Here is a 112167-nt window from a genome sequence, read left to right as displayed (position 1 = left end):
CGGTCAGGAAGGCCGGTCGGCCGGGGTGCCGTAGGTGGAGGCGCGGAACAGGAAGGACGCCCAGGATCGGTACGGGCGCCAGGCGTCGGCGACCTTGCGGTAGGCGGCGGCCGGGGCGTCCTCGGGCAGCCCGTACGCCTCCCGGAGGATGGCGAACAGGCGCGGCTCGTCGCCCGGGAAGGCGTCGGGGGCGCCCGCGCCGCGGATGAGGATGAGGCCGGCCGAGAACGGGCCCACGCCGGGGAGGGCGCGCAGCTCGGCCAGGGCGTCGCGCGGGTCGAGAGCGCGCAGGTGCTCGGTGGTGAGCACGCCGTCGAGCGCGGCGCGGGCCAGGCCGCGCAGCCACTCCTCCTTCTGCGCGGGCAGGCCCAGCCCGCCCGCGTCGAGCAGCGAGACCGGCGGCGGGAAGGCCGCGTAGGCGGTGCCGTCGACGGTGACGCGGGCGCCGTGGCGCTCGGCGATGCGCTGCTTGATGCGCGAGGTGATGAGCATGGACGAACGCTGGACGATCACCGCCCAGCAGGCCGCCTCCCAGGGGCTCCAGAAGCACACCGGGCGCAGGCCGGGGCTGCGCCGTTGCAGGTCGCCGAGGATCGGGTCGCTCGCGCCGAGCTCGGCGAAGCCGGTGCCGTCGACGTCGACGTCGAGCGACAGGATCCGCGCCACCTCGCCCCGGATCGCCGGCCCCGCCGGTCGTGTGGTGGCGACGGCGACCCCGCCGGGCGCGGCGGTCACGGTCACGCCGATCGGCCGCCAGTCCGACTCCGCGCAGTAGGCGAAGCGCAGCGCCCGCCCGTCGGAGGGCAGCGCGGCGGTGGCCGGCCAGTCCTCGACGAACCGCAGCGACGCGCCGAAGTCGAACGGGCCCTCGGCGGTCAGCGTGAATCCGTGCGTGGTCATGGCCGTATGGTAGGCGGCCCGGCGGACACTTCTACCTGGCCAGGAGCGCGCGCAGCTCCTTGACGACCACGGCGGGGGCCTCCTCGGCTATGAAGTGGCCGCAGGTGACGGTGCGGTGGACCAGGTCGGGCGCCCAGGCCCGCCACAGCGCCTCCGCGTCGTAGCCGAGGGCGGCGCCCCAGTCCTGCTGGAGCACGGTGACGGGCATGCGCAGCTGGTTGCCGGCCGCGCGGTCGGCCCGGTCGTGGTCCAGGTCGATGCCGGCCGTCGCGCGGTAGTCGGCGACGATCGACGGCACGGCCTCGCGCGACGCCTTCAGGTACGCGGCCCGTACGTCCGCAGGGATCGCCTCCGGGTCGGTGGTCCAGACGTCGAGGAAGTGGCCGAAGAAGGCGTCCGCGCCGGCGGAGATGAGCTGTTCGGGCAGGCCGGGCGGCTGGGCCATCAGGTAGAGGTGCCAGCCGACGGCCGCGCCGGCGCCGCGCATGACGTCCCACATGTCGAGCGTGGGCAGGACGTCGAGGGACGCCAGGTGGGTGACGGCGTCCGGGTGGTCGAGCCCGGCGCGTACGGCGACGAGGGCGCCCCGGTCGTGCCCCGCCAGCGCGAACCGGTCGTGGCCCAGCTCGCGGGCGAGCGTGACGATGTCGGCGGCCATGGTGCGCTTGGCGTACGCGGTGCCGTCCGGGTCGCCGGGCTTGTCGCTGGCGCCGTAGCCGCGCAGGTCGGGGCAGATGACGGTGTGGTCGGCGGCCAGGTCGGCGGCGACGTGCCGCCACATGAGGTGCGTCTGCGGGAAGCCGTGCAGCAGCACGATCGGGCTGCCGGAGCCGCCGACGGCGGCGTTCAGCGTCACGCCGTCGGCGACGGTGACGCGGTGGTGGTCGAATCCGCTGATCCGGGGGTTCATGAGGGCCTTTCGGTGGTGCTTCCAGTGGTACGCGGTCCAGCGTGCCCGGCGGGGGTCAGCAGCCGGTCAGTGTTGGATCAGCGGTCCGGTCAGCGGGTCGGGTCAGGGGGCCGGAGCTGCGTAGATTGGGGGCGTGACCACGGTGGCGTTCGGCGTGCTCGGGCCGTTGGAGGCGGTGGGCGAGCACGGGCCGATCTCGCTCAGGGGACCCCGGCACCGGGCGGTGCTGGCGCGGCTCCTGGTCGCCCGTGGGCGGGTGGTGCCGGTCGACCGGCTCGTCGAGGACCTGTGGGAGGAGCCGGGCGAGGGGGCGGTTTCGGCGCTGCGGACGTTCGTGTCCGATCTGCGGCGGGCGCTGGAGCCCGACCGGCCGCCGCGTGAGCCCGCGCGGCTGCTGGTGACGGCGGCGCCGGGCTACGCGCTGCGGGTGGCGGCCGACGCGGTGGACGCCTGGCGCTTCGAGGCGGCCGTCGGCGAGGCGGGGCGACTGCTGGCCGACGGGCGGCCGGCCACGCCGCCCGGGGGCCCGGCGCCTGGGGGTCCGGTGCCTGGGGGTCCGGTGCCCACGGGTCCGGTGCACGGCCGGGAGCGGGCCGAGCGGGCGCTGGGCTGCCTGGACGGGGCGCTGGCGCTGTGGCGCGGGCCCGCGTACGCCGAGAACGCCGGGGAGGAGTGGGCCCGTTCGGAGATCCACCGGCTGGACGAGCTGCTGGCACTGGCCGTGGAGCGGCGGGCGCAGGCGCTGCTGGCGCTGGGGCGTTCCGCCGAGGCGGTCTCCGACCTGGAGGCGCACGCCGGTGACCGGCCGTTGCGCGAGGACGCCTGGCACCTGCTCGCCACGGCGCTCTACCGGTCGGGGCGGCAGGCCGACGCGCTGGCCGCGCTGCGCCGGGTCCGCGAGACGCTGGTGACCGAGCTGGGCGTGGACCCGGGGCCCCGGCTGCGCCGCCTGGAGTCCGACATCCTCACCCAGGCGCCCCACCTCACCCAGGACGACCCGGCCCCCGTACGGGCTCCCGAGCCGGCGGCAGGCGGCCGGGTGTTCGTGGGGCGGGAGGGGGACCTGGCGCGGCTGGAGGAGGCGGCCGGGCAGGTGGCCGGGCGGGGCGGGCCGAGGGTCGTCCTGGTGTCCGGGGAGGCCGGGGCGGGCAAGACGGCGCTGGCCGAGGCCGTCGCGGCGCGGCTGGCGGCGCGCGGCTGGGTGACGGCGTGGGGCCGCAGCCCCGAGTACGAGGGCGCGCCCGTCGCCGCGCCGTGGACCCAGGTCACCGGCGCGCTGCCCCCGCCCCCCGAGCCGGCCGGGCCCGGACCGCACGGGTCGGACGGGCCCGGGTCGGACGGGCCCGGGTCGGACGGGCCCGGATCGGACGGGCCCGGGTCGGACGGGCCCGGGCCGGACGGCGGGGGGCGGGGCGCGGATCCGGCGGTGGTGAGGTTCCGGCGGCATCGGGCGGTCGTGGCGCGGGTCGCGGGGGCGGCGGCCGGGCGGCCGGTGCTGGTGGTGCTGGACGACCTGCACCGGGCCGACGCCGACACGCTCGACCTGCTGACCGCCGTCGCCACCGCGCCGGAGGTGGGCCCGGTGCTGGTCGTGGGCACGTTCCGGACCACGGAGGTCGGCCCGGAGCTGACCTCGGCGCTGGCCAGGCTGGCGCGCACCGAACCGGTACGGGTCTAGCTGGGCGGGCTGACCGAGGCGGCGACGGGCGAGCTGGCCGGGGCGGTCACCGGGCGGGAGCCGGCCGGGCCGGTGGTGCGGCTGATCCATCGGCGCAGCGGCGGCAACCCGTTCTTCGTACGGGAGCTGGCCCGGCTGTTCGCGGCCGAGGGCGAGGCGGGGCTGGAGGCGGTTCCGGCGGGGGTGCGGGACGTGATCCGGCACCGCCTGGCGCAACTGCCCGAGGAGACGCGGACCGTGCTGATGCAGGCGGCGGTCGCGGGGCGGGACGTGGACCCGGAGGTGCTGGCCGAGCTGGCGGGCGAGGGGCCGATGCTGGACGCGGTGGAGCGGGCGCTGCGGGCGGGGTTCCTGACCGAGCGGGGCGGGCTGCGGTTCACGCACATCCTGGTGCGCGACACGCTGTACGGGGATCTGTCGGCGGTGCGCCGGGCCCGGTGGCACGCGGCGGTCGGGGAGGCGGTGGAGCGGCTGCATCCGGACGACGTGGCGGCGCTCGCCCACCATTTCACCCTGGCCGCGGGCGGCGCTGTCTCGCCCAGGGCCGCCCGTTATGCCCGCGCGGCTGCCGAGCTGGCCGAACGCCGTTCCGATCCGCACGAGGCCGCCCGGCTGTGGCGCCAGGTGATCACACACACGGGCGGCGACGCCGTACGGGATCGGCTGGAGGCGGATCTCGGGCTGGGGCGGGCGCTGGCCGTGACGGGGCGGATGGAGGAGGCGCGGCGGCTGCGGGCGGAGGCGGTGGACACGGCGGAGAGCCTCGGCGACGCCGACCTGACGGCGGCCGTGATCACGGCCTTCGGCGTGCCGGCCGTCTGGACGCGCAACGACGACGAGCGCCTGTCCGCCCGGATCGCCGCCGCCGCCGAGCGCACGCTGGCCGCGCTCTCCGGCGACCCGTCCGCTCCCCGGGACGTGGTGGGCCGGCTGTGGAGCGCGCTGGCGCTGGAGCTGCGCGGCACGACGTCGGATCGCGGCCGGCGGGCGGCCCGCGAGGCGGAGGCGATCGCCCGCGCGTCCGGGGACCGGGCGTCGCTGGCGCTCGCGCTCAACGCCCGGTTCATGCACGCGTTCGGACGTGCCGGGCTGGCGGGCGAGCGGGCGCGGATCGGGGCCGAGCTGGTCGAGCTGGCAGCCGGGGGCGAGCTGGTGACGTTCGAGGTGCTGGGGCGGCTCGTCCAGCTCCAGGCGCGCGCCGCGCTGGGCGACCTGGCCGCCGCAGACGCGCACGCCGAGGCCGCCGACGCGCTCGCGAGCCGGTACGAGCTGCCGCTGGTGGGGGTGTTCACCGCCTGGTACGCGGGGCTGCGGCACGCGGTGGCGGGACGGCCGGAGGAGGCCGCGGCCGCCTACCGGGACGCGCAGGCCCGGCTGGCCGGGAGCGGCATGCCCGGCATGGAGGAGGGGCTGCTGCCGCTCGCCCTGCTGTCGCTGCGCCTGACGACCGGCCGGGACGCGGACGCGGGGAGCTGGCGTGGCCGCGACTACGGCCCGTACGAGCCGTGGGTCCGCCCGCTGGTCCTGCTGGACGCCGGGCGGCGCGAGGAGGCCGCGGCGGCGCTGCGCGGCCTGCCCGAATCGCCCCACGACCTGATGCGCGAGGCCCGCCTGTGCCTGGCGGCCCGCGCCGCCGTCGCGCTCGGCGACCGCGCCGTCATGGCCCGCCTGCGCCACGAGCTCGCGCCCGCCGCCGGAGAGCTGGCCGGGGCGGGCAGCGGCGTGCTCACCCTCGGCCCGGTGGCGGGCTACCTGGACGAGCTCGTCACCGGTCGCTGACCGACGGGCCCGCGCCCTGGGCCCGGTCAGTCGATGTACACGCTCGCGCCGAACTCCGAGACGGTCGAGGCGCCCGGCTCGACCAGTTCGAGCAGCTCGCCGGTGCAGTCGGGCGAGCTGAAGACGTACGCGAGCCCGTCGGTGTGGTTGGCGACGGACAGCGGCCACCGGTCGCTCGAGTAGCAGCCGCTGGGGTTGAAGTACGGCTGGTCGTTGATGATGAGCACGCCATCGGCGGCGTGGGCGGGCGTGAGCGGGGCCAGGACCGCTCCGGCGGCGGCCAGGGCGGCGAGGGCTGTGGTGATGCGTCGCATGGTCTGGATTCCTGTTCTCGAACGGGGTGGGACCACGCCATTGTTCACGCACAGCGATGACTCAACTACTGACTGTGAGGTGACGAGGCCGTCCCGGGCGGCGATTGGCGCCATCAGTCCCGGGAAGCCGGGATCATGGTGGTTCACGAACATGTACGGGGGCGGCGCACGGTGGATCTGATCACGGATGTCGTCCAGGCGATCAGCGATCTGCCGTTCCCGGTGGTGGGGGTCGTGGCCGGGGCCATGGCGTTCGCCGAGTCCGGCCTGGGCCTCGGGTCGATCGTGCCAGGGGAGACGGGCGTGCTCCTGCTGGGGGCCGCAGCCGGCACGCCCGTGCGGTACGTCGTGATGCTCCTCGTCGTCGCCCTCGGCGTGACCGCGGGTGACCACGTCGGCTACCTGCTCGGCCGCCGCTACGGCGTGCGGATGCGGGAGCTGCGGGTGGTGCGGCGGCTCGGCGTACGGCACTGGGACCGCGCCACGACGGCGCTGCTCAGGTACGGCGCGGCGGCGGTGTTCGTCACCCGGCTGATCCCCGTGGTGCGCACGCTCACCCCGGCCGCCGCGGGCGCCGCCCAGGTGCGTTACGGGCGCTTCCTGCCCGCCTCGCTCGCCGGATCGCTGCTGTGGTCGGCGGTGTACGTCAGCCTGGGCGCGTTCGCGGGCGCCTCCGCCGCCCACCTGGAACGGCTGCTCGGGCGGGCGTCATGGATCCTGCTCGGCGTGCTGGTCGCCCTCGTCGTCGCGGTGAGCCTGGTCCGGCGCATCCGCCGCCGCCGTTAGCTGCAGGGGCGCGGCGGTCCCGCCCGCGAGCTCCCGCCCGTGGTTCAGCGCGTGGTCGAGCTGCCTGGCCAGGTTCGGCACGGAGGCGGGAGGCAGGTACGCGTCGGCCCCGGCGTCGAGCAACCGGCGGACCGGGCCGTCGTACCGCACCCCGAGCTCGTCGTCCTCGATCTCGGTGACGACGACGCGCGCCTTCGGGAACGCCGACCGCAACGCCCCGATCAGCTGCGGACTGCCCGCCGGCACCAGCAGCACGTCGGCCGTCACGGGAGCCGCGTGCATGTCGAGCACCACGTAGTCGGCCCCGAGCTGCGCGGCCAGCGCCACCCTGGCCGCGGTGGACAACTCCATCGCGGTCGCCACCACGGTCACGCCCTCGTAGCTCACCGGCCCCTGCCCCTCGTTCGGAGTCCCGCGCCCGACGACGGCCCCCTGGACCACGTCCACAGTGCTGGAGATCGTCGCGATCGACCCACCGTCCCGCGTCACGACCAGCTCCTCACCGGGTTCGAGCCCGTCGATGAGCGCCACGACCTCCTCGGGCAACCCCGCCACGTCCACCCTCCGGGCAGCCCCCATGCCACGTCCCTCCTGCTCCCTGCCCACGCTATTGCACGATCACCCGCGCACGACCGCCCCCAGCACGGGCCGGCCGAGGTGCGCCTGCGTGATCACGACGCCGGTGACGTGCCTTGGCTAGGTGTGGTTCTCGGGTGCGGGGAGGGGGTGCCAGTCGGGGTGGGGGCGGCGGGGTGGGGGGCCGGCCGGGTGGTGTTCGAAGTGCCACCACTCGTTGTCGTACATGCGGTAGAGGGCGTAGCGGGGGCCGTGGTCCTCCAGCCAGCGGGCGCCCTCGTAGGGGCGTACGTCCAGGGCGGTGCCCTTGACGTGGCGTGATTCGGCCGGCGGCAGGACGAGCATCCGGGCGGAGGCCGGGGAGCCGGAGCGGCGTACCTCGTCGTCGAACAGCCGTTGCTGGGCGGCGGGGTCGCGGTAGCCGGAGGTGAGGCCGATGAGCTGGCCGTGGCGCCAGAGGGCGTCGGTGCGCGCCGCGGTGAAGGCGGCCTTGGCGCCGTCGGTGAGGCCGGTGAGGTCCTCGGCGGGGAAGCGCAGCCGCAGCGCCCAGCCGCAGGCGAGCTCGCGGGCGCGGCCGGGGTGGCGGGCGAGGGCCACGGGCAGCAGGAGCGCGGCGAGCACCAGCGTGACCACGGCGTACAGCCGGTCGCGGGGCCGGGGCGGGAGGATGTGTGGTTCGCTCATGACGAACTACGATTGGCGGGGGATGTGCGCGCGTCGTCAGCCGTATGTCATGGTTCGTCGACGGCGGCGCGCCCGCGGCGGCCGGGGGCGGGCCTAGGCGGGATCGTGACACAACGATGACACGGCGCGCACGGGGCGCGGACACGGCCGGTCGACAGTGGACGGGGTCGGCCGGCGGGTGAGTTACGGAGCGTGCTGAGATGCTCGGCAGCGTGTCGCGAGTGTTGTTGATCGAGGATGACCCGGCTGTGCGGGAGGGGCTGGAGCTGGCCCTGACCCGGCACGGCCACCGGGTGCGCGCGGTGGAGTCCGGGGAGCAGGGGCTGGAGCGGCTGCGTACGGACGTCCCGGACGTGGTCGTGCTCGACCTGATGCTGCCCGGCATGGATGGCTTCGAGGTGTGCCGCCGTATCCGGGTGGCCGGTGAGACGCCGATCATCATGCTGACGGCGCGCGGTGACGACATGGACGTGGTGGCGGGGCTGGAGGCGGGCGCCGACGACTACGTGGTCAAGCCGGTGCAGCCGAGGGTGCTGGAGGCCCGCATGCGCGCGGTGCTGCGGCGGATCGGCCGGGACCAGGCGGAGCTGGAGCGGCACGGGGACCTGGTCATCGACCGGGCCGGGCTGGTGGTCACCAGGCGCGGCGAGCCGGTCAGCCTCGCGCCGACCGAGCTGCGCCTGCTGCTGGAGCTCTCGGGCACGCCTGGCCGGGTGCACAGCCGCCAGCAGTTGCTGGAGTCGGTGTGGGAGCACGGCTACTTCGGCGATTCGCGGCTGGTGGACGCGTGCGTGCAGCGGTTGCGCGCGAAGATCGAGGACGACTCGGCGGCGCCGGTCTACGTGCAGACGGTGCGTGGCTTCGGGTACCGGTTCGGGCCGGTGTGAGCCGGTTGGTGGAGTCCCGGCCGAGTCTGGGGCTGCGGACCCGGCTGCTGTACGCGTTCGCCCTGTTGTGCGTGGTCACGGCGGCGGCGGTAGCCGGTGCGATGTACGTCGAGGCCCGCACCGCGATCCTCCAGCGGGCCCAGGATGCCGCGGTGGAGGCGACGCGGGGACGCCTGGCGGCCCTCTTCCCGTTGCGGACCGCGACGCCGGGCCAGGCCGACCTCGACGAGATCGCCCGCGTCATGGCCGACGGGGGCGGCTTCGCGGTCGCCGTCTACCGCGACGCGCACTCGACGCTGCTCGCGGCGCCGGGCCCCCGGCCGCGGCGCGAGGACACGCCGGTCCTGGACCTGATCCCGGCGGGCCTGCGGGGGACGGTGGCGCGCGGCGAGATGGCGTGGCAGCGCGTGGTGTGGGAGGGCCACCCTCTCCTGCTCATCGGCGCGCCGCTGCTGATCGCCGAGCCGGGCCGGACGGCGCGGGTGTCGGGCATCGAGGTCTACACCGCGCGCAGCCTGGCTCCCGAACAGCTCAGCATCGACAGCCTCGCCGCGCGGGCGTGGCTCGCCGGCGGGGCGGCGCTGGTGCTCTCGGTCGTCCTGGCCTCGCTGGCCACCCGTGGCGTGCTGCGCCCGGTGCGCGAGCTGGGCCGGGCGGCCCGCCTGCTCGGCGAGGGCGACCTGCGGACCAGGATCGCGGTCCGCGGCTCCGACGAGCTGGCGGACGTGGCGCGTACGTTCAACGAGACGGCCGCGGAGCTGGAGCGGCACGTCGAGCAGCTGCGCGAGATGGAGGCCGACGCCCGCCGGTTCGTGGCGGACGTGTCCCACGAGCTGCGCACCCCGCTGGCCGCGCTCGCCGCGGTCGCCGACGTCCTCGACGAGGAGGCGGCCGAGCTGCCCGAGACCGCCGGGCGCGCCGCGCGGCTGGTCAGCCAGGAGACGCTCAGCCTGACCGGGCTGGTGAACGACCTCATCGAGATCAGCAGGTTCGACTCCGGCGTCGCGGCGCTCGCGCTGAACGAGGTCGACGTGGCCGAGCTGGTGCGCGCGACCCTGCACGCCCGCGGCTGGCCGGAGTCCGTACGCACCGAGCTGCCCGCCGGGGTGACCGCGCGGCTGGACCCGCGCCGGGTGGACGTCGTCCTGGCCAACCTGGTCGGCAACGCCCTGCGGCACGGTGAGCCGCCCGTGTCGGTACGGCTGTCCGCCGGCGCGGAGGAGATCGTCCTGGAGGTACGCGACCACGGGCCGGGGCTGGACGAGGCGGTGCTGCCGCACGTGTTCGACCGGTTCTACAAGGCCAGCGCGGCTCGGGCCAGGTCCGAGGGCAGCGGTCTCGGCCTGGCCATCGCGCGGGAGAACGCGCGGCTGCACCGGGGCGATCTCACCGTCGCCAACGCCCCGGACGGCGGCGCCGTGTTCACGCTCCGCCTGCCGCGCCGGCTGGACGATCCGGACGGGCACCCCGAATCGGGAGGTCCCGCGTGAGGGCCGGACCCGGCCGTCTCGGGCTCGCCCTGGGCGTGGCGGCGCTCGTCACCGTCGCCGGCTGCGGCGTGCGGCCCAGCGACCCCATCTCCGTCGGCGCCCCGCCGAGCGGTGGCGTCGCCACGCACACGACGCTCACCCTCTACCTGGTCAAGGACGGCCGGCCCCGCCCGGTGAAGCGGTCCGACGACAGCCGCCCGTGGTTCCGGGCGGACATCCTGGCGCTGCTGGCCGTCGGCCCCACCGCCGGGGAACGGGCGAACGGCTTCACCACCGACATCCCGGCCGGGGCCGGCCCGTTCTCGGTCACCCCGGTGAAGGCCGGCCACCTGGTGGTGACCCTGTCGGCTCCGGCCGGCGAGCTGTCGCCGCTGGCGGTCGACCAGATCGTGTGCACGGTCACCGCCCCGGAACGGAACAATCCCGCCCAGGTCACCATCATCGGCGCCGGGCAGAGCGTCGGCCCCCGCGACTGCCCGGAGTGACCCGCGGTCAGGCGCCGCCCAGGATCAGCCGTCCGCACCGGTCGCCGATCATCATCGACGGGGCGTTGGTGTTGCCGGAGGTGATGCTGGGCATGATCGCGGCGCTGGCCAGCCGCAGCCCCCTGACACCGCGTACGCGCAGGTGGGGGTCCACGACGGCGTGCGCGTCCGTGCCCATCCGGCAGGTGCCGACCGCGTGGAAGTCGGCCTGCGAATAGGTGCGCATCGCTCGGATCAGCTCCTTGCGGGTGTTGACGTGAGAGCCGGGGATGGCGTCGTCGTCGATGACCCAGTCGCGCAGTCCCTTCGCGTTGACCAGCTCGATGGCCAGCCGGTAGCCGTCGAGCTGCGCCTCGAGATCCTCTCCGGTCCGCAGGAAGTTCGGCTGGATGATCGGCGGCACGGCAGGATCGGCCGACCGCAGCTTGACGTACCCCCGGCTGGTGGGGTGCAGGTTGATCATGCCGACCGCCTGCGAGAACGCGGAGAAGGGCGGATACCCGCCCTCCCCGATGTAGTAGACCTGCCCCTGGTACGCCGGCGTCCCGGGCACCCGGCCGCTGCCGGTGAAGAGGCTGACGTCCATCGAGGTGAGGTGCGTCGGCGGCTCGGGGGTGCGGAGCCTCTTCAACGCCACCGAGATCAGGTGGTCGTGCAGGTTGGCGCCGACGCCGGGCAGGTCGGCGACGACCGGGATGCCGAGCCGTCGCAGGTCCCGCGCCGCGCCGATGCCGGACAACTGGAGCAGGCGAGGCGTGTTGACCGTGCCCGTGCTGAGGATCACCTCCCGCTCGGCCCTGACGGTGAACCGGCGGCGACCGGCGTGGATGACGACCCCGTCGATCGCGTCGCGGCGGTCGAACGTCAGCCGCGCGACCTCCGCGTCCGTCATGATCGTCAGGCGCGGGTCGGTGAGGTACGGGACCAGGAACGAGGTGAACGCGTCCTGGCGGATCTTGTCCACCACGTTGAGCCGCGTGTAGGAGACGCCGAACTGGGTGGCGCCGTTGTAGTCGGGGTTGAACGTGTAGCCGAGGTCGACGGCCGCTGCCACCGTGGCCTGGGAGAGCAGGTTGCGCCGCGTCAGCTCGTCCGACGGCTCGATGGGCCCGGACAGCGCCTCCAGCGAGGGCCGCACGCTCGCGTAGTCCCAGCCGGTGGCGCCCTGGGCGGCCCAGCCGTCGTAGTCGGCCGGGTTGCCGAGGACCCACACCATCCCGTTCACCGAGCTGCTGCCGCCTTCGAGCTTCCCGCACACGAACGACTGCCGCGTGTGCAGCAGCTCCCGCTGCGGAACCGACTGGTACGGCCAGACGAGCCCCGAGTTCGGGGCCGCCGCCAGGGCGGACTTGGTGAAGTCCCGCACCACCGGCAGGTCGTTCGTGCCGCCGGCCTCGATCAGCAGCACGCTCGCCCGCGAGTCCGACAACAGCCGCGCGGCCAGCGTGCACCCGGCCGAGCCGGCTCCCACGATCACGTAGTCGTAGCGGCGCGTGGCCGCGGCTGCCGTCCCCTCGGACGCTGCGAAGGCCGCGGACGCCGCGGACACACCGAACATCGCGAGCAGATGGCGTCTGGTGAGGCTTCCGTCCCGTACCCGGCGAGCGATCTCGTCGGGGTCCCGCCAGGCTTTCCCATCCTTACCGGGCATCAGCGTCCCTTCGCGTCGGAATGGCGGCCCGCGCCACCGATGACGTGAACGGGGGCTGGTGCGCGAACGAGGGCCGGTGACGTCGCGGTGGCAGGGTTCAGAAGTATACGAAGCGAAACGGCGCCGGATCGGGCCCTGAGTGCATACCAACTGCAGGATGGGGTCGAAGGGATGGGCCAGTTGCCCGGCCCGCAACTCTTGACGAATCAAATGAATGTTCTTTCAATTCTCCTATGGGGCGTATCGCAGGCGTCACCGCCGCGGAGACGCGGAAACGGCTGCTGCGCGCGGCGGCCGACGCGTTCGCCGAGCGCGGCTACGACGGCACGCGCGTGGCCGACATCGCCGCCGCCGCGGGCGTGAGCAACGGCGCGCTGTACGCGCACTTCGGGTCGAAGGCGGAACTGCTGGTGGCCGCGCTGCGGGCGCACGGGCCGACGCTGATGGCGGACCTGTTCGCCGCCCACCCGGACGAGCCGATCACGGACCTGCTGGTGGCGAGCGGGCGGCGGCTGCCCCGGCGGCGGGACGCGCTCGGCTACCTGATCGTCGAGGCGCTGGTGGCCGCCCGGCGCGACGAGGACGTGGCCGGGCCGATGCGCGACTACGTGCGCGAACGCGCCGACTGGATCACCCGGCTGGTGCGCGCCGGGCAGGACGCGGGCGAGCTCGACCCCGCGGTCTCCCCCGACGCGCTCGCGCACTTCTGCTTCCTGCTCGCGATGGGCAGCGCGCTGGTCACCCCCGACCAGCACGCGGTGGACGACGGGGAGTGGGTCGCGCTGCTCACCCGTCTCGTCGCCGCGATCACCCGTACCGGATCCACCTCAGCCACGGAGGCGACACCGTGAAAGTCCAGATCAACCCCGAACGGTGCCAGGGCCACGGCCGGTGCTACGACCTGGCGCCCGCCCTGTTCGGCGAGGACGGCGAAGGCTACGGGACGGTGCTCGGCGACGGCCTGGTGCCACCGGGGCGGGAGCAGGAGGCGCGGCTGGCGATGGCCAACTGTCCCGAGAAGGCCGTCGAGGAGGCATGAGATGACCGTTGACGACCGCTTCACCCGTGATTTCCGGGAGACCGACGGGGAGGAGCCCCTGGGCACCCGGAACGAGATCATCACCGGCCCGGTCTCCGACTGGGCGACCGATTTCTCCCACTTGGAACCGGAGTGGGCGGCCGACCCGTACCCGATCCAGGACGACCTGCGGCAGCGCTGCCCGATCGCGCACACCGAGCGGTTCGGCGGCGGCTGGCTGCCGACGCGGTACGAGGACGTGGCGGCGGTGGCGTACGACACCGAGCGGTTCTCGTCGCGGTCGATCATCATGAGCAACTTCCGGCCGCCGCGCGAGCTGGCGCCGATGGGCGGCTCGCCGCCCATCTCCTCCGACCCTCCCTTCCACCACGACGCGCGCAAGCTGCTGCTGCCGGCGTTCACCAAGACGGCGGTCGCCAAGCAGGTGGACTCGACGCGGGCGCTGTGCCACGCGCTCATCGACGAGTTCGAGGGCCGTGACGTGGTCGACGCCGCCCGCGACTACGCCCAGCACATCCCGATGCGGGTGATCGCCGCCATGCTCGGCTTCCCGGCCGAGGACGGGCCGAGGTTCCGCGAGTTCATCGAGAACGTGCTCGAAGGCGTCAACCATCCGCCGGAGGAGCGGATCGAGCGGATGCAGCAGCTCTTCGACTACCTGCTGGAGCAGATCCGCGACCACGTCGACCGGCCGCGTGACGACCTGACGACCTACCTGATCAACGCTGAGCTCTACGGCCAGAAGCTGGACCCCTCGCACGTGGCGGGCACGATGGCGCTGCTGCTCATCGCGGGGATCGACACGACGTGGAGCGCGATCGGCGCCTCGCTGTGGCATCTGGCCAAGACGCCGGCCGACCGGGAGCGCCTGGTGGCCGAGCCTGGGCTGCTGCCGACGGCGATGGAGGAGCTGCTGCGCGTCTACGCGCCGGTGACGATGGCGCGGCTGGTCAAGGAGGACATGCACTGGCACGGCGTCGACATGAAGGCCGACGACTGGGTCCTGCTGTCGTTCCCGGCGGCGAACCGGGACCCGGCGCAGTTCGAGCGGGCGGGCGAGGTCGTCATCGACCGTCAGGTGAACCGGCACGCCGCGTTCGGGCTGGGCATCCACCGCTGCGTGGGCTCGCATCTGGCCCGGATGGAGCTGCGGGTGGCGCTGGAGGTGTGGCTGGAGCGCATCCCGGTGTTCGGCCTGGCCGATCCGGAGGCGGTGACGTGGGCGGCCGGCCAGGTGCGGGGGCCGCGCACGCTGCCGCTGACCCTGGGACGGTGATGCCGGGAGAAGCCGGTCTCCGGTAGGTTGGCGCGAGGAAGCGCTTTCCCGCCGGAGGACCCCCGTGAGCATTTCCGACCTGGCCGACGTCCACGCCGCGTGGCTGCCGCCGGAGGCGTTCCGGGCGATCGGCTCGCGCCGCACCCTCGTGCTGGGCGGCGACGGCGTCGCCACCGTGCACGACGAGGTGGCGGCGGCCTGCGCCCGGTTCGGCGGCAGCATGAACGACGGCGTGAACAACGGCATGAACGACAGCGTGAACGACGGCGGCGCCGCCGAGCTCGTGCTCGCGCTGACGTCCGCGGCGGGGGCTCCCGCCTCGGACGGCATCGGCCCGGAGGGGTACGCGCTCGGCCGCCGCGACGGCGTCACCACCGTGCTCGCCGACGACCCGGCCGGGCTGCTGTACGGGCTGTTCCACGTGGTGCGGCTGGGCGAGGCGGCGTTCGGCGCGGACCGGCCGGTCGAGCACCACCGACCCGCGCTGCGCCGCAGGATGCTCGACCACTGGGACAACGTCGCCGTGCACCCGGTGATGGGCCAGGTCGAGCGCGGCTACGCGGGCGGTTCGATCTTCTGGCGGGACGGCGGCCCGCGCGGCGACCTGGCCCGGGTGCGCGCCTACGGGCGGCTGCTGGCCGCGATCGGCGTCAACGCCATCGCCGTCAACAACGTGAACGTGCACGCCGCCGAGGCCAGGCTGCTGACCGACCGGCTCGGCGACGTCGCCGCGATCGCCGGCGAGCTGCGCCCGTACGGCATCCGCGTGCACCTGTCGGTGAACTTCGCCGCGCCCGTCGCGCTGGGCGGGCTGCCGGTCGCCGACCCGCTGGACGAGGACGTGCGCGCCTGGTGGGCGGGCGCGACCGCACGCGTGTACGAGGCGATCCCGGACTTCGGCGGTTACGTGGTCAAGGCCGACTCCGAAGGGCAGCCGGGCCCGTTCGCCTACGGGCGCACCCACGCGGACGGCGCGAACATGCTGGCCGACGCGCTGGCGCCGTTCGGCGGCGTGGTGCACTGGCGCGCGTTCGTCTACAACCACCGCCAGGACTGGCGCGACCGCTCCACCGACCGGGCCCGCGCCGCCCACGACCACTTCGCGCCGCTCGACGGGCAGTTCAGGGACAACGCGATCGTGCAGGTCAAGCACGGGCCGATGGACTTCCAGCCGCGCGAGCCGGTCTCCCCCGTGATCACCGCCATGCCGCGCACCCGCCTGGCGGTGGAGCTCCAGGTCACGCAGGAGTACACCGGCCAGCAGCGGCACGTGTGCTATCTCGCGCCGATGTGGAGCGAGGTGCTGGCCTTCGCCGACGTCGCGGACGTGGCCGCCGGGGGCGGGCTGGTCGCGGTCTCCAACGTGGGCGACGACCCGTACTGGACCGGCCACCCGCTCGCCCAGGCGAACCTGTACGCGTTCGGCAGGCTGGCGTGGGCGCCCCGGGCGGACCCGGCCGCGATCCTGGACGAGTGGATCGGGCTCACGTTCCCGCAGGCCCCGGCCGCGCTGCGGGAGACGCTGCACGCGATCATGGACGGCTCGTGGCGGACGTACGAGCGATACACCGCCCCGCTCGGCGTCGGGTTCATGGTCAACCCGGGCGACCACTACGGCCCGTCGGTCGACGGCTACGAGTACTCGCCGTGGGGCACGTACCACTTCGCCGACCGTGACGGCGTGGGCGTGGACCGGACCCGCGCCACCGGCACCGGCTTCGCCGGGCAGTACCCGGAGCCGTGGGCGGGGACGTACGAGTCGCTCGACCGGTGCCCCGACGAGCTGCTGCTGTTCTTCCACCACGTCCCGTACGGGCACGTGCTGCGCAGCGGGTCGACGGTGATCCAGCACATCTACGACACGCACTTCGCCGGGGCGCGGGAGGCTGCCGGTTACCGGGAGCGGTGGGCGGAGGCGGCCGGGCTGGTGGACCCGGCGCTGCACGCCCGGGTGCGCGAGCTCCTCGACGAGCAGGTCCGCTGCGCCGAGGAGTGGCGCGACCAGGTCAACGCCTACTTCTTCCGCAAGTCGGGGGTGCCGGACGCGCACGGCCGGCGCATCCCCTGAGGCTCGGTCCTCGCGCGGGACCGGGACGCCGCTGGGCGTCCTGCGGCTTCAGCGGGTGAACCTCTCCTCGATCTCGGCGATCATCGGCCGGCTGTTGCGCAGCAGCGCCGCCGCCACCGCGAAGGCGAGCAGCGCCAGCGCCGCCTCTGAGGCGACCAGCGTGACGCCGCCCGCCAGCACCAGCAGGCACAGGTTGCCGAGCGTGGCGCCGGGCGCGCGCACCAGGAAGTACGCCGCCAGCCGCGCCACGTCGGCGGTGCGGAACGCGTACAGGGAGGTGATCACCAGGGCGTTGGCGGCCCACAGGGTGGCGGCGACCGCGACCACGACCAGGAGCGCCGCCCACCAGCCGGGCAGGCCGGAGGCGCCGAAGTTGGCCAGGGTGAGGCCCGCGACGGCCAGCCAGGCCAGCCACGGCGTCCAGATCCTCAGCACGCCGCCCGCGTTGGCCCGGTAGCCGCGCCAGAACGCGGCGGCGGGCCGCAGGTCGGCGAGGTCGCGGGAGCGGCGGCGCAGCGCGTAGACGGCGGCGGACAGCGCCGGGCCCACGGGCAGCAGGCAGGCGACGGCCAGCGGGACGTTGCCGGGGTCGCGCTCCAGCAGGGTCAGCCCCGCCAGGCCGGGCACGACCCCGGCCAGGAACAGCAGCTCGACCGTCAGCAGGGTGTAGACGAGCGCGGCGGCCCGGGAGAGCACTCCCTCGCCGAACCGCCCGCCCGTCGCCTGGATCCTCGTCACGCTCAGCCGTGTTCCTTCTTGAACCGCTCGTAGGCGGTGTTGACCAGGTTGATGTACTGGGTGGAGCTCTTCGCCTCCAACTCCTTGACGTAGGCGTCCCACTCCGACAGCGGGCGGTCGCCCAGGATGAACTTGAGCGTGTTCTGGTCGACGTGGTCGCGCAGCGCGGTCTCCCACAGCGCCGCCTGCTCGCGCTCCTCGTCGGTGAACGGGCGCGGCGGCGGCACCGGGAGCGCCTGACGGGCGTTGATCACGGCCTGGAACTCCTTCTCCTCGTCGGAGAAGGTGGACTGGAGCAGCGACGTCCGGCCGCCGTAGGCGAACACGCCGTTGCTGAAGCCGAAGTCCTTCTGCAGGTGCTTGGAGCCGTCGGGGTTGAGCCCGATGAAGTCGACGTCCTCGTTCAGCTCGTACTCGCCCTCGCCGGCCTTGGTGTAGGTGACGCCCTCGACGCCCCACTTGGCGAACTCCTGGCCGGCGTCGGAGTACCAGAGCCAGTCGATGAACTGCATCATGGCGACGAAGTTCTCGCTGTCCAGCGCCTTCTTGGAGATCATGATGCCGTTCTCCAGGCGGTTGCCTGCCTTGACGTCGCCGAGCGGGCCCGTGGGCGTCGGGATCTTGACGAGCTTGGCGTCCGGGTCGAACTTCTTCAGCGGCGGCCGGTAGTCGTTGACCAGCGTCTGCGCGTTCGTGCTGATGACGAACGACTTGCCGCCGACGATCTTCTGGATGGCGGCGTCGTCCGACTGGGTGAACGACTCGGGGTCGAGCAGCTTCTCGGCCACCAGCTTGTTCAGGTACTCCAGCACGGCCTTGTACTGCGGCATGCTGCCGGTGAAGGCGAACTTCCCCGCGGCGGCGTCCCAGGTGGCGTGCTGGTAGCCCCAGCCGCCGGGCGCGCCGTACGCGGTGCCGACGATGTTGAGCAGGTTGCCGCCCGGCGTCGGGACGCCCCACCGGTCGGTCATCGGGTAGAGGTCCGGATACTCCTGCTTGATGGCCTTGAGCAGCGTGTGGAGCTCGTCCCAGGTCTTCGGGACCTGGAGGCCGTGCTTGTCGAGGATGTCGGCCCTGACGGCCAGCGAGTAGTCGAGCCAGATGTTCTCGTGCAGGCCGGGCAGCAGGTAGAAGCGGCCGTCGGCCTGGCGGAGGGTGTCCAGGTCGGCCTTCATGTTCCACTTGGCGACCTTGTCCTGGAAGTGCGGCATCAGGTCGACGTAGTCGCTGACCGGCAGGATCGCGCCGGAGGCGACGAACGGCTCCTCCTGGTGCGGGTAGGTCTTGGGGATGATGAGGGGGGCGTCTCCCGCGCCGATGAGCAGGCTGCGCTTCTTCTCGTAGTCGCTGAGCGGCACCGTGACCGGGTCGAACGTCACGCTGGTGCGCTTCTCCAGCTCCGACCAGAACAGCCAGTCCTTCTTGAGCGCGTAGTTCGGGTGGTTGTTGTACAGGACGGAGAAGGTCAGCGGCACGGTGGCCTTGAACTGGTCGCCGACGGCGTACTTGGGCATCGCGCCCGCCTTGTTGCCCAGGCCCGGCTTCCCGGCGGCGGGCGCGGCCGGGTCCTCGCCGCTGCACGCGGTGGCGGCCAGGGCGAGCGCGCCGAACGTCAGGAGCGCCTGGCGGCGGGTGACGCGGCGGGTGACTCTGTGCATGGGGGGTTGCCTTTCCCGTGGGGAGACGGCGGCCCCTATCCCTTGACGGCTCCGAGCATGACGCCCGAGACGAAGTAGCGCTGCACGAAGGGATAGACGGCCAGGATGGGGAGGACGGTGAGCACGATGGTCACCGACTGGATGTTGGCGGCGGCCTGCGTCAGCTCCCCGGCCACGGCGCCGGCGTTCTCCACGCCCGTGGCTCCGGCGATGAGGTTGCGCAGGTAGACCGTCACGGGGAACAGCTCCGACTCGTTCATGTAGAGGAACGCCGCGAACCACGAGTTCCAGAACGAGACCGCGTAGAAGAGCACCATCGTGGCCACCACCGCCTTCGACAGCGGCAGCGTGATCCGCCACAGGATGCCGTAGGTGTTGAGCCCGTCGATGGCGGCCGCCTCCTCCAGGTCGTTCGGCAGGCTCTCGAAGAACGCCTTCATCACCAGCAGGTTGAAGACGCTGATCGCGTTGGGCAGCGCGATGGCCCACACGGAGTTGCGCAGGCCGAGGCTGGTGACCAGGACGTAGTTCGGGATCAGGCCGCCGGAGAAGATCATGGTGAAGACGGCGATCCAGATGAGCGCCGTGCGGCCCTTGAGGTGCTTCTTCGACAGCACGTAGGCGTAACAGGTGGTCAGCACGATCGCGACCAGCGTGGCGACGACCGTGTAGTACACGGTGTTGCCGTAGTTGCGCCAGAACATCGGGTCGGAGGCGACGATCTCGTACGTGGTCAGGTTGAAGCCGCGCGGGATCAGGTTCACCTCGCCCGCGCGGATGTACGTCTCCTCGCTGAACGAGCGGGCCAGGATGTTGAAGAACGGGTAGAGCGTGACGGCCACGACGCCGGTGAGGACGACGGCGTTGACCGCCTGGAAGACCCGGTAGCCCCGGCTCGTGCCGACTGTCACCACAGGCTCGTCCCTACTGTGCGGCGGGAGATCACGTTCGCCGACACGACCAGCACCAGGCCGATGAGCGCCTCGAACAGGCCGATGGCGGCGGCGTAGCTGAAGTTGCTGGACAGCACGCCCATCCGGAACAGGTACGTGGAGATCACGTCGGCGGTGGGGTACGTCAGCGGGTTGTAGAGCAGCAGGATCTTCTCGAAGCCCACGGCCAGGAACGTGCCGAGGTTGAGGATCATCAGGGTGACCGCGGTGGGCCGGATGCCCGGCAGCGTCACGTGCCAGATCTGCCGCCACCGGCCGGCGCCGTCCATCCGGGCGGCCTCGTACAGCTGCTCGTCGATGGTGGTCAGGGCGGCGAGGTAGAGGATGGTCCCCCAGCCGACGGTCTGCCACACCTCGGACGAGACGTAGATCGTCCGGAACCACTCGGGCTGCTGCAGGAACGTGACGGGCTCCTCGCCGAGCGACTTGAGCACCTGGTTGATCGGGCCGTCGACGGCCGTCATCTGCATGACGAGCGCGGCCACGATGACGACCGACAGGAAGTGCGGCAGGTAGGACACCGACTGCAGGAACCGCTTGAGCCTGCGGGTGCGGATCTCGTTCAGCAGCAGCGCCAGCACGATCGGCAGCGGGAAGCAGAACAGCAGCGTCAGCCCGCCGAGCACGAGCGTGTTGGTGAACACCGTCCAGAACGTCGGGTCGGACAGGAACATGTTGACGTAGCGGAGGCCGACCCACTCCTCGCCGAAGAGGTTGCCGCCGGGCTGGAACTTGCGGAAGGCGATGACGTTGCCGAGCATCGGCGCGTAGCGGAAGATCAGGAAGAACAGCAGCGGCAGGATCGCCAGCGTGTAGAGCTGCCAGTCGCGGCGCAGCGCCCGGCGCCAGGTGCGGTCCTGGGGTTTCACGACCGCTCCTCGGGCGCGATCCGCGTCACCGGCCGCAGCTTCCGGTCGTGTCCCACCTCGCGTTCCCGGCCGTCGAGGCGCAGCGGCAGCGCCGCCACCAGGTCGCCGGCCGAGCGCCCGAACCGCAGCTCGACGTCGCCGGGCTCGACGACGCGGCGGCCGCGCACGCCGGTGAACGCGGTGAGGTCCGCCGGGACGGTGAACGTCACCACCGCGCCGTCGCCCGGTTCCAGCGGCACCCGGGCGAAGCCGAGCAGGCGGACCACCGGCCTGGTCGTCTGGGCGACGGGGTCGTGCAGGTAGAGCTGGACGACCTCGGCGCCCGGCCGCTCCCCCGTGTTGCGCACGGTGATCTCGACCGTCGCCTCGCCGTCCACGGGCCAGACGTCCGGCCCGATCACCCGCGCCCCGCTCCACTCGAACGCGCTGTAGCCGAGCCCGTGCCCGAACGGGAACGCCGGCGTCGGGTCGACCGACGACACCTCGCTGCGGCGGCCGAGCGGTGGCGACAGGTACGTGGCGGGCAGCCCGCCGTCGTCGCGCGGGACGCTGACCGGCAGCCGGCCGGACGGGTTCACCGCGCCGGTGAGCACCTCGGCCAGCGCCTGGCCGCCGAGCTGGCCGGGGAAGAAGCCGCAGACGACGGCCGCGGCGGCGTCCGTCCCGGGGCCGAGCGCGTACGGGCGGCCGGCGAGCAGCACCAGGACCACGGGGGTGCCGGTGGCGAGCACCGCGCGCACCAGCTCGGGCTGCACGCCGGGCAGGCGGAGGTCGGCGGCGTCGCAGCCCTCGCCTGAGGTGCCGCGCCCGAACAGCCCGGCCCGGTCGCCGACGGCGAGCACGCACACGTCGGCGGCCTCGGCGGCGGCGACCGCCGCCGCGATGCCGGAGGTGTCGTCGCCGCTGACGTCACAGCCCCGCGCGTACGCGACGCCGGGGACGAGGGCGTCGAGCGCCTGGCGCAGCGACGGGACCTCCAGCCCGAGCCCGTGCTCCGGGTGGCCGCCGACGTGCAGGGGGAAGGAGTAGCAGCCGAGCATCGCCATCGGGTCGTCGGCCACCGGCCCGACCAGCGCGACCCGCGCGCCGGGGGCCAGCGGGAGGACGCCGCCGCTGTTGCGGAGCAGCACGACCGCCTGGCGGGCCAGGCGCAGCGCGATGTCGCGGCCCCGGTCGTCGTCCAGGCGCAGGTTCTCGACGTCGTCCGGCAGGGGCCGCCAGTCCGGGTCGAGCAGGCCGAGCTCGGCCTTCTGCGCCAGCACTCGGCGCAGCGCCCGGTCGATCAGCGCCTCGCTCACCGTGCCCGCCTTGACCGCGTCGATCAGTGGGGCGCCGAACGTGTCGACGGTGGGCAGCTCGACGTCGATCCCGGCGCGCAGGGCCAGCCCGGCGGCCTGTCCCCCGTCGGCGGCCACACCGTGCAGCTTCTGCAGGAACCGGACCGCGAAGTAGTCGGCGACGACCGTGCCGGTGAAGCCCCAGGCGTCGCGGAGCAGGCCGGTGAGCAGGCTCTCGTCGGCGGCCACGGGGAGGCCGTCGATCTCGGAGTAGGAGTTCATCACCGAGCGGGGGCCGCCCAGGCGCAGCGCCATCTCGAACGGCGGCAGCACCACGTCGGCCAGCTCGCGCGGCCCCATCGGCACGGGGGCCAGGTTGCGCCCGCCCCGGGAGGAGGCGTACCCGGCGAAGTGCTTGAGCGTGGCGACGATCCCGGCGCCCTCCAGGCCGCGCACGTAGGCGGCGCCGAGCGTGCCGACGAGGTAGGGGTCCTCGCCGATCGTCTCCTCGGTGCGGCCCCAGCGGTAGTCCCTGGTCACGTCCACCACCGGGGCCAGGCCCTGGTGGACGCCGGCGGCGCGCAGGGAGCGGCCGATGTGCCCGGCCATCTCCTCGATCAGCGCCGGGTCGAAGCTCGCGCCCCAGCTCAGCGGGGCGGGGTAGACGGTCGCGCGCCAGGCGGCGAAGCCGGTCAGGCACTCCTCGTGCACCTGGGCGGGGATGCCGAACCGGCCGGCGGCCACGATCTCGGCCTGGGAGGCGGCCAGCGAGCGGGCGCCGGCGACCGGGTCGACCGGGGCGGTGCCGAACGGGCGGGTGAGCTGGCCCAGGCCGTGGGCGATGACCTCGCTCCACTCGACGCCCGCCATGTCCTCCTGATGCGGGGCGACGCCGCCGCCCGACGCGTCGGCGCCCACCCACACCCCGGCGAGCTGGGCGACCTTCTCCTCCAGCGTCATGAGCGGGATCAGCGCCTCGGCGCGTTCCGCGGGGGACAGCCGGGGATCACGCCAGGGCAGGGGGTCGGTGTCGGTGGGCATGCCATCCCTTCGGCCGACGGAATGCGAAACTTTCGAGAGGATTCCGTTAATTGCGGCAACCTAAGGGCCTCGTCGTGACGTGTCAAGAGTTGCGTCATCTGCCGTTATGCGTAGAGTTCGGGGCTGTCAGGCCGAAAGTTGCGAGCCCTGGCGGCCGGGGTTGCCCGAAAGTTTCCGAAAAAATAAGATGCCGGGCGATGACCACTCCCCGCTCCGCGACGATCGCCACCGTGGCCGGTGAGGTCGGCGTCTCCGTGACGACGGTCTCCAAGGTCCTCAACGGCCATCCCGACGTCGCGCCCGAGACCCGGGCCCGCGTCGAGGCGAGCCTCGCCCGCCACCAGTACCGGCGCCGGACCCGGCGCCGGCCGTTCGGCTCGGGCCAGCTCGACCTGGTCTTCCACGAGCTCGACTCGGCCTGGGCCGTCGAGATCATCCGCGGGGTCGAGGCCGTGGCCGCCACGGCGAAGGTCGAGGTGGTGCTGTCCCAGCTCGGCGGCAAGCACCGGCCGCCCGCCGAATGGCTCAACGCCGTGCTCGCCCGCCGGCCGCTCGGCGTGGTGTTCGTGCTGTCCGGGCCCACCCCGGCCCAGCAGGAACGGCTCCAGCGGCAGGGCATCCCGGTGGTCGTCGTCGACACCGACAGCGCGACCGCCGCCTCCGTGCCGACGGTGGGCTCCAACAACTGGGACGGCGGCCTGCTCGCCACCCGCCACCTGCTGGAGCTCGGCCACGAGCGCATCGCGATCGTCTCCGGCCCCGAGGACGTGCTGTGCAGCCGGGCGCGCGTGGCCGGGTTCCGCTCGGCGCACGAGGAGGCCGGACTGGAGGCCGACCCCGAGCTGGTCCGCTACGGCAACTTCTACATCGACGCCGGCTACGAGCACGGTATGGAGCTGCTGTCCCGCCAGGACCGCCCGACCGCGATCTTCGCCGGGGCCGACATGCAGGCGCTCGGCGTCCTGCGCGCGGCCCGGCGGCTCGGGCTCGACGTCCCCCGGGAGCTGTCGGTGATCGGGTACGACAACCTGCCGATGTCCGAATGGATCGATCCGCCGCTGACCACCGTCAACCAGCCGTTGCGCGACATGTCGGGGATGGCCGCCCAGATGCTGCTCGACCTGGCGCGCGGCGCGGAGCTCGCCAGCAGCCGCATCGACCTGGTCAACGAGCTCGTCGTCCGCGCCAGCACCGCCCCGCCGCCGGCGCGATCTACTCCAGGCGGGCCCGCTTCGGGAGCAGGAAGCCCAGGCAGAACGTGACGGCCGTGGCCCCGGCGGCCACCAGCGTCACCCGGGCCGCCGCCTCGGCGAAGCCCGCCGCCCCGGCCGCGGAGAAGAACACGGTGCCGAGCACCGCCACCCCCAGCGACGCGCCGACCTGCTGGAAGGCCGAAAGCATGCCGGACCCCGAGCCGACCTCGTGGTCGCGCAGCCCGCCGACGATGATGTCGAACAGCGGCACGAAGATCATTCCCATGCCGATCCCGTACACGACCAGGGGCCCGGTCAGGTCCCAGCCGTCGAGCGCGACGCCGATGCCGGTGAAGACCGCGTACAGCCAGCCGAGGCCGGTGGTCATCAGGGCGAGGCCGAGGTGCAGGATGCGGCGGCCGAGCCGGTTCATCAGCGCGCCGCCGAAGGCGGAGCCGAGGAAGGCGCCCACCGCCCAGCCGGACATGGCCAGGCTGGCGTCCAGCGGCGAGTAGCGGAGCCCCACCTGCAGGAACAGCGCCACCACGAGCGAGAACCCGGTGATCGAGCCGAAGAAGGCGACCACGAACGCGACCCCGGAGGCGTAGGAGCGCCGGGCGAAGACGCCGAGGTCGACCAGCGGCGCGCGGCCCCGGCGGCGGAGCTGGTGCAGGACGAACAGGGCGAGCGTGGGCGCCGAGGCGGCCAGCAGGACGAGCGTCCAGGCCGGCCAGCCGAGCTCGTGGCCCTGGACGAGCGGCACGACGAGCATGGTCAGCCCCGCCCCCGCCAGCAGCGCGCCGGTGGTGTCGAGCCGGGCGCCCCGGGCGGTGGGCGGCACGGCGGGCAGCACCTTCCAGCCCACGGCCAGCGCGAACGCGCCCAGCGGCACGTTGATCAGGAACACCGACCGCCAGCCGCCCGCCTCGACGAGCAGCCCGGACACGATGGGCCCGAGGATGGTGGCCAGCCCGATCACCGGCCCGAGCAGGGCGAACGCCTTGCCGGTCCGCTCGCCGAACAGGTCGCGGATGAGGCCGAACGACTGCGGCACCATGAGCGCGCCGAACAGCCCCTGCAGCACCCGGGCGGCGATCATCGTCGCGGGCGAGAACGCCAGCCCGCAGGCCAGGGAGGCGACGACGAACCCGGTCACCCCGACCATCATCATCCGCTTGCGTCCGTACATGTCGCCGAGCCGCCCGCCGGTGAGCAGCCCGACGGCCATGGCGAGCGTGTAGCCGGCGACGATCCACTGCATGGTGGCGGCCGAGCCGCCCAGCTCGGCGCGGATGGCGGGGGCGGCCACGTTGCCGACGGTGCCGTCGAGCAGGTTGAGCAGGTCGGCCGCGAGGATCGCGAACAGCCCGGTCCAGCGCCGGGGCGGTGCGACGGCGACGGGCGCGGGGGGAGCGAGGACGGTCATGTGCTCAGCCCTTCGATTGGAACGGAACGCTACATTCCCATAATAGCAGAACGGAACGATCGGTTCCACAACAACAAGGCCCCCGGTACGCGACCGGGGGCCTTGGCGGTGAAGCGGGACGCCTATCGGCGGCTGGACCAGAGCGGCTTGTTGTCCTGCGAGTAGACGATGACCCGGCCGTCGTTGCTCACCGACAGCCACGCGCCCGGGTTGCCCGCCGTCGGGCTCGTCCACAGGGCCTTGTCGTCACGGCCGACGACCACCCAGTTGCCCTCCCGCTGCATGATCGAGCGGGCGCCCGGGTGACCGGCCGTCGGCGTCGTCCACAGGCTCCGCGTGCCGTCGTACAGCACCGCGTTGCCCTCGTCCTGCTGGATCAGCTTGTAGCGGCCGTTGGCCGACTGCACCCACTGCCCCGGCCGCAGCACGTGGCCCGACGGCAGCTTGCCGAAGTACGTGTGCGACGACCACAGCGGCGTGTTCTCCCGCGAGTAGATCACCAGGTTGCCGCTCTGCGCGGGCAGCTTCAGGTACGCGCCCGGGTTCCCGGCCGTGGGCGTGGACCACAGCGGCTTGTTCCCGGCGTCGTAGATGACGAGGTTCCCCTCCTTCTGCATGGTGGTGCGCGCACCCCGGTTGCCGGACGTGGGCGAGCTCCACAGCGCCCTGGTGCCGTCGTAGAACACCAGGTTGCCCTCACGCTGCTGGACCAGCTTGAACCGGCCGCCGCCCGACGTGAGCGACTGCCCGGGCAGCAGCCACTCCCCCGCGCCCAGCCGGTCCTTCGCGGCCACCGCGGTCTCGGCGGTCACGGCCGCCGCCGGCTGCGCGGCCGCCGCCGTGGTGAACTGCGCCGCGACCAGCAACGAACCCGCCGCGACGACCGCCGCCCCCGCGACCGCCTTCTTGAAAGCCTTCACTGCTTCCTTCCCCGATCATGTAGGCGAAACAACGGGTGGAAACCCTGGCAGGCTGGCTTGGCGTTTCGTTGGCGTCGCAGCTCCTAGCCGTTCCTTAGCCCGCCCTTAGCGGCCCCCGCCATGCTGTGGTGGATGGATCTCCTGGAGTTTCGCCTGCTCGGGTCCATCGACGCCTGGAACGGGGGACAGAGGCTGGAGCTGGGGCCGCGCAAACGGCGGTACGTGCTCGCCGCGCTGCTGCTGACGCCCGGCACGCCCGTGGCCGTGGACCGGCTGATCGGCGCCGTATGGGACGGCAGCCCGCCCGACAGCGCCCGCGTCACCGTGCAGGGCCACGTCTACCGGCTGCGCAAACTGCTCGGCGACGAGCTGCTGGAGACGACGCCGACCGGCTACGTGCTGCGCGTCGAACCCGAACGGGTCGACGCGCTGCGGTTCCGCCGGCTCGTGGCCGAGGCCGCCCAGGCCGGCGACCGGCGCGGCGCCGACCTGCTCGACGAGGCGCTGTCGCTGTGGCGCGGCCCCGCCCTCGGCGAACCGGGGCTGGCCGCCGCCATCGACCTGGAGGAAGCCAGGCTGGCCGCCGTCGAGGACCTGGCCCGGCGCCGCCTGCGGCTCGGCGAGCCCGAACGGGTGGTGGCCGCGCTCCGCACCGCCGTCGCCGCCGGTCCCCACCGGGAACGGCTGGTGGCCCTCCTCATGACCGCCTTCTACCGCCTGGGCCGCCAGGCCGAAGCCCTCGACCTCTACGAACGCACCCGCACCGGCCTCGCCGCCGACCTCGGCGTCGACCGGGCCCCGAACTCCGCTCCACCTTCGAAGCCGTCCTCCAACGCACCCTCTGACACCCGACCCCAAGACAGGGAGACACCCGCCCTCCCAGCGGGAACGCCCCACGGCGGGGGCACTCCGCCTGCCGAGCGGGAGCCCGGAGGCGGGAGCCGCGCCCCCCACCCCAGTGGAGCTCCCCGAGAGGAAGGCGCGCCGCCCTCCTCGGGGAAGCGGGGTGCCCTCCCCTCCGGCGGGGTGCCGGCCTGTCGGGGCAGGCGCGGCGTCTTCCCAGGGTGGGGGCCGTCCGTCAGGGCGGGGTGGTGGCCGTCAGGGCGGGGTGGCAGGGCGGGGTGGTGGGACCTGGGTCAGGGGGTCATCCCCAGGTCGAGGCCGCCGCTCTCCAGGGCGGGGGCGTCGTCCCTCGGGTCGGTGGTGGGGTGGAGCCAGGGAGGGCGGGCGCCGAGGGCGCGGAGGCGGGTGCGGGCGCGGCGGCCAGGGGGGCCGCCTCGTCGGGGCGGCCGTCGCGGACGAGGCAGGCGGCCGCCGCCAGCATGGCGTCGGCCTCGTCGAGCCGGTGGCCGAGCTCCCGGTGCAGCTCGGCGGCCCGCAGCGCGTCTCCGGCCGCCCCCTCCGGGAGGCGGGCCGACAACGTGAGCGCCTGCCCTTCCAGCCGCCGCAGCCCGTGCGCGCGGGCGAGCGCGAGCGCCTCCGAGACGCGCCGACCGGCCTCCCCGGAGGTCCCCGCGCGCTGCCGCAGCGTCGCCAGCAGAAGGTGGGCGCGGGCCTTGGGGTACGGGTGCGCCCCCCGCTCGGCGTAGGAGGCGACCACCCGCTCCAGGAGCGCGCACCTGGCGTCGAGGTCCGCGGTCTCGTCCACCCAGGCCAGCGTGGACAGCGCCTCGTCGTGCTCGCCCGCGACCCCCCTGCCGCGCGTGGCCTCGACGGCCCGGCGCGCCTGCTCCACGGCGGCGCCGACCTCGCCGCGCAGATAGTGGGTCATGGCGAGGCTGCCGTAAGCCGCCGCCTCGCGGAAGCGCGAGCCGAACTCCGGCTCGCCGCCGAGCGCCACCCCGAACGCCTCCTCGGCCGCGCCCAGGTCGCCGAGCGCCAGGTGCACGTCCCCCAGGATCGCGTACGCGCGCCCGCGCCACGACCGGCTGCCGCCGAGCGCCAGGAACAGGTCGATGGCGCGCCGCTGCTGCTCCAGCGCCTCCCCGGCCCGTCCCTGCCACAGCAACGCGAGGGCGTGGTTCTCCAGGGTGGCGGCCAGTTTGGCCGACGGTTCGAGCTTCTCCCAGACGCGGATGACGCGCTCGTAGTGGCGGGTGCTGCCGGCGAGGTCGCCGCGGCTGGTGCCCGCCGTGGCCAGGTTGGTCAGTGTCATGAGCACGCCGGGCGTCCAGCCGATGTCCTCGTAGTGGGCCGAGGCGCGCTCGTAGTGGGCGATGGCGGCGTGCGGGTCGTTGAGCACGAGCCGGGCGTTGCCCAGCGTGTGGTGCATGCTGCCCTGCCCGGCGGTGTCGCCGGCCTGTTCGGCGGCGCGCAGCCCGGCGCGGGCCAGGGAGACGATCACCTCCAGGTGGACGCGCCCGTTCATGAACGCACGCAGCACCTCGATCAGCCGCCACAGCATCCGGTGCGCGCCGAGCTGGATCGCCTGGTCGAGGACGGCCAGCAGGTTGTGCTGTTCGGCGTCCAGCCAGGCGCGGGCCCGGGAGGGGTCGTCGAGCGGCTCGGCGTCGAGCGGCGGGTCGGCGGCGGTGAGCGGCAGCAGCTCGTTGGCGGGCGCCAGGAGGGCGGCGGCGGCCCGCGCCGTGTGCAGGTAGTAGGCGTGCAGGCGGGTGCGGCCGGGCTCGTCGTCCGGCTGCCGCCGCTCGCGCGCGTACAGGTGGATCAGGTCGTGCAGGCGGAAGCGGCCGGGCGCGTGCTCCTCGATGAGGTGGGCTGAGGCGAGCGCGCCCAGCAGGCGCGCGGCCGTGGCGGCGTCGGCGCCGGCGAGCCGGGACGCGGTGGCCACGGTGAAGTCGCAGCCCGGCGCCAGCCCGAACCGGCGGAACAGCAGCGCGGCGCCGGGGGCGAGCGAGGCGTACGAGCGGCCGAAGGCGGTGGCGACGGCCGCCTGCGGGTCGCCTTCGACGCTGAGCGTGCGCCACCGGTCGGCGCGCAGCTCCGCGGTGTAGCTCTCGACGCCGAGGCCGGGCCGGGCGGCGAGGTTGGCGCCCGCGATGCGCAGGGCGAGCGGCAGGTGGCCGCAGAGCCCGGCCATCTCGGCGACCGCCCCGGGCTCGGCGCCGATCCGGTCGGGCCCGGCCACGTCGGCGAGCAGGTCGCGGGCCTCGACGGGGGTGAGCGTGCCGAGCGTCAGGCTGCGGGCGCCCTCCAGGGCGACCAGGCCGCGCAGGCTGTCGCGGCTGGTGACGATCACGGCGCAGCCGGTGCCGCCCGGCAGCAGGGGGCGCACCTGGCCGGCGTTCGCGGCGTTGTCGAGGACGACGAGCAGCCGCCGGCCTGCCGTGAGCGAGCGGTAGAGGTCGGCCTGTTCGGTCGCGCCCGCTGGGACCGAGCCGACGCCGAGCGCCCGCAGGCAGCGGGTGAGCGCGCGTTCGGGCGGCACCGGGTCGCCCTGGCCGTAGCCGTTGAGGTCGACGTGGAGCTGCCCGTCGGGGAACTCGGCCGCCAGCCGGTGCCCGGCCCGCACGGCCAGCGCCGACTTCCCGGCCCCGGCGGCCCCGGTGACGAGCACGATCTGGCGCTCGCGGAGCAGCGCGCAGAGCCGGTCGAGCTCGGCCCGGCGGCCGGCGAACCCGGCGGTCTCCATGGGGAGCTGCCTCGGCACCACCCGCCCGCCCGCCGGAGCGGGCGAACCGGACGCGGGCGAAGTGGACGCGGACAGGCTGGACGCGGACGAGCCGGACGCGGGCGAGCCAAGCACGGGCGGCCCTGGCGCGCGCGAACCGGGCGCCGTCGTCTGCGGGTGGCCGGTCGTCAGCACCACGCGCCCGGCCGACGGCGGCGGGGCGCCGGACAGGATGCTCGCGTGCAGGTCGCGCAGGCGGGGCCCGGGGTCCACGCCGAGCTCGTCCGCGAACAGCCGCCGGACCTCCCGGAACAGCTCCAGCGCCTCCGGCGCGCGCCCGCCGTGCCACAGCGCGACCATGGCCAGCTCGTGCGGCCGTTCGCGGAACGGCTGCTCGTGCCGCAGCTCTCGCAGCACGACCGGCACCTCGTGGTGGCGGCCCAGCTCGGCCAGCGCGGCGGCGTACTCCTCCAGCAGCGCCCACCGCTCCTCCAGCAGCGGCCCGCGCACCCGCTGGTCGACCCAGACGCCGCCGATGCCCTGGAGCGGCTGGCCGCGCCACTCGTCCAGGGCCCGTGACCAGGCGCGGGCGGCGTCGGCGGGCCGGGCGGCGGCGCGCCCTTCGGCGGCCAGGCGGCGGAACCGGCCGAGGTCGACCCGGTCGGCGGGCACGGCCAGCGCGTAGCCGGCCGCGCCGCTGTCGATCAGGTCACCGGCGGCCTTGCGGAGCTGGGACACGTGCCCCTGCACGATGGTCTTGGCGGTCTTGGGCGGTTCGTCGTCCCACAGGGCCTCGCTCAGCCGCTCCACGGACACGTAGCCGCCGAGGTGCGCGGCGAGCAGCCCGGCGACGCACCTCTGCTGGGCTCCCCCCAGCGGCACCCCCGAACCGCCGCCGTCCCGCACCTCCACCGGGCCGAGCACGCGGATGTCCACAACGTCCGAGCATAATCACGCGGGCGAACCGGGCGAGTTGATCAGGCGGGCGCCTTCATCAGCTCGCGTGAGACCTCGCCGAGGACGCCGCCGACGCCCCGGTCCAGGGCGGCCTTGGCGTGGCGGACGGCGTCCAGCGTGTTGCCCGCGGCGCTGGGCGAGTCCTCGACGCTCATGCGCACCTCGACCTCCAGCGGCGACCCGCCGAACCCCTCGCCTTCGAGGCGGATGTAGGCGACCTTGCGGTCCTCCAGGAACGGGATGTAATTGGCGCCGACGTGGGTGGCGGTGCCCGCGCCCGCGACCTTGGTGGCCCGCTTGGCCTGCATGCTCGCGGGGTCGAGCAGGTTGAGGAAGTCCATGTTGCCGCCGCCGAGCAGCTGGTAGCCGTCGCCGAGCCGTACTCCTCCCGAGGTGAGGGCGTCGACGAGCGCGCGGTGCACCAGCGTGGCGCCGAAGGAGCTCTTCAGGTCGTCGCCGACCAGCGGCAGCCCGGCGGCGGCGAACCGGGCGGCCCACTCGGGCGAGCGGGCGAGCACGGCGGGCATGCAGTTGACGTAGGCGCAGCCGGCCGCGAGGGCCGCCTCCGCGTACATCTCGCTCTCGCGCTGGGCGCCGGCCGGCAGGAAGCTGACCGCGACGTGGGCGCCGCGCAGCCGTTCCGCGGCCTCGTGCGGGGCGGCCACCTCGACGCCGAGGTGCGGCACGTCGGCGAACTTGCGCGCGTTGTTGGGCGCCGCCCAGATCGCCTCGGACAGGTCGAGGCCGATCTTGCCGGGGTCGGCGTCGAAGGCGGCCGTGAAGCGCACCTGGGAGACGGCGTAGCCGGCGCAGAGCGGGTTCTGCAGGCCGGGGGCGTCGCCGTCGCGGTAGTACTCCACCCCCTGGACGAGGGAGGACGCGCAGTTGCCCACGCCGATCAAGGCCACGTTCACAGTCGTCATGCGTGGATTTTCCCGTATCCGCAGGTTCGCGTGGCCCAGTCCACGGAAGGGCCTTTCACGTGACACGTATCGCGATCGTGGGCAGCGGATTCGGCGGCTTCGCCTGTGCCAGGCTCCTCGAACGGCGGCTGCGGCCGGGCGAGGCGGAGATCGTCCTCATCACGCCCAAGGACTACAGCCTCTACCTGCCCCTGCTGCCCCAGGTCGCGGCCGGGGTGCTGCAGCCGCGCTCGATCGTGGCGCCGCTGCACACCAAGCTGCGTCACGCCAAGCTGCTGCCGGGCGTCGCGATGGACGTGGATCTCGACTCCCGCACGTGCGAGGTGTTCAAGATCAGCGGCGAGACCGTGCGGGTGCCGTTCGACGTGATCGTGCTGGCTCCGGGCAGCAAGACGCGCACGTTCGACATCCCGGGCCTGTCCGAGCACGCGCGCGGCATGAAGACGCTGGCCGAGGCCGTCTACCTGCGCGACCAGGTGATCGCCCAGCTGGAGCTGGCGGCGATCGCCCACGACGCCGAGGAGCGGGCCTCGCGGTGCGGGTTCCTGGTGGTGGGCGGCGGCTACTCGGGCGTCGAGACGGCGGCGACGCTCCAGCTCGTCACCCGCAAGGCGCTGCACCGCTTCCCCGGCCTGGACCCGGGGCTGGTCCGCTGGACGCTGATCGACATCGCGCCCAAGCTGATGCCGGAGCTCGGCGAGCAGCTCGGCGCCGCCGCGATGCGGCTGCTGCGGCATCGCGGCATCGACGTGCGGCTGGGCGTCACGGTGGAGCGGCTGACGGGCGAGTCGGCCGCGCTCACCGACGGCACCACGCTGCCCACGCGGACGGTCGTCTGGACCGCCGGGGTGACGCCGAGGCCGGTGGTGGCGAGCCTGGGCACCGAGACGGTCAAGGGACGGCTGGTGGTCGGCACCGACCTGGTGGTGCCGGGGCACGGCGGCGTGTTCGGGCTGGGCGACGCGGCGGCGGTGCCGGACCTGACCAGCGCCTCCGGCCTGCCCTGCGCCCCGACGGCGCAGCACGCACACCGGCAGGCGGCGACGGCCGCGTACAACGTGGTGGCGGCGCTGCGCGGGCGGCCACTGCGCGAGTACCGGCACCACGACATCGGCTTCGTCGTGGACCTCGGCGGCGCGGACGCGGTGGCCAGGCCGTTCGGGATCGACCTGGCGGGCCCGCCCGCGCAGCTCGTGACGCGCGGCTATCACCTGCTGACGGCGCCCACCGGCCGTTCCAAGCTGCGCATCGGCGGCGACTGGCTGCTGAACGCGATCACCGGCGACGACCTGATCAGGCTCGACTTCCTCCAGGACACGCCGGGCACGCTCGACGACCTGGAGCACATGCCGATCAGGCGGGGCCAGAGCCGGGAGCGGGCAGGGGCACCCCCACGGTGATCTCGTTGCCGAGCTTGTGCTCGCCGAGCAGCCCGAGGTCGTCGCCGCTCCAGAACCGGCCCGGGTCGTACCAGTTGGGGCGCCGGCCCGCGGGCAGCAACCCCATCTCCTCGTACGTGACGGCCACGACCTCGGCGCAGTAGGCGCGCTCCAGCGTGTGCTCGCGCTCGCGGCGGCGCAGCTTGGGCACCCGGCCGCGCAGCCAGCGCCCGGCCAGCCGGGCCGTCGAGGGGAACGGCGTGCCGTCGAGCCTGGCGACCGCGCGCAGCGCCGCGTCCTCCATCTCGCGGGTGGCCTGCGGTTCGAGCTGGCGCAGCCAGGCCCGCTGGCCGTAGCGGGCGGCCCAGACGGTGACGGCGTCGCGCAGGTCGTGCAGTTGCACGCCCCGGTGGTGGCCGCCGGCCCACAGGTCGGGCAGGGACCTGCCGAGCTCGGCGTGCCACATCATGGGCGGCAGGTCCTCGATGACGATCGCCATGCCCACGTGGTTGACCGGGCTGTTGGTCATCGTCTGGATGGCCCGGTCGGGCACCGAGCGCCCGCGGAAGACCCACAGGTCACCGGTCCTGGTCAGCTCAACGGCCTCGTCGAGAGTCAGCACACGGCTAGCCTAGGCACATGCGCTGGTGGAAGATACTCGGGCTGGCCGGGATGGCGGGAGTGGCCGCGACCGGGGTGGCGATCGCGCGGGCCGAGCGGCGGCGCCGCGCCTACACCCCGGAGGAGATCAGGCAGCGGCTGCGCGAGCGGGCCGGGGATCAGCCGGAGGGCCGCAGGTCGTAGACGAAGACGACGTCCGGGTAGGCCGGGTTGTCGTCGTAGCCCTGCACGCCGCCCAGGTAGGCGCGGCGGTAGTTGACCACCCACGGCATCGCCGCGGCGGCCTGGTCGTCGAGGACCTGCTTGGTGGCGCGGGCGAACATCCGCTGGGCGGTCGCCCTGTCGGTCACGGTGAGCTCGGGCAGCGAGTCGAGCAGCGCGTCGGTCGCCGGGTGGTTGAGGTAGGCCAGGTTGAAGACGGGCGGGTTCGCGCTGCGGAAGACGTTGCCGAACCAGGAGTAGCCGTCGGCGTAGTCGGGCCACCAGTACATGACGAGGATGTCCTGGCCGCGTTTCTTGCCCAGCTCCCACTGCTGGGTCCAGGGCAGGGCGCGCACCCGCAGCGTGATGCCGAGCCGGGCGAGCGTGGTGCGCAGGCTGCGGGCCAGCAGCCGCTGGTCGGTGTCGCCCTCGGTGTAGGTGAGCAGGAGCCGCAGCGGCCTGCCGCCCGGCCCGTAGCCGGCCTGGCGCAGCAGCCGGGCGGCGCCCGCGAGGTCCTGCCGCGGCGTCCGGCCGGGCACGTGGCCGACGAGTCCTTCGGGCACGACGCCGCTGGCGGGGGTGACCGCGCCGCGCAACGCCCTGACGACGCCCTCGTAGTCGACGGCCTTCTGGACGGCCCGCCGTACCCGCACGTCCTTCATGGGGCCGGTCGCGGTGTTGAAGAGCATCATCGCCGTCTGGAACGAGGGCCGCTCGACCGTGCGCAGGCCCGGCGTGCGCTCGGCCCGCGCGTACAGGCGCGGGGCGAGCCGGTGCACGAACGTCGCCTCACCGCGCGTCAGCAGCTGGAAGGCCCGTTCGGGCTCGGGCACCACGCGGAACTTGACCGAGCGGTAGTGCGGCCGGTCCCAGCCTCCCCAGTAGCGGTCGTACGACCTCAGCGTGAGCTCGTCCTCCTGGCCCCGCCGCCAGGAGGCCACCGTGTACGGCCCGGTCCCGGCGTCGCGGCCGGCGCCGAACCAGGCGGTCAGGTCGCCGGCCGCCTGGGTGTCGTAGACGTAGGCCGCGTAGGCGGAGGAGGCCACGACGTCCAGCGGGACCGGGTAGCGCAGCGAGAACGTGACCGTGGCCGGGTCGTCGGCCCGGATGGAGGCGACGGAGTCCCAGATGTAGTAGGCCCCGGCCTTGAGCTGCCGGGTGCGCTCGATCGACGCCTTGACCGCGGCGGCGTCCAGCGGCCTGCCGGTGTGGAACGTGACGCCCTGGCGCAGCGTGAACGTCCAGGTGCGGCCGTCGGCGGAGGAGCGCCACGAGGTGGCCAGGCGGGGGCCGGTCTTCTTGGTGACCGGGTTCCACAGGGTGAGGGTCTCGTAGATGTTCTGCATGGCGATGATCTCGTTGGAGTAGGACCGGGACGGGTCCCACTCCGTGATCACGCCGGTGTTCTCGACGTAGACGAACGCCGACTCTCCCGGTGACGCCTTCGGGACGGGCGCCTGAGCCGAGCAGGCCGCCAGTGTGATCACCAGCGCGGCGACCGCGGCGAGACGACGGCGCAACGCTTCTCCCTCTGTGACCGATCTACTGGCGAAACCTACTGCATGATCAACGCCAAGTGTCCAAAAGTGCCGAAAAATTGGGCATTCCGGAGATCGAATTGCTATTCTCATGGCTTGTCCCGTCCGGGGTTGCCAGCAGGGGACCGACCGGAGTGAGGTGTCATGGGTCGTAGCCGCACGATCCGCATGAAGATCATCGGCCTGCTGCTGGTTCCGCTCGCTTCGATGGTGGTGCTGTGGGGCGTCATCACCGTCGTCACCGCGGGCGAAAGCCTGGAGCTGCGCCAGTACACCACGCTCTGGACCAACCTGCGTCACCCCGCCTACAAGCTCGGCACCGAGTTGCAGCGCGAGCGCCTCGCCTCGGTGAAGCTGCTGCGCGCCGGGAGGGCGGCCGACCGTTCGGCCCTCACCCAGCAGCGCGTCCGCAGCGACAAGGCAAGGCAGCAATTCAGGATGCTCTCGGGCCGGTCCCGGGACACGTCGGAGGCGATCCGCAAGCAGGTGGACGCGGTGTACACCGAACTGGACGGGCTCGACGCCATCAGGGGCGAGATCGACACGGGCCTGGCCGACCGCCTGCGCGCGGTCGAGGCGTACAACGCGATCATGGACTCGCTCTTCGGGCTGCACCGCCGGGTGGGGTTCATCAAGGAGATCCCGATCTACGAGCAGGCGCGCGTGGTCATCGACCTCGGCTACGCCAAGGAGCTGCTCACCCGCGAGCAGGCCCTCGCCCTGGGCCCGACCACGCTCGCCGAGCGCCGGGTCTTCACCCAGATCGTCGGCAACCGGCGCTTCCTGCTCGACCACGCGCTCGGCGAGCTCGACCCGGCGCTGCGCGAGGCGCAGGTGTCCATCATCACCTCGCCCGACTACCAGCGGATGCGGCTGATGGAGGACCAGATCATCGCGGGCGGCTCGCCGCTCGGCTGGCTCGACACCACTGAAGGGCTGGCCAAGTCGTTCCAGGACGCCCAGCTCAAAGCCAGCATGGCGCTGTCGGCCCGGTCCGAGCCGGTGGCCGACTCGGTCCTCACCCGGGCGCTGCTGCTGGCCGGCACCGCGCTGCTGCTGATCGTCGTGTCGATCGCGTTCTCGCTGCGGATGGGCAACCGGCTCTCGCGCGAGCTGGGCACGCTGCGCGAGGCGGCGCTGGAGGTCGCCAGGGAGCGGCTGCCCGAGGTCGTGGCCAAACTGCGCAGAGGGGAGGCGGTGGAGGTGCCTGAGCTGTCGGTGACCAGCACCACCGTCGAGATCGACGACGTGGGCCAGGCGTTCTCCACCGTCCAGCAGACCGCCGTCGAGGCCGCTGTCGGCCAGGCGCAGCTCCGCGACGGCGTCGGCCACGTCTTCCGCAACCTGGCCAGGCGCAGCCAGGCGCTGCTGCACCGCCAGCGCATCCAGCTGGAGGGCATGCAGCACCGGGCGACCGACCCGGAGGCGCTGGACGACCTGTTCCGCCTGGACCACCTGACGACCCGCATGCGCCGCCACGCCGAGGGCCTGATCATCCTGTCGGGCGCCACCCCGGGCCGGGGCTGGAGCAAGCCCGTCCCGCTGCTCGACGTGGTCCGCGGCGCCACCGCCGAGGTGGAGGAGTACCCGAGGGTCGTCGTCGAGCCGATGCCCGGCCAGCGGCTGGCCGGGCCCGTGGTCGGTGACGTCATCCACCTGATCGCCGAGCTCATCGAGAACGCCACCGTCTACTCGCCGCCGCACACCTCGGTCGTGGTGCGCGGCGAGGTGGCCGCCCGAGGCTTCGCCGTGCACGTCGAGGACCGCGGGGTCGGCCTGACCCCCGAGGAGCTGGCCGACCTCAACGAACGGCTGGCCAGCCCGCCCGAGTTCGACCTGGCCGACAGCGAGCGGCTCGGTCTTTTCGTCGTTTCCCGCCTGGCCGCCAGGCATGACATCCGCGTGACGTTGCGCGGTTCACCATATGGAGGGACCACCGCCATCGTGCTGATCCCGGCAGAGCATGTGACCGATCCTCCCGACGAGCCGGAGGAGCCCACCCGGCAGCCGGCCCGTCCGATGCGGGTGGTGCAGGGTGACTGACGAGCGCTGGCTGGACGAGGACGCCGGTCCGATCGTCCCGGCCTACCTGCTGACCCGAGGCCGCACCGTGCCCGCGAGCGAGGCCATCGACCTCATCGCGGTCATCATCACCTCCGGCGGTCTCGCTCCGCCGTCCGGCCTGGGGCCCGAGCACCTGATCATCCTGCAGAAGTGCACCCGGCCGACCCGGCTGGTGGACGTCGCGGCCGAGCTGAACCTGCCCATCGGGGTGGTCCGGGTGCTGGTCGGCGACCTGCACGAGCAGCAGCTCGTCCAGGTCGAGTCGCCGCCTCCGGCGCCGGACGCCACGGTCCTCCTGGAGGTGATCACGGGCCTCAAGGCCCTGTGATCGCCTCCTCGCAGGCCCGGTGATCACCTCCTCGCAGGCCCGGTGACCGGGCTCCTCAGGGGCCCGCGAGCACGTCCTCCGCGCGGTGGCAGGCGACCCTCCGGCCGGCCACCTCGCGCGGCTCCGGCGCCCGCTCGCACTGCGGCGCCGCGAGCGGGCAGCGCAGCCGGAACGGGCAGCCCGACGGCGCCGGCCTGGCCTCCGCCCGCCCCCGCGCCACCGGCGGCGGCCCGCCCAGCTTCGGCACGGCGTCGCGCAGGGCCAGCGTGTACGGGTGCGCGGGCCGGCCGAGCAGGTCCGCCGTCGGGCCCGACTCCACCACCCGGCCCGCGAACAGCACGTGCGAGGTCCGGCAGAGCCGCTCCACGACGGCCAGGTTGTGCGTGATGAGCAGCCGTTCGGTGTCGAGCCCGGCGAGCAGGTCGAGAATCCTGGCCTGGACGGTCACGTCCAGCGCGCTGGTGGGCTCGTCGAGGATGAGCAGCCGGGGCCGGACGGCGAGCGCCCTGGCGATCACCACCCGCTGCCGCTGGCCGCCGGAGAGCTCGTGCGGCCTGCGCGTGGCCAGGTCCGGCGCGAGGCCGACCTGTTCCAGCAGCTCGGGGACGCGGTGGCGGCCGGACCTGGGCAGCGCCTCGGCGATCGAACGGCCGACGCGCATCCGGGGGTCGAGCGACTCGGCCTGGAAGACGGGCTGGACGTCGGCCCGGAACGCCTTCCGGTCGGCTTTCCTGAGGTTCTGCGTGCCATACCAGATGTTTCCGGACATGGGGGTGAGGAGGCCGAGGAAGGCGCGCGCCAGCGTGGTCTTGCCGGACCCGCTCTCGCCGATCAGGCCGGTGCCGCCCTCGGCGAGGTCCAGCGTCACGCCGTGGACGACCGGGGTGCGGCCGTAGCCGAGCGTCACGTCCTCCGCCCGCAGCAGGGTCACGGCAGGGCCTCCAGCAGCTCGCGGGTGTAGGGGTGGGCCGGGCGCGACAGCACCTCGGCGGCGGGGCCGCTCTCCACGACCGTGCCGTCCCGCATCACGAGCACCCGGTCGGCGATCGTGGAGACCAGGGCCAGGTCGTGCGAGACGAGGAGCAGGGCCAGCCCGCGTTCCTCGCGCAGCCGGCGCAGCACGCCGACCACCTCGGCCTGCACGGTCACGTCCAGGGCGCTGGTCGGCTCGTCGGCCAGGATCGCCTCCGCGCCGAGCGCGATGGCCAGCGCGATCGCGAACCGCTGCGCCTGGCCGCCGGAGATCTCGTGCGGATAGCGGCGCAGGATGCCGGGGTCGAGCATGACCGCCTCGGCGGCCTCGGCCAGGACGCGCTCGCCCGACGGCAGCCCGTGCAGGCGGAGCGCGCGCCGCATGAGGACGCCCAGCCGGGTGGTGGGGCTGAGCGCGGCCTGCGGCGACTGCATGACCAGGGCCACGCGGGCGCCCCTGATCGCGCGCAGCTCGCGCGGCGTGGCCGCCAGCACGTCCACGCCGCACACCCTGACGTGGCCGGAGACGTCGGCCCCCTCGGTGAGGCCGAGCAGCGACAGCAGCGTGGTCGACTTGCCCGACCCGCTCTCCCCCACGACCGCCACGCACTCGCCCGCGCGCAGGTCCAGCTCGGGCACCCGGGCGACGACCCGCCCGCCGTAGGCGACCTGAAGGTCGCGCACCTCGATCACTTCACGATCCTCCGCGGGTCGAGCGCGCCGCGCAGCCCCTCGCCCAGCACGTTGAACGCGAACGCCGTCACCAGGATCGCCAGCCCGGGGAAGGTGACGACCCACCAGTTCGTGGTGAACAGCGTCTGGCCCTGCTGCACCATCAGCCCCCACTCGGCGACCGGCTCCTGCGCGCCCAGCCCCAGGTACGACAGCGCGGCCGCGGTGAGGATCACCCCGCCCGCGTCGAGCGAGAGCTGGACCAGGACGGGCGTGAGCGAGTTGGGCAGCACGTGCCTGACGACGACCAGCGGCGCGGGGACGCCCAGGCAGCGCGCGGCGTCCACGTACGGGCGGCTGGCGATGGAGGCGGCCGTGGCGGCCGACAGCCGCGCGTACCAGGGCCACCAGGTGACGGCGATGGCCACGACGACCGTGGTCACGCTCGGCTGGAGCACCACGGCCAGGGTCAGCGACAGCAGCAGCGCCGGGAAGGCCAGGAACACGTCGGTGACCCGCATGATCACGTCGCGCACCCAGCCGCCCGCGTACCCGGCGACCACGCCCAGCGTGACGCCCACGGCCGCCGACACCGCCAGCACGGCCACGGCGATCGACAAGGACGTGCGGCCCCCGTACAGCACCCGGGTGAGCACGTCGCGGCCGACCTGGTCGGTGCCGAACCAGTGCGCGCCCGACGGCGGCAGCAGGGCGTTGACCGGATCGACCTCGTCGGCCGGGTACGGCGCGATCCACGGCGCCAGCAGGGCGGCGAGCACGACCAGCACGATGAGCGCCGCGCCCGCGAGGGCGAGCCTGTCGACGGAGCCGGGCAGCGCGCGGCGCGTCACGAGCGCGGTCACCGGGCCCTCGCCCTCGGGTCGACGACGCCCTGGAGGAGGTCGACGACCAGGTTGGCCAGCACGTACACGAGCGCCACGAGCAGCGTGACGCCCGCGATGGCCGGCGTGTCGCCGGAGAAGATCGAGTCGACCGCGTAGCGGCCCAGGCCCGGCCAGTTGAAGACGGCCTCGACCAGGAACCCGTTCACGATCGCGTAGGCGAACACGAGCGCGATCAGCGACAGCACCGGGTTGAGCGCGGGCCGCAGCGCGAACCGGGTCAGGATGGACGTCTCGCGGAAGCCGAGCGCGCGTTCCAGCCGGGCATGGTCCTGGCTCGCCTCCTCGATCAGCGTGGCGCGGACCATCTGGACGATCACCCCGGCCGGGTAGGCGGCCACGACGAGCGCGGGCAGCACCAGGTGGCGCAGGGTGCTGGTGAAGATCGGCCAGTTGCCGGTGATGAGCGCGTCCACGATCGTGATGTTGGTCCAGAGGGTGAGCGGGCTGGTCGTGTTGAGGCTGTCGTCGTACTCGCCGGCGACGGGGAACCAGCCGAGGTTGCTGGCGAAGACGGTCTGGAGGGCGAGGGCCAGCCAGAAGACGGGGACGGAGACGGCGAGCATGCTCGCCACCCGCACCCCCAGGTCCGGAAATTTCGTCTTGTAGCGGGCGGCGAGCACCCCGACCGGGACGCCCACCGCGATGGCCAGTACCAGCGCGGCCCCCACCAGCTCCAGGCTCGCCGGGAACGCCAGCGCCAGGTCGTCCAGCACCGGCTGCCTGGTCCGCAGGCTGGTGCCCCAGTCGCCCGTCACCAGGTCCCGGACATAGGCCCCGAGCTGCACCCAGACCGGCTCGTCCAGCCCGAACCGCTCGCGCGCCTGCGCGAGCTGCTCCGGCGTCGCCTTCGGCCCCGCGTACGCCACCGCCGGATCGCCCGGCACCAGCCGCATGATGACGAACGTGAGCACGATCACGCCGGCCACGACCAGGAGCGCCTGGCCGAGCCGGCGGATCAGATAGCGGGCCACGGCTCAGGCCGCGGGCTTCAGGTCGTAGAAGAAGACCACGTTCGGATAGGCCGGGTTGTCCTTGTACCCCTGCACGCCCGCCGTCAGCGCCCGCTGGTAGGTCTGCACGTACGGCACGGCCACCGCCGCCTTGTCGTTGATGATCTGCTTCTGCAGCTTGTCGTAGGCCATCTCGGCGGCGAACGGGTCGGTGGCGGTGAGCCGCGGCAGCCCGTCGATCGCCGCGTCGATCCCGGCGTCCTTCAGGTACGACAGGTTGAACTCCGGCTTGTCCGAGCTCCTGAACACGTTGAGGAACCACGAGTACGGGTCGGCGTAGTCCGGGTACCAGTACATGACGAACACGTCCTGGCCCTTCTTCTTGCCCAGGTCCCACTGCGCGTTCCAGGCCATCGGCCGCGCCTGGAGGGTCACGTTCAGCTTCTTCAGCGCCGAGCTGAGCAGCGTCACGAACAGCTTCTGGTCGTCGTCGCCCTGCGCGTAGGTCATGGTCAGCTTGAGCTCGGGGTTGTCGGGCCCGTACCCGGCGGACGTCATCAGCTTCTGCGCCATGGACAGGTCGTGCACCGGCTCCATGCCGAACACGTGGCCGAGCAGCCCCGGCGGCACCAGCCCGCTGGCCTTCTGCCCGGAGCCCTTCAGCGCCGACACCAGGCCGTCGTAGTCGATGGCGTACTGCAGCGCCTGCCGCACCCGCACGTCCTTGGTCGGCCCGCTCTCGGTGTTGAACAGCACCAGCAGGTTCTGGAACGACGGCGTCTGCGACGCCTGCACGCCCTCGGTGGACCCGGCCTGCTGGAAGAGCTGCGGGTTGAGCCGCTGGACGAAGTTCACCTCGCCCCGCTTGAGCAGTTGCCAGGCCGTGGTGATCTCCGGCGTCACCCGGAAGGCCACCTTCTTGTACTGCTCGGGCTTCCAGCCGCCCCAGTAGTCCTCGAACGCCTTCAGCGTCAGCTCGGTCTCCTGGCCCTTCCTCCAGCTGTCGATCGTGTACGGGCCGGTCCCGGCGTCGCTCTTGCCGTCGGCGACCGCGTCCACGGCCTCGGTGTCGTAGATGTAGGCCGCGTAGCCGGAGGAGGCCACCAGGTCGAGCGGCGCCGCGTACTTGAGCGAGAACTTCAGCGTCGAGGCGTCCGGCGCCTCGATCGTGTCGACGGCCCCCCAGATGTAGGCCGCGCCCGCGTTCTTCTTGATCGTGCGCTCGATGGCCTTCTTGGCCGCCTCGGCGTCCATGGGCGCGCCGGTGTGGAACTTCACGCCCTGGCGCAGCTTGAACGTCCACTGCTTGCCGTCGTCCGCCGACGACCACTCGGTGGCCAGGCGCGGCTCCGGCTTCTTCGTCTCGGCGTTGTAGCGGGTCAGGCCCTCGTAGATGTTGGACATGGCGATGATCTCGTTGGAGTACGAGGACGCCGGGTCCCAGTCGGTCACCACGTCCAGGTTCGGCGCGTAGACGAACGTGGCGTCGTTCTCCTTGCCGCCCGGCTCGGCCTGGGCCGCCGTCGGGGCGCCCGTGCCGTCACCCGCCGTCGGCTGCGGGGTGCCCCCGGCGCCGCGCACCTGGCCGCCCGCGCACGCGGACGCGGCCAGGGACAGGATTCCGACGACTCCGGCGACCAGCAGGCGCTTGTGCCAGCGCATGGGGGGATCCTTTCTCTGTCACCGCGCGAGGGGTCCGGCGGCTTTGACGTGTACGCGCACGGCGGGTTCGGCGAGGTAGCTCAGCGGCACCTCCAGCAGGTCGACGATCTCGACCCCGGCCGGATCCGCGCCCGCGGCGACGGCTCGGGCAGCCGCCTCCTCTTTAACCCTTTCGATAGCCTCTGTCCGGCTTTCGTGCGCAGGCATGATCGTATCGACTCTGCCGCTCGCCAGGGCGATGGCGGCGCCGACGGCGTTGGCGACCTCGGCGTGCTCGGGCCTGATCACCCGGCTCACGCCCGGGAGGCCGGCGGGCAGCAGGAACGCGCCGCCCCCGACGACGACCAGCGGCCGGCCGGCCCGGCCGAGCGCCATCCGGTCCACCGCGTCCGCGGCCGCCGCGTCGGCGAGCTCGAGCGCGGCGCGCAGCTCCGCGAGATCGGCGCCGGACGCCGCCAGCCGGTCCGCCCAGCCCGCCGGCCCCTCGGGCAGGCGGCCCGCGGCCACGGCGGCGTCCGTGAGCGTCGGGGTCCGGCCGCCGAACACCAGCGCCTCCTCGGCGATCCGGTAGCCGACCGAGTCCGGCCCCACGGCCCGGCCGCGCACCACCGTCCCGCCGCCGAGCGCGATCGCCAGGATGTCCGGCATGCGGAAGTTGGTGAGCACGCCGCCGATCTCCACGGCCGCCGCCGACTCGCGCGGGAACCCGCCGGCCAGCACCCCGAGATCCGTCGACGTGCCGCCCACGTCCGCCACGATCGCGTCCGGCACCCCCGACAGGAACGCGGCCCCGCGCAGCGAGTTGGCCGGCCCGGAGCCGATGGTCGACACCGGCAGCCGCGCCGCCTGCTCGACCGTCATCAGCGTGCCGTCGTTCTGCGCCAGGTACGGCAGCGCGTCCAGGCCGCGCTCGGCCAGCGTCGCGGTGAGCGCCCCGGTCACCTGCGCGGCCACCCGGTACAGCGCCGCGTTCAGCACGGTCGCGTTCTCGCGCTCCAGCAGCCCCAGCGAGCCGATCTCGTGGCTCGCCGACACCGGCAGCCCGTACTCGGCCTCGACCAGCTCCCGCACGGCCAGCTCGTGCCCGGCGCTCGACGGGCTGAACACCCCGGTGACCGCCACCGCGTCGGCGTCCGTCCCGTCCAGGAACCGCCGGATCGCGTCCAGGTCCAGCCGCCCGATCTCCCGGCCGTCCACGTAGTGCCCGCCCGGCACCACCGCCTCGCCCGCCGACACGACCTCGCGCAGCTCGCCCGGCCAGTCCGACAGCGGCGGCACCGACGTGGTCGCGGGCGCCCCCAGCCGCAGCACGGCCACCCGGCCCAGGTCACGACGCTCCAGGATCGCGTTCGTGGCGTGCGTGGTGCCCAGCATGACCCGGCCGATCCGCTTCCTCGCGTACGGGTCCAGCCCGGCGAGCACGGCGTCCAGGGCGGCGCGCAGGCCCTCGGTCACGTCCCGGCTCGTGGGCCGCTTGGCCTTGGCGATCACCCGGTCGGAGCCGTCCAGCACGACGGCGTCGGTGTTCGTGCCGCCGACGTCGACCCCGACACGCAGGTCAGCCATGCCGCGTCTCCAGCTCTTCGACGGGCACGTACTCCAGGTCGTGGCCGAACGCCCGGGGCCCGGCCGTCTCCAGCCCCTTGCGGGTGCGCCACAGCGGGTCGCACGGCCAGGCGAGCACCGCCACGCGCTGGCCGTAACGCAGGCCCTCGGTCTGCACGGCGGCGGCCGTCTCGGTGTCGGCCACCGTGATCAGGTCCGGCACCATGGCCCTGACCCGGCCGTCCTCGACCGCCACCAGGTTCTCGTTCTGCAGCTCCAGCGTGAGCGTGCGGCCCCGGTCGCCGCCTGTGCCCTCGATCGTGGCCGTGCCCCTGACGAACCCGCCGCTGGTGCGCCGCTCGACGTCGGTGAGCTTGCCGGTGATCAGCCGGACCGCGCCCAGCTCGCTCCGCAGCGCCTCCAGCGGGTCCGCGGCGCCCTCGGTGGCCCGGCCGATCTCCAGCGCCCGCGTCACCGTGCCCTCGATCACCGCCCCGCGCGCCCGCCCGGCGGTGATCACGTAGTCGGCCATCAGCGCGTGCGACCCGGCGGCCACGCACACCGCCCGCGCCAGCCGTTCCGACCACAGCCCGTCCACCGGGCGGATCGTCACCACGTTGCCCGCGACGTCCGACATGACCACCAGGTCGGCCGGCAGCCCCGCCACGTACATGGACACCATCTGGACCTCGGGGAACGCCCGGCCCATCCCGTCGGCGTCGAGCAGCGGCAGGCCGAGCTGCGCCGCCCACGCCACGGGGGCGACCCCGTTCGCGCCGCCGATCTCGGACGACATCACCGCCGCCGGCGGCCGGCCGAAGATCCGCTCGACCTCCTCGGCGATGCGCCTGGGCTCGTCCTCGCCGTGGATCATCTCGTGGCTGACGGTCGGCGCGCCGATGCCCGACAGCGGGACGATCAGCGCGTCCTCCGGCAGCTCGGCGAGCCGTACCAGCGGGACGGGGCCGTACGTCCTGATGGCCCGCCGCGCGGCCAGCGCCCCGGTCCGCACGTCACCGCCGCCGCCGGTGCCCAGGACCGCACATCCCCGCGCAAGAGCGGAAATATCATCTTCAACGATGTCCATATGGCGACACAACCAAGCACATACGGGGTGATCGCGCCAGCCGGTTACTCCCCTCGTCGCTGATTCCGTTGTCTGATAGAGCTGAACACGTTGCCTGAAGCCCGAGCCCCGGAAGGAGCGCCATGCGGATCGCGGTGGCCGCCGACAGCCTCGACGGGATCGCCGAGCGGGTGGTGACGGCGCTGCGCGAGCGCGGTCACGAGGTCGTCCCGCACGGCGCGCTCAACGACGGCGAGCGCGCCGACTGGGCGTGGGCGTGCGAGGCGGCGGCCCGCGACGTCGCCGAGGGCCGCGCCGACCAGGCGGTGGTGTGCTGCTGGACCGGCACCGGCGCGTCGATCGCGGCCAACAAGGTGCCCGGCGTCCGCGCCGCCCTCTGCGCCGACGCCTACACCGCGGGCGGCGCACGCACCTGGAACGACGCCAACGTGCTCGCCCTCAGCCTCCGCCTCACCTCCGCCGTGGTGCTCGACGAGATCCTCGACGCCTGGTTCGCGAGCGAGCCGAGCGCCGATGCCGTCGATCAGGCGAACATCTCCCATCTCTCCGAGATCCCGATATCGTCGGGCAATGGCTGACTTCCGGTGCACCCACTGCGGCACGACAGGGCTGCAGGCAGGCTTCATCATGGACAGCGGGCAGTACTCCCAGGGCTTCGCCAACTGGGTGGAAGGCGCTCTGGAGCGCGGCGTCTTCGGCGGGGCCAAGCTGGCCGGCCGCCCGAGGTGGGAGATCGACGCCTACCGTTGCCCCCGCTGCTTCCACCTCGAACTCTTCGCCGGCCGCCCCGCCTGACCGCGCCGAATCGTCGGTGCGGCGCTTTAGGGTGCAGGCATGACGGACGTCCTCCTGCGCGACGGCCGCCCGCGGGTGCTCGGCGGGCCGGCCGCCGACCCGCCCCGCGACCTGCGGCCCGGCGGGGAGGCGGCCGTTCACCCTCGGCGCACCCTGGTCATGGAAGACGGCGTCGTCCTGCACAATTGACCGGCGGGACCATCGAAAGGCAGGCAAGTGCTCTCTATTCACCAGCGGATCGCGGAAGAGCTCGGCGCGCGCGAGGGGCAGGTGCGGGCGGCGATCGAGCTGCTCGACGGCGGCGCGACCGTGCCGTTCATCGCGCGATACCGCAAGGAGGCCACGGGCGCCCTCGACGACGCCCAGCTGCGCACGCTCGAAGAGCGGCTGCGCTACCTGCGCGAGCTCGAAGAGCGCAGGACGGCGATCCTGGAGTCGATCGAGTCTCAGGGCAAGCTCGACGACGACCTGCGCGCCCAGGTCATGGCGGCCGAGACCAAGGCCCGCCTGGAGGACATCTACCTCCCCTACAAGCCCAAGCGGCGCACCAAGGCCCAGATCGCCCGTGAGCTCGGGCTGGAGCCGCTGGCCGACAAGCTGCTGGGTGACCCGACGCTCGACCCGGCCCAGCTCGCGGAGTCGTTCGTCACCGAGGGCGTCGCCGACGCCGCGGCGGCGCTCGAAGGCGCCAGGGCGATCCTGATCGAGCGCTTCGCCGAGGACGCCGACCTCATCGGCGGCCTGCGCGAGCAGCTGTGGAGCCGCGGCCGGCTGGTCTCCAAGGTGCGCGAGGGGCAGGAGGAGGCGGGGGCCAAGTTCTCCGACTACTTCGAGTTCGGCGAGCCGTTCACCAAGCTGCCCTCGCACCGGATCCTGGCGATGTTCCGGGGCGAGAAGGAAGAAGTGCTCACGGTCACGCTGGAGCCCGAGGAGACCGCCGCTTACGAGCTGCGCATCGCCGGCCACTTCGGCATCGCCGACCGGGGCCGCCCGGCCGACAAGTGGCTGACCGAGACCGTCCGCTGGGCCTGGCGCACCCGCATCCTCGTCCACCTGGGCATCGACCTGCGCATGCGGCTCTGGCAGGCGGCCGAGGACGAGGCCGTGCGCGTGTTCGCCGCCAACTTGCGCGACCTGCTGCTGGCCGCCCCGGCCGGCACCCGCGCCACCATGGGCCTCGACCCGGGCCTGCGCACCGGCGTCAAGGTGGCCGTGGTCGACGCCACCGGCAAGGTCGTCGAGACCACCACCATCTACCCGCACGAGCCGAAGAAGCAGTGGGACCAGTCGCTGGCCGTGCTCGGCGCCCTCGTGCAGAAGCACGGCGTCGAGCTGATCGCCATCGGCAACGGCACCGCCTCCCGCGAGACCGACAAGCTGGCGGGCGAGCTGGTCAAGCTCATGCCGTCGGTCACCAAGATCGTGGTGTCGGAGGCGGGCGCGTCCGTCTACTCCGCCTCCGCCTACGCCTCGCAGGAGCTGCCCGACCTCGACGTGTCGCTGCGCGGCGCGGTCTCCATCGCCCGCCGGCTGCAGGACCCGCTCGCCGAGCTGGTCAAGATCGACCCCAAGTCGATCGGCGTCGGCCAGTATCAGCACGACCTGGCCGAGACCAAGCTGTCCCGGTCGCTCGACGCCGTCGTCGAAGACTGTGTCAACGCGGTCGGCGTCGACGTCAACACCGCCTCGGCCCCGCTGCTCACCCGCGTGTCGGGCATCGGCGCCACGCTGGCCGAGAGCATCGTGCGCCACCGCGACGCCAACGGGCCGTTCAAGACCCGCACCGCGCTCAAGGACGTCGCCCGGCTCGGCCCCAAGGCGTTCGAGCAGTGCGCGGGCTTCCTGCGCATCCCCGACGGCGACGACCCGCTCGACGCCTCCAGCGTGCACCCCGAGGCCTACCCGGTGGTCCGGCGCATCCTCAGCTCGGCGGGCGCCGACCTCAAGTCGCTGATCGGCAACACGTCGGCGCTGCAGGCGCTGAAGCCCGAGGAGTTCACCGACGACACCTTCGGCCTCCCGACCGTCACCGACATCCTGCGCGAGCTGGAGAAGCCCGGCCGCGACCCGCGTCCGGCCTTCAAGACGGCGACGTTCAAGGAGGGCGTGGAGAAGCTGTCCGACCTGGAGCCGGGCATGATCCTGGAGGGCGTGGTCACGAACGTCGCGGCGTTCGGCGCGTTCGTGGACGTCGGCGTCCACCAGGACGGGCTGGTCCACGTCTCGGCCATGTCCCACAATTTCGTGAAGGATCCCCGCGAGGTGGCCAAGCCGGGCGACATCGTCCGCGTCAAGGTCCTCGACGTCGACATCCCGCGCAAGCGCATCAGCCTGACCCTCCGCCTCGACGACGAACTCCCCACGGCCACCGGCGCCGACGGCCGCCGCAACGGCCGCCGCTCCGACGCGGACGCCTCCGCCACCGCCTCCGCCACCGACAACGGCAACGGCAACGGCAACGGCGCGGCCGGTGGCGGCAACGGCAACGGCGGTCGCGGGGAAGGCCGCTCCCGCGGCCGGGGCGACGGCGCCCAGCGTGGCCGCGGCGGCGACGGCAACCGCGGCGGCCGAGGCAACAACGGCGGCCGTGGCGACGGTGCTCGTGGCGACGGTGCCCGTGGTGACGGTGCCCGTGGTGACGGCGCCCGGGGCAACGGCGGCCGTGGTGACGGTGCCCGTGGTGACAACGGTCGCGGCGACGGCGGGCAGCGCGGACGTGACGGCCAGCGCGGACGCGGCGACGGCAACCGTGGCGGCCAGCGCCGCCAGGACCGCCCGCAGCCGATGGGCGCCATGGCCGAAGCCCTCCGCAAGGCCGGCCTCGGCGGCGACACCACCCGCTGACCCCAGGGCCCGCCGTTCCCTCCACCGGCTCGGAACGGCGGGCTCCCGGGATGATCGCCCTCAGCGGAAGGCCGTACGCCCTGTCGTGGAGGTGCGGGGCGATACGGTCGAGGGGTGAGCACCACAGCGTTCGACACCACGATCAACCAGGCTCGCGACCTGCTCAGGTGGCGTTCGCCGCTGCGCACCGAGCTGTGGGCGGCCCGGCTCACCGCCGACCTGGAGGCGGCCGGGGACGACGGGCTCCTCGCCCAGCTCGTACGCGACGACCGCCCCGAAGCCCGCCTCGCCCTCGCCGCCCTGGCGGCCCTCCACCCCACGGAGGACCAGGCCGCCGCACCGCCACCGGACACCGCCGAAGGCGAGACCACGCACGGCGCCGACTCCCCCACGGACTTCCCCGCCGACACCTCCCTCGTCGCGCCGTACCGGCAGGCCGGGGCCGAGGCGACGGGGTCGCTGCCCGGGTGGGTGGCGCGGATGGGGCAGGTCACCTGCGACGGCGCATGGTACGGCCCGGCAGATCGCTACGGCGAGCAGACCCTGGCCGCGCTCGCCTTCCGCTACACCGACGGCAAGGAGCCGCACCTGCTCGTGGTGGCCATCGACCAGGTGCACGGCGGGCTGGCCGTCGACGCGGTCGTGGAGGAGCCGAAGTTCCTCGACGACCTCGACCTCGCTCCCACCGACCCGGGCGTCGTGGCCGGGCGGATCCTGGACGCGTTCGAGGTGACGGACCTGGTGCTGGGGGCGGAGGTCGCGGAGACGCTGCCCGCCGTCCGCCCGCTCGCGCTGTCACGCGCCCGCGCCGTCCCCGACCCGGTACGCCACCCGGCCGACGACCTGATCACCCGATTCCACGATCTTCCGGACCTGCCCGGGGCTCGGGAGGCGTTCGAGAAGCTCGTCGAGTTCCTGGGGGCTCGGCCGTTGTGGTGGAGTCCGGCCAGGGTGACGCGGTTCCTCACCTCGTGGCTTCCGCGTGAGGCGATCCTGTCCGACGCGGCCGTCGCGGCGATGCCCGACGTCGTACGCGCCTGGACGCGCCACCACGGCGACCACCCGGAGATCCTGCGCCGCATCGACGAGGACGCCCCGCACCTGCCGGCGCTCATGGCCGACGACTCCCTCGCGAGCCTCGGCAAGCGCATCGCCCAGCAACACCACCCCTGAGCCCCGCCCTTCCCCCGGACACCTGCCCGGGAACCGGCCGCTCCCTCCGGAAGGGAAGGACCGGCCCACCCCACCCCACCGGACGAAGGCGAACGACCGACCCCACTCCCCGGAGGGGCGGAGGGCCGGGCCCTCCCGGACGCCCCCTCCGGAGCGGCGGACGCCCTACCCGGCGGGGCGCCCCCTCCCCGGGGGGACGGAGGGCCGGGCCCTCCCGGACGCCCCCTCCGGAGCGGCGGACGTCCTGCCCGGCGGGGCGCCCCCTCTTCCGGAAGCGGGGAGCCGGTCGGGCCGGATGCCCCCTTTTCCCTGAGGGGCGGACGGCCTGCCCGTCCGGACGCCCTCTCCCCGGAGAAGCGGCGAGCCGATCCGACCGAGCGCCCCTCCTCCGGAGAAGCGGGGAGCCGGTCGGGCCGGACGCCCCCTGCCCTTGAGGGGTGGACGGCCGGTTCGAGCGGACGGACCTCTCCCGAGAGAGGGCGGCGGTGGGCCGGACCGCCCGTCGCCCGGCCGCACGAAGGGGTGGTCGGCTCGTCGTGCGCGGCCCCCTAAGGGGTGGGCGTCGCGCCCTTTCCCCTCCCGGAAGGCCGGGACCGGGCGTGGGGCTCGGGTGGTGGCCGGGATGGTGGGCTCTGCGCATGGCGCGGGGACGGCTATGCTGCGCAGTGACGTTTACGCTGCCCCCGCTCGGGCGTTGCACAGGGAGATTGATTCTGCATGTACAAGGAGTTCGCCGCCGAGGCTGTCGTCTGGGTCGTGCCGATCGTGGTGCTCATCGGTCTCGCCCTGATGATCACCGCCTGACGACGCAGCAGGGTCAGCGGTAATACTCGTAGTGCACGACGGTGTTGACCTGCTTGTCGAAGCGGATCTCACCGTCGAGCCAGCGGTTCCACATCTTCGACAGCGACCTGGTCCGGACGGTGCATCCGCCCCACCGGACGCCCTTGGGTCGGATCTGGCCGACGTAGTCGTGGCAGGATCCGACCTTACGGTTGTTGACCTTGAGGCGGGCGTTCACGCTCACCGAGTAGAGGCGCTTGCTGGATGTGTTGGTGATGCGGACCTTGATGCGGCATGTGTCCTTGCACCGGCCGAAGTAGATCTTGTAGCGGATGAGGTGCGGTTTCGCCGCGACGGCGGCCACGGTCTCGGTGACGGACGCGGCGGCGCCGACCCGCGTGGCGGCGGCCTCGGCGGGTGGGACGAGCACTCCCGCGGCGGCCGTGGCGATTAAGAGCGCGCCGGCAAGACTTCTGATCATGTTGCCCCCTTGGCGAACCGGTTCGGCCGCCTCCCCCAGTTGAAGGCGGCATCTCCATTGACCACCGGCCGCCGGGCGACATCAAGGAGCGGGACGGTTACGAAGCCCAGGCGAGCAGCGGCCCGTCCTTGCTGAGCCGTTTGAGCGCCTGCTTCTCCAGTTGGCGGATCCGCTCCCGGGTCAGCCCCATTTGTCGCGCAATATCGCTATAAGTCCAGACCTCTTCCCCGGCGAGCCCGTACCGGAGTCTGAGGATCACCGCCTCCCTCGGCGGCAGCGACGTGATCACCTCGTTCACCGAGACGCTCAGCGCCCGCCGCTCGGCCAGCTCCTGCACCTGCGGCCCGTCCTCGTCGGCGAGCAGGTCGCCGATGCTGCTCTCGCCGTTCTCGCCGACGGGCGTGTCCAGGCTGACCGTGTCCCTGGCGAGCCCGCGCAGCCCCGCCACCTGCTCCGGCGTGCGCCCGGCGGCCTCGGCCAGCTCGTCGTCGCCGGGCGTGCGGCCGAGCGAGGCGGCGAGCGCGCGTTCGGCCCGCAGCAGCCGCGCCAGCTCCTCCGCCACGTGGACGGGCAGCCGTACGGTGCGGCTCTTGTCGTGGATGCCCCGTTCGATCGCCTGGCGGATCCACCACATCGCGTACGTGGAGAACTTGTAGCCGCGCCGGTAGTCGAACTTCTCCACCGCCCTGATCAGCCCGAGGTTGCCCTCCTGGATGACGTCGACGAGCGGCAGCCCGCGGTGGGCGTAGCGTCGGGCGGCGGCGACCACCAGCCGGAGGTTGGACCCGATGAGCAGGTCCTTGGCACGCTGCCCGTCTCGGCGGACGAGGTCGAGCTCGGCGGTGCCCGCGCCGGAGGCGATGAGGTGCCCGGCGTACAGCCCGGCTTCGATCCGCTGGGCCAGCTCCACTTCGTCCGCGGCGGTGAGCAAGGGGGTCGTGCCGATCTGCTTCAGGTAAAGGCCGAGCAGATCGGGCTCTTGGACCGGCATGCCGAGGCAACTACCCGGTAAACGGCGGTGAATTCCCGTCTTCGCTGAGTTCGGCGATGGCGAGCTCGGCGGTGGTGCGGATGTCGAAGAACTTGTCGAGCGCGGTGATCGCGAACAGGTGCTTGCACCTGCCGTTGAGCCCGGACAGCAGCAGCCGCCCGCCGGAGGCGGTGACGGCCTTGTGCAGGTAGACGAGGACGGACAGGCCCGAGGAGTCGCAGACCGCGACGGCCTGCATGTCGATGACGAGCATCGGCGGCTGGGTCAGGTCGAGCGCCTTGGTGACGCGATCACGGACCTCGGCCGCGGAGCCGAAATCGAAGTCGCCGGTCAGCCTTGCGATGACACACGGCCCCTGAAGCCCGAGGCTGATCGACAAGGCCTGGTCCGAAGTCACCCAGTTCCACCTACCTGCGTTGCTCTTACCTTCCCCCCACTTTACGAGAACAGTTGACGGGGGTTGAACACCAGCATCCGTTCGATCTGCTCGCCGGTCACACCAGACTCCGTCAGCGCGGCCAGCACGTCGTCGTGGATGTGATCGTATCTCCAGTTGGGCGCCAGGGCGGCGCGGGTCTCGTCCCAGGCCTCGGGAAAGTAGTCGTTGAAGCAGGCGGCGTCGTGGCTGAGCACCATCCGGTCGGCGTAGCCGCGGCGGCACAGCGCGGCGATCGTGGCCACGCGCTGCGCCGTCGGGTTGTAGAGGTCGAGCCCGAAGCGGTCCATGCCGAGCGTGGCGCCGGTGTCGGCCAGCTTCATCAAGTAATCCAAATCGTTACTGTCACCGGCGTGGCCGACCACGACCTTGGCCAGGTTCACGCCCTCCTTGGCGAACAGGTCGAGGGCCGGGAGCCCGCTCTGGGTGAACGAGTTCGTGTGGACGGTGATCGGCGCGCCGGTGCGCAGGTGGGCCTGCGCGACGGCGCGGCAGACCCGCTCGACGCCGGGCGTCAGGCCCTTGTGCTCGACGACGCATTTGAGGAACGCCGCCTTGACGCCCGTGTCGGCGATGCCTTCGGTCAGGTCGCGGACGAAGTCCTCGATCATCGGGTCCGGCATGTCGATGAGCAGCCCCGGCCCCCGGTGTTCGTACTGGTGGGGCAGTTCGTCGAAGGTGTAGAGGCCGGTGGCGACGATGATGTGCAGATCGGGCACTTCAGCCGCTATGCGCTGGATGCGGGGGATGTAGCGCCCGAGCCCCCACACCGTGGGGTCGACGATCGTCCTGACCCCCTTGGCCGCCACCGCGTTCAGCTTCGTGATCGCGTCGGCGACCCGGTACTCCTCGTCCCACCAGGCGCCTTTGCCGTAGTTGTCCAGGTGCTCGGTGGAGGTGACGAACACGTGCTCGTGCATGAGCGTCTGGCCGAGCCGGTCGACCTCGACGGGCCCGCGGACGGTGCTGACTGTGGTCATGGGGCCTCCGTGCCTGCTGGGCCGACCGCGCCAATGTAAAGCCGCCTCACATGCACGTCAACGTACGCGCCCGGCAACCCCGCGGCGAGCGCCCGGCGGGAATCATCTGGCCAGCGCGAGCTCCAGCAGGCGGCGCAGGTCGGCGACGGGCTGGACGCCGGGGACCGGCGGGCCGCCGTCGATCACCAGGGTCGGGACGCCCGTGATGCCCCGCTCGGCCGCGCTGCGCCGGTCGGCGCGTACGTCGTCGGCGTGCGCGTCGCCGGTCAGCACCGCGTCGACCTCGCCGGCGTCCAGGCCCGCCTCCGCGCCGAGGCGGCGCAGCACGTCCGGGTCGGCCACGTTCAGGCCCTCGGTGTGGTAGGCGCGCAGCAGCCGTTCCATCATCTCGGCGGCCAGCCCGTGCCGGGCGGCGAGGAGGTTGAGCCGGTGCGCGTCGAACGTGCTCACCGGCCTGGCCAGCCCCAGGTTGAGCTCCAGGCCCTCGGCGGCGCCCAGGGCCTGGATGTGCGCGACCCGGGCCGGCGCCTGGTCGCCCCACCATTCGCCCATCGCCTCGGCGGCGGTCGGGCCGGGGACGCGGCCCTGCTCCGGCGCCAGCTCGTAGGCGCGCCAGACGAGCTCGACGGACTCCCGGCCGGCGACCGTCTCCAGGGCGGCCGTCAGCCGCCTCTTGCCGATGTAGCACCACGGGCAGAGCACATCGGCGTAGATTTCCACCTTCATGCGCCCGATCCTGCAACCTCAACCACGGTTGGGGTCAACTTCGGCTCAGCTGAACCCGGCCAGCTTGTAGAGGACGAGTGACCCCGCGACGGCCACGTTCAGGCTCGCGCCGGTGCCGATCATGGGGATCTCGACGACCAGGTCGAGCAGGTCGAGCGCCTCGGGCGGGATGCCGTCGGCCTCGTGGCCGAGCACGACGACGGTCGGCTGCCTGGCCATGGGCAGGTCGGCCAGCCGGACGGCCTCCTCGGCCAGCTCGACGCCGACCACCTGCTCGCCCCGCTCGCGCCGTTCGGCGAGCCAGCGCAGCGGCCGCACCCAGTGGACGCAGGCCCCGGTGCGCAGCGTGTTGCCCTTGGCCAGCGCCTCCGGCACCCACGGCAGCCGGGGCACGGCCAGGCACGCGCCGACGGCGTCGCAGGTGCGCAGCAGCGTGCCCAGATTGGCGGTGTGCATCGGCCACAGCGGCGCGACGGTCAGGTGCCCCAGGCACCGGGGCGGCCGCCGTCGCCGGGCGGACTTGAGGTCCTTGCTCGTACGGACCCTGACCCCGCTCATGCGCGCGGGCGGATCTCCTCCGCGGAGGTCTTCATGTGATGGGCGCTTTCAGCGGCACGCCCGAGCCATCGACGGGAGCCTCCAGCATAACCCCGCCGGACCCGCCCGGCCCAGGTGCGTCAGGGTGACGGCCGGCCCTGCCGGAGGCGGTGGCGTACGGCCCAGAGGACGGCGCCGGCCGCGAAGACGGCCAGGCCCGCGAGCACGGAGGCGAGCGGGAGGGTGGCGGCGAGCAGCAGGCACAGGGCCAGCCCGAGCACCGGCACGGCCTTCGGCGGCGCGCCCTCGTCGCGGCGCAGGGTGAACGCGGCGGCGTTGGCGACGGCGTAGTAGACGAGCACGCCGAAGGAGGAGAACCCGATGGCCCCGCGCAGGTCGGCGACCAGCAGCAGGACGATCACCGCCGCCGCGACGGCGAGCTCGGCCCGGCGCGGCACCTGCGCTCCGGGGTGGACGGCGGCGAACACGCCGGGCAGGTCGTGCTCCCTGGCCATCGCCAGGACCGTGCGCGACACCCCGAGCATGAGCGCGAGCAGCGCGCCGAGGGCCGCCACCGCCGCGCCGGCGGCGACCACCGGCCGCATCCACTCCGCCCCGGCCGCGCTCACCACGTCGGCCAGCGGCGCGCCGGAGCCCGCCAGCCCCCACGCGGTCAGCGTGCCGAGCGCGGCCACCGCCACCAGGGCGTAGACGACGAACGTGACGGCCAGCGCGACGCCGATGGCACGCGGGATGGTCCGGGCGGGATCGCGCACCTCCTCCCCCAGCGTGGCGATCCGTGCATATCCGGCGAACGCGAAGAACAGCAGCCCCGCGCCCTGGAGCACTCCCCACAGCCCGGGGGCGGCCAGGCCGGCGGGCGCCCCGGCGGCCAGGGCCGTGACCTGGGAAACGCCGGGCGGACCGCCCGCGAAGGCCGCCACGACGACCCCGGCCAGCACCAGCAGGACGAACGCCACCATCACCCGGGCCGCGGCGGCGGAGCGCTGCACCCCGAACAGGTTGAGCGCGGTGAGCACCACCACGGCGGCGACGGCCAGCGGGCGGGCGAGCGCGGGGGCCGCGTAGGCGCCGAAGGTGAGCGCCATCGCGGCGCAGGAGGCGGTCTTGCCGATCGTGAAGCCCCAGCCCGCGAGGTAGCCCCAGAACGGGCCGAGGCGACGCCTGCCGTAGACGTACGTGCCGCCGGACTCGGGGTAGAGCGCGGCCAGGCGCGCCGAGGAGGTCGCGTTGCAGTAGGCCACCAGGCCGGCCAGGGCGAGCGCGGCGAGCAGCCACGTGCCGGCCGCCCGCGCGGCGGGGGCGAAGGCCGCGAACACGCCGGCGCCCACCATGGCGCTGAGCCCGACGACCACCGCGTCGCCGGTGCCCAACCTTCTCGCCAGCCCTGCGGCCACGCGCCCTCCTCGTTCCAGGAGGCAACTCTGCACCATCGGGCCGACACTTTCCCATCGGCCCGGGATACGCGGGGGAAATGGCGGGCGGCGTTTCGACGAGCGCCCCGGAGCCCAGCGGGTGTGGGTGGACGGTGGGCTCCGGGGACGACCAACCCCCGGCCGCGGCCGGGGACGACCAAAGGACGATCAGGCCCCGGACTCCGGTCCGGGGACGACGAGGACGGGGCGGCGGGAGTGGTGCAGGACGCGGTCGGAGGTGCTGCCCAGCAGGAGCGAGCGCACACCGCCGAGCCCCCGGGTGCCGGTGACGATCAGCTCGGCGTCCAGCTCGTCGGCCGTGTCGACGATCGTGGCCCAGACGGCCACGGCGTCGGAGGAGCAGCGCGGGGTGGCGTCCAGGCCGGCCTCGGTGGCGAGGGAGGCGCCGTGCTCGGCGAGCTCGCGCATGGCCTTGCCGATGGCCTCGTCCTCGGCGGCGGAGTTGTCGATCGTCATGATGAGCCCGGCGGACGCCCGGGCGGAGGTCATCGCCAGCCGCTCCCACACGGTCAGCACCACCGCGTGCCGGCCGGGGAACATCTTGCCGGCGAAGGCGATGGCGGCCTTGGCGTCGTCGGAGCCGTCGTAGGCGATCAGGATGGTCATGCCGATACCTCCGTGAGCAAAGTGTCAGGCTCCCCCTCTAACCGAGGGAGAGCCGTTCACTCCTGCTCGGGCAAGGGCTCAGGCAAGGGGGCGGGCCAGGGCGGGCACTCGGCGGGCGGCGGGGTTGAGCGCCGACATCCCGGCCAGGGCGAGGACGGCGAGCTCGGTGACGACCACGGTGCGCTGGATCAGCCCCGCCGGGAAGTCCTCGTTGGCCAGCGGGATGCCGAACATCCGGACCACGTACGGGATCACGACGGCGACCAGGGCGACCAGGGCGATGGTGCTGAGCACGCGGACGGCGCGGGCGTGGCGGACGCGGGCCCTGGCCAGCAGCAGTCCCGCGACGGGCATGACCAGGAAGGCGACGAAGGCGGCGTAGCGGTGGACGGCGCCCGACAGCGACAGCTCGACGCCGGGCGGGTCGGTCGGGAACGCGCCGATGAGGAACATGCTCGCGCCCCACACCAGCAGCAGGGCGACGACGCGGCGGTCCGCCCCGGCCCGGCGCACGGCCTCGGCGATCAGCGTCGAGCCCACCGCGAACAGGGTCAGCGACAGCGGCAGCAGCCAGCCGGCCGCCTGGAAGGCGTACTCGCTGATCACCGTGTGCATCGGGTCCAGCCCCGTCTCGGCGTGCAGGGTGAACATGGCGCCCGCGCCGGTGCCGATGGCCGTGAATCCGCTGACAAGCAAACCCTTCATGCCTACAAACGTGGCGGAATCCGGCTTCGCGGAGTATCGGAGATCACCCCCGGCGGGCCCTGAGGAATCCCCTACTACTTCGGTCTTAATACCCCTGTCAGGGGCATGATGACCTGCGGGGATACAGACCCTGGTAGGGATTGCCCCCTCAGGGGGAGTAGGGATTTGACTTAGAGCGCGCTCAAAGGGCGACCCTGGATGCATGAGCTGCTCAGGAAGGCCCGGAGGCGGTCGGGGAGCGGCCCTGGACCACACGATCGACATGTACAGGGGACACGGATGAACAGGCGCACACTCGGCACGGACGGCCCGGAGGTCTCGGCTCTGGGGCTGGGCTGCATGGGCATGTCGGAGTTCTACGGCAAGGGCGACGAGGCGGAGTCGATCTCGGTCATTCACCGCGCCCTCGACCTGGGCATGAATTTTCTGGACACCGCCGACATGTACGGCAGCGGGCACAACGAGGAGCTGGTGGGCCGGGCGATCAAGGGCCGCCGGGACGAGGTCGTGCTCGCCACCAAGTTCGGCGTGAACCGCGCCGGCGGCGCCCGCACGATCGAGAACAGCCCCGACTACATCCGGACGGCCTGCGACGCCTCGCTGCGCCGGCTCGGCGTCGACCACATCGACCTCTACTACATGCACCGCCGCAACCCGGACGTGCCCGTCGAGGACTCGGTCGGCGCGATGGCCGAGCTGGTCCAGCAGGGCAAGGTACGCCATCTCGGGCTGTCGGAGGTGAGCGCGGCGACGCTGCGCAAGGCGGCGGCCGTGCACCCGATCGCCGCGCTGCAGAGCGAGTACTCGCTGTTCACCCGGGGCCTGGAGGCGGAGATCCTGCCCACGGCCCGCGAGCTGGGCGTGGCGCTGGTCGCCTACTCGCCGATCAGCCGGGGCTTCCTCACCGGCGCCCTGCCGCCGGCCGACGAGCTGCCCGACGACGACTTCCGCAAGTGGATGCCGCGCAACACGGGACAGAACGCCGAGCACAACGCCGCCATGGTCGCCGAGGTCACCAGGATCGCCGAGGCGGCCGGGGTGACGACGGCGCAGCTCGCCCTGGCCTGGGTGCTCGCCCAGGGGCGCGACGTGGTGCCGATCCCGGGCACCAAGCGGCTGCGCTATCTGGAGGAGAACGCGGCGGCGGCGGACATCGAGCTGACCGCCGAGCAGCTCGCCGCGCTGGAGCGGGCGGTGCCCGCCGGCGCGGTGCGCGGCGACCGCTACGCCGACATGGCCTACCTGGAGTCCTGAGCGGGTACGGAGCGCCGTCCGGGCAGGTCGAAGTAGGCCCGGATGGCGGTGGCTCCGGCCCGGGTGTGCACGCGGACGAGGTCGCTCAGCAGGTTGACGATGAGCAGCCCGCGCGAGCCGGGCACGCGCGGGTCGACGGGGGCGCGCCCGGCCAGCGGGTCGGTGATGTGCCCGGCGTCGCTCACCTCGCAGACCAGCCGGCCGTCGGCGTGCCACACGCGGATCACGCCGGCGCCGCCGCCGTGGTCGAGGCTGTTGGCGCTGAGCTCGGCGACGACCAGCCGGATGTCGTCGAGCCGCTCGCCGGTGAACCCCAGCTTGTCGCCCACCTCACCGGCGAGCAGGCGGGCCGCCGCCAGGTTGTGGCGGTCGAAGCGGAGCGCGACGTGCTCGCCCGGCTCGTCGAGCGGGCGGTTGTGCCCGTCGACGACCGCCTGCGGCGCGTAGAGGTCGCTGACGCGCTCCCCCTCCTCGTCGCGCAGCACGGGGTGGGTGAGCGCGGCCTCGCGGATGACCTCGGGGTCGAGCCCGTCCAGGTCGTACGGGCACAGGATCGTGACCTGCCTGCCCCGGAACGCGTAGTTGATCAGCGCCTCGTGCTGGGCGCACGCCGGGTATTCGGTCGCGCTGCGCCCGGGCCAGATCGGCTCGCCGATGATGCGCACGTGCTCGCCGGGATGGCGGTCGGCGAAGTCGCGCAGCACGCCCGGGATGATCCGCCCGGGATTGCGCCCCGCCTTGAGCATGTCGAGCATGGTCACACGGGCGGCATCGGCGCCCAGCACGGCCTCGATCAGCTCGAGGTTACGCGCCGGAACGGCGACGGCCACGGGCTCGCCGGCGTCCAGGCCCTCGCGGATGAACCGGGTCGTGGCAGCAACGTATTCCCGATCGCCTCTGTAGAAGAGTGCCGGGTGCACGAACGGGTCTGCCAACATCGCCTTTCACGCTACCCGGCGTTGGGGTCATCAAGGCCGAGTGTTGGGTAGCTATTCAGTGTGAAGAGACTTCAGATCGTACAGCGGCCCCGGCCCCCTCGCCGCCCGCTCCCCCTCGATCTGCGTACCCCCGCAGGCCGTCCACTCCCGTTCTGACCGATGCGACCCTATGCTCAAGACATGTCGGAAATGCAGATCCGCGCATCCGACGCGGATCGGGAACTCGTCACCCAGCAGTTGCAGCGCGCCTTCACCGAGGGGCGTCTGGACCAGTTCGAGCTGGAGGACCGGCTCGAACGGGCGCTGAGTGCCAAGGTCCAGAGCGACCTGGTCAAGGTCGTCGAGGACCTGCCCGCCGACACGCCGCAGGTGAACGACGTGGTCGTGCTGGAGACCAAGCATGACGAGCTCAAGCGCGCCGGCGACTGGGCGGTGCCGCGCCGGCTGCGTGCCGTCTCCAAGCACGGCGGCGTCCACCTCGACTTCAGCCAGGCGGTCATCGCCCATCCCGTGGTGGAGGTCGAGCTCGACCTCAAGTACGGGTCCGCCAAGATCGTGCTGCCGCCGGGCGCCTCGGCCAACGTCGACGGGTTCCGCACCACGTACGGCACCACGTCCACCGCCGACGTGCCCGGGCGTCAGCGGCCCGGGGTGCTGCACGTGGTGGTGACGGGCGAGACCAAGTACGGCGCGCTCGCGGTCCGCTATCCGCGCAAGCGCTGGTTCACCCAGTCGTGAAACGCGAAGATGTGGTGCTCGCTGGGCACCAGCACGCCGCCGTCGGCGTAGGCGCGTGACGACATGCCGAGCTGGGTCCGCTCGCAGGCGTCGAAGTCCTGCTCGTTGACCCGGTGGAACAGCTCGACGGAGCGTGACAGGTCGGCCCCCGAGGCGACCACGTCGGGGTGGTAGAGCCAGTCGCACTCCACGATCGTGCGGTCGGCGGCCAGCGGGAACATCCGGTGCACGATCACGTGGTCGGGCACCAGGTTGACGAAGACCTGCGGCTTGACGGTGACCGCGTAGTAGCGCCGGTCCTGCTCGGGCGCGACGTCGGGCAGCTTGCCGAACCCGGCGGCGCCGTCGACGGTGAACCCCTCGGCCCGTTCGGCGAACGCGGCGCCGTGCCCCACGTAGTACTGCGCCGCGTATCCTCCGGCGAACTCCGGCAGCACCGCCGTGAGCTCGGGGTGGATGGTCGCGCAGTGGTAGCACTCCATGAAGTTCTCGACGATGAGCTTCCAGTTGGCGCGCACGTCGTAGCGGACGCGGCGGCCGACGGCGAGCTCGTCGGCGTGGTAGCGCTCGATGGCGGCCGGGTCGCCGAGCCGTTCGGTGGCGGCGTGCGTCACGCTCTCCTCGAACGGGGGCGGCTCGCCGGACAGGCAGATCCACGCGTAGCCGAGCCATTCGCGCAGCGCCACGGGCACCAGGCCGTAGGCGACCCGGTCGACGTCCGGCATCCTCGCCAGGTTGGGCGCAGCCGCCAGCGTGCCGTCGAGGTCGTAGGACCAGGCGTGGTAAGCGCACCGGATCGTCCGCCTGACCTCGCCGCCCTCCTCCAGGCAGAGCCGCGCGCCGCGGTGCCGGCAGACGTTGAGGAAGGCCCGCAGCAGCCCGTCGCGGCCCCGCACCACGATGACGCTCTCGCGCCCGGCCTGGACGGTGCGGAACGCGCCCGGGGCGGCGAGCTCGGCGGATCGGACCGCGCAGAACCAGAGCGATTCGAAGATCAGGGCCTGCTCGCGGGCGAACACCTCGGGGTCGGTGTAGGAGCGTCCGGGCAGCGTGGAGATCAGGCTCGATGTGCTGGTCAACAGACACTCCTTGTTGCGTAATACGCACCGAGTTGCCCTATATGCGAATAGTCAGCTCGGCCTAGGAGGCTGTCAAGAGGTAGCCGCTGGCCCACCTGAGCCACCGGGTGCACAGGCCGGTCGCGACCCGTTTCGGCACCAGCCGGGCCAGCGGCTCGTGCCGGTTGGTGATCTCGATCCCGGCGAGCACGGCCGAGCGGCGCACCATCCTGGCGCGGGCCCGCTCGTAGGCGCGCAGGTCGCCGGTGACCGAGCGCGCCAGCAGCCAGGCGTCCTCCAGCGCCTGGTTGGCGCCCTGCGCCAGGGTCGGCGGCATGGTGTGCGCGGAGTCGCCGGCCAGCGTGGTCGGCCCGCGCCCCCACACGTCCGGGATCTTCCACGTGTGGTGCGGGAAGAACTCGGGCGCGGTCATCGTGGCGAGGATGCGCGGCACCGGGTCCGGCAGGTCGCCGAACAGCCGCCGCAGCTTCCCCACCGGGTCGGGGTCGTCGCCCCACAGCGGCCTGCCGGGAGCCGTGCGCACGTCGAACCACCACAGCAGCCGCCCGCCGCCCGCCGGGATCAGCCCGCACAGCCCGCCCCCGCCGGAGATCAGCACGGCCCGGCCCGCGCCCATGAGCGCGGTCGGCTCGGTGGTGAACCCCTGCCAGGTCGCCCAGCCGCTGAGCCGCGCGGGATCGCCGCCCAGCATGGCGTGCCGCACCGCCGACCGGCGCCCGTCCGCGCCCACCAGCACGTCGCCGCGGACCGTCCGGCCGCCGGCCAGCCGTGCCCGCGCGCCGCCGGGGTCGACGGCCTCGGCGGCGGCGCCGTACGTGACCGGGACGCCCTCGGCGAGCAGCGCGACCAGCTCGCCGCGCGCCACGTGCACGGTGGGATGGCCGTAGGCGCGCTCGGCGTCGGTGAGGTCGGCGGAGCTGAGCATCCGCCCCCGCGCCGACCAGGACTCCAGCGTCTCCAGCCGCCGCCCGGCGGCGGCGGCGTCGATGCCGAGCTCGCGCAGGATCGCGGTGCTGCCAGGCCAGAGCGTGACGGACCCGCCGGCCGTACGCGGCTCCGGGGCCTCCTCGAACACCTCGACCTCGTGCCCGCCGCCCATCAGAGCGCGCGCGAGAGCGAGACCCGCCACGCCCGCCCCGATCACGACCACTCTCACGAAGAGGACAGATACCCGCTTTACGTCGGCTTGATATCGATGATGCTAGTGGGGTGCAAGCGTCGGTCAAGGTTTGCGCCATACTGTCCCCTCGTTCCTACACCAACGAAGGGCAAGACCATGACTCCCCCTCGCCGCATCGCGATCGCGATCGCGACGCTCACCCTTGCCGGCCTCACCACCGCGTGCGGCGCGATCGGCACCGCGGTCGACTGCAACAAGGTCGCCAGCGAGGTCACCACGATCATGAACGGCTTCAGCACCTCGGTCGCGGGCGCCGCCACCGACCCCTCCGCCATGGAGAAGGCCGGCCAGGAGGCCGCCGGCAAGATCAAGACCCTGGCCGCCGACTATGACGGCGAGCTCCGCTCGGCCCTTGACGAGATGGCCAGCGGCATGGAGAGCATCAAGATCGACGCTGCGAACCCGACCGCCGCCATGGACGCCGTCACCAAGCTCCAGAGCTCCGCGACGAAGATCCAGGGCGCCTGCAGCTGATGACGTTCCGCATGAAACCGGTCTAGTCTTGCTGCCCGTGACGGGCGACACGCTGGTGGGGCGGCCCAAGGTCGGCGCCACTCTCTCCGGTTTCATGACCCGGTTCAACCCCTGGCTGAGGGGCGACCGCCTGCGGGTCGGGCTCCTCAGCCTGGTGTCGGCCGTCGCGTACGCCGTGATCGGCCTGGTGGAGCTGGCCACCTACCGCACCAGCACCTTCGACCTGGTCATCCTCGACCAGACCGTGCGCAACTACGCGTCCTTCCGGCTCCCGTACGCGCCGGTCCTCGGCGCCTTCCACGACCGGGGGCTGGACTACCTCCAGCTCGCCGACCACTTCTCTCCCATCTACGCGCTGCTGGCGCCTTTCTACTGGGTGCACGACGGGCCCGGGTCGCTGATCGTGGCGCAGGCGCTGCTGTTCGCGGCGGCGATCCCGTTCATCTGGCTGTTCACCCGCCGCGTGCTGGGTCTCGGCCCCGCCTACCTGGTCGCTCTGGCCTACGCGCTGTCGTGGCCGGTGGCGCAGGCGGTGGCGTTCGACGCGCACGAGGTCATGTTCGTGCCGCTGCTGACCGCCGTCGCGATCGAGCGCTACCAGGCCGGCCGGCATCTGCCCGCTTTCGTGGCCCTGTTCACGCTCCTCCTGGTCAAGGAGGACATGGGGCTGATGGTGATCGGGTTCGGCGCCTACCTGTTCGCCGTGGGCGACCGCTTCCGCGGCGTGTGCTGCGCGGCCGTGGGGCTGGGCGGGGTGATGCTGACCCGGGGCGCGCTCGTCCCGATGCTGGGCGGGCAGGCGTCCGACTTCTGGGCCTACGGCCATCTCGGGCCTGACGTGCCGGGCGCGGTGCTGACGATGCTGCGCGATCCGCTCGCCGCGCTGCTGCTGCCCTTCAGCGAGGAGGCCAAGGTCGACACGCTGTTCCTGCTGGCGTGGCCGACGCTGCTGCTGTGCCTGCTCTCACCGCTGTCGCTGGTGGCGCTGCCGCACGTGCTCGAACGCATGCTGGCCGACCGTCATCTGTGGTGGCAGGCGGACTTCCAGTACAATGCGTTCACGGTGGCGATCCTGTTCTGCGCGGGCGTGGACGGGCTGGCCCGGCTGCTGCGCTGGGTCAAGCGGCCCGGCGACCGGTCGCTGACGCTGGCGTGGGCGGTGGCGGTGTGCGCGGTGGCGGTCACGCTGGTGCCGAGGTTCGCCCTGGACCAGCTTTACCATCCCGCCTTCTACAAGGGCGACCCGGTCAAGACGGCCGCGGCCGAGGCGGCGGTCGCGCACGTGCCGTCGGGGGTGACGGTCGAGGCGGCCAACTCCGTCGGGCCCGCCCTGAGCAGCCGCGCCACGGTCCTGCTGTGGACGGGACGGCCGCAGGGCGCGCCCTGGGTGGTGGCCGACACGGCCCGCTGGGAGTTCCCGTTCGGCACCGCCGAGGAGCAGTTCGCCCAGGTGGGCAGGCTCCTGGCGGAGGGCTACACGAAGGTGTTCGAGCGCGACGGCTACGTGGTGCTCAACCGGGCTCCATGATCTCAGCCGGGGGTCACGGCCTCGGGTGCGCTGAGGTGCTCGGCGATGGCGGTCTGCCAGCCGCGCAGGTAGTCGGCGTAGCCGTCGGCGAACCCGCGCAGCTCGCGGGCGCCCTGCGGGGACAGGGCGGTGAGGTCGTAGACGACCTCGGCCGTGCTGCCGCCCCGGGTGTCGCCGGTGACGGTCACGGTGACCGTGCCGGCCCGGGAGCCGGGGGTGACGCGGGCGTAGCAGACGCGGCGGCCCTCCTGGCGGTCGACCACGATCCAGGTGGTGCGCTCGCCGTGGGTGTCGGTCTCGAAGACCGTGCCGGGCGCGCAGTCGTCGTCGGCGGGCATCGGGAAGCGCGGCCGCCAGCCCTTGACCCAGCGCTCCTCGCCGCGCGGCGTGAACAGCAGCAGCGCCTCGGCGGGCGGCAGCGGCACCGCGACCAGGCCGCTGAGCGAATACTGCACCCCCGTCACCGGGCGACCAGCCGGTGCGCGTCGTCGGCGGTCAGGGTGAGGCCGTAGACGGACTTGAGCTGGTCGATCTTGCCGAGCGTCTCGGGCGAGAACGGCGCCCGACCCTCGAAGGCGTGGAGCGTGATGCCCTCGACGAGGTCGCCCAGGGACATGTCCAGGTATTCCGCCAGACCCTTGAGGACCTTGAGCAGGTTCTTCTCCACCCGGAGACCGGTCTGGGTCCGCTCCGCTGTTACCATGGTAACAATATACCTCAATTCGGGCGGGTGGTCGGGCGGGCGGCCGCCTCCGCGTAGGCCCGGTCGAACCCGGCCAGGACCGCGGGCCACGAGCCCGCCGCCGGCGGCGTGGCGCGGTTGTGCCGGGTGATCCGCTCGCGCAGCTCACGGTCCACGCTGAGCCTGGCCACGGCGTCGGCCAGCGCGTTCACGTCAGGACCGAGCAGGCCCTCGGTGCCGTCGCTGACGAAGTCGGCCACCCCGCTCTGCGACCGCGCCACCACCGGCAGCCCGGCCGCGCGCGCCTCCAGGGCGGCGATGCCGAACGACTCGCGCGGCGCCGGGGCCACGAACACGTCGGCCGACTCCAGCACCTTGGCGATCTGCTCGCGGGTGTGGCGGCCCGGCAGCGACACCCAGCCGGTCATGCCGTGCCGGGCCAGGTAGCGCTCCATCGAGGCGCGGGCCGGGCCGTCGCCGACCACGGTCGCGCGCAGCGGGATCTGCGCCGGGACCCGCGACCTGGCCAGCTCCAGCAGCTTGAGCAGGCGTACCGGATGCTTGCGCGGGGCCAGCCTGCCGACGGCCACGACATGCACCTCGCCCCGGTCGTCGGGGACGCTCTCGGCGGGGAAGCGGCGCCAGCCCGACAGGTCCAGCCCGTTGGACACCACGTGCACCGGCACCCGGGGCCCGGCGACCGCGCGGATCGGGGCCGCAGCCGCGTTGCTGACCGTGGTGGCCACCAGCCCCCACCGCTGCCATCCGTACGCCGTGCCGAGCAGCCGATAGAGGGCGCGCGTGACCGGATCCCACATGCTGTGGACCGTCACCACGCACGGCAGCCCGAGCCGGACCGCGGCGCGCACGCCCTGCCAGGCGAACGGAGAGACCGCCCCCGTGTGCACGTGCACCACGTCGGGCCGGGACCCGGCCAGGCGGCGGGTGAGATGCCTCACGCCCGCCGGGTGCACCGGCAGGTCGAACGGGACACGCGCCACGATCCGGTGCACACCGGGCAGCGCCTCGCCCCGGGTGGCGGTGGCCAGCTCCACCTCGTGTCCGGACTCGCGCTGCATTCGCACGAGATCGGCGACCTGCACCTCGATTCCCCCGAGTCTCGGCAGGTAACAGTCACTCACGTGAAAGATCCGCACCCCTCCCAGACTAATCTGGGCCTGTGCCTCCACGTACCGCTGTGTTCTTCCACGCCCACCCCGACGACGAGGCCCTGCTGACGGCGGGCACGATGGCGATGCTCGCGGCCGAAGGGCACCGCGTGGTGCTCGTGGTGGCCACCGCGGGCGAGCGCGGCCTGGCGGAGATCCGGCCGGGCGAGGCGCTGGGCGAGACCCGCATGAAGGAGCTCTACGCCTCGGCCGCCGCGCTCGGCTGCGCCCGCGTCGAGTGCCTGGGCTACGGCGACTCGGGGCTGAGCCCGAAGGGCGGCATCGCCGAGGAGCGGCCCGACAACGCCTTCATCGACGCCGACACGGAGAAGGCCGCCACCGCGCTGGCCGCCATCCTCCAGGAGGAGAACGCCGACCTGCTGTCGATCTACGACCCGGCGGGCGGCTACGGCCATCCCGACCACGTGCAGGTGCACCGGGTGGGCAGGCGCGCGGCGGAGATCGCCGGCACGCAGGTCGTGCTGGAGGCGACGGTCAACCGCGACCCGCTGGTCAAGCTGCTCAAGGCGGCGGGCAAGGTCTACCGGTTCCCGCCGGAGTTCGACGTGCGCACGTTCGAGAGCGCCTACTCCTCCGGCGAGACCATCACCCACCGCGTCAACGTGCGTCGCTACGCCCGGCAGAAACGGGCGGCGATGGAGGCCCACGCCTCGCAGGCGACCGGCGGCGACACCGACCGCACGCTGGCCGTGATGCTCAAGGTGCCGGGGCCGCTCTACCGGCTGGTGTTCGGCACCGAGTGGTTCGTCCGCCGCGACCTGCCCCCGGGTACGAGGCTGCGTCATCCCTTCGACCGATGGCCCAAGTAGCCGGCTACCGGCAGACTGGGCTCCGATGAAGAACAAGTGGCTCCAGATCACGCTGTCCGTCCTGTCGCTCGGGCTCGCGGTGCTGCTGGTGGTCTATCTGCCGCAGATCGTGCAGACGCTGACCGGCAAGCCCGTCTCCTGGCAGGAGATCGGCGCGGTGTTCGGCACGCTCGACGCCGGCATGATCGCGCTGATGACGGCCGTGTGGCTGCTGAGCCTGCTCGCCTACACGTTCGTGCTGACCGGGTCGCTGCCGGGGCTGGGCCACACGCAGGCGCTCACGCTCAACGCCGCCGGGAGCGCGGTCAGCAACCTGCTGCCGTTCGGCGGCGCGGCCGGGGTGGCGCTGACGTTCGCGATGACCAGGGGCTGGGGGTTCGCCAACCGGCCGATCGTGGTCATGACGCTCGTCAGCGGGATCTGGAACACGCTGTTCAGGTTCATCCTGCCGGCCGTCGGGATCATCGCGCTGCTGCTGGCCGGGCAGGCGCCCAACGCGACCGTGGCCAACGCCGGCTGGGTCGGCGCGATCTCGATCCTGGCCCTGTGCGCGGTGGTCGCCGCCGCCCTCTACTGGGACCGGGCCGCCGCCGTGCTGGGCCGGGGGCTCGACTTCCTGGCCAGGCTGGTGCGGCTCAAGGTCCGCCCGTCGCAGGCGTTCGAGAGGCTGCGCCACGACACCGCCACCGTCGTGCGGACCCGGTGGCCGATCATGTCGTTCGGCATGGTGTTCTTCCTCGGCTTCCAGTGGGCGATCATGGCCGCCTGCATGCTGGCCACCGGCGCCTGGCCGGGGCTCGCCGAGTCGATCGCCGTCTTCGCGCTGTCGCGGGTGCTCACGGCGGTGCTCGTCACGCCGAGCGGCGCCGGGATCATGGAGTCTGGCGTGGTCGTGCTGCTGACCACGTTCGGCGTGGCGGCCCCGCCGGCGACGGCCGCCGCACTGCTCTTCGGTTTCTGGACTTACACTATCGAGATCCCGTTCGGCGGCCTCGCGCTGGGGGCGTGGGCGCTCCTGCGCAGGCGCAACAGCCGAGGCGCCGCAGCGGATCCCCCGTCCACGATCTCGAAGGCCCCCCAGTGACTATCCCGAACCCTCCACGTAATCAACCCCGGGCCTTGTGCGTGATTCGGAAGCGCGCATAGCGTGGCGGCTGACATGGTGGCGTTCCGAGTTCTGGGGCCAGTCGAGGCGTACGAAAACGACGAACTCGACCTCGGCGGGTTGCGGCAACGGGCCGTGCTCGCCCGGCTTCTCGTGGCCAGGGGCCAGGTGGTGCCCGTCGACACGCTGCTGTACGACCTGTGGGACGACGACACCGCCAAGGGCGCCCAGTCGGGGCTGCAGGTCTACATCTCGCGGCTGCGCCGGGTGCTGGAGCCGGGCCGCCCGCGCGGCGGGCCCAACCGGCTGCTGGTGACCGTCGCCTCCGGCTACGCGCTGCGGGTGGCGCCCGAGCAGGTCGACGCGCTCCGCTTCGAGCAGCTCGTCCGGACGGCGGGCGAGCACCTCGACGACGGCGACCCGCAGGCCGCGCGCGGCCGCCTGGAGAAGGCGCTGGGCCTGTGGCGCGGCACCCCCTACTCCGACTTCGCCGACCAGCAGTGGGCCGAGGCCGAGGTCAACCGGCTGACCGAGCTGCGGCTGGTGGCCCGCGAGCGGCATGCCGACACCGGCCTGCGCCTGGGCATGCCCGCCGAGACCGTGCCCGACCTGGAGGCGCTCACCACCGAGCACCCGCTGCGCGAGGAGGGCTGGCGGCTGCTCGGCCTGGGCCTCTACCGGTGCGGCCGGCAGGGCGACGCGCTGGCGGCGCTGCGCCGGGCGCGCAACATCCTGGCCGACGAGCTCGGCATCGACCCCGGGCCGGCGCTGCGCAAGCTGGAGTCCGACATCCTCGCCCAGGCGCCCGAGCTGGAGCTGGCCCCGCCGCCCCGCCCGTCGCGGCCGGTGCCGCCCGCCGACACGTGGCCGCCCAGGCCCGCCACCCCGATCGAGCCGCCGCCGCTGGAGCCCGAGCCGTTCGTCGGCCGGGACGCCGAGCTGTCGAGGCTGACCACGGCCGCCGCCCGCACCGGCCGCTTCCAGGTGGCGATCGTCACCGGCGTCGCCGGGGCGGGCAAGACGACGCTGCTGCGCCAGTTGCAGAGCAGGCTGACCGCCGACGGCTGGATGACCTCCTCCGGCGCCTGCCCCGACTCCAGCGCCACCCCGCCCGGCTGGGCCTGGGTGGAGATCCTGCGCGCGCTCGTCGGCACGACCGGCGCGGGCGAGTACGCCCAGCTCCTGGCCCCGCTGCTGGACGACGCCGCGCCCGCGCCCGACGACGACGAGGTGTCCGGCGGGTTCCGGCTGCACCGGGCCGTCGGCGGCTACCTGGCGGGCGTCGCGCGCCGGGCCCCGGTGCTGCTCACGCTGGAGGACCTGCACTGGGCCGACGACCAGACGCTGGCGCTGCTGCGCGCGCTGCCGAGCCTGCTGGCCACCAGCCGGGTGCTGCTCGTGGTCACCTGCCGCGAGAGCGAGCTCGACGACCGGCAGGCCGACGTGCTGGCCGCGCTGGCCAGGCTGGGCCCGGTCCGGGTGGGTCTGTCCGGGCTCGCCCCGAAGGCCGTGGCCGAGCTGGTCCGGGCCACCTGCGTGCGCGAGATCGACGAGGACGCCGTCGAGTCGATCGTCGAGCGCACCGGCGGCAACCCGTTCTTCGTCCGCGAGACCGTCCGGCTGCTCGACGCCGAGGGCGCGGCCGACCGGGCGAGCGCGGCCGAGGTGCTGTCGCGGGTGCCCTCCGGGGTGCGTGACGTGCTGCGGCGGCGCGTCTCCCGGCTGCCCGCGGGCGCGCAGCAGATCCTGCTGCAGGCGGCGGTGATCGGCCGCGACGTGGACGTGGACGTGCTGGTCGACGTGGCCGGCGACGAGGACGCCGTGGTGGAGGCGGTCGAGGCGGCGCTGCTGGCCGGGCTGGTGACCGAGCCGGGCCCCGGGCTGCTGCGGTTCGACCACGACCTGGTGCGCGACACCCTCTACTCCGACGCCTCGCGGCTGCGCCGCACCCGGCTGCACGCGGCCGTGGCGGCGGTGATCGAGCGGCGGGCGCCGTCCGACGTGGCCGCGCTGGCCCACCACTACTTCCTGGCTGATGCCGCCGACAAGGCGGTGCACTACTCCGGGCTGGCCGCCGAGCAGGCCGAGCGGCGCTTCGCGCACCGCGAGGCGGCGACGCTGTGGGAGCAGGCCATCGCCGCCTTCGACCGCACCGGCGGCGACACCAAGCAGCGGCTGCGGCTCATGCTGCGCCGGATCAAGGCGCTGGCGCTGTGCGGCGACATGCACACGGCCCGGCTGCTGCGCCGCGAGGCGATGGACGCCGCGCTGCCGCTGGGCGACCTGGAGCTGACCGCGCGGGTCGCGGCGGCGCTCGCGGTGCCGCACAAGGGCATGGCGCGTGACTTCACCCGCACCGCGTGGGAGATCGTCGACGTCACCGAGCGGGCGCTGAGCGAGCTGCCCGAGGGCGAGCAGCAGCTGCGGGCCAGCCTGCTCACCACGCTGGCGCTGGAGCTGGAGGGCTCCTCCTCGCCCGAACGGGGCCGGCAGGCGTCGCTGGAGGCGCTGGAGGTGGCCCGGCAGAGCGGCGACCCGGCGCTGATCGCGGTCGCGCTGAGCGGGCGGCTGCGCCAGTCCTACGACATCCCGGCCGTCGACACCCGCGAGAGCATCGGCCGCGAGCTGCTCGACGTGGCCCAGCGCTCCGGCCAGGTCGCCACCCAGGCGCTGGCCCATCTGGTGCTGCTGGAGTGCGCGGCGGCGCGCGGCGAGTTCGGGGTCGCCGACGAGCACGCCGCCGCCGCCGACCGGCTGGCCCGGCAGTACGACCTGCCGGCCCCGGCCGCCGTCCACGCCTGGTATTCGGGGCAGCGGCAGATGATCGCCGGCGACTACACGGGCGCCGAGCGGGCCTACCGCGACGCGGCCCGGATGACGGCGCGGGCGGGCATGCTGGAGGGCCGCCAGGACCTGCCGCTGATCACCACGTTCTGCCTGCACCTGGTCGACGGCCGCGCGGCCGAGACGGTCGAGCTGCTGGCCGAGGCCCACCAGCGCGGCGCGAAGTGGACCCTCGACGCCTACGCGCTGGCGCTCGCCTCGGCCGGTCACGTGGCCGACGCCAAGGCGGTCGCCGCCGTCCGCCCGCCGGTGCGGCCCGACTTCCTGTACGAGCTCGCGATGACGTGGCGGGCGCTGGCCGGGATGCTGCTCGACGACCGGGAGCGGATGGTCGACTGCTACGACAAGCTCAAGCCGTTCGCCGACCGGGTGGCGGGCGCCGGCACCGGGGTCGTGGCGCTGTGGCCGGTGGCGCTGACGCTGGGCGACCTGGCGATCCGGCTGGGCCAGCCGGCCGCCGCCCGCGAGCACTACGGCAAGGCGCTGGAGGTGGCGCACCGGATCGGGGTGCCGCGCTGGGTGGAGGCGGCGCAGCGCTCGGTCAGCAGCTCACCTGGAAGCGGTCGCTCCTGATCGCCTCGCGCCCCTCGGCCTTGAGCTCGACGCGATACCAGCCGGGGTTGGCGGAGACGGCCGGCTCCCAGGCGGCGCTCTCCTCGGCTCCCGCGAACCCGGAGTAGTGCACCAGGTAGGTGCCCCAGGTGTTGGTGCCGGGGTTCCAGCGGGCCAGCCGCCAGCGGTAGGAGACGGCCTCGTCGGGGTCGGGGTTGACGATCACCGTACGGGCCAGGAACGTCTTCAGGCAGTCCGGCGCGCTGTCGAGGGCGGTGACCGTGACCTCGCCGGGCAGCGCGGTGGGCAGCGCGGCGGGCACCGCTGCGGGCACTGTGCGCGCCGGCAGGGTGACAGCCCGGGCGGGCGCGGGCAGCGGCGCGGAGCTCGCGGCGCCGTACGCGGTCAGGCCGGCGTAGGCGGCGGCGAAGGCGAGGGCCGCCACGAGGAACTTCACCGCGCTCGCCGCGCCGGTGGCCAGTGCCGTACGGCTGCTTCTCGTCGCCTTGCTCAACCCGGTCAACACGGTCAGTACCTCTCTTCGCTCACCGCCAAGCGTGGGGCACGGGTATTGAGCGTCGCTTGTCACACGCTTGCAACCTGCCTGTGGCGGTAACGTAAGGGGTGAACTAAGGTAAGCCTGACCTAATGGTTTGGCGTGGGGGGAGTCGGCTCATGGCATCACGCGTTCTGGCCGTCCCCGCGCCCACCGACCCCTTCCTGTTCGGGATTCCCTACTGGCTGGTGGGGGCGATCCTGATCCTCGCCCTGTTCGGAGCGTTCCAGGTCTACTACTGGGTGGGCCGCAGGCTCGGCGAGAAGCTGTACGACTCCCGCATCGGCGTCAAGGTGGGCCGCGAGCGGATCGAGAAGGTCGAGCGCGTCGTCGAGCGGTGGGGGGCGTTCGCCGTCTACGGCTGCTTCTGGGTGCCGATGCTGCGCCACACGCTGCCGTGGGTGGCCGGGGCGCTGCGGGTGTCCTATCCGTGGTACGTGGTGGCCAGCGCGCTGGGCTGCCTCACGTGGGCGCCGATGTGGTGGTTCGGGCTGACGGCGCTGGTGTGGGGCTGGTTCCGGATCGCCGCGTCCTCGCCTGTCACGGCCGGGCTGCTGGCGGTGGCGGCGGTGGCCGGGGTCGTGGTGATCGTGGTGCGGCGCAGGAGGAAGCGGACCTTCGTCGGCTGACGCTTTCCGGTTGTTTTCCCCTTTCGGGGTGGGTTTGGCGCGCCTCCTGGTGGTTCGGATGCCACGATGTCCGTCATGTTCGTCATGCGAATCGCGGCCTGTATAGGTTCCGCGCTGCTCGTCCTGATAGCCGGGACTCCGGCGTACGCGGCGGATACGCCCACCGTCAAGGCGAAGGCCGGCTACGTGGTCGACTCGGCGGGAACGATCCACTTCGGCAAGCGGGAGACCGCTCGGGTGCCGGTCGCCAGCCTGGTCAAGGTGATGACCGCCTACGTGGTGCTGCGCGAGGCCCGGCTGGGCGACACGGTCACCGTGACCGCCGCGGACGTGCGTCACGCGGTGCGCAACGGCGCCACCTCGGCCGCGCTCAAGAAGGGCGAGCGGCTGACCGTGCGCGACCTGCTCTACGGGCTCATGCTGCCCTCGGGCGCCGACGCGGCCCACGCGCTGGCCCGCCGCTACGGGCCGGGCACGAACGCCTTCGTGCGCAAGATGAACGCCACCGCCCGCGCGCTCGGCCTGGACGACACCCGCTACACGAACGCCGACGGCCTGCCGAAACCGTCGCTCGGCGGCCATTCGACGGCCGTGGACCAGGCCGAGCTGGCGCGCCGGGCGCTGGAGAACCCGGTCTTCCGCACGATCGTCGGCCGCGAGGTGCACCGGGTGCCGAAGACGTCCGCGCACCGGGCGCACATCTGGCGCAACACCAACAAGCTGCTCACCCGGGCCGACGGCGTGACGGGGGTGAAGACCGGCTACACGCGGGCGGCGGGGTTCTGCCTGCTGTTCGCGGGCGAGCGGGGCGGCAGGCAGGTGATCGGCGTGCTGCTGAACGACCAGGACGAGCGCCGTTTCAGCACCGCCGAACGGCTGCTCGACCATGCCGGCAGCCAGATCGAGGTCAGCTGACCGGCATGCCCGGACAGGCGGGGTCGAGCCGGTCGGCCGTCACCCGGAGCGTGTAGGCGAGCCGCACCCGCACCCGTCCCCTGTCGCGGGAGTGTTTCACCGGCGCGCCCGGCAGCGCCTCGGTCAGCGTGTCCGCGTGTCCCATCGCGCTCTGATGAGCCAGTACCTGCATGGCGTCCATGACACCTCCTTAATCAATTAAGAGCTTAATTGATTAAGGAGGGCTCCGGCAAGGGATTCCGATACCGTTGGACGATGGCCAAGGTCACGCTGCAGACGATCGCCGACAGGGTGGGCGTGTCGCGGGCCACCGTGTCCTACGCCTTCTCCCGGCCCGACCAGCTCAGCGAGGGGCTGCGCCGGCGCATTCTGGAGGTGGCCGACGAGCTGGGCTACGCCGGGCCCAACGCGACCGCGCGCTCCCTGCGGCTCGGCCGGGCCGGCGCGCTCGGCCTGCTGTTCAGCGAGACCCTGCCCTACGCGTTCGCCGACCCGTACGCGGTCGGGTTCTTCCAGGGGCTGGCCGCCGCCGCCGAGGACGCGGGCGTCGGGCTGCTCATCCTGCCGCTGCCGCGCGGCGAGCAGCGCCCGGTGCCGGTGCGTGACGCGGTGGTCGACGCCTTCTGCGTGGTCTCGCTGCCCGACGGGCACCCCGCGCTGGCGGAGGTGCTGGCCAGGAAGCTGCCGATGGTGGTGGTCGACGAGCCGTACGTGCCGGGCCACCCGTTCGTCGGCATCGACGAGCCGGCGGCGGGGGCGCTGGCCGCCCGCCACGTGCTGGAGCTGGGCCACCGGCGCGTCGGGGTGGCGATGGTGGGCCTGCACGACGACGGCCGCACCGGCTGGGCCGACCCGGCGCGGCAGCGGGCGGCGACGTTCGAGGCGATGCGCGGCCGGCGGGGCGGCTACGAGAGCGCCTGCGTGGCCGCCGGGGTCGACTGGGCCGGCGTGCCGTTCTACGAGCTGTCCCGCAACTCGCGGGAGGCGGGCCGGGAGGCCGGGCACGCGCTGCTCCGGACCGACCCTCGGCCCACCGCCGTCCTGACCAACACCGACGTGCTGGCGCTCGGCGTCCTCGACGCCGCCGCCGACCTGGGGCTGCGGGTGCCGGAGGACCTGTCGGTGGTCGGGTTCTCCGACAGCGCGGCGCAGGAGGCCGGGCTGACGACGATCCGGCAGGCCAAACAGGAGATCGGCGAGAAGGCCGGGCGGCTGCTGCTGTCCGACCCGCCGGCCGCGCCGGAGCGGCTGATCTTCCCGCACGAGCTGATCGTCCGCTCGTCCACGGCGGCTCCTCACTGAAATTTCAGTGAAATACCAGCCCCCACCCGCCACCAAAAGGTGCGAATTCCCCGCGAACACCCCATTGACGCCCCTCTGACGGGCACGTAAGTTCACTGAAAAGCCTCCGAAAATCGCAATCGCGCGAGGAGACGTGTGAACACGATCGCGTTCATGGGAGCCAACTTCGTCACCAGGGAGACCGGCAGCCGCATGCCCGCCCCCGGCTGGGGAGAGGCCGACCGGGTCACCAACGAGCGGTTCGCCCCGCTCGACGGCTTCGCCGGGCGGTTCGGCGGCGTCGTCGCCGAGGTCGCCGGGCTGGGCTTCACCTCGATGGACGTCTGGACCGCCCACCTGAACCCCGCCTGGGCCACCGACGAGCACCTGGAGATCGCCGCCGGGCTGCTCGCCGGCCACAAGCTGTCCGTACCGAGCCTGGCCGGGTCCGCCGGAGCCGACGTGACGTACTTCCGCGGCCTGTGCCGGATCGCGCGCGCCGTCGGCGCGCCCGTCATCGGCGGGATGGCGCCCGTGCTGCGCACCGACCGCGAGGCGGTGGTGGCCGCGCTGGAGGAGCACGATCTCCGGCTCGGCGTGGAGAACCACCCCGAACGCACCCCCGAGGAGTATCTGGAGGCGATGGGCGACGAGGCCGGCGGCCGGATCGGCGCGGCGCTCGACACCGGCTGGTTCGGCACCCACGGCTACGACGCCGCCGAGGCGATCAAGGCGCTCGGTGACCGGATCTTCCACGTGCACCTGAAGGACGTGGCGGCGCCCGGCGGGCACGACACGGTGGCGCTCGGCGACGGCTGCGTGCCGGTGCGGCGGTGCGTGGAGGAGCTGCGGCGCATCGGCTACACGGGCACGATCAGCATCGAGCACGAGCCGGAGGACCGCGACCCGATCCCCGAGGTGCTGACGTCGCGCGAGCGGCTGCGGCAGTGGCTGGAGGCGTGAGCATGCAGAGCACCGGAGCGACCACCGGCGTGGCGATCGTCGGCTGCGGCAACATCGCCCAGCGCTACGCCGCCGACCTCGCCGGCTACCCCGAGATCGAGCTGCGCGGCGTCCAGGACGTCGACCCGGCGCGGGCCGCGACCCTGGCGGAGGCGCACGGCGTGCGCGCCTACCCGTCGCTGGACGAGCTGCTGGCCGACCCGGACGTCTCGATCGTGGTCAACCTGACCGCGCACCACGCCCACTACGAGGTGATCCGCCGCTGCCTGGAGGCGGGCCGGCACGTGCACAGCGAGAAGCCGCTCGCCCTGCGCTACGAGGAGGCGGCCGAGCTGGTCGAGCTGGCCGGCAGGAAGGGGCTGCGCCTGGGCGGGGCGCCCGCCACGTTCCTCGGCGAGGCCCAGCAGACCGCGCTCAAGCTGCTGCGCGAGAACGCCACCGGCCGGCTCAGGCTCGTCTACGGCGAGGTCAACTGGGGCCGTATCGAGACCTGGCACCCGGACCCGGTCGGCTTCTACGAGGTCGGGCCGCTGTTCGACGTGGGCGTCTACCCGCTGACGATCGTCACGGCGGCGCTCGGCCCGGCCCGGCGGGTGACCGCGTTCGCCTCGGTCGTGCACCCCGAGCGGGTGCGGCTCGACGGGCGGCCGTTCACGATCACCACGCCCGACTACGTGGTGGCCAACGTCGAGTTCGACGGCGGCGTCCTGCTCCGGCTGACCTGCGACTTCTACGTCCCCGGTCACGGCACGCGGCAGCACGGGCTGGAGTTCCACGGCGACACCGGCTCGCTGCTGCTGCGCTCCTGGCACGACTTCGACTCCGCGCTGGAGATCGCCGCCTTCGGGGAGGAGCCGCGCCCCGTCGAGCCGCTGCGACCCGCGTACCGGGGCGTGGAGTGGGGCCGGGCCGTGCGGGACCTGGCGGCGGCCGTCCGCGAGGGCCGCCCGCACCGGGCCACCGGGCGGCAGGCCGCGCACGTGGTGGAGATCCTCTGCGCCACCCGCGCCTCCTACGAGCAGGGCAGGCCGGTGGAGCTGACCTCGGTCTTCGAGCCTCCCGCGCCTCTGGATGGGTACGCCTGATCTGGACGAGGGGAGCACGATGCGGATCAGAGTGACCGTCTGGAGCGAGAACTACCACGAACAGCGCGAAGAGGACGTACGCCGCCGCTACCCGGACGGCATCCACGGCGCGATCGCGGCCGGGCTGAACGCGCACCTGGGCGGCGAGGCGCGGGTGCGCACCGCCGTGCTCGACGACCCCGAGCACGGCCTGTCCGACAAGGAGCTGGCCGAGACCGACGTGCTCACCTGGTGGGGGCACATGGCGCACGAGGAGGTCGCCGACGAGGTCGTCGCCCGGGTGCGGCAGCGGGTGCTCGGCGGCATGGGGCTGGTGGTGCTGCACTCCGGCCACTACTCCAAGATCTTCCGCAGCCTGATGGGCACCACCTGCACGCTCAACTGGCGTGACGCGGGCGAACGCGAGCTCGTGTGGACCGTCGCCCCCGGCCACCCCATCGCCCAGGGCGTGCCGCGCCCGCTGGTGATCGGGGAGCAGGAGACGTACGGCGAGCCGTTCGGCGTCCCGGAGCCGGACGAGCTGGTGTTCATCAGCAACTTCAGCGGCGGCGAGGTGTTCCGCAGCGGCTGCTGCTACACCCGCGGCCTGGGCCGGATCTTCTACTTCAGCCCCGGCGACCAGAACTATCCGGTCTACCACGACCCCGACGTGCACCGGGTGCTCGCGAACGCGGTGCGCTGGGCCGCGCCGTCCGCCCCCGTCGGCCCGCCCCTGGACAACGCCCACACCCCCATCCACTGGTAGCGCCCTTGCCCTGTTGACCTTGATAGCCCTAGTGTCACGCTTTGTGAAAATTCGCGTGATCGCCGCGCTGAGCGCCGCCGCTCTGCTGCCGTTGACCGGCACCGCCGCGGCGGCCTCCGGCCAGGACCCGGTCGAGGGCGCCGACCTCGTCGCCAACGCCCTCTACGAGGCCGGCCCGCTCCCCAGGAGCACGTGCGCCGAGAAGCCCGTCAAGCGCAACGACAAGCCGATGGCCAGGGCCTACATCAACGCCGTCGTCGCCTGCCTGGACAGGACCTGGGGCAAGCACCTCACCGCCGCGGGGATCGACTTCGAGAAGATCCACGTGAAGCACATGACCAAGATCCCCAAGAAGTACTGCGGCCTGGACATCGGCAAGGAGGACTCGCAGGCCTACTACTGCGACAAGAGCCGCACGGTGATCTTCCAGCTCGGCAAGTCCTGGCTCGACAGCCCGAAGGACCTGTGGCTCTTCGACACGACGGCGCAGATGTACGGCTATCACGTCCAGAACCTCACGGGCATCGCGGCCGCCTTCGACGAGGAGCCCTACGAGGGCGACGCCGAGCTCGACGAGCAGACCCGGCGCCTCAGCCTCCAGAGCGACTGTTTCGGCTCCGCGTTCATGAAGAGCGTCTGGCCGCTCAAGGGCCGCGACAGCCGCGACTGGAAGACCCTCCTGAAGATGGCCGGGGGTGACGAGCCCGGCGACGATCGCGTCTACGGCAAGGAGGCCACCGTGCGCGCCTGGAAGAAGCGCGGGTTCGCCACCGGGGACCCCGGGTCGTGCAACACCTGGACGGCCTCGGCGTCGAAGGTCGCCTGACCGCCGCCGTCAGGTCCTGCCCGTCACGGCGCGGTGCCGGAACGTCTGCGCACCGGCGCGGTGCACGGCGGCCTTGACCAGGCCGAACAGGGCTCCCTGGATCGCGGCGGCGACGAGCACCTCCGTCCAGCCGCGTTCCAGGTCGCCGGCGTCCGGGGCGTCGTCGTCGCCGGACACCAGCTTCCACGTCCGCTTGAACATCGCGGCGGCCAGGGCGCCGCTGAGCATTCCCGTCCCGAGCGAAAGAGCCTTCTCCACAGCATGCATGGCTGTGTCAGTGCCCCGTGTGGCGGCTCTAAACGGTTTCGCGCATCAGTCCGTGGCAGGCGATCGCGGCGGCGGCGACGACGTTCAGCGAGTCGACGCCGGCGGCCATCGCCGTCGGGCTCATCGCGATGCACACGGCCTCGTCGGCCTCGTGCAGCCAGCGGGACGACAGGCCGTCGCCCTCGGCGCCGAGCAGCAGCGCGACCCGGCCGCCGAGCTTGACCCGGTCGATCGGGGTGACGGACTGGTCGGGGGTGAGGGCGAGGGTCTGGAACCCGGCCGCGCGCAGCTCGTCCAGGCCGGTGAACCAGTTGTCCATCCGGGCGTACGGGATCGAGAAGACGGCGCCCATGGAGACCTTGACGGCGCGGCGGTAGAGGGGATCGGCGCAGCGGGGCGACAGGACGACGCCGTCGACGCCGAGGGCGGCGGCGCAGCGGAAGATCGCGCCGACGTTGGCGTGGTCGACGATGTCCTCCAGGACGACGACGCGGGCGGCCGGGGCGAGCACCGTGTCCAGGGCGGGCAGGGGCAGGCGGGCCAGGGAGGCGAGGGCGCCCCGGTGGACCTGGAAGCCGGCGATGCCCGACATGATCTCGTCGCTGACGACGTACACGGTGGCGTCGCCGAGGACGTCGGCGAGGGGCTGGAGCCAGCGGCCGGTCGTCAGGACGGAGCGGACGGGGTAGCCGGCGGCGATGGCGCGCCTGATCACCTTCTCGCCTTCCGCCAGGAACAGGCCGCGCTCGGCTTCGAGGCTCTTGCGGAGCTCCACGTCGCGCAGCCGGGTGTAGTCGGCCAGGCGGGGGTCGGCGGCGTCGGTTACGTACTCAAGCACCTTCCGATACTGCCACGAGCCGCCTGAGCTGCCAGCCGACGGCGTAGCAGACGAGCACCAGGCACAGGCCGACGACGGTGCCGGCGCCCACCTTGGTGATCACGGCGGGCAGCCCGTACGCCGGGTTGGGCTCGTCGATCAGCGGCCAGACGAACGCGCCGGTCAGGATGCCGGCGGCGCCGCCGGCGAGGACGCCGCCGCGCACGCGGGCGGAGACGCGCAGGCGGCCGGGCACCGGCGCGGGCGGCATCGCGGCGAGGCCGCGCCAGGCCCACCACACGACGACGGCCAGGCCGACGGCCGACGACACGTACTGCAGCACGCGGAACAGCGGCAGCACGCCGAGGACGGAGACGCCGAGCCAGTGGCCCCACTCCTGCGGCCCCGTGGAGTGCGTGAAGGAGTCCCACAGCACGTGCGTGCCCGCGCCGACCAGCGCGCCCGCGACCACGGCGGGCAGGCGGGACAGCAGTTCGCGGCGGGTCGGCAGGAGGGTCGCGGCGCGGCCGGCGAACGCGGGCGGCAGCAGCCCGATCAGCGGGTCGCGCAGCAGGCCGTGGAAGAGCACGAGCAGCACCAGCACCGCCGCCAGGTCCACGGTGACGACGCCCTGCCAGGAGTGCCAGTCGCTGTAGTCGGGCAGGAACGGCAGGAAGATCGGCAGGTCGGGCACCATCGCTCCGACCGCGAGCGCCCAGGGGTCGGTCCACCTGCGCATGCGCGGTGACGACACCAGCGGCAGCACGGCCGCGATGTGACTGGGCGTGAACGGCATCGGCCCCCCATATCCCGTCGACGATCACTGCACACTACCCGGGAAGCTTGAACATTCTTTGCCGCCGGCCTCTAAGGTCACGATAAGTAATGGGTACGGCACATCATGCTGTCGACGGCCGGAAGCCGAGAATGCGGAGGTTCAAGGTGCCTGACCAGCGGGTTCATGCGCATCCGGCCGCGTCAGCCGATTGGATCAGGGCGGCGAGGCTGGCGCGTTCACTCTCCGTGGTCACCATCGTGTGGCTGGCGGTGGAGAGCTCGCTCGGGCTGGCGGCGGGGCTGGCGGCGCATTCGGTGGCGTTGATCGGGTGGGGGCTGTCGGCTCTGGTGGAGGTGGCGGCGAGCCTGATCGTGGTGTGGCGGTTCACGGGGAAGCGGACGCTGTCGGCGAGCGCGGAGCATCGGGCGCGGCGGGCGATCGCGGTGAGCTTCTGGCTGCTCGCGCCTTATCTGATCGTGCACGTGGGTCATGACCTGGATGCCGGGCATCGGGCGGTGCCGACCGTGCTGGGGATCGTGGTGACGGCGGTGAGCCTGGTCAGCATGCCGATCCTGGGGCTGGTCAAGCGGCGGCTGGCCCGGCGGCTGGCCTCGGGGGCGACGGCCGGGGAGGCCGCGCAGAACCTGATCTGCGGCGCGATGGCGGCCGGGGTGCTGGCCGGTCTGTGGGCGGGCACGATCGGCTGGTGGTGGGTCGATCCGGCGATGGCGCTCGCTCTGGCGGTGGTCGCCGTGCGTGAGGGATGGCGGGCGTGGCACGGTCACGCATGCTGCCACTGACCGTCACTGAGCGTTATTAGCGCACCAAAACAGGTGTTTTGCCACAGCAAGCACACCGAGTATCGTCTCCCGAGTATTGCGGAGCATCACCGGCTAGGGTCTCCGAAAGGCTTCCAAACACACACCAAGAGGACATCGTGGGGCGACACCGCACAGACGAGTTCGATGGCGGCTACCGAGCCCAGGATCCACCCCCCAGCAGAAGGCGGGCCGGTCGCGGCGGACGCGGCCGGGTGCTCGTCCCGCTCGCGGGAGCAGTGGCGCTCGCCGTGCTCCTCGGTGTGGCCGCGTTCGTCATCTTCAACCGGGAGCACGACTGCTCCAGCGGCAAGCTGCCGCTGACCGTCGTCGCGACGCCGGACGTCCAGCCGGCCCTGAACAAGATCGCGGGCAACTACAACAAGGCGCTGCACTCGATCGACAGCAGGTGCGTCGAGGTCAAGGTGGCCAGGGAGAGCGCGGCCCGGACGGAGAACGCGCTGGTCGCCGGCAAGTTCAAGGGCGACGTGTGGGTGGCCGACTCCAGCCTCGTGGTGGAGCGGGTGCGCAGCCAGGAGTCCGTCACGCTGCCCGAGCCCGCGGGCTCGGTCGCCTCCTCGCCGGTGGTGCTGGCCACGGCCAAGAGCTCGGCGGCCAAGCTGGAGGGCACGCTCAAGCCGAGCTGGTCCGGCATGGTCGCGGCGGCCAACGTGGCGAACGTGGACGGGCCCGGCAAGAAGGTCCGCGTGCTGGCCCTTGATCCGCAGAAGAACTCCGCCGGGCTGGCCGCGCTGCTGGCGGCGGCGGGCACCGCGAAGGCCGCCAAGCAGGACAAGGCGCTGGTGGGCGCGCTCAAGGAGCTGTCAGGGCAGCTCGTCGCCGACCCGACCGCGCTGCTGGCGAGCCTCACCGTGAAGTCCGGTGACCGGGTGCCGATCGGCGTCACGTCCGAGCAGGCCATTCACGTACACAACACGAAAAAGCCAGACACGCCGGTGGTGGCGCTGTACCCGAGCGAGGGCACGCTGAGCCTGGACTACCCGCTCACCGTCGTCACCAAGGACGCCGCGAAGCTCAAGGCCGCGGCCGACTTCCGGCAGGAGCTCGGCAAGGAGTCGGCGCTCAAGGTGCTGCGCGCCCAGGGCTTCCGCGATCCCGGCGGCAAGGCGGGCGAGGCGCTGTCGGAGGACAAGGGGTTCACCCCGGCGGCGCCCAAGGCCATGCGCGCCCCCGACGTCAAGACCGTCGCCACCATGACGCAGACCTGGTCCCGGCTCAACCTCGGCACCCGGCTGCTCACGTTGCTGGACGTGTCGGGCACGATGGCGCTGCCCGACCCCGGCACGGGGCTGACCCGCATGAAGGCCATCAGCAAGATCGCCACGGAGGGGCTGTCGCTGTTCCCGCCCGACTCCGAGATCGGCGTGTGGAAGTTCTCCACCCATCTGGACGGCCGGGGCAAGGACTACCAGGAGGTCGTCCCCGTCGGGCCGCTGACCGAGAGCATCGGCGGCACGCTGCGCAAGGACGTGCTGGCCCAGCAGCTCGCCACCGTCGAGGCGAAGGCGACCGGCGACACCGGGCTGAACGACTCGCTCAAGGCCGCCTACGCGCACATGACCGAGACGTACAAGCGGGACAAGATCAACACGCTGCTGATCCTGACCGACGGGGCGGGCAACGACGACCCCGACGGCGGCGTCACCGACGCGCAGATCCTCGACTACCTGAAGTCGGCCTACGACCCGGAGCGGCCGGTGAGCATCCTGCTCATCGCGTTCGGGCCGGAGGCGCAGGCGGGCAAGCGGCAGATGGACGCGGTCGCCAGGGCGACGGGCGGCGAGGCGTACATCGCCAAGGACCCGCTGCAGGTCCGCGACTTCTTCCTCCAGGGCATGGAGCGCCGCATCTGCTCGCCCAATTGCGATGGTTGATGCCTGTTCGGCATGAATGAGGGGCCGATCGTCAACCCGCCGGGAGGAGGCGGGCGTCCTACCGCCGTGGGGACGTCCTGCAACCCGCGGGGAGGGTATTCGTGCCTGGATGGCCGGCAGTCGAGCGTGACGACGACGAGCAACTCGTGGCGGGGCTGCGCCACGACGACCCGAACGCCCCCGACCGGCTCTACGGCGCCTACGCCGAGCGGCTCTACGACTACGCCTGCTCGCTGCTGGGCGAGCGGGACGGCGCGGCGGACGCGGTGCACGACGCGCTGGTCACCGCGCACGGGCGGGTGCGGCGGCTGCGCGACGCCGACCGGCTGCGGGCCTGGCTGTACGCGCTGACCAGGTTCCAGGCGGTGGCGCGGCTGGGCCACCCGGGCGCGGAACGGCCCGCGCGGCGGACGGACGGCGAGCCGGACGACCCGGAGCTGACCGGCCTGGTGTACGAGACGCTCGGCGAGCTGCGCGGGGCCGAGCGCGAGGTGCTGGAGCTGTCGCTGCGGCACGGGCTGGCGCCCGCCGAGGTGAGCGCGGTGCTCGGCCTCACCGCGCGGCAGGCCGCCGGGCGGCTGGCCAGGGCCCGCGGCCAGCTGGAGAACGCCGCCACCGCGGTGGTGCTGGCCAGGACGGGCCGGGCGCACTGCCCCGGCCTGTCGGCGATGCTGGACTCCTGGGAGGGCCCGCTCACGACGCCGCTGCGCCGCCGCCTGTCGGCGCACATCGGCGGCTGCGAGGTGTGCGCCGAGCGGCGCGGCCGGGCGATCTCGGCCGAACGGCTGCTCGACCTGGTGCCGATGGCCTTCCCGCCGCTGTCGCTGCGCGAGCGGGTGATCGGCACCTGCCTCGACCCCGGGCGGAACGAGACCCGCACGCTGATCGTCGACCGGGGCGACAGCTTCGACCGGTCCGGGTTCCCGCTCTCCCCCCGGCACCGGTCGCGGCGGCGCAGGCCGCGCAGGCTGGCCCCCGCGCTGCTGGCGGGCGCGCTGCTCCTGGCGGGGACGAGCGTGACGATCGCGCTGACCTCCCAGGAGGAGGCGCACCCCACGCTGAGCGCGCCCCCGCCCGCGGCGCCGCCCGACGAGGACTACGCCGCCGACGACCCCGGACCCGTCGCCGGGGAGCCCACGGACAGCGAGCCCGAGAGCGAGACCGAGCCGGAGCCCGAACCCGAGCCCGGCGCCTCCGAGCCGGTCACGCCGCCGACCCGGCGGCCCGCCGACGGCGTGGCCACCACCCGGCCGCCGGCCGCCCCCACCCCCACCCGCCGGCGGGCCGCCCGCCCCGCCCGGATCGCCGCCGCCTGCCCGGCGGCGATCCAGGGCGCGGCGCGGGTCACGCTGCGCGCCCGCAACGCCGCCGTCACCTGGGCATCCACCACGACGGACGGCCTGACCCTGAAGCCAGCGAGCGGGACGATCAAGGCGGGCGCGTCGGCGGCCGTGTGGGTCACGGTGGACGACCCCGGTCTGCCCGGCAGCGGCACGGTGACGTTCACCTCCAACGGCGGCGCCGCGCGCTGCGCGCTCAGCTGGGAAGGTCAGCCCGAACCGCCGTCCGACCCGCCGGAGGAGGAGCCCACCCCGTCGCCGGAGCCGTCCAGCACACCGGAGGCGACCCTCGCCACCGTTATGTGAGAAAGCCCCGATTTCCCGGGTCAAGCCGATGTTGCTGTGACAAATAAGGCATCCTGGTGTGCTTGGGGAGCACGTCGGGGACCCGGAGCTCGTTGGCAGTGTGTTGAACTTCACATGGGCGCTGGTAAACCTGACTGTGCCGCCAAGCGTCGGCGTTGACGCGTACGCGCACGGATTGATCCCATGAAATTGGCGATCACGTCAGGAACCGGGAGAGAAACAGCAGATGCTCAAGCACCGCAGAGCGCTCACATGGCTGCTCGCGCCGGCCTGCATCGCGGGGGCGGTGATCGCGCTCTTCGACATCGACACTCCCCTGCGCCCGCTCCTGATCTCCATGTTCCTTCTGCTCGTGCCCGGCGCCGCGGTGGTCGGGCTGTTGCGTGATCGTGACCCTCTGGCGGCACTATCGGTAGGGGCCGCCGCGAGCCTCGTGCTCAACGTGCTGCTCGCCCAGGCCATGCTGCTCTTCGACGCGTGGTCGCCTCGGGCCGGGGTGGCGACGATCGCCGTGCTCGGCGGGTTCATGTACGTGCTTCGCGTGCTCTACCGGGGGAAGAACATGCAAACCGAACAGGGGGCCAGCCAAAGGTGAAGATCAACGTCGTTCGCCCCGGAGAGCTGGGACCACCGGAGCGGGCCCGCTGGCGCGAACTTCAGAAGGCCGACCCCAGCCTGGACAACCCCTTCCTCTCCGTCGAGTTCGCCGTCGCCATGGACCGCCTGCGCGACTACGTGCGCGTCGCCGTCCTCCAGGACGGTGACCGGATCGCCGGGTTCTTCCCCTACGAGAGGCACAGCTTCGGCATCGGCAAGCCGCTCGGCGGCTTCCTCACCACGTGCCACGGCCTGATCGCGGAGCCCGGCCTGAAGGCGGACGCGCGGGCGCTGCTGCGGGCCTGCAAGCTCACCGTCTTCGACTTCGACCACCTGGTGGCCGGGCAGCCGACGTTCGCCCCGTACGAGAACGACGTCCGGCCCGCCCCCGTCATGGACTTCACCGCCGGCTTCGACGCCTGGATCGAGCAGGTCAGGGCCAACTCGCCGAAGAACCTGAAGACCGTCCGCTACAAGGAGCGCAAGCTCGGCAGGGAGCAGGGCGAGCTCCGGTTCGAGTGGGCCTCGCCCGACCCCGAGGTGCTGCGCACGCTGCTGGCCTGGAAGTCCGACCAGTATCAGCGCACCGGCCGGGTCGACAGGTTCGCCCAGCCCTGGATCGTCGAGCTGACCGACCTCATGCACGCCGAGCGGTCCGACGACTTCTCCGGCGTGCTGACCATGCTCTACTCGGGCGACGTGCCCGTGGCCGGCCACTTCGGCCTGCGCACGGCCACCACGCTCGTGGGCTGGTTCCCCGCCTACGACACCGCCTACGCCCGCTACTCCCCCGGAATCGTGCACCACCTCCAGATGGCCGAGGCGGCCGCGGCCAGCGGTCTGCACATGGTCGACATGGGCAAAGGCGGCAAGGAGTACAAGGACTGGCTCAAGAGCGGGACCCTGTACGTCGCCGAAGGCCGGGTCTCCCGCCCCTCCCCGGCCGCCGCCGTGCACTGGATGGGACGGACCCCGTTCAACAAGGCCCGAACAATTGTCCTGGACCGACCGTCTCTCTATAAGGCAGCCGATCGCGTCCTCAAGGGGTTCGGCCGGATGCGTAGATCGATCCAGCACGACGTCAAGGAACCGACCGGAGCACGCTGACCCGAGCACTCAAGACCCCCCGGCACAAGGCAGCAGCAGCAGATCCCAGCACAACCCTCACTTGGACCCACTGATGCATCGTTCGCCCCAGCAGCCACTCCCGCAGCACCCGGGAGAAACTGTCACCGCGTTGCGCCAGGAGGGTCCCGGAAGGAATAACCTCGCCATGAGTCCCGAGTCCGTCAAGTCCAACGGCAAGGCGCAGATCACGCCTTTGCGATCGATGCCGCCTATCGAACGCTTCACTCCCGTCACACCACATCTGGCCATCTCACCGACGGTGAGTGTCGTGGTGCCGGCGATGAACGAGGCGGAGAACCTGCCCCACGTGTTCGCCACCCTGCCGCAGTGGATCGACGAGATCGTGCTCGTCGACGGCAACTCCGTCGACGACACCGTCGCGGTGGCCCGCCGCCTGCGGCCCAACGTGAAGATCGTAACGCAGACCGGCAAGGGCAAGGGCGACGCCCTGGCCGCCGGGTTCGCCGCGTGCACCGGCGACATCATCGTGATGATCGACGCCGACGGCTCCACCGACGGCCACGAGATCATCCAGTTCGTCGGCGCGCTGGTGACGGGCGCCGACTTCGTCAAGGGCTCGCGCTACGCCGCCGGCGGCGGCAGCGACGACCTCACCTTCAACCGCCGCCTCGGCAACAAGATCCTCACCGGGATCGTCAACCGGATGTACGGCACCTCCTACACCGACCTGTGCTACGGCTACAACGCCTTCTGGGCCAGGCACCTCGACGTGCTCGACCTCGACTGCGACGGCTTCGAGGTGGAGACGCTGATGAACATCCGCGCCGCCAAGGCCGGGCTCAAGGTGCACGAGGTGCCCAGCCACGAGCGCAACCGCATCCACGGCGAGAGCAACCTGCACGTCGTGCGCGACGGGTTCCGGGTGCTCAGGACCATCCTGAGCGAATGGCGCCGCCAGCCCGCCCCGCCCCGTCCCGAACCCGCCAGGAAGCCCGCCGCCGACCGGGGCGTCGCGTAAGCCTGAGCGCCTGAAGGATTCGTCGTGAACACGTCTGTCGTCATCTGCGTCTACACCGAGGACCGCTGGGAGGACATCAGGCAGGCCGTCGAGTCGGTGGAGCAGCAGAGCCGCCGCCCGCACGAGCTGATCCTGGTCGTCGACCACAATCCGGACCTGCACCTCAAGCTCAAGCGCGCCTATCCCGACACGATCGTCGTGGAGAACACGCACGAGCAGGGGCTGTCCGGCGGCAAGAACACCGGGGTGGCCACGGCCACCGGTGACATCGTCGCGTTCCTCGACGACGACGCGGTCGCCGATCCCGGGTGGCTGGAGGCTTTGGAGGAGGGCTTCCAGGATCCCGGAGTCGTCGGCGTGGGCGGTCGCACCGAACCCATCTGGGCGTCCCAGCGCAGGCCGCGCTGGTTCCCGCAGGAGTTCGACTGGACGGTCGGCTGCACGTACCGCGGCATGCCCGCGGTACGGGCGCCGATCCGCAACGTCATGGGAGGAAACGCGGCCTTCCTGCGCACGGTGGTCTCCGAGGTGGGCGGTTTCCACAGCGGCATCGGGCGCAGCGTGCAGGGCCGCAAGTCGCGCCCCCTGGGGTGCGAGGAGACCGAGTTCTGCATCCGCCTGAGCCAGCGCCGGCCCGGCTCGATCATGCTGTACGAGCCGAAGGCGCTCATCGGGCACAAGGTGTCCAGGCAGCGGGAGAGGTTCGCCTACTTCCGCTCCCGCTGCTACGCGGAAGGGCTGTCGAAGGCCCTGGTTACGCAGGAGGTCGGCACCCAGGACGGGCTGTCCAGCGAACGGGCGCACGCGCTCAAGACGCTGCCGCTCGGCGCGCTGCGCGGCCTCGGCGAGGCCGTCAAGGGCGACCCTGGCGGCCTCGGCAGGGCCGGCGCCATCGTCGTCGGCCTCGCCTGGACGGCCTGGGGATACCTGGTGGGCTCGGTACGGCTGAAGGCGGTGCGGTCATGATCCGGGTGCCGATCCTGATGTACCACTCGGTCAACGACCGGCCCAACGACGAGACCCGGCCGCACTCCGTACGCCCCGGCGACCTGGACGAGCAGCTCGCCTACCTGTCGGAGGCCGGGTTCACCCCGCTCACGCTGGGCGACCTCGTCGCCTCGCTGAACAAGAACAACGGGCGCTCGCTGCCCGCCAAGCCCGTCGTGCTCACCTTCGACGACGGCTACGCCGACTTCCACAGCCGCGCGCTGCCGCTGCTCGACAAGTACGGCCACCCCGCCACGGTCTTCCTGACCAGCGGCTGGGTGGCCGACGCCGGCGACGACGCGGCGGGCCGGCCGCTGGACGACATGCTCACCTGGGGCCAGGCCCGCGAGGCCGCGCAGAGCGGCATCGAGATCGGCGGCCACAGCCACAGCCACCCGCAGCTCGACCAGCTCCCCACCGAACAGCTCCGCCAGGAGCTGCGGCGCAACAAGGGCCTGCTGGAGGACACGCTCGGCACGCCCGTGGCCACCATGGCCTACCCCTACGGCTACTCCAGCGCCCGCGTGCGCCGGGAGGTGCGCAAGGCCGGCTACTTCGCCGCCTGCGCCGTCGGCAACACGATCGCCGCCGACCGGCACGACATGCTCGCCATCCCCCGGCTGACCGTCGCCAGGCACACCACGATCGGCATGTTCAAGCGGGCGGTCGAAGGCACCGGCGTGCCCCTGATCTACCTGCGCGAACGCATCCTGACCAAGGGCTACGCGGTGGTCAGGCGCACCCGCTACGGGCTGCGACGGGTCCGCGGCCATGTCTAGCCTCTGGCGGAGGCTGCTGCGCGACCTCCGCAACCCCCTGTTCAGGAACGGCTACGCGCTGATGGCCAACACGGGCATCACCGCGGTGCTCGGCGCGGGCTACTGGCTGCTGGCGGCGCACTACTTCTCCGAGGAGGAGTTCGGCCGCGGCCAGGCGGTGATCACGCTGATGCGGCTGTTCGCGTCGCTGACGGCGCTCGGCCTGGTGGGCGCGTTCGCGCGCTTCCTGCCGGTGGCGGGCCGCCGCACGCCCGAGCTCATCCTGCGCGGGTACGGGATCGCCGCCGCCACCGGTGGCGCGGCCGCCGTCGGCTTCCTGCTGACGCTGCCGCTGTGGGGCGAGACGTACTCGGTGCTCGCCGGGTTCGGCCCCGGGCTGTTCTTCCTCGCGGCCGTCGTGGTGTGGGCGGTCTTCACCCTCCAGGACGTGGTGCTGACCGGGCTGCGCAACGCCACCTGGGTGCCGTTCAACAACCTCGTCTTCGGCCTGGTCAAGATGGGGCTGCTGGTCACCCTGGCGGGGGCGCTGCCCGACGGCGGCATCTTCGTCTCGTGGATCGTGCCCACCGCGATCGCGCTGATCCCGATCAACTGGCTGATCTTCGGCGTGGTGGTGCCCCGGCACGTCAGGCAGACCGCCGGCGTGCACCGCGAGGCGCCGAGGCTGCGCGAGGTCGGGCGGTTCTTGGCGGGCGACTTCCCCGGCACGCTGTCGGTGCTGGCGATCGTCTACCTGGTGCCCGTGGTCGTCGCCACCCAGGTCGGCGAGGCCGTGTTCGGGCGTTTCTCGATGGCGCACACGCTCGGCTGCATGATCGAGCTGCTGGCCATGAACATGGCCGTGTCGCTGACCGTCGAGGGCTCGTTCGACCGGTCCCGGCTCGCGGCCAACTGCCGCAACGCGTTGCGGCGTGCGCTGACCATCATCGTGCCGATCATCGTGGTGGCCGTCGTGGCGGCGCCGCTCATCCTCCAGGTCTTCGGGGCCAAGTTCGCCGACGAGGGCACGCTGCTGCTGCGGCTGATGGCGCTGGCGGTGCTGCCCCGGGTGCTGATCGAGGTCTATCTGAGCGCGCTGCGCGCCCAGAGCGAGGCGCGCAAGCTCGCCGCCGTGCAGATCGGGCTGGCGGGGCTGGTGCTGGCGTCCATCCTGGCGCTGTTCCCGTTCGCGGGCGTCAACGCGGTGGGGTACGGGATGCTGCTCAGCCAGACGGTGGTCGCACTTTTGATCTTCGGAAAGCTACGTAAAATTCTCAAATACGACGAAATACGACACGCGAGCGTCGCTCACGGGTCGCCCGGGGCTCCATGATGGTCAACGTGAGGCAACGGGACGGCGATGGCATGACAGCGGGGACCACCGGCTCTTCCGGTGTGCGGGGGGACACGGGAGAGGAGCAGGAGGTGCCTTTCGATCCGGAGGCGACGGGGGTCATCCCGCGCCTGGACCCCGCCTCCCTGCAGGCGGCCCCGGACGCGAAGACCGGCACGCCCCCGGACCCCTCCCCGGACGCCGGCGCGGACGCCGACTCGGACGCCGACTCGGGCGCGGGGGGCGACGACGCGGTGAAGACCACCGCCGCCTTCCGCATCCCCACCACGCCGAGCACCCTGCGCATCGGCGGCCCCCCGGCCACGCCGCCGTCGGAGACCGACACGCTCCCCTCCCTCCCGGCGCCCCAGCCCACGGAGGAAGAGGCCGACGACACCAAGACCGAGGAGACCGCCACCTCCGGAGAGGCCGACGCCTCTGAAGAGGCCGGAGCCGCCGAGGGGCCCGACGCCACCGTGGAAGCCGACGCCACCGTGGGGCCCCACGCCACCGTGGAGGGCAACGCCGCCGAGCAGGCTGCTGCCTCTGAGCAGGTCGACGTCGCCACGGAGGTCGGGGTCCCGGGGGTGGCGGATGTCGGGGAGACGGCGCCGTTCGAGAGGGTGGTCGCCGAGCCCGTGGAGGCCGCCACCGCCGTGCAGGCGGTCGCGCCCGGGCCGGTCCGCCAGGCCGCGCCCCCGCCGAGGGCGTCGCGGCTGGCGGCTCTGGTGGCCGGCGCGCCGAAGTGGCTGCCGGTTGTGCTGGTGCTCGAAGGTCTCCTCATGTACGTGCTGGCCCTCAAGGTCAGCCCGGGGCCGCTGCGCGGCGTCGATCCGGCGGACATCAACGGCCTGGGCCTCATCTCGGCGTTGCCGGTCAGCGCGTTCGCGGCGATCCTGATCATGATCGTGTCGTTCTTCGTCACGGTGGCGCAGAGCACCGACCGCAAGTTCCTGTTGCTCTTCCAGATCGCGGCGATCACGTTCGCGTTGCACGGGGCCGGGGCGCTGGTGGCCGAGGAGCCACGCTTCCCGACCGCGTACATCCATGCCGGTTTCGTGGACTTCATCGCGAGGACCGGCGACACGGCGATCAGCATCGACGGCCGGATGGGCTGGCCGGGCTTCTTCGCGTTGTTCGCGTTCGTGACGAAGACGGCGGGGATCACCGATCTGTCGCCCATCCTCAACTGGACGCCGCTGCTGTCGAACCTGCTCTACCTGCTGCCGTTCGTGCTGATCCTGCGCCAGGTGGTGGCGACGACGCGGGCGCGCTGGTTCGCGGCGCTGCTGTTCGTGCTCGTGCAGTGGATCGGGCAGGACTACTTCTCGCCGCAGGGCTTCACGTTCGCGCTCTATCTGGTGTTCGTGGCGATCCTGCTGCGCTGGTTCGGGCGGGTGGAGCCGCGGACGACGCCGGTGCCGGCCAAGGGGCTGCGCAGGCTGCTGGGGCGGCTGGACGCGATGACGCCGGGCGAGCTCGCCAACACCGGCATGTTCCGCGCGGACAAGCTGCTGATGCTCATGCTGATGGTGGCGCTGTTCGCGGCGGCGACGGCGTCGCACCAGATCACGCCGTTCATGATGCTGGGCGTGCTGACCGCGTTCCTGCTGTTCAAGCGGACGACGCTGACGTGGGCGCTGCCGTTCGGGCTCGGGCTGGTGGTGCTGGCGTGGATCAGCTACCAGACGGTGGGCTTCTGGGCCGGGCAGATCGACGCGATCTTCGGCGGCCTGGGCGACATCGTGTCCAACCTGCAGCGCAACACGGGCGACCGGATCGAGGGCAGCGACGAGCTGCACGCGATGGTGCTGCAGGCGCGGCTGGGCATCCTGGTGGTGATCCTGGCGCTGGCGGCGGTGGGCCTGCTGCGGCGGCTGCGGCGCGGGGTGTTCGACCGGGCGGCGCTGATCCTGCTCTGCGTGCCGGTGCTGGCGCTGGCGCTGCAGAGCTACGGCGGCGAGATCGGGCTGCGCATCTACATGTTCGCGCTGCCGGGTGCGTGCCTGCTGGCGGCGTACGCGTTCTTCCCGAACCTGCCGGCCGACAGCGCCGACGTGCGCGAGGAGACCGTCCCCGTACGCAGGCTGAACGTGAGGTTCAACCCGGAGCTGACGAAGAAGGTGTCGCTGGTCCTGGCGGCCTGCTTCGCGGTGATGTTCTCGATGGCGTTCCTGGTGGCGCGCTACGGCAACGAGAAGTTCGAGCGGGTGACCTCGGGCGAGGTCGCGGCGATGCACTACGTGTACGAGCACGACAAGCCGAGCGCGCGGGTGGTCTACCTGGTGCCGAAGGAGGGGCCGGAGGTCACGCCGACGCTGCCGTGGGGCGAGCGCGACATCGAGCTGGTCAACTTCGCCGGCCAGGCGCTGGTGCACAAGGACCCGGCCAACATCAAGGACGTGGTCGACCGGCTGCGGCCGGGGCCGGAGAGCCCGCGTAACACGTATCTGGTGGTCAGCAAGGGCCAGGTCAGCTATCTGCAGCTCAACGACGGCTTCCCGGCCGACTGGGGGGAGCGGTTCCGGGCGGCGCTGGACGCCTCGCCGGATCTGAAGCGGGTCTACGCGAACGAGGACGCCGCCCTCTACACGTGGGGCAAGTTCGTCCGGGGTACGGAGATCCCGGAGCCTCGGCCGTGGCAGGGCCGCGGGGAGCCGACCTCGCCGTTGACCCCGCTCGGGGTCGGGGCGCTGGCGGTGAGCTGGGCGGCGCTGTTCGGCTACGAGGTGATCCGGCTGAACGGCGCGCGGCGGGCTCCGCGGGCGCGCAGGTGGCTGCTGTGGGTGGCGGTGCCGACGTTCGTCGTGGCGGTGGGCGTGGTCGTCGAACGCTTCATTTACATCGCAGGAATCAACTGAATTCACAGGAAACTCGTAGGTTGTGCGCGATGATGTCCCCTGATGGTGATTCAGGGGGCATTTCGCATCAATCAGGGAACGTCACGGATCGCGGCGATTGACGCCCTGCGGGGTTTCGCCCTGCTGGGCATCCTCGTGGTGAACATCGCCTTCCTGGCCTCGGGTTACCGAATGGCCGGGCTGGCGGAGCCGGGCTTCGACGGCGCCGCCGACTGGGCGGTGCGGTGGGGCGTCACGCTGCTCGTGGAGAACAAGTTCTACCTGCTGTTCTCGTTCCTGTTCGGCTACAGCCTGACCCTGCAGATCGGGTCGGCGGCCGGGCGGGGGCTGGCGTTCACGCCGATGTTCCTGCGGCGGCTGGCAGGGCTGTTCCTGATCGGCGCGGCGCACGCGGTGCTGCTGTTCCCCGGCGACATCCTGACCACGTACGCGGTGGTGGGGGTGGCGCTGCTCCTGCTGCGCCGGATCCGGATCAGGACGGCGCTGGCGCTGTCGGCGGCGCTGACCGGCCTGCTCGCGCTGGGCTTTCTGGCGCTGGCGTGGCTTGCCGCGCACGGGGTGGACCTGCCGGGCGTGGCCGACCATCCGCCCGCCCAGGCGTCGGAGGTCGACCGGTCGCTGTCGGGGTCGGCGGCCCAGATCGTCGGCGAGCACCTGCGCGAGCTGTCGGTGATCGTCGTCCGGCGGGTGCTCTTCCAGGCGCCTGCCGTGCTGGCCGCCTGCCTGCTCGGCCTGGCGGCGGGCCGGGCGGGCCTGCTGGCCGGCTCCGGGCCGCGCACGGCGACGCTGCGGCGCGTGCAGTGGATCGGGTTCCCGGTGGGCCTGGCGGGCGCGGTGGTGGCCGCGCTGTCGGTCTGGGACGGCCCGGTGCACCGCTTCGCCGGCGAGGCCGCCACGCTGCTCACCGCTCCCCTGCTGGCCGCCGCCTACGGGGCCACGCTGCTGCGGCTGCTGCCCCTGCTGCCGCGCCTGGGCCGCGCGCTGGCCTGGGCCGGGCGCATGGCGCTGACCAACTACCTGGCGCAGTCGCTGGTGTGCTCGCTGATCTTCACCGGGTACGGGCTCGCCCTGGTCGACCGGGTGGGCCCGCCGCTCCAGGTGGCGATCGCCGCCGCCGTCTTCGCCGCGCAGGTCGTCGTCAGCCGCCGGTGGCTGCGGGCGCACCGCTACGGCCCGGCGGAGTGGCTGCTGCGCCGGCTCACGTACGGCGGCGCCGGGGTCAGGTCCCGCCCCGGCCGCTCCACTGGATCTCGTACGGTTTGAGCGTCACCTGCCTGCCGTCGACCGTGGCGGTCACGTCGGCGTCGGAGGTGTTGACCATGACGAGCTGGCGCGGCTGGGCCAGCACCCTGACGCGCGGGTCGGAGCTCGGCACCTGCTGCAGCTCGACCCCGGCGGGGAACCACCGGGTGAACCCGCTCAGCAGCCCGGCCATCGGCATCTCCTGGCCGCGCCCGGGGGTCCACAGGCAGCCGGGGCACTCGGCGCCGCCCTTGGCCTGCGGGTTCCAGTAGAGGGCCGTGGTGGCGCCGCTCCTGGCGAACTCCATCATGGCGGTGGCCTGCACGGCGGTGCGCCGCTCCTCGCTCCAGCCGGAGTCCTCCGGCTCGACGTACCACTCGGCCCACCACACGGGCAGGTTGCCGCTCTTCTGCCGCAGCCACTGGGTGATCGCGCCGAACTTGCCGGTGGCGCCGAAGTCGTCGGGGATGTTGCCGCCGTCGGTCGTCATCGTGCCGCCGTCGACGACGATGAAGTCGGCGCCCTTCTTGTGCTCGATCCAGTACTCGATGGCGTCGAGCGCGCGCTGGTCGACGACGCCGTAGGGGCCCGACAGCTCGGAGACGCCGCGCGCGGTGGTCTCGATCGGCACGTACGGGCCGCCGACCTGGATCTCGCTGTCGACCTTCTTCAGCGCGTCGTAGACCTTGTTGTAGAGCTCGGTGTAGCCCTCGGCGTCCCACCGGTTGGTGGTGGTGTTCCAGAAGCCCTTGAACTCGTTCCACACCAGGTAGTGCTTGACCGTCGGGTACTGCTTGGCGACCCGGGCGGCGAGCTTGGCGAAGTCGTCGAAGTGCTCCGGGTCGGGGGCGACGGTGTGGTTCTTGCTCCAGTCGGTGCGGCCGGGCTGCCCGCCCTTCATCCAGTCGGGGGCGCAGCACAGCGTGATGACGGGGATGGCCTGGGAGTCGGCCATGAGCTTGAGCCGCCGGTCGAGGTCGCGGAAATTGTACTGGCCGGGGCTGGGCTCGGGGTTGTTGGCGCCCCAGCCCATGATGTGCTGGTTCTGCAGCATCGGGACGCGGCCGAGCATGTGCTTGGCCTGCTCCTGCACCCGGGCGTTGTCGTTGTCGGCGCTGTACTGGGTGTGGGTGACGCCCCAGCGGGGCCAGTCGGGCACGACGGGCGGCGGGGCGAGGGAGGGCGCGGGCGAGGTGGGCGCCGGCTGGGCGATCTCGCCGTTGAACTGGACGGCCGGGTCGCCGCCCGACGAACGGGAGCCCGCGTACACCATGATCCCGGCGACGAGCAGGACGGCGAGGACCCCGGCGCCTACGGCGATCGGCCACGGGGACCGCCTGCGGGCATGTCGGCCGTCCGTCGGAATCACGGAATCCACCTCTCACGCAACGTTCCAAAAGGCCGAGCGCTCCGGCCCGGCCTTTTTACACCGTATCCGCCCGCCTGCGTGGACGAATCAGGACGATGGTGGCCGCTGCCCGGTCGCGGGTCCAGGAACTCCGGCATAACGGTACGACACCGGTTCCCTGCCGGGCTGCACGACGAGGAGGGTGCCGGGCTCCTCGGCGTAGAAGGCGGACTCCACGGCGGCGGCCACGTCGTCGGCGGTGAGCAGCGGGAATCCGGCGTTGACGAACATCTCCTTGGCGCCGGCGACGAGCGGGGTGTCGGTGAAGCCGGGGCAGACGGCGCCGATCCTGATGCCGTCCCTGGCCAGCGGCCCGGCCAGCGCCCTGACGAGGCCGACGACGGCGTGCTTGGTCATGGTGTAGACGGGGTCGCCGTCGAAGCCGACGAGCCCGGCCAGCGAGGCGGTGACCACGATGGCGCCGCCGCCTGAGCGCCTGAGCAGCGGCACGGCGGCCACCGCGCCGAAGACGACGCCGTCGACGTTCACGCCGACGATCCTGCGGTAGCGCGCCAGGTCGAAGGCGGCCAGGTCGGGGCCGCCCGCGACGCCGGCGTTGAGGTGGACCAGGTCGAGCCGGCCGTAGGTGCGCTCGGCCAGCTCGACGGCGTCGTGCGAGGCCTGCTCGGTGCTGACGTCGGCGGCCAGCCAGACGCCGCCGACCTCCTTGGCCAGCCGCTCCGCGCCCTCGCCGTCGAGGTCGACGAGGACGCACTTGGCGCCGCCCGCCGCCAGCCTGCGGGCCACCGAGGCCCCGATGCCGCTCGCGGCTCCGGTGATCAGTGCAACTGTGCTCATGGCTCTCCTATGCGGGTTGGTCGAGCATGCGGTGCGCGCGGGCGATCAGGGTGGGCACGGCGGCGCCGATCCGGTCGAAGCCCTCCCCCACGGTCTTGCCCTGGCGGAAGCGGGCGTGGATGCCTTCCACGATGACGGCGAGCTTGAAGCTGCCGAAGGCCACGTAGAACCCGAGATCTGCAATGTCGCGGCCTGAGGCGTCGGCGTAGTGGGCGGCGAACTCGGCGGCGTTCAGGAACCCCGGCGCCGTCGTGACGTCGCCCGCCACCGGGATGCCCGCCCGCTCCTCGTCCCCGGCCTCGTGCCAGTAGGTCAGCGTCAGCCCCAGGTCGGCCAGCGGGTCGCCGAGCGTGGACATCTCCCAGTCCACCACGCCCAGGATCTCCGGCTCGGGGCCGAGCCGTACCAGCGTGTTGTCCAGCCGGTAGTCGCCGTGCACGAGGGTGCCGGCCGAGCGCGCCGGCAGCCGCTCGCGCAGCCGGGCCACCAGCCGGTCGAACTCGGGCCGGTCGGCGGTCCTCGACCGCTCCCACTGCTGGCACCAGCGGTCGAGCTGCCGGGGCAGGTAGCCGTCGGGCCGGCCGAAGTCCGCCAGGCCCGCCTCCCGGTAGTCCACGGCGTGGATGGCGGCCAGCACCTCGGCCAGCCGTCCGGCCAGCCGCCTGGTCCCGGCCGGGTCCGTGTCCCCGAGCTCGTCCCGGCCGCGCACCGCCGCGCCGTCCACGTACCCCATCAGGTAGAACGGCGCCCCGACGACGTCCTCGTCGGCGCAGAACGCGACCGGCTCGGGCACCGGGACCGGGGTCGGGGCGAGCGCGGAGATGACCCGCCACTCGCGGCGCATGTCGTGAGCCGTGGGCAGCACGTGGCCGAGCGGCGGCCGGCGCAGCACCACGCGGCGCTCCCGGGTCTCGACGAGGTAGGTCAGGTTCGACCGCCCGCCGGAGATCAGCGAGACGGACAGGGGTTCGCCGGCGTCGGGCGCGTTCCTGCCCATCCACGCGAACAGCCGGGGCCGGTCAATCCCAGGTACGGTCATGGACAACTATTAGAACGTCACTCGGTGCCGAACGCCACACATGAGAGTTGCGTAACGTTACGGACCCGCGCCTGCGAGCACGCCCCCCATCCCGTAGCCTGGGAGGACATGTCTGCCACCGAGGCATGTCCACAGTAGGAGCCCATGCACGTCACGATCGTTCGCCCCGATGAGCTGGGAGCAACCGAGGTCAGCCGCTGGCGCACCCTCCAGGAAGCCGACGCCGCCTTCGACAATCCCTTCCTGTCGCCCGAGTTCACGATCACGGTCGGCGCGCTGCGTGACCGGGTCCGGGTCGCGGTGATCCACGACGGGCCCGACATCGTGGGATTCTTCCCGTTCGAGCGGCACCCGCTGGGCATCGGCAAGCCGGTGGCCGCCGGCCTGACCGACGCCCAGGGCATGATCCACGCCAAGGACTGCCTGATCCCCGCCCAGTGGCTGCTGGCGCAGTGCGGGCTGTCGGTCTACGAGTTCGACCATCTCGTCGCCGGCCAGCCGCTGCTCGGCAGGCGGCACGAGTCCTACCCGTCGCCGGTGATCTGCCTGCGCGACGGGTTCGACGCCTACACCGCCTACCTGCGCGCCCACTCCGGCAAGACGTACAAGTCCACGCTCGCCAAGACGCGCAAGCTGGGGCGCGACATCGGCGAGGTGCGCCACGACTACGCCATCGCCGACGTGGAGCCGCTGCGCACGCTGCTCGCCTGGAAGACCGACCAGTACCGGCGCACCGGCCGCACCGACAGGTTCGCCCACCAGTGGATCGTCGAGCTGGTCGAGCGGCTGCTGGCCACCCGCACCGAGAGCTTCGCCGGCGTCCTCGACATGGTCTACGTCGACGGCGAGCCGATGGCCGGCCACTTCGGCATCCGCACCCGCACCACGCTGGCCGGCTGGTTCCCGGCCTACGACCCGCGCTTCGCCAAATACTCCCCCGGCCTCATCCACCACCTGGCGATGGCCGAGAAGGCCGCCGAGACCGGCATCCAGACGATCGACATGGGCCGGGGCGACAAGGAGTACAAGGACAAGCTGAAGACCGGCGAGCTGTCCGTCTGCGAGGGCCGCGTCGCCCGGGCGGGCCCGGCGGCCGGCGTCCACTGGATGCTGCGCGTGCCCGCCCGCAAGGCCCGCGCCACCGTGCTGGCCAACCCGGTGCTGCTCCGGACCGCCGACAAGGCGCTCAAGACCTACGGGCGGCTGCGCGCCACGCTCCCCGGATGAGGCCGATCGCCGAGCGCACCGGCCGCCACTGCCTGCTGCTCCCCTCCAACCGGCTCGGCCTCTACCTGGCGTTACGCCACTGGTGCGAGCCCGGCCAGCGGCTGCTCATGTCGCCGATCTCGGCCGACGAGATCCTCTTCCTCGTGCTGGCGGCCGGGCTGCGCCCGGTGATCGCGCCGCTGTCGCCGCGCGACGGCAACATCGACGCCGCCCGGGTCGACCTCTCCCGCGTCGACGCCGTCCTGACCACCAACCTGTACGGGCTGCCCGACCAGGTGGCGGCGTTCACCGGCAAGATCCTGGTGGAGGACGTGGCCCACGCGATGGAGACCGACGTCGGCGGCCGGCCGCTCGGCACGTTCGGGCAGGCGGGCGTGTTCAGCCTGTCCAAGCATCCCGGCGCGGGCTCGGGCGGCGTGCTGGCCGTCGAGGACGCCGCCGACCTCAAGGCCCTGGAGCGCGCCCGCGACCGGCTGCTGGAGCCGGGCTCCTTCCGGGCGGAGCTGTTCGCGGTGGCCACCTCGATGGCCAGGCAGGCAGCGCTCCGGCTTGACCTGGTGCGCCCGGCGCTGTGGCTGATGCGGGCGCTCGGGCTGCAGGAGGAGCGCGAGGGCTACCGCATCCGGCTGGAGGCCGAGGCGCTGGCCAAGGCGCTGCCGCAGGCGCCGTCGCTGCCGCCCTTCGACCCGTGGGTGCGCGCCGACCTGCACGACTACCGTGCCGCGCGGGGGCCGCTGGCGCGCTGGTACCAGCGCAGGCGGCTGGCGGCGGTGCCGCGCGAGCGGGCCAGGCGGCTGGCCGGCGTCGAGCTGCTGGCCGCGCTCCCCTCGGCCGCCCCGGCCGTGCGCGACGACCCGGGCCGGCCGCTGTTCCGCGTGCCGCTGCTGGTGCGCGACCGCGACGCGGCGATCGCCGCGCTGGAGCGGCGCGGCGTGGCCACCGGCTACCTGTACGACCCGCCCTACGACGACTACGCCGGGCCGTTCACCGAGCCCTCGCCCGACCCGGGGCCGGCCCGCCGGTGGGCGCGGCACGTGCTGCCGGTCGACCCGGTCCACGCCTCCCGCGCGCTGCCGGTGGTCGCCGGGCTCACACCCGCCTGATCAGGTCCGCGACGATCCGGCAGCCCCGCCTGACGTCGGGCAGCGACGCCGACCCGTACCCGATCACCAGGCCGTGCAGGCGTTCGGCGCCGTGGTGGTGGCGGGCGACGGTGTCGAGCAGGACGCCGCGCTCGGCGGCCCGCGCCACGATCTCCGGGGCGGCGCCGGGCGGCAGCTCGGCCAGCACGTGCAGCCCCGCCGTGTCGCCGCGCAGCCGGCAGGCCGCGCCGAGGACCTCCACCACGACGGCGCGGCGGCGCGCGTACTCCAGGCGCATCCGGCGCAGGTGCCGGTCGAGGTCGCCGCGTTCGAGCAGCGTCGCCACCGCGTGCTGGACGGGGCCGCTGGTGCGGTCGGCGATGGCGCGCCGGGCCCGGGCGATCCGGTCGACGGTCTCGGGCGCGGCCACCAGCCAGCCGACGCCGATGTCGGGAGCCAGCGACTTCGACAGCGTGCCGAGCAGCACCACCCGGGACGGGTCCAGCCCGTACAGGGCGGGCAGCGGGGCCACGTCGTAGCGGAACTCGGCGTCGTAGTCGTCCTCCACGACGGTCGCGCCGGTCCGCGCGGCCCACGACAGCAGCCGCTCCCGGCGCGGGATCGGCAGCCGGCCGCCGAGCGGGAACTGGTGGGCCGGGGTGGTGTAGAGGACGCGCAGGCCGTCAGGCAGCCCGTCGACGATCACCCCGTCCTCGTCCACCGGGCACGGCACGATCTCCGCGCCCCGGGCGGCGAACACGGCCCGCGCGGTGCGGTAGCCGGGGTCCTCGACGCCCGCCCTGGTGCCGGGGCCGAGCAGGGCCAGCGCGCACAGGTCGAGCCCGTTGCCGGTGCCCCGGGTGACCAGGACGTTCTCCGGGCCGACGGCCACCGCCCTGGTGCGGCGCAGGTCGGCGGCCAGCAGCTCCCTCAGGTGCGGCAGCCCGTACGGGTCGGGGTAGTCGCCGGGCGGCAGCTCGGCGGCCCGCCGCCAGGCGCGCTTCCAGGCGGCCCGGTCGTAGTCGCGCACCCACGGGTGGCCGGGCGTGAGGTTGATCGTGCGCTCGTCGGGCTCGACGGCGGGCGGCGGCGGTGGCGCGGGCGGCGCGGGGACGGCGCGGCGCGGCGTCTCCAGCGAGGCGACGAACGTGCCCGAGCCGTGGCGGCCCTCCAGCCAGCCCTCGGCGTAGAGCTGCTGGTAGGCCTCGGTCACCACGGTGCGGCTCACGTCGAGCTGCGCCGCCAGCCCGCGCGAGGACGGCAGCCGCTCGCCCGGCGCGAGCGCCCCCGACAGCATGGCGTCACGCAGCCAGGCCGCGAGCTGCGCCGTGAGCGGCACGGCGGCGTCCCTGGACAGCGATACGGGCAGGTCAACGAGGGTACGCACGCAAGTGGTCTCCGGGAAGCGGCAAACAGTGGCTCTACAGGATAAGTCCACTTTCCCGCTAGCTTCGGAGCATGCTCTCCACCACCCCGCGCACCCGGCTCGGCCGGGAGAAGCATCGCGGCAGCGACGACCGCGCCGACCTGTACGAGGTGCTCGACACCGGGCTCGTGTGCCACCTGGGCGTGGTCGTGGACGGCCACCCGATGGTGATCCCCACCGGCTACGGGCGCGTCGGCGACACCCTCTACCTGCACGGCTCCACCGGCGCCCGGTCGCTGCGCGCGGGCGAGGGCAACGAGGTGTGCGTCACGGTCACCCACCTCGACGGCATCGTGCTGGCCCGCTCGTCCTTCAACCACTCGGTCAACTACCGCTCCGCCGTGATCTACGGCCGGGCCAGGCTGGTGACCGACGAGGACGAGCGGCTGCTCGGCCTGCGTGCCCTGACCGAGCAGCTCGCCCCCGGCCAGTGGGACTACACGCGGCAGCCGACGCGCAAGGAGCTGGCCGCCACCGCCGTGCTCGCGCTGTCGCTGGAGGAGGCGTCGGTCAAGATGCGCCGGGGCGCCCCCTCGGACGAGGAGGAGGACTACGCGCTGCCCGTCTGGGCCGGGGTGCTGCCGCTCGTGACGACGTGGGGCGAGCCGGTGCCCGACCCGGCTCTTCCAGAGGGAATCGACATACCTGTTCACATCAGCGGCCGAAGGTAGTTCCATAAATCAGGACCGATCCGGCAAACCAATCGCCTCGATCGTGCGTCACAATCAGGTGGGCCGCCTCTGATGGGAGAGGCAACATGGGCTGGGAAGCTCCTGGTTATACGGAAGTCAGGCAGCTCGGCACCGGCGCCGCCGGCCGGGTCGTCCTCGCCGTGCACGACGACACGGGCATCCACGTCGCCGTCAAGTACCTGTCCGACCGCTGGCGGCGCGACCCGGTGGCGCTCGCCCGCTTCCGGGCCGAGGCCCGCACGCTGACCACGCTGCGCCACCCGAACATCGCCACCCTGTGGGAGTACATCCAGGACCCGCAGGGCGCCGCCATCGTCATGGAGCTGGTCAACGGCGTGTCGCTGCGCGCCCTGCTGCGCGAGCACGGCGCCACCGGGCCGGAGGCGGCGCTGGTCGTCCTCAAGGGCTCGCTCCTCGGTCTGGCCAGGGCGCACGAGACGGGGCTCGTGCACCGCGACTACAAGCCGGAGAACGTCATCGTCCGCGACGACGGCGTCAGCAAGCTCGTCGACTTCGGCATCGCCGTCCGGGAGGGGACGCTCTCCCGCCCCGAGGGCACGCCGCCGTACATGGCGCCGGAGCTGTGGGCCGGGGAGCCGTCCTCGGCGGCGACCGACGTGTACGCGGCCACGGCCGTCTTCTTCGAGTGCCTGACCGGGCAGCGGCCCTACCGGTCCACCGAGCCCGTCGTGCTCGGCTACCAGCACGTGCACGCGCCCATCCCGGTCCAGGACGCGCCCGAGCCGGTGCGCGGGCTCGTCGAGCGCGGGCTGGCCAAGGACCCCGCCGCCCGGCCGGCCGGCGCCGAGGCGTTCGTGGCCGAGCTGGAGGCCGTCGCGGCGGCGGCGTACGGCGACGACTGGGAGGAACGCGGCAGGCGGCGGTTGGCGGCGCTGGTGCTGCTGCTCGCCGTGCTCATGCCCGAGCCGCCGCCCGCCGAGCCGCAGGTGTCGACCACGCTGGCCCGCACCACCTTCCGCCGCGTGCGCGGGCACGTCACCAAGACCGCGATGGGCGCGACGCTGGCCGCCCTGGTCGCCGTGTCGGCCGCGCTGGTGATCGCCAACCGGGACCGGGCGACGCCGTTCGAGCCGGTCGCCGCCGCGCCGCCCACGGAGTCCGGCGTCCCCGTCGCGCTCCCGCCCACGCCGAGCACCACGCCTCAGCTCGTGCCCGAGGACACCGCCGACCCCGAGGACACCGGGGCCCCCGAGGACACCGGGGACCCGCCCGGCGGCACCGACTCCGACCCGCCGCCCACCGCCACCCCGCCGTTCACGGCCACCGCCGCGCCGAGCGCCACCCGTACCGCCGGGCCGAGCGCCACCCGCACGTCCCGCCCGGCCCCGACGCGCACGGCGACGCCCACGCCCACGCGGACCGTCACCCCCACCCCGACCAGCACCCCGACCAACACCGTCACCCCGACCCCGCCGCCCGTGACCTCGGTGTCGCGGCTCGGGGTGGGGCGGCTCGCCGTGGACGGCGCGACGGCCGCCGGGACGTTCACGCTCGCCGCCACCGGCGCCGCCACCGTCACCGTCGAGGCCACCTGGCGGGCCGGCGGCCGGATCGTGCACGTCGAACGCCTGCGGCTGCGCGGCGACACCGCCTACACGCGCACGCTGCGCCACACCTTCCCCGAGCGGCCGTGCGGCCAGGACGTCACGCTCACCGTCGCGTCCACCCCGGCCGCACCCGGCGGCGCCCGGTCGGCCACGGTCAGCGTGCCGCCCTGCCCCACCGAGGTCACCGCGTTACGGGCGACGCTCCGCATGGACGGCGCCACCGCCCGCGCCCGCCTCCTCATGACCACCAGCGGCACCGCCGAGGTGCCCGTCTCCGCCGCCTTCGCGGTCGACGGCGACCAGGTGGCCGACCGCTCGGCGGTCCTGTCGGGGCGGACCTCGTACACCCGCGACCTCACCTACGCCTTCCGCGCCCGCCCGTGCGGCTCCACCGTCTCGGTGCTCGTGCGCGCCGGCGGGCGGACGGCGTCCGCCCGCGCGCGCGTGACCTGCCCGCCGGAGGTGAAGAGCGTCTCGATCGTACGGACCGCGTACGGCGACGGCACGGCCACGGCCACGGTCGCCGTGGGCACCGGGAACGCCAGGCCGGTCCGGCTGACCGTGACGTTCCAGGTCGGCGACAGGGTCGCCGGGAGCCAGGTGCTGGAGCTGGCCGGCGACACGTCGTACGTCAGGACCGTGCGGCAGGCGTTCGGGCAGGTGCCCTGCGGGACGACCTGGCAGGTGCGCGCCTCCACCCAGCCGGGGGCGGGCAACGGCACGGCGGTGGCCGGCGGCCGGACCCCGGCCTGCGAGCCGGAGGAGCCGTCGGAGGAACCCACCGAGGAACCCACGGAGGGGCCGACGGAGGGCCCGGGAACCATCGGCTGACCTGCATGTACCCCCATGTACGGATATCTGGTGACGTGGTGAGGTGCCGGGCCGTTAAGCTACGCCTCGTCTGTTAAGGGTGGGGGCCTAGAAGACTCCAGAGGAGAACCGTTATGTACGGTGATGGGCAGTGGGGGGTCCCCGGCTACACCGAGGTTCGCGAACTCGGCAGCGGCGCCGCCGGCCGCGTGGTCCTGGCAAGGCGCGACAGCGACGACGCCGAGGTCGCCATCAAGTACCTCTCCGACGAGCTGCGGTCCGACGTGAGCTTCGTCGCCCGCTTCCGTCACGAGGCCAGGCTGCTCGGCACGCTGCGCAGCCCGCACAACGCCCGCCTGATCGACTACGTCGAGACCGGGCGGGGCGCGGCCATCGTCATGGAGCTCGTCGACGGCGTGTCGCTGCGGCAGCTGCTCAGGTCGGAAGGCCCGACCGGGCCAGAGGCCGCGCTGACCGTGCTCAAGGGCTCGCTCCAGGGCCTGGCCGCCGCGCACGCCATCGGCGTCGTGCACCGCGACTACAAGCCCGAGAACGTCATCGTCCAGGGCGACGGCGACACCAAGCTCGTCGACTTCGGCATCGCGGTCATGGCCGGCGAGGGCGCGAGCGCCGCCGGCACCCCGCCGTACATGGCGCCCGAACAGTGGTCCGGGCTGCCCGCCTCGCCCGCCACCGACGTGTACGCCGCCACGGTGGTGTTCTTCGAATGCCTCACCGGCGCCCGGCCGTTCCGCGCCTCGAACGTCGCCGCCCTCGCCCACCAGCACCAGGCCGCCGCCCCGCCCGTCGAGGAGGTCCCGGCCGCGCTGCGCGAGCTGGTCGAGCGCGGCCTGGCCAAGCGGGCGGACGCGCGTCCCGCCTCCGCCGAGGCGTTCCTGGCCGAGCTGGAGGCCGTCGCGGCGGGCGCGTACGGCGACGACTGGGAGGAACGCGGCAGGCGGCGGTTGTCGGCGCTGGCGGGGCTGCTGCTCCTGCTGTTCCCGTCCGCGCCCGACGCGCCCGTGGAGGTGCACACCACGCTCGCCCGGACCCGGTTCGGCAAGCCCGGCAAGGTGATGACCAAGCTCACCGGCAAGATCGCCATCGGCGCGGTCTGCACCGGGGCGGTGATCACCGCCGCGCTCGTCCTCACCAACACCCTCGACGGCGACCGCACCCTGACCGCCCAGAGCACCGAGGTCACCCCGTCGCCCTCGGTCCCGGCCGAGCCCGCCACCTCGGAGCCGCCGTTCTCGGAGCCTCCGTTCTCCGAGCCGCCCGCCTCCGAACCGGCCTCGGAGCCGCCCGCCACCGAGCTCCCGGACACCGGCCCGCCCGTCGTCCCCACGACCGCCCCCACGACCGCCACCGCGGCGCCACCGCCGGATCCCGCCCCCACGACCGCCTCCCCCACCAAGACGGCCAAGCCGGCCACCGCCGCCCCCACTGCCACCAAGACCCGCTCCCCCAAGCCCACGAAGACCGCCGACCCGCAGCTCACCGGCAGGGCCCACGCCCACAACGGCACCGCCGGGCCGCTCCCCAAGCCGACCCCCACCCCCACCGCCACCCAGGCGACCACCCGGCCGCCCCGCCCCACGCCCACCCGAACCCCGACGTCCCAGAGCCCCACCCCCGACGAAGAGCCCACGGGTGACGGCGAGACCACGCCCGGACTCCCCGGCCCCGAGCCCTCCACGGCAGCGGCGGCCCCAGCGGCACTGCTCGCGGCCGGGCTCGTGACGACAGGCGCGCTTCCCGTCACACTTGCGGTGAAACGCCGCATGGCGGGACGGCACCGCAGGAAGCGCTAGAAGACGCGGCGGGGGGCGACGGCGATGAGCAGTCCGAGAAACGGTATTGCCGGGTTCCGGCTGACCGAGCACACGTGGATCACCGAGCTGGGCAACTGGATCGACGCGATCTCACCCGACGGGCGGCGGGCGGGGGCGCTGCTGTTCGACGCGCGCGTCATCGAGCTGCCCGGGGTGCGGGAGCGCGTCGTGTCCGCCGTCCTCACCGACCGCCGCCTCGTCCTCGGCGGCCTCACGGGGCTCATCCCGGTGGCGGACGTCGTGGCGGCCGGCGACCAGGTGTGGCTCCTGACCGCCCAAGCGGTCACCCCCACCCTCTCCACCCTCCTCACCGTCCCCCCGTCCAGCGACGCCCCCGGGCGGGGCAACCACCCGTACGGCGACGCGGCCCCGCAAGGCGGGCGCCCGTACGGGAGCGCGGCCCCGCAAGGCGGGCGCCCCTTCGGAGACTCCGCCGCCCACAGCGGGCACCCGTACGGGGACGCTCCCGCCCAAAGCGGGCAGCCTCTCGGGGGTTTCCCCGCTCACGGCGGCCACCCGTACGGGGATGGGGGTGTGTCGCTGTTGGGGGGTGTGGAAGTCGATGGGGCGGCGTCGGTGCTGGTGGAGACGGCGCGGACGCTGCTCGGGCTGCACGCCGCCGGGGTGACCCACGGCTCCGTGCATCCGGGGACCGTGGTGATCACGGCCGAGGGGGAGGCGCTGCTGTCGGAGCGCGGCCTGGCCGACGCCATCCGGGGCCAGGTGTCCGCTCCGGAACGGGACGCCGCCGGGTGGGCGTCGCTGGCACGCGGGCTGGCGGCCTCGAGCACCAGGGAGGCGCCCCAGGTGGCGGCGCTGTTCGAGCGGGCGGCGGGCACGGCGGTCACCAGGGGGCTGGCGGCGGCCCGGGACCTGCTGCTGGCCGAGCTGCCCCCGGGGACGGTCAGCCGGGACGGCCTGGCCCGGGCGGCGCGCGGCCGTTCGGTGTTCGCCCAGCCCTCGGCGTACCGGCAGCCGCCCGCCCAGGTGCCGGAGGATCGGGACGAGGGCGACATCGTCACCCTTCTGCACGTCCCCGAAGCCCGTACCCCCGCAGGCCCGGACGGCTTGGCGGGCGCGGGGGCCGGGACGCGGCCGGGGGCTGAGGTGGCCACGCGGCCGGGGCGGCAGGGTGAGGGGGAGGTGCGGTTCGGGCCGGGGGTCGGGGCGCCGGCGGAGACGGCGGCCGAGCGGATCTGGCGTGAGGGCCGTGACGGGCCGGGCGGGCGGCGCGGCGCGGGCCGGCGGGGCAGGGCGGCGCGGCGGCGGCGGACGGTGCTGTCCGCGGTGGTGCTGGCGGTGGTGCTGGCGGGCGCGGCGTTCGCCTGGCTGCGGCTGAACGGCGGCGGCGGCCCGGAGCTGGCCGTGTCGGAGGTGGCGGTGCACGTGCCGAAGAAGACCCAGGGCTGCGACACCGTGGTGACCGTCACGGGCACGATCACCACGAACGGCGGCGTTGGCGAGATCCGGTACGAATGGCACCAGAACCTGGAGAAGAAGGTCGAGCGCGGCACCCTGCGCACCCGGGCTGACAGGACGTCGTACGACCTGACGCTGCGCTGGGAGTTGCAGGGTGAGAGCACGGTGAAGGCGACGTCGACGCTGCGGGTGCTGTCGCCGGGCCCGGCGCGCAGCGGCAAGGCGACTTTCACGTACAAGTGCTGAAGCCCAAGTGCCGAACGGCGCAACAATGCATCTCAAAGCCGTTCTTACTACTCTGACGGGCATGACCCAGCAGACCCCCGCGGGCTGGTACCCCGACCCGTACGGATCCCCTCAGTTGCGGTGGTGGGACGGCAACCAGTGGACGGACGCCACCCACCCCCTGGAGCAGGGATCGCAGCAGCCCCAGAGCCGCCCGCAGCAGCCCCAGAGTCAGCCCGACTGGTCGTCGGCGCCGGCGAATCCCACGCTCGCCTACGGCCAGCAGCCGCAGTTCGCCCAGGCCCCGCAGCAGCAGCAACCGCCCACGCAGCAGCCGCAGCAGCCCGGTCAGTGGGGCGGCGCGCCGCTGCCCGGTCCCGGTTACGGGCCGCCGCCCAAGCAGAGCAACCCGCTGCCGTGGGTGCTCGGCGGCCTGGCGGCGCTGGTGGTGGTGGCGCTGATCGCGGTGGCGGGCATCTACCTGGCCAACAGCTCCTCGCCGGTGGCGGCGCCGACCGACTCGCCGACGCAGTCGGCGCCGGAGACGGAGGACCCGCCGAGCGAGCGGCCCTCCGACCCGCCGACCGACCAGCCCACGGATCGCCCGACGACCCCGGCCCAGCTCCCGCAGCCGCAGGACGGCACGGTGACCGACCCCATCGCGGGCCTCTCGTACGAGGTGCCGGAGGGGTGGACGGTGCCGGAGGCGAGCTCGATCAACGGCACCAACCCGGCCATCCAGTCGTGGACGAGCGGCGTGGGCAAGGTCGCGCACGAGAAGTTCGACGGCGAGAGCGACTGGGTGGGCAACATCTACGCGGGTGAGCTGATCGAGCGCTTCCCGTACGCCGGGGCGGCGAGCCTGGGCACCACGGCCAAGCTGGTGATGGCGGACTTCGCCCGCTACTACGACCTCCCCCACGAGAGCAAGATCGTCGCTGACAAGGCCATGAAGATCGGTGACCGGGACGCCTGGGTGGTGCAGTTCGAGTACGACTTCACCAAGGTGTCGGAGCAGAAGAACTTCAAGTGGAAGAAGGAGAGCGGCGCGGTCGTGCTGATGGACCGGGGCGAGGGCGAGCGTCCGGCGCTGGTCTACATCTCGGTCCCGGACAACCTGGGCACCGACGTGGTCGGTGACGTGCTCAGCTCTATCAAGCCCGCCTGACCGGTGGCACTAGGCTGGTGGGGTAGGCAAGCGGGGCGGGTCACTCCGGGCCGCTGCGGCGAGGAGAACGAATGAGTGACTTGCTGGTCTGGATCGACTGCGAGATGACCGGGCTCGATCTCGGGCGCGACGCGCTCGTGGAGGTGGCGTGCATCGTCACCGACAGCGAGCTCAACCAGCTGGACGAGGGCGTCGACGTGGTCATCAAGCCGCCGCCGGAGTCGCTGGAGCAGATGTCGCAGGTGGTCAGGGAGATGCACACCGCGTCCGGGCTGCTGCCGGAGCTGGCCGGCGGGGTGACGCTGGCCGAGGCGGAGTCCATGGTGCTCGACTACCTGCGGCGGCACATCGCCGAGCCGAAGAAGGCGCCGCTGTGCGGCAACTCGATCGGCACGGACCGCACGTTCCTGTCGCGTGACATGCCGGCGGTGGACGCCTACCTGCACTATCGGATGATCGACGTGTCGTCGATCAAGGAGCTGGTCCGCCGGTGGTATCCGCGGGTCTACTTCGCCGCGCCCGAGAAGCAGGGCGGTCACCGGGCTCTCGCCGACATCACCGAGAGCATCCGAGAGCTGCGCTACTACCGTGCGGCCGTGTTCGTGGGGCAGCCCGGGCCCGATTCGGCGACGGCCCGGACGCTCGCCGAGCGTGTCAGCGGTTAATGGGTGGCGTGAAGACTCCCGAACACCGCTACACTTTTGCTGTGCCGTTCTCACGGGCGGCACGATGGTGGGTGTAGCTCAGTTGGCAGAGCGCCAGGTTGTGGTCCTGGATGTCGAGGGTTCAAGTCCCTTCACTCACCCTGACGCGAACGGCCGGTCCGATAGGACCGGCCGTTGCCGTTTTCTTCCGGCATCGTCCCCAAATCACGACATTGCGAGTTATGCTCGCTGTCTACCGCCAACGCCGGAAGCTCGGGGGCCCTCGGCGACCTGACTGTCTACGCGCCCCGGAGGCCGGATGAGAGTCGACGACGCAGCGTTCGAGAGCGTGTTCACGTCACTGAGCAAGCGCGAGGCCGAGGTCATGGACCTGATCGCGAAGGGCGAGTCCAACGGCCAGATCGCGCAACGGCTTTTCCTCAGCGAGAAGACGGTCAAGAACCACGTCAACCGCATCTACGCCAAGCTGGGCGTGGACTCGCGCGTCACCGCGATCGGCCTGTGGCTATCGCGTGAGTGACCCCTCCAGGGTGGTGGCCAGGGCGTCGAGCCCGTGCTCCAGGTCCTGCTCGGGGATGTTCAGCGCCGGGCGCAGCCGCACCGAGCGGGTGCCGCACGGCAGCACCAGCACGCCCGCGTCCTCGCGCAGCGCGGTGACCATCGCGTCGCGCGCCGCCGTGTCGGGCAGGTCGAAGGCGGCCATCAGGCCCCGGCCGCGCACGTTCGCGACGGTCTCCGGGTGCTCGGCCTCCAGCTTGGTGAGGCGTTCGAGGATGACCGAGCCGAGGGTGGCGGCGCGCGGGATCAGCCGGTCGCGTTCGATGATCTCCATCAGGCCGCGG

At 73.0% G+C, this 112167-nt stretch carries 104 protein-coding genes, 1 tRNA gene and 1 pseudogene (2 of these 106 cut by a window edge); 57 read left to right on the top strand and 49 right to left on the bottom strand.

Annotated elements, in window-relative coordinates:
• Positions 1-34: the end of a DUF4276 family protein gene (locus ACWDXC_RS08135; protein WP_449979380.1), read on the top strand. Its footprint begins 656 nt before the window's first position; the window shows 34 of its 690 coding nt (coding positions 657-690); the start codon falls outside the window, past its left edge; the stop codon is at positions 32-34.
• On the opposite strand, the gene ACWDXC_RS08130 is transcribed toward ACWDXC_RS08135, so the two are convergent.
• Together ACWDXC_RS08130 and ACWDXC_RS08125 are read right to left on the bottom strand one after the other, a co-directional pair.
• Entirely contained in the window at positions 4-900 is an 897-nt protein-coding gene (locus tag ACWDXC_RS08130) for a DNA-3-methyladenine glycosylase family protein (protein ID WP_449979377.1), read from the bottom strand. The genes ACWDXC_RS08135 and ACWDXC_RS08130 overlap by 31 nt on opposite strands.
• A 31-nt stretch (positions 901-931) precedes the next feature.
• Positions 932-1810 (bottom strand): alpha/beta fold hydrolase, encoded by an 879-nt coding sequence (locus tag ACWDXC_RS08125; protein ID WP_449979375.1) that lies wholly within the window; start codon positions 1808-1810, stop codon positions 932-934.
• A gap of 133 nt (positions 1811-1943) precedes the next feature.
• Between ACWDXC_RS08125 and ACWDXC_RS08120 the strand changes: the two genes are divergently transcribed.
• Together ACWDXC_RS08120 and ACWDXC_RS08115 are read left to right on the top strand one after the other, a co-directional pair.
• The gene (locus tag ACWDXC_RS08120; protein ID WP_449979372.1) at positions 1944-3488 is read left to right on the top strand and encodes a BTAD domain-containing putative transcriptional regulator; all 1545 of its coding nucleotides are present in this window, start codon (positions 1944-1946) and stop codon (positions 3486-3488) included.
• Between the two features lie 72 nt (positions 3489-3560).
• Positions 3561-5267, top strand: coding sequence for a hypothetical protein (locus ACWDXC_RS08115; protein WP_449979370.1), 1707 nt, complete (start codon positions 3561-3563; stop codon positions 5265-5267).
• Positions 5268-5293: 26 nt separating this feature from the next.
• On the opposite strand, the gene ACWDXC_RS08110 is transcribed toward ACWDXC_RS08115, so the two are convergent.
• On the bottom strand, positions 5294-5581 hold the full coding sequence (locus tag ACWDXC_RS08110; protein WP_449979368.1) for a hypothetical protein: 288 nt from the start codon (positions 5579-5581) through the stop codon (positions 5294-5296).
• Between the two features lie 135 nt (positions 5582-5716).
• On the opposite strand from ACWDXC_RS08110, the gene ACWDXC_RS08105 reads away from it, so the two are divergent.
• Positions 5717-6367: a DedA family protein gene (locus ACWDXC_RS08105; protein ID WP_449979365.1), complete on the top strand. Its 651-nt coding sequence runs from the start codon at positions 5717-5719 to the stop codon at positions 6365-6367.
• Here the strand turns inward: ACWDXC_RS08105 and ACWDXC_RS08100 are convergent.
• The gene (locus ACWDXC_RS08100) at positions 6290-6946 is read right to left on the bottom strand and encodes a hypothetical protein (protein WP_449979363.1); all 657 of its coding nucleotides are present in this window, start codon (positions 6944-6946) and stop codon (positions 6290-6292) included. The genes ACWDXC_RS08105 and ACWDXC_RS08100 overlap by 78 nt on opposite strands.
• A gap of 117 nt (positions 6947-7063) precedes the next feature.
• Positions 7064-7627 (bottom strand): D,D-peptidase/D,D-carboxypeptidase VanY-N, encoded by a 564-nt coding sequence (gene vanY-N, locus ACWDXC_RS08095; protein WP_449979361.1) that lies wholly within the window; start codon positions 7625-7627, stop codon positions 7064-7066.
• A 212-nt stretch (positions 7628-7839) separates the two neighbouring features.
• Here vanY-N and ACWDXC_RS08090 point away from each other — a divergent pair, with 212 nt between their 5' ends.
• From ACWDXC_RS08090 to ACWDXC_RS08080, 3 genes are read left to right on the top strand one after another with little or no spacing between them, the layout of a single operon-like run.
• Entirely contained in the window at positions 7840-8514 is a 675-nt protein-coding gene (locus tag ACWDXC_RS08090; protein ID WP_219518256.1) for a response regulator transcription factor, read from the top strand.
• Entirely contained in the window at positions 8511-10004 is a 1494-nt protein-coding gene (locus ACWDXC_RS08085) for an ATP-binding protein (RefSeq protein ID WP_449979358.1), read from the top strand. The genes ACWDXC_RS08090 and ACWDXC_RS08085 overlap by 4 nt, the downstream gene beginning before the upstream one ends.
• Positions 10001-10489 (top strand): GerMN domain-containing protein, encoded by a 489-nt coding sequence (locus tag ACWDXC_RS08080; protein ID WP_449979356.1) that lies wholly within the window; start codon positions 10001-10003, stop codon positions 10487-10489. Before ACWDXC_RS08085 ends, ACWDXC_RS08080 begins: the two co-directional genes overlap by 4 nt.
• Positions 10490-10496: 7 nt before the next feature.
• Here ACWDXC_RS08080 and ACWDXC_RS08075 read toward each other — a convergent pair whose 3' ends face one another.
• The gene (locus ACWDXC_RS08075) at positions 10497-12038 is read right to left on the bottom strand and encodes a GMC family oxidoreductase (RefSeq protein ID WP_449979353.1); all 1542 of its coding nucleotides are present in this window, start codon (positions 12036-12038) and stop codon (positions 10497-10499) included.
• Between the two features lie 335 nt (positions 12039-12373).
• Here ACWDXC_RS08075 and ACWDXC_RS08070 point away from each other — a divergent pair, with 335 nt between their 5' ends.
• The 4 genes from ACWDXC_RS08070 (at position 12374) to ACWDXC_RS08055 (ending at position 16523) form a co-directional block, all read left to right on the top strand.
• Positions 12374-12991, top strand: a complete 618-nt coding sequence (locus ACWDXC_RS08070; protein WP_449979350.1) for a TetR family transcriptional regulator — start codon at positions 12374-12376, stop codon at positions 12989-12991.
• On the top strand, positions 12988-13179 hold the full coding sequence (locus ACWDXC_RS08065) for a ferredoxin (RefSeq protein ID WP_219518247.1): 192 nt from the start codon (positions 12988-12990) through the stop codon (positions 13177-13179). The genes ACWDXC_RS08070 and ACWDXC_RS08065 overlap by 4 nt, the downstream gene beginning before the upstream one ends.
• A 1-nt stretch (position 13180) precedes the next feature.
• A complete protein-coding gene (locus ACWDXC_RS08060; protein ID WP_219518246.1) occupies positions 13181-14455 on the top strand; it encodes a cytochrome P450 in 1275 nt (424 codons plus the stop codon).
• Between the two features lie 64 nt (positions 14456-14519).
• Positions 14520-16523, top strand: coding sequence for an alpha-glucuronidase (locus ACWDXC_RS08055; RefSeq protein ID WP_449979346.1), 2004 nt, complete (start codon positions 14520-14522; stop codon positions 16521-16523).
• Positions 16524-16571: 48 nt separating this feature from the next.
• Here ACWDXC_RS08055 and ACWDXC_RS08050 read toward each other — a convergent pair whose 3' ends face one another.
• Genes ACWDXC_RS08050 through ACWDXC_RS08030 form a run of 5 tightly spaced genes read right to left on the bottom strand, consistent with a single transcriptional unit; the run spans position 16572 to position 23059 of the window.
• A complete protein-coding gene (locus ACWDXC_RS08050; RefSeq protein ID WP_449979344.1) occupies positions 16572-17261 on the bottom strand; it encodes a hypothetical protein in 690 nt (229 codons plus the stop codon).
• 2 nt (positions 17262-17263) lie between these two features.
• Positions 17264-18919: an ABC transporter substrate-binding protein gene (locus ACWDXC_RS08045; RefSeq protein WP_449979341.1), complete on the bottom strand. Its 1656-nt coding sequence runs from the start codon at positions 18917-18919 to the stop codon at positions 17264-17266.
• A 35-nt stretch (positions 18920-18954) separates the two neighbouring features.
• Positions 18955-19830, bottom strand: a complete 876-nt coding sequence (locus ACWDXC_RS08040; RefSeq protein ID WP_308126219.1) for a carbohydrate ABC transporter permease — start codon at positions 19828-19830, stop codon at positions 18955-18957.
• A complete protein-coding gene (locus ACWDXC_RS08035) occupies positions 19827-20741 on the bottom strand; it encodes an ABC transporter permease (protein WP_219518242.1) in 915 nt (304 codons plus the stop codon). The genes ACWDXC_RS08040 and ACWDXC_RS08035 overlap by 4 nt, the downstream gene beginning before the upstream one ends.
• Positions 20738-23059, bottom strand: coding sequence for a beta-xylosidase/alpha-l-arabinosidase (locus tag ACWDXC_RS08030; RefSeq protein WP_449979337.1), 2322 nt, complete (start codon positions 23057-23059; stop codon positions 20738-20740). Before ACWDXC_RS08030 ends, ACWDXC_RS08035 begins: the two co-directional genes overlap by 4 nt.
• 197 nt (positions 23060-23256) lie before the next feature.
• Here ACWDXC_RS08030 and ACWDXC_RS08025 point away from each other — a divergent pair, with 197 nt between their 5' ends.
• On the top strand, positions 23257-24321 hold the full coding sequence (locus tag ACWDXC_RS08025; protein WP_449979335.1) for a LacI family DNA-binding transcriptional regulator: 1065 nt from the start codon (positions 23257-23259) through the stop codon (positions 24319-24321).
• Here the strand turns inward: ACWDXC_RS08025 and ACWDXC_RS08020 are convergent.
• Together ACWDXC_RS08020 and ACWDXC_RS08015 are read right to left on the bottom strand one after the other, a co-directional pair.
• The gene (locus ACWDXC_RS08020) at positions 24272-25678 is read right to left on the bottom strand and encodes a DHA2 family efflux MFS transporter permease subunit (RefSeq protein WP_449979332.1); all 1407 of its coding nucleotides are present in this window, start codon (positions 25676-25678) and stop codon (positions 24272-24274) included. The genes ACWDXC_RS08025 and ACWDXC_RS08020 overlap by 50 nt on opposite strands.
• Positions 25679-25800: 122 nt before the next feature.
• Positions 25801-26598 (bottom strand): hypothetical protein, encoded by a 798-nt coding sequence (locus ACWDXC_RS08015; protein WP_449979330.1) that lies wholly within the window; start codon positions 26596-26598, stop codon positions 25801-25803.
• A 120-nt stretch (positions 26599-26718) separates the two neighbouring features.
• Here ACWDXC_RS08015 and ACWDXC_RS08010 point away from each other — a divergent pair.
• A pseudogene (locus ACWDXC_RS08010) lies at positions 26719-27339 on the top strand (AfsR/SARP family transcriptional regulator); the annotation flags it as partial.
• A gap of 403 nt (positions 27340-27742) precedes the next feature.
• Here ACWDXC_RS08010 and ACWDXC_RS08005 read toward each other — a convergent pair.
• A complete protein-coding gene (locus ACWDXC_RS08005; RefSeq protein WP_449979328.1) occupies positions 27743-31102 on the bottom strand; it encodes an AfsR/SARP family transcriptional regulator in 3360 nt (1119 codons plus the stop codon).
• Positions 31103-31143: 41 nt separating this feature from the next.
• Positions 31144-32046, bottom strand: coding sequence for an inositol-3-phosphate synthase (locus ACWDXC_RS08000; RefSeq protein WP_449979325.1), 903 nt, complete (start codon positions 32044-32046; stop codon positions 31144-31146).
• 59 nt (positions 32047-32105) lie between these two features.
• Between ACWDXC_RS08000 and ACWDXC_RS07995 the strand changes: the two genes are divergently transcribed.
• Positions 32106-33446 carry an NAD(P)/FAD-dependent oxidoreductase gene (locus ACWDXC_RS07995; RefSeq protein WP_219510204.1) on the top strand — a complete coding sequence of 447 codons (1341 nt, stop codon included), beginning with the start codon at positions 32106-32108 and terminating at the stop codon, positions 33444-33446.
• Here the strand turns inward: ACWDXC_RS07995 and ACWDXC_RS07990 are convergent.
• On the bottom strand, positions 33400-34044 hold the full coding sequence (locus ACWDXC_RS07990; protein WP_449979813.1) for a hypothetical protein: 645 nt from the start codon (positions 34042-34044) through the stop codon (positions 33400-33402). The genes ACWDXC_RS07995 and ACWDXC_RS07990 overlap by 47 nt on opposite strands.
• A 20-nt stretch (positions 34045-34064) precedes the next feature.
• Between ACWDXC_RS07990 and ACWDXC_RS07985 the strand changes: the two genes are divergently transcribed.
• Positions 34065-34229 (top strand): hypothetical protein, encoded by a 165-nt coding sequence (locus ACWDXC_RS07985; protein ID WP_219510205.1) that lies wholly within the window; start codon positions 34065-34067, stop codon positions 34227-34229.
• Here ACWDXC_RS07985 and ACWDXC_RS07980 read toward each other — a convergent pair.
• Complete coding sequence (locus ACWDXC_RS07980) at positions 34205-35767, bottom strand: ABC transporter substrate-binding protein (protein ID WP_449979322.1); 1563 nt, start codon at positions 35765-35767, stop codon at positions 34205-34207. The two genes, ACWDXC_RS07985 and ACWDXC_RS07980, sit on opposite strands and share 25 nt — an antisense overlap.
• A gap of 162 nt (positions 35768-35929) precedes the next feature.
• Here ACWDXC_RS07980 and ACWDXC_RS07975 point away from each other — a divergent pair, with 162 nt between their 5' ends.
• The gene (locus ACWDXC_RS07975; protein ID WP_449979319.1) at positions 35930-37828 is read left to right on the top strand and encodes a sensor histidine kinase; all 1899 of its coding nucleotides are present in this window, start codon (positions 35930-35932) and stop codon (positions 37826-37828) included.
• Entirely contained in the window at positions 37821-38177 is a 357-nt protein-coding gene (locus ACWDXC_RS07970; protein WP_219510209.1) for a DUF742 domain-containing protein, read from the top strand. Before ACWDXC_RS07975 ends, ACWDXC_RS07970 begins: the two co-directional genes overlap by 8 nt.
• Before the next feature lie 55 nt (positions 38178-38232).
• On the opposite strand, the gene ACWDXC_RS07965 is transcribed toward ACWDXC_RS07970, so the two are convergent.
• The 7 genes from ACWDXC_RS07965 to ACWDXC_RS07935 are packed head-to-tail and all read right to left on the bottom strand — an operon-like array spanning position 38233 to position 45970.
• Complete coding sequence (locus ACWDXC_RS07965) at positions 38233-39108, bottom strand: ABC transporter ATP-binding protein (RefSeq protein WP_449979316.1); 876 nt, start codon at positions 39106-39108, stop codon at positions 38233-38235.
• Entirely contained in the window at positions 39105-39842 is a 738-nt protein-coding gene (locus ACWDXC_RS07960; protein ID WP_449979314.1) for an ATP-binding cassette domain-containing protein, read from the bottom strand. Before ACWDXC_RS07960 ends, ACWDXC_RS07965 begins: the two co-directional genes overlap by 4 nt.
• Complete coding sequence (locus tag ACWDXC_RS07955) at positions 39839-40684, bottom strand: ABC transporter permease (RefSeq protein ID WP_449979311.1); 846 nt, start codon at positions 40682-40684, stop codon at positions 39839-39841. The genes ACWDXC_RS07960 and ACWDXC_RS07955 overlap by 4 nt, the downstream gene beginning before the upstream one ends.
• Positions 40681-41697 (bottom strand): ABC transporter permease, encoded by a 1017-nt coding sequence (locus ACWDXC_RS07950; RefSeq protein ID WP_449979308.1) that lies wholly within the window; start codon positions 41695-41697, stop codon positions 40681-40683. The genes ACWDXC_RS07955 and ACWDXC_RS07950 overlap by 4 nt, the downstream gene beginning before the upstream one ends.
• A 3-nt stretch (positions 41698-41700) precedes the next feature.
• Positions 41701-43338: an ABC transporter substrate-binding protein gene (locus ACWDXC_RS07945; protein ID WP_449979306.1), complete on the bottom strand. Its 1638-nt coding sequence runs from the start codon at positions 43336-43338 to the stop codon at positions 41701-41703.
• An 18-nt stretch (positions 43339-43356) separates the two neighbouring features.
• A complete protein-coding gene (locus ACWDXC_RS07940) occupies positions 43357-44904 on the bottom strand; it encodes a hydantoinase/oxoprolinase N-terminal domain-containing protein (protein WP_449979304.1) in 1548 nt (515 codons plus the stop codon).
• Entirely contained in the window at positions 44897-45970 is a 1074-nt protein-coding gene (locus tag ACWDXC_RS07935; protein WP_449979301.1) for a DUF917 domain-containing protein, read from the bottom strand. The genes ACWDXC_RS07940 and ACWDXC_RS07935 overlap by 8 nt, the downstream gene beginning before the upstream one ends.
• 122 nt (positions 45971-46092) lie before the next feature.
• Between ACWDXC_RS07935 and ACWDXC_RS07930 the strand changes: the two genes are divergently transcribed.
• The 5 genes from ACWDXC_RS07930 to ACWDXC_RS07910 all read left to right on the top strand — a co-directional run bounded on the left by ACWDXC_RS07930 (position 46093) and on the right by ACWDXC_RS07910 (position 50782).
• A complete protein-coding gene (locus ACWDXC_RS07930; RefSeq protein WP_449979298.1) occupies positions 46093-46548 on the top strand; it encodes an RpiB/LacA/LacB family sugar-phosphate isomerase in 456 nt (151 codons plus the stop codon).
• The gene (locus tag ACWDXC_RS07925) at positions 46541-46765 is read left to right on the top strand and encodes a hypothetical protein (protein ID WP_449979295.1); all 225 of its coding nucleotides are present in this window, start codon (positions 46541-46543) and stop codon (positions 46763-46765) included. The genes ACWDXC_RS07930 and ACWDXC_RS07925 overlap by 8 nt, the downstream gene beginning before the upstream one ends.
• Before the next feature lie 39 nt (positions 46766-46804).
• Positions 46805-46954 (top strand): hypothetical protein, encoded by a 150-nt coding sequence (locus ACWDXC_RS07920; RefSeq protein WP_364174471.1) that lies wholly within the window; start codon positions 46805-46807, stop codon positions 46952-46954.
• A gap of 27 nt (positions 46955-46981) precedes the next feature.
• On the top strand, positions 46982-49609 hold the full coding sequence (locus tag ACWDXC_RS07915) for a Tex family protein (protein WP_449979291.1): 2628 nt from the start codon (positions 46982-46984) through the stop codon (positions 49607-49609).
• Between the two features lie 114 nt (positions 49610-49723).
• The gene (locus tag ACWDXC_RS07910; protein ID WP_449979288.1) at positions 49724-50782 is read left to right on the top strand and encodes a hypothetical protein; all 1059 of its coding nucleotides are present in this window, start codon (positions 49724-49726) and stop codon (positions 50780-50782) included.
• Positions 50783-51599: 817 nt separating this feature from the next.
• Here ACWDXC_RS07910 and ACWDXC_RS07905 read toward each other — a convergent pair.
• The 9 genes from ACWDXC_RS07905 to ACWDXC_RS07865 form a co-directional block, all read right to left on the bottom strand.
• Entirely contained in the window at positions 51600-52046 is a 447-nt protein-coding gene (locus ACWDXC_RS07905) for a hypothetical protein (protein WP_449979286.1), read from the bottom strand.
• Positions 52047-52143: 97 nt separating this feature from the next.
• On the bottom strand, positions 52144-53037 hold the full coding sequence (locus ACWDXC_RS07900; protein WP_449979283.1) for a sigma-70 family RNA polymerase sigma factor: 894 nt from the start codon (positions 53035-53037) through the stop codon (positions 52144-52146).
• A gap of 10 nt (positions 53038-53047) precedes the next feature.
• A complete protein-coding gene (locus ACWDXC_RS07895; RefSeq protein ID WP_219510221.1) occupies positions 53048-53434 on the bottom strand; it encodes an STAS domain-containing protein in 387 nt (128 codons plus the stop codon).
• A 41-nt stretch (positions 53435-53475) separates the two neighbouring features.
• A complete protein-coding gene (locus ACWDXC_RS07890) occupies positions 53476-54453 on the bottom strand; it encodes a phosphotriesterase family protein (protein WP_449979280.1) in 978 nt (325 codons plus the stop codon).
• Positions 54454-54555: 102 nt separating this feature from the next.
• Positions 54556-55179, bottom strand: coding sequence for a DsbA family oxidoreductase (locus ACWDXC_RS07885; RefSeq protein WP_449979277.1), 624 nt, complete (start codon positions 55177-55179; stop codon positions 54556-54558).
• Positions 55180-55224: 45 nt separating this feature from the next.
• Positions 55225-55737 (bottom strand): TrmH family RNA methyltransferase, encoded by a 513-nt coding sequence (locus tag ACWDXC_RS07880; RefSeq protein WP_449979274.1) that lies wholly within the window; start codon positions 55735-55737, stop codon positions 55225-55227.
• Positions 55738-55856: 119 nt separating this feature from the next.
• Entirely contained in the window at positions 55857-57170 is a 1314-nt protein-coding gene (locus ACWDXC_RS07875; RefSeq protein ID WP_449979271.1) for an APC family permease, read from the bottom strand.
• A gap of 150 nt (positions 57171-57320) precedes the next feature.
• Positions 57321-57779 carry a universal stress protein gene (locus ACWDXC_RS07870; RefSeq protein ID WP_219510226.1) on the bottom strand — a complete coding sequence of 153 codons (459 nt, stop codon included), beginning with the start codon at positions 57777-57779 and terminating at the stop codon, positions 57321-57323.
• Between the two features lie 78 nt (positions 57780-57857).
• A complete protein-coding gene (locus ACWDXC_RS07865) occupies positions 57858-58484 on the bottom strand; it encodes a DUF998 domain-containing protein (RefSeq protein WP_364174446.1) in 627 nt (208 codons plus the stop codon).
• Positions 58485-58763: 279 nt separating this feature from the next.
• On the opposite strand from ACWDXC_RS07865, the gene ACWDXC_RS07860 reads away from it, so the two are divergent.
• Positions 58764-59738 carry an aldo/keto reductase gene (locus ACWDXC_RS07860; RefSeq protein ID WP_449979267.1) on the top strand — a complete coding sequence of 325 codons (975 nt, stop codon included), beginning with the start codon at positions 58764-58766 and terminating at the stop codon, positions 59736-59738.
• Here ACWDXC_RS07860 and ACWDXC_RS07855 read toward each other — a convergent pair.
• Positions 59723-60676: an anti-sigma factor RsbA family regulatory protein gene (locus ACWDXC_RS07855; protein ID WP_449979265.1), complete on the bottom strand. Its 954-nt coding sequence runs from the start codon at positions 60674-60676 to the stop codon at positions 59723-59725. The genes ACWDXC_RS07860 and ACWDXC_RS07855 overlap by 16 nt on opposite strands.
• 180 nt (positions 60677-60856) lie before the next feature.
• On the opposite strand from ACWDXC_RS07855, the gene ACWDXC_RS07850 reads away from it, so the two are divergent.
• Entirely contained in the window at positions 60857-61414 is a 558-nt protein-coding gene (locus tag ACWDXC_RS07850; RefSeq protein WP_449979263.1) for a DUF1707 SHOCT-like domain-containing protein, read from the top strand.
• On the opposite strand, the gene ACWDXC_RS07845 is transcribed toward ACWDXC_RS07850, so the two are convergent.
• Together ACWDXC_RS07845 and ACWDXC_RS07840 are read right to left on the bottom strand one after the other, a co-directional pair.
• Entirely contained in the window at positions 61381-62493 is a 1113-nt protein-coding gene (locus ACWDXC_RS07845) for an aromatic ring-hydroxylating oxygenase subunit alpha (RefSeq protein ID WP_449979261.1), read from the bottom strand. The genes ACWDXC_RS07850 and ACWDXC_RS07845 overlap by 34 nt on opposite strands.
• Before the next feature lie 61 nt (positions 62494-62554).
• Positions 62555-63649: an FAD-dependent oxidoreductase gene (locus ACWDXC_RS07840; protein ID WP_449979259.1), complete on the bottom strand. Its 1095-nt coding sequence runs from the start codon at positions 63647-63649 to the stop codon at positions 62555-62557.
• Positions 63650-63769: 120 nt separating this feature from the next.
• Between ACWDXC_RS07840 and ACWDXC_RS07835 the strand changes: the two genes are divergently transcribed.
• Together ACWDXC_RS07835 and ACWDXC_RS07830 are read left to right on the top strand one after the other, a co-directional pair.
• Positions 63770-64147, top strand: a complete 378-nt coding sequence (locus tag ACWDXC_RS07835; protein WP_219510233.1) for a hypothetical protein — start codon at positions 63770-63772, stop codon at positions 64145-64147.
• A 37-nt stretch (positions 64148-64184) separates the two neighbouring features.
• Positions 64185-65675 (top strand): DUF2079 domain-containing protein, encoded by a 1491-nt coding sequence (locus ACWDXC_RS07830; protein WP_449979257.1) that lies wholly within the window; start codon positions 64185-64187, stop codon positions 65673-65675.
• Between the two features lie 2 nt (positions 65676-65677).
• Here ACWDXC_RS07830 and ACWDXC_RS07825 read toward each other — a convergent pair whose 3' ends face one another.
• The 3 genes from ACWDXC_RS07825 to ACWDXC_RS07815 are packed head-to-tail and all read right to left on the bottom strand — an operon-like array spanning position 65678 to position 67499.
• Complete coding sequence (locus tag ACWDXC_RS07825) at positions 65678-66139, bottom strand: hypothetical protein (RefSeq protein ID WP_357585625.1); 462 nt, start codon at positions 66137-66139, stop codon at positions 65678-65680.
• Positions 66136-66378 (bottom strand): hypothetical protein, encoded by a 243-nt coding sequence (locus tag ACWDXC_RS07820; RefSeq protein WP_449979255.1) that lies wholly within the window; start codon positions 66376-66378, stop codon positions 66136-66138. Before ACWDXC_RS07820 ends, ACWDXC_RS07825 begins: the two co-directional genes overlap by 4 nt.
• Before the next feature lie 14 nt (positions 66379-66392).
• Positions 66393-67499: a glycosyltransferase family 4 protein gene (locus tag ACWDXC_RS07815; RefSeq protein ID WP_449979252.1), complete on the bottom strand. Its 1107-nt coding sequence runs from the start codon at positions 67497-67499 to the stop codon at positions 66393-66395.
• Between the two features lie 38 nt (positions 67500-67537).
• Between ACWDXC_RS07815 and ACWDXC_RS07810 the strand changes: the two genes are divergently transcribed.
• The 3 genes from ACWDXC_RS07810 (at position 67538) to ACWDXC_RS07800 (ending at position 72878) form a co-directional block, all read left to right on the top strand.
• A complete protein-coding gene (locus tag ACWDXC_RS07810) occupies positions 67538-68356 on the top strand; it encodes a PIG-L deacetylase family protein (protein WP_449979250.1) in 819 nt (272 codons plus the stop codon).
• Between the two features lie 25 nt (positions 68357-68381).
• A complete protein-coding gene (locus ACWDXC_RS07805; protein WP_219510237.1) occupies positions 68382-69440 on the top strand; it encodes a lysylphosphatidylglycerol synthase domain-containing protein in 1059 nt (352 codons plus the stop codon).
• A 75-nt stretch (positions 69441-69515) separates the two neighbouring features.
• Positions 69516-72878 carry a BTAD domain-containing putative transcriptional regulator gene (locus ACWDXC_RS07800; protein ID WP_449979247.1) on the top strand — a complete coding sequence of 1121 codons (3363 nt, stop codon included), beginning with the start codon at positions 69516-69518 and terminating at the stop codon, positions 72876-72878.
• Here the strand turns inward: ACWDXC_RS07800 and ACWDXC_RS07795 are convergent.
• The gene (locus ACWDXC_RS07795) at positions 72847-73383 is read right to left on the bottom strand and encodes a hypothetical protein (protein WP_449979245.1); all 537 of its coding nucleotides are present in this window, start codon (positions 73381-73383) and stop codon (positions 72847-72849) included. The genes ACWDXC_RS07800 and ACWDXC_RS07795 overlap by 32 nt on opposite strands.
• A 149-nt stretch (positions 73384-73532) precedes the next feature.
• Here ACWDXC_RS07795 and ACWDXC_RS07790 point away from each other — a divergent pair, with 149 nt between their 5' ends.
• Together ACWDXC_RS07790 and ACWDXC_RS07785 are read left to right on the top strand one after the other, a co-directional pair.
• Positions 73533-74042 (top strand): DedA family protein, encoded by a 510-nt coding sequence (locus tag ACWDXC_RS07790; RefSeq protein WP_449979242.1) that lies wholly within the window; start codon positions 73533-73535, stop codon positions 74040-74042.
• A gap of 75 nt (positions 74043-74117) precedes the next feature.
• The gene (locus ACWDXC_RS07785) at positions 74118-74957 is read left to right on the top strand and encodes a D-alanyl-D-alanine carboxypeptidase family protein (RefSeq protein ID WP_449979240.1); all 840 of its coding nucleotides are present in this window, start codon (positions 74118-74120) and stop codon (positions 74955-74957) included.
• On the opposite strand, the gene ACWDXC_RS07780 is transcribed toward ACWDXC_RS07785, so the two are convergent.
• On the bottom strand, positions 74950-75138 hold the full coding sequence (locus ACWDXC_RS07780) for a hypothetical protein (RefSeq protein WP_449979237.1): 189 nt from the start codon (positions 75136-75138) through the stop codon (positions 74950-74952). The two genes, ACWDXC_RS07785 and ACWDXC_RS07780, sit on opposite strands and share 8 nt — an antisense overlap.
• A gap of 74 nt (positions 75139-75212) precedes the next feature.
• Between ACWDXC_RS07780 and ACWDXC_RS07775 the strand changes: the two genes are divergently transcribed.
• From ACWDXC_RS07775 to ACWDXC_RS07755, 5 genes are all read left to right on the top strand, one after another.
• Positions 75213-76259 (top strand): LacI family DNA-binding transcriptional regulator, encoded by a 1047-nt coding sequence (locus ACWDXC_RS07775; RefSeq protein WP_449979234.1) that lies wholly within the window; start codon positions 75213-75215, stop codon positions 76257-76259.
• Between the two features lie 135 nt (positions 76260-76394).
• Positions 76395-77201: a sugar phosphate isomerase/epimerase family protein gene (locus ACWDXC_RS07770; protein WP_449979231.1), complete on the top strand. Its 807-nt coding sequence runs from the start codon at positions 76395-76397 to the stop codon at positions 77199-77201.
• A gap of 2 nt (positions 77202-77203) precedes the next feature.
• A complete protein-coding gene (locus tag ACWDXC_RS07765) occupies positions 77204-78286 on the top strand; it encodes a Gfo/Idh/MocA family protein (RefSeq protein WP_449979229.1) in 1083 nt (360 codons plus the stop codon).
• Positions 78287-78305: 19 nt separating this feature from the next.
• Positions 78306-79031, top strand: coding sequence for a ThuA domain-containing protein (locus ACWDXC_RS07760; protein WP_357585610.1), 726 nt, complete (start codon positions 78306-78308; stop codon positions 79029-79031).
• A gap of 43 nt (positions 79032-79074) precedes the next feature.
• Positions 79075-79857, top strand: a complete 783-nt coding sequence (locus ACWDXC_RS07755; RefSeq protein WP_449979227.1) for a neutral zinc metallopeptidase — start codon at positions 79075-79077, stop codon at positions 79855-79857.
• A gap of 9 nt (positions 79858-79866) precedes the next feature.
• Here ACWDXC_RS07755 and ACWDXC_RS07750 read toward each other — a convergent pair whose 3' ends face one another.
• The 3 genes from ACWDXC_RS07750 to ACWDXC_RS07740 are packed head-to-tail and all read right to left on the bottom strand — an operon-like array spanning position 79867 to position 81737.
• Complete coding sequence (locus tag ACWDXC_RS07750; RefSeq protein WP_219510249.1) at positions 79867-80124, bottom strand: DUF4235 domain-containing protein; 258 nt, start codon at positions 80122-80124, stop codon at positions 79867-79869.
• 28 nt (positions 80125-80152) lie between these two features.
• Positions 80153-80962: a TrmH family RNA methyltransferase gene (locus tag ACWDXC_RS07745; protein ID WP_375071417.1), complete on the bottom strand. Its 810-nt coding sequence runs from the start codon at positions 80960-80962 to the stop codon at positions 80153-80155.
• Entirely contained in the window at positions 80955-81737 is a 783-nt protein-coding gene (locus ACWDXC_RS07740) for a DUF4184 family protein (protein ID WP_449979223.1), read from the bottom strand. Before ACWDXC_RS07740 ends, ACWDXC_RS07745 begins: the two co-directional genes overlap by 8 nt.
• Before the next feature lie 227 nt (positions 81738-81964).
• Between ACWDXC_RS07740 and ACWDXC_RS07735 the strand changes: the two genes are divergently transcribed.
• The 11 genes from ACWDXC_RS07735 (at position 81965) to ACWDXC_RS07685 (ending at position 95984) form a co-directional block, all read left to right on the top strand.
• The gene (locus ACWDXC_RS07735) at positions 81965-82519 is read left to right on the top strand and encodes a cation transporter (protein WP_308126271.1); all 555 of its coding nucleotides are present in this window, start codon (positions 81965-81967) and stop codon (positions 82517-82519) included.
• 233 nt (positions 82520-82752) lie between these two features.
• Positions 82753-84432 carry a substrate-binding domain-containing protein gene (locus tag ACWDXC_RS07730; protein ID WP_449979220.1) on the top strand — a complete coding sequence of 560 codons (1680 nt, stop codon included), beginning with the start codon at positions 82753-82755 and terminating at the stop codon, positions 84430-84432.
• A gap of 101 nt (positions 84433-84533) precedes the next feature.
• Positions 84534-86078, top strand: coding sequence for a sigma factor (locus tag ACWDXC_RS07725; protein WP_449979218.1), 1545 nt, complete (start codon positions 84534-84536; stop codon positions 86076-86078).
• A 226-nt stretch (positions 86079-86304) separates the two neighbouring features.
• Positions 86305-86673, top strand: coding sequence for a hypothetical protein (locus ACWDXC_RS07720; protein ID WP_449979216.1), 369 nt, complete (start codon positions 86305-86307; stop codon positions 86671-86673).
• The gene (locus ACWDXC_RS07715) at positions 86670-87782 is read left to right on the top strand and encodes a GNAT family N-acetyltransferase (protein WP_449979214.1); all 1113 of its coding nucleotides are present in this window, start codon (positions 86670-86672) and stop codon (positions 87780-87782) included. Before ACWDXC_RS07720 ends, ACWDXC_RS07715 begins: the two co-directional genes overlap by 4 nt.
• 166 nt (positions 87783-87948) lie before the next feature.
• A complete protein-coding gene (locus tag ACWDXC_RS07710; RefSeq protein ID WP_449979212.1) occupies positions 87949-88782 on the top strand; it encodes a glycosyltransferase family 2 protein in 834 nt (277 codons plus the stop codon).
• A gap of 24 nt (positions 88783-88806) precedes the next feature.
• Entirely contained in the window at positions 88807-89748 is a 942-nt protein-coding gene (locus ACWDXC_RS07705; protein WP_449979209.1) for a glycosyltransferase family 2 protein, read from the top strand.
• Positions 89745-90548: a polysaccharide deacetylase family protein gene (locus tag ACWDXC_RS07700; protein ID WP_449979207.1), complete on the top strand. Its 804-nt coding sequence runs from the start codon at positions 89745-89747 to the stop codon at positions 90546-90548. Before ACWDXC_RS07705 ends, ACWDXC_RS07700 begins: the two co-directional genes overlap by 4 nt.
• A complete protein-coding gene (locus ACWDXC_RS07695) occupies positions 90541-91860 on the top strand; it encodes a lipopolysaccharide biosynthesis protein (RefSeq protein WP_219517410.1) in 1320 nt (439 codons plus the stop codon). Before ACWDXC_RS07700 ends, ACWDXC_RS07695 begins: the two co-directional genes overlap by 8 nt.
• A gap of 92 nt (positions 91861-91952) precedes the next feature.
• Positions 91953-94721, top strand: a complete 2769-nt coding sequence (locus tag ACWDXC_RS07690; protein ID WP_449979204.1) for a hypothetical protein — start codon at positions 91953-91955, stop codon at positions 94719-94721.
• A 42-nt stretch (positions 94722-94763) separates the two neighbouring features.
• Positions 94764-95984 (top strand): DUF418 domain-containing protein, encoded by a 1221-nt coding sequence (locus tag ACWDXC_RS07685; RefSeq protein WP_449979201.1) that lies wholly within the window; start codon positions 94764-94766, stop codon positions 95982-95984.
• Here the strand turns inward: ACWDXC_RS07685 and ACWDXC_RS07680 are convergent.
• From ACWDXC_RS07680 to ACWDXC_RS07670, 3 genes are all read right to left on the bottom strand, one after another.
• A complete protein-coding gene (locus tag ACWDXC_RS07680) occupies positions 95941-97332 on the bottom strand; it encodes a GH39 family glycosyl hydrolase (RefSeq protein ID WP_449979198.1) in 1392 nt (463 codons plus the stop codon). The genes ACWDXC_RS07685 and ACWDXC_RS07680 overlap by 44 nt on opposite strands.
• An 87-nt stretch (positions 97333-97419) precedes the next feature.
• Complete coding sequence (locus tag ACWDXC_RS07675) at positions 97420-98169, bottom strand: SDR family oxidoreductase (RefSeq protein ID WP_357585595.1); 750 nt, start codon at positions 98167-98169, stop codon at positions 97420-97422.
• A gap of 7 nt (positions 98170-98176) precedes the next feature.
• A complete protein-coding gene (locus ACWDXC_RS07670) occupies positions 98177-99208 on the bottom strand; it encodes a phosphotransferase family protein (protein WP_449979195.1) in 1032 nt (343 codons plus the stop codon).
• A gap of 144 nt (positions 99209-99352) precedes the next feature.
• On the opposite strand from ACWDXC_RS07670, the gene ACWDXC_RS07665 reads away from it, so the two are divergent.
• Positions 99353-100435: a GNAT family N-acetyltransferase gene (locus ACWDXC_RS07665; RefSeq protein ID WP_357585593.1), complete on the top strand. Its 1083-nt coding sequence runs from the start codon at positions 99353-99355 to the stop codon at positions 100433-100435.
• A complete protein-coding gene (locus ACWDXC_RS07660) occupies positions 100432-101538 on the top strand; it encodes a DegT/DnrJ/EryC1/StrS family aminotransferase (protein ID WP_449979191.1) in 1107 nt (368 codons plus the stop codon). Before ACWDXC_RS07665 ends, ACWDXC_RS07660 begins: the two co-directional genes overlap by 4 nt.
• Here the strand turns inward: ACWDXC_RS07660 and pdxR are convergent.
• Positions 101525-102904 (bottom strand): MocR-like pyridoxine biosynthesis transcription factor PdxR, encoded by a 1380-nt coding sequence (gene pdxR, locus ACWDXC_RS07655; RefSeq protein ID WP_449979189.1) that lies wholly within the window; start codon positions 102902-102904, stop codon positions 101525-101527. The genes ACWDXC_RS07660 and pdxR overlap by 14 nt on opposite strands.
• Positions 102905-102975: 71 nt before the next feature.
• Between pdxR and ACWDXC_RS07650 the strand changes: the two genes are divergently transcribed.
• The 8 genes from ACWDXC_RS07650 to ACWDXC_RS07615 all read left to right on the top strand — a co-directional run bounded on the left by ACWDXC_RS07650 (position 102976) and on the right by ACWDXC_RS07615 (position 111845).
• Positions 102976-103614 carry a pyridoxamine 5'-phosphate oxidase family protein gene (locus ACWDXC_RS07650; RefSeq protein WP_449979187.1) on the top strand — a complete coding sequence of 213 codons (639 nt, stop codon included), beginning with the start codon at positions 102976-102978 and terminating at the stop codon, positions 103612-103614.
• 86 nt (positions 103615-103700) lie between these two features.
• The gene (locus tag ACWDXC_RS07645) at positions 103701-106034 is read left to right on the top strand and encodes a protein kinase domain-containing protein (RefSeq protein ID WP_449979185.1); all 2334 of its coding nucleotides are present in this window, start codon (positions 103701-103703) and stop codon (positions 106032-106034) included.
• A gap of 113 nt (positions 106035-106147) precedes the next feature.
• The gene (locus ACWDXC_RS07640) at positions 106148-107827 is read left to right on the top strand and encodes a serine/threonine-protein kinase (RefSeq protein WP_449979182.1); all 1680 of its coding nucleotides are present in this window, start codon (positions 106148-106150) and stop codon (positions 107825-107827) included.
• A gap of 24 nt (positions 107828-107851) precedes the next feature.
• Entirely contained in the window at positions 107852-109513 is a 1662-nt protein-coding gene (locus ACWDXC_RS07635) for a hypothetical protein (RefSeq protein ID WP_449979180.1), read from the top strand.
• Between the two features lie 61 nt (positions 109514-109574).
• Positions 109575-110660: a DUF2510 domain-containing protein gene (locus ACWDXC_RS07630; protein WP_449979178.1), complete on the top strand. Its 1086-nt coding sequence runs from the start codon at positions 109575-109577 to the stop codon at positions 110658-110660.
• 71 nt (positions 110661-110731) lie between these two features.
• Positions 110732-111325, top strand: coding sequence for an oligoribonuclease (orn, locus tag ACWDXC_RS07625; protein WP_219513622.1), 594 nt, complete (start codon positions 110732-110734; stop codon positions 111323-111325).
• Between the two features lie 67 nt (positions 111326-111392).
• Positions 111393-111465, top strand: a tRNA-His gene (locus ACWDXC_RS07620).
• A 158-nt stretch (positions 111466-111623) separates the two neighbouring features.
• Entirely contained in the window at positions 111624-111845 is a 222-nt protein-coding gene (locus ACWDXC_RS07615) for a helix-turn-helix domain-containing protein (RefSeq protein ID WP_049556178.1), read from the top strand.
• Here ACWDXC_RS07615 and lat read toward each other — a convergent pair.
• A protein-coding gene (gene lat, locus ACWDXC_RS07610; protein ID WP_449979175.1) for an L-lysine 6-transaminase crosses the window boundary here: on the bottom strand, positions 111831-112167 show its 3' portion. 950 nt of this gene lie beyond the right edge of the window; the window shows 337 of its 1287 coding nt (coding positions 951-1287); the start codon falls outside the window, past its right edge; its stop codon occupies positions 111831-111833. The genes ACWDXC_RS07615 and lat overlap by 15 nt on opposite strands.

Source organism: Nonomuraea sp. NPDC003214, from assembly GCF_053590035.1.
This window is presented reverse-complemented; position numbering and strand designations above follow the sequence as displayed.

What these genes read in the sequence shown, in the direction of transcription:
- ACWDXC_RS07935 (WP_449979301.1), bottom strand. Translation starts at nt 45,970, where the DNA reads ATGGACATCGTTGAAGATGATATTTCCGCTCTTGCGCGGGGATGTGCG.
- ACWDXC_RS07875 (WP_449979271.1), bottom strand. Translation starts at nt 57,170, where the DNA reads ATGGTGCAGAGTTGCCTCCTGGAACGAGGAGGGCGCGTGGCCGCAGGG.
- ACWDXC_RS08105 (WP_449979365.1), top strand. Translation starts at nt 5,717, where the DNA reads ATGGTGGTTCACGAACATGTACGGGGGCGGCGCACGGTGGATCTGATC.
- ACWDXC_RS07665 (WP_357585593.1), top strand. Translation starts at nt 99,353, where the DNA reads ATGCACGTCACGATCGTTCGCCCCGATGAGCTGGGAGCAACCGAGGTC.
- ACWDXC_RS08070 (WP_449979350.1), top strand. Translation starts at nt 12,374, where the DNA reads ATGGGGCGTATCGCAGGCGTCACCGCCGCGGAGACGCGGAAACGGCTG.
- ACWDXC_RS07740 (WP_449979223.1), bottom strand. Translation starts at nt 81,737, where the DNA reads ATGCCGTTCACGCCCAGTCACATCGCGGCCGTGCTGCCGCTGGTGTCG.
- ACWDXC_RS07790 (WP_449979242.1), top strand. Translation starts at nt 73,533, where the DNA reads ATGGCATCACGCGTTCTGGCCGTCCCCGCGCCCACCGACCCCTTCCTG.
- ACWDXC_RS07940 (WP_449979304.1), bottom strand. Translation starts at nt 44,904, where the DNA reads ATGGCTGACCTGCGTGTCGGGGTCGACGTCGGCGGCACGAACACCGAC.
- ACWDXC_RS07865 (WP_364174446.1), bottom strand. Translation starts at nt 58,484, where the DNA reads ATGAAGGGTTTGCTTGTCAGCGGATTCACGGCCATCGGCACCGGCGCG.
- ACWDXC_RS07920 (WP_364174471.1), top strand. Translation starts at nt 46,805, where the DNA reads ATGACGGACGTCCTCCTGCGCGACGGCCGCCCGCGGGTGCTCGGCGGG.
- ACWDXC_RS07775 (WP_449979234.1), top strand. Translation starts at nt 75,213, where the DNA reads ATGGCCAAGGTCACGCTGCAGACGATCGCCGACAGGGTGGGCGTGTCG.
- ACWDXC_RS07635 (WP_449979180.1), top strand. Translation starts at nt 107,852, where the DNA reads ATGAGCAGTCCGAGAAACGGTATTGCCGGGTTCCGGCTGACCGAGCAC.
- ACWDXC_RS08060 (WP_219518246.1), top strand. Translation starts at nt 13,181, where the DNA reads ATGACCGTTGACGACCGCTTCACCCGTGATTTCCGGGAGACCGACGGG.
- ACWDXC_RS07685 (WP_449979201.1), top strand. Translation starts at nt 94,764, where the DNA reads ATGGTGATTCAGGGGGCATTTCGCATCAATCAGGGAACGTCACGGATC.
- ACWDXC_RS07930 (WP_449979298.1), top strand. Translation starts at nt 46,093, where the DNA reads ATGCGGATCGCGGTGGCCGCCGACAGCCTCGACGGGATCGCCGAGCGG.
- ACWDXC_RS08000 (WP_449979325.1), bottom strand. Translation starts at nt 32,046, where the DNA reads ATGACGACTGTGAACGTGGCCTTGATCGGCGTGGGCAACTGCGCGTCC.
- ACWDXC_RS07800 (WP_449979247.1), top strand. Translation starts at nt 69,516, where the DNA reads ATGGTGGCGTTCCGAGTTCTGGGGCCAGTCGAGGCGTACGAAAACGAC.
- ACWDXC_RS07615 (WP_049556178.1), top strand. Translation starts at nt 111,624, where the DNA reads ATGAGAGTCGACGACGCAGCGTTCGAGAGCGTGTTCACGTCACTGAGC.
- ACWDXC_RS08125 (WP_449979375.1), bottom strand. Translation starts at nt 1,810, where the DNA reads ATGAACCCCCGGATCAGCGGATTCGACCACCACCGCGTCACCGTCGCC.
- ACWDXC_RS08110 (WP_449979368.1), bottom strand. Translation starts at nt 5,581, where the DNA reads ATGCGACGCATCACCACAGCCCTCGCCGCCCTGGCCGCCGCCGGAGCG.
- ACWDXC_RS07750 (WP_219510249.1), bottom strand. Translation starts at nt 80,124, where the DNA reads ATGCATGCTGTGGAGAAGGCTCTTTCGCTCGGGACGGGAATGCTCAGC.
- ACWDXC_RS07640 (WP_449979182.1), top strand. Translation starts at nt 106,148, where the DNA reads ATGTACGGTGATGGGCAGTGGGGGGTCCCCGGCTACACCGAGGTTCGC.
- ACWDXC_RS07805 (WP_219510237.1), top strand. Translation starts at nt 68,382, where the DNA reads ATGAAGAACAAGTGGCTCCAGATCACGCTGTCCGTCCTGTCGCTCGGG.
- ACWDXC_RS07855 (WP_449979265.1), bottom strand. Translation starts at nt 60,676, where the DNA reads ATGTTGGCAGACCCGTTCGTGCACCCGGCACTCTTCTACAGAGGCGAT.
- ACWDXC_RS07760 (WP_357585610.1), top strand. Translation starts at nt 78,306, where the DNA reads ATGCGGATCAGAGTGACCGTCTGGAGCGAGAACTACCACGAACAGCGC.
- ACWDXC_RS07660 (WP_449979191.1), top strand. Translation starts at nt 100,432, where the DNA reads ATGAGGCCGATCGCCGAGCGCACCGGCCGCCACTGCCTGCTGCTCCCC.
- ACWDXC_RS07850 (WP_449979263.1), top strand. Translation starts at nt 60,857, where the DNA reads ATGTCGGAAATGCAGATCCGCGCATCCGACGCGGATCGGGAACTCGTC.
- ACWDXC_RS08130 (WP_449979377.1), bottom strand. Translation starts at nt 900, where the DNA reads ATGACCACGCACGGATTCACGCTGACCGCCGAGGGCCCGTTCGACTTC.
- ACWDXC_RS07675 (WP_357585595.1), bottom strand. Translation starts at nt 98,169, where the DNA reads ATGAGCACAGTTGCACTGATCACCGGAGCCGCGAGCGGCATCGGGGCC.
- ACWDXC_RS07765 (WP_449979229.1), top strand. Translation starts at nt 77,204, where the DNA reads ATGCAGAGCACCGGAGCGACCACCGGCGTGGCGATCGTCGGCTGCGGC.
- ACWDXC_RS08025 (WP_449979335.1), top strand. Translation starts at nt 23,257, where the DNA reads ATGACCACTCCCCGCTCCGCGACGATCGCCACCGTGGCCGGTGAGGTC.
- ACWDXC_RS07900 (WP_449979283.1), bottom strand. Translation starts at nt 53,037, where the DNA reads ATGCCGGTCCAAGAGCCCGATCTGCTCGGCCTTTACCTGAAGCAGATC.
- ACWDXC_RS07820 (WP_449979255.1), bottom strand. Translation starts at nt 66,378, where the DNA reads ATGGTAACAGCGGAGCGGACCCAGACCGGTCTCCGGGTGGAGAAGAAC.
- orn (WP_219513622.1), top strand. Translation starts at nt 110,732, where the DNA reads ATGAGTGACTTGCTGGTCTGGATCGACTGCGAGATGACCGGGCTCGAT.
- ACWDXC_RS07925 (WP_449979295.1), top strand. Translation starts at nt 46,541, where the DNA reads ATGGCTGACTTCCGGTGCACCCACTGCGGCACGACAGGGCTGCAGGCA.
- ACWDXC_RS07645 (WP_449979185.1), top strand. Translation starts at nt 103,701, where the DNA reads ATGGGCTGGGAAGCTCCTGGTTATACGGAAGTCAGGCAGCTCGGCACC.
- ACWDXC_RS07720 (WP_449979216.1), top strand. Translation starts at nt 86,305, where the DNA reads ATGCTCAAGCACCGCAGAGCGCTCACATGGCTGCTCGCGCCGGCCTGC.
- ACWDXC_RS07945 (WP_449979306.1), bottom strand. Translation starts at nt 43,338, where the DNA reads ATGCGCTGGCACAAGCGCCTGCTGGTCGCCGGAGTCGTCGGAATCCTG.
- ACWDXC_RS07870 (WP_219510226.1), bottom strand. Translation starts at nt 57,779, where the DNA reads ATGACCATCCTGATCGCCTACGACGGCTCCGACGACGCCAAGGCCGCC.
- ACWDXC_RS07835 (WP_219510233.1), top strand. Translation starts at nt 63,770, where the DNA reads ATGACTCCCCCTCGCCGCATCGCGATCGCGATCGCGACGCTCACCCTT.
- ACWDXC_RS07785 (WP_449979240.1), top strand. Translation starts at nt 74,118, where the DNA reads ATGTTCGTCATGCGAATCGCGGCCTGTATAGGTTCCGCGCTGCTCGTC.
- ACWDXC_RS07695 (WP_219517410.1), top strand. Translation starts at nt 90,541, where the DNA reads ATGTCTAGCCTCTGGCGGAGGCTGCTGCGCGACCTCCGCAACCCCCTG.
- ACWDXC_RS08100 (WP_449979363.1), bottom strand. Translation starts at nt 6,946, where the DNA reads ATGGGGGCTGCCCGGAGGGTGGACGTGGCGGGGTTGCCCGAGGAGGTC.
- ACWDXC_RS07670 (WP_449979195.1), bottom strand. Translation starts at nt 99,208, where the DNA reads ATGACCGTACCTGGGATTGACCGGCCCCGGCTGTTCGCGTGGATGGGC.
- ACWDXC_RS07985 (WP_219510205.1), top strand. Translation starts at nt 34,065, where the DNA reads ATGCGCTGGTGGAAGATACTCGGGCTGGCCGGGATGGCGGGAGTGGCC.
- ACWDXC_RS07630 (WP_449979178.1), top strand. Translation starts at nt 109,575, where the DNA reads ATGACCCAGCAGACCCCCGCGGGCTGGTACCCCGACCCGTACGGATCC.
- ACWDXC_RS08045 (WP_449979341.1), bottom strand. Translation starts at nt 18,919, where the DNA reads ATGCACAGAGTCACCCGCCGCGTCACCCGCCGCCAGGCGCTCCTGACG.
- ACWDXC_RS07650 (WP_449979187.1), top strand. Translation starts at nt 102,976, where the DNA reads ATGCTCTCCACCACCCCGCGCACCCGGCTCGGCCGGGAGAAGCATCGC.
- ACWDXC_RS07710 (WP_449979212.1), top strand. Translation starts at nt 87,949, where the DNA reads ATGAGTCCCGAGTCCGTCAAGTCCAACGGCAAGGCGCAGATCACGCCT.
- ACWDXC_RS07975 (WP_449979319.1), top strand. Translation starts at nt 35,930, where the DNA reads ATGGGTCGTAGCCGCACGATCCGCATGAAGATCATCGGCCTGCTGCTG.
- vanY-N (WP_449979361.1), bottom strand. Translation starts at nt 7,627, where the DNA reads ATGAGCGAACCACACATCCTCCCGCCCCGGCCCCGCGACCGGCTGTAC.
- ACWDXC_RS07880 (WP_449979274.1), bottom strand. Translation starts at nt 55,737, where the DNA reads ATGAGCGGGGTCAGGGTCCGTACGAGCAAGGACCTCAAGTCCGCCCGG.
- ACWDXC_RS07885 (WP_449979277.1), bottom strand. Translation starts at nt 55,179, where the DNA reads ATGAAGGTGGAAATCTACGCCGATGTGCTCTGCCCGTGGTGCTACATC.
- ACWDXC_RS07905 (WP_449979286.1), bottom strand. Translation starts at nt 52,046, where the DNA reads ATGATCAGAAGTCTTGCCGGCGCGCTCTTAATCGCCACGGCCGCCGCG.
- ACWDXC_RS08030 (WP_449979337.1), bottom strand. Translation starts at nt 23,059, where the DNA reads ATGCCCACCGACACCGACCCCCTGCCCTGGCGTGATCCCCGGCTGTCC.
- ACWDXC_RS07890 (WP_449979280.1), bottom strand. Translation starts at nt 54,453, where the DNA reads ATGACCACAGTCAGCACCGTCCGCGGGCCCGTCGAGGTCGACCGGCTC.
- ACWDXC_RS07860 (WP_449979267.1), top strand. Translation starts at nt 58,764, where the DNA reads ATGAACAGGCGCACACTCGGCACGGACGGCCCGGAGGTCTCGGCTCTG.
- ACWDXC_RS08020 (WP_449979332.1), bottom strand. Translation starts at nt 25,678, where the DNA reads ATGACCGTCCTCGCTCCCCCCGCGCCCGTCGCCGTCGCACCGCCCCGG.
- ACWDXC_RS07780 (WP_449979237.1), bottom strand. Translation starts at nt 75,138, where the DNA reads ATGGACGCCATGCAGGTACTGGCTCATCAGAGCGCGATGGGACACGCG.
- ACWDXC_RS07700 (WP_449979207.1), top strand. Translation starts at nt 89,745, where the DNA reads ATGATCCGGGTGCCGATCCTGATGTACCACTCGGTCAACGACCGGCCC.